General features: G+C 71.7%; 105 protein-coding genes, 1 rRNA gene, 1 pseudogene and 1 riboswitch (1 of these 108 only partly in view). Of the genes and pseudogenes, 52 read left to right on the top strand and 55 right to left on the bottom strand.

Annotated elements, in window-relative coordinates:
- Positions 1–225: the start of an iron ABC transporter permease gene (locus tag EDF24_RS17390; RefSeq protein WP_185017019.1), read on the bottom strand. It extends 810 nt beyond the left edge of the window; the window shows 225 of its 1,035 coding nt (coding positions 1–225); its start codon is at positions 223–225; its stop codon lies beyond the left edge, outside the window.
- A 158-nt stretch (positions 226–383) separates the two neighbouring features.
- On the opposite strand from EDF24_RS17390, the gene EDF24_RS17385 reads away from it, so the two are divergent.
- Positions 384–1,928, top strand: coding sequence for a S1C family serine protease (locus EDF24_RS17385; RefSeq protein WP_260233490.1), 1,545 nt, complete (start codon positions 384–386; stop codon positions 1,926–1,928).
- 123 nt (positions 1,929–2,051) lie between these two features.
- Here EDF24_RS17385 and EDF24_RS17380 read toward each other — a convergent pair whose 3' ends face one another.
- Both EDF24_RS17380 and EDF24_RS17375 read right to left on the bottom strand, forming a co-directional pair.
- Entirely contained in the window at positions 2,052–3,248 is a 1,197-nt protein-coding gene (locus EDF24_RS17380; RefSeq protein WP_123704557.1) for a hypothetical protein, read from the bottom strand.
- A gap of 98 nt (positions 3,249–3,346) precedes the next feature.
- Complete coding sequence (locus EDF24_RS17375) at positions 3,347–3,598, bottom strand: hypothetical protein (protein WP_221180710.1); 252 nt, start codon at positions 3,596–3,598, stop codon at positions 3,347–3,349.
- Between the two features lie 124 nt (positions 3,599–3,722).
- On the opposite strand from EDF24_RS17375, the gene EDF24_RS17370 reads away from it, so the two are divergent.
- The gene (locus tag EDF24_RS17370; protein WP_123653055.1) at positions 3,723–4,085 is read left to right on the top strand and encodes an RNA-binding S4 domain-containing protein; all 363 of its coding nucleotides are present in this window, start codon (positions 3,723–3,725) and stop codon (positions 4,083–4,085) included.
- 18 nt (positions 4,086–4,103) lie between these two features.
- Here EDF24_RS17370 and EDF24_RS17365 read toward each other — a convergent pair whose 3' ends face one another.
- The 3 genes from EDF24_RS17365 to EDF24_RS17355 all read right to left on the bottom strand — a co-directional run bounded on the left by EDF24_RS17365 (position 4,104) and on the right by EDF24_RS17355 (position 7,035).
- A complete protein-coding gene (locus EDF24_RS17365; RefSeq protein ID WP_123704555.1) occupies positions 4,104–5,036 on the bottom strand; it encodes a DnaJ domain-containing protein in 933 nt (310 codons plus the stop codon).
- Positions 5,037–5,195: 159 nt separating this feature from the next.
- A complete protein-coding gene (locus EDF24_RS17360; protein WP_123704553.1) occupies positions 5,196–6,281 on the bottom strand; it encodes a winged helix DNA-binding domain-containing protein in 1,086 nt (361 codons plus the stop codon).
- A 7-nt stretch (positions 6,282–6,288) separates the two neighbouring features.
- Positions 6,289–7,035 (bottom strand): phosphotransferase, encoded by a 747-nt coding sequence (locus tag EDF24_RS17355; protein ID WP_165931493.1) that lies wholly within the window; start codon positions 7,033–7,035, stop codon positions 6,289–6,291.
- Positions 7,036–7,199: 164 nt separating this feature from the next.
- Between EDF24_RS17355 and EDF24_RS17350 the strand changes: the two genes are divergently transcribed.
- Complete coding sequence (locus EDF24_RS17350) at positions 7,200–7,844, top strand: GntR family transcriptional regulator (RefSeq protein ID WP_132049276.1); 645 nt, start codon at positions 7,200–7,202, stop codon at positions 7,842–7,844.
- Positions 7,841–9,085: an MFS transporter gene (locus EDF24_RS17345; RefSeq protein WP_207909630.1), complete on the top strand. Its 1,245-nt coding sequence runs from the start codon at positions 7,841–7,843 to the stop codon at positions 9,083–9,085. Before EDF24_RS17350 ends, EDF24_RS17345 begins: the two co-directional genes overlap by 4 nt.
- Before the next feature lie 47 nt (positions 9,086–9,132).
- Here EDF24_RS17345 and EDF24_RS17340 read toward each other — a convergent pair whose 3' ends face one another.
- Positions 9,133–10,032, bottom strand: a complete 900-nt coding sequence (locus tag EDF24_RS17340; RefSeq protein ID WP_123704629.1) for an NUDIX domain-containing protein — start codon at positions 10,030–10,032, stop codon at positions 9,133–9,135.
- A gap of 67 nt (positions 10,033–10,099) precedes the next feature.
- Positions 10,100–10,195, top strand: a riboswitch (TPP riboswitch).
- On the opposite strand from EDF24_RS17340, the gene thiM reads away from it, so the two are divergent.
- From thiM to thiD, 3 genes and pseudogenes are all read left to right on the top strand, one after another.
- Entirely contained in the window at positions 10,184–11,032 is an 849-nt protein-coding gene (gene thiM / locus EDF24_RS17335; RefSeq protein ID WP_123704549.1) for a hydroxyethylthiazole kinase, read from the top strand. (Overlaps the previous riboswitch by 12 nt.)
- Positions 11,029–11,760, top strand: a complete 732-nt coding sequence (gene thiE / locus EDF24_RS17330) for a thiamine phosphate synthase (protein WP_123704547.1) — start codon at positions 11,029–11,031, stop codon at positions 11,758–11,760. The genes thiM and thiE overlap by 4 nt, the downstream gene beginning before the upstream one ends.
- Positions 11,757–13,169 (top strand): annotated as a pseudogene (gene thiD / locus EDF24_RS19575) (bifunctional hydroxymethylpyrimidine kinase/phosphomethylpyrimidine kinase); the annotation flags it as partial. The gene thiE and the pseudogene thiD, both read left to right, overlap by 4 nt.
- 53 nt (positions 13,170–13,222) lie before the next feature.
- On the opposite strand, the gene EDF24_RS17320 reads toward thiD, so the two are convergent.
- The 4 genes from EDF24_RS17320 to EDF24_RS17305 all read right to left on the bottom strand — a co-directional run bounded on the left by EDF24_RS17320 (position 13,223) and on the right by EDF24_RS17305 (position 15,225).
- Complete coding sequence (locus tag EDF24_RS17320; protein WP_123704543.1) at positions 13,223–13,822, bottom strand: metallophosphoesterase; 600 nt, start codon at positions 13,820–13,822, stop codon at positions 13,223–13,225.
- Positions 13,819–14,319: a MarR family winged helix-turn-helix transcriptional regulator gene (locus EDF24_RS17315; RefSeq protein ID WP_185021713.1), complete on the bottom strand. Its 501-nt coding sequence runs from the start codon at positions 14,317–14,319 to the stop codon at positions 13,819–13,821. The genes EDF24_RS17320 and EDF24_RS17315 overlap by 4 nt, the downstream gene beginning before the upstream one ends.
- Positions 14,320–14,392: 73 nt before the next feature.
- Positions 14,393–14,854: a VOC family protein gene (locus EDF24_RS17310; RefSeq protein WP_123704541.1), complete on the bottom strand. Its 462-nt coding sequence runs from the start codon at positions 14,852–14,854 to the stop codon at positions 14,393–14,395.
- Positions 14,855–14,874: 20 nt separating this feature from the next.
- Positions 14,875–15,225, bottom strand: coding sequence for a GNAT family N-acetyltransferase (locus EDF24_RS17305; RefSeq protein WP_395868402.1), 351 nt, complete (start codon positions 15,223–15,225; stop codon positions 14,875–14,877).
- Between the two features lie 13 nt (positions 15,226–15,238).
- On the opposite strand from EDF24_RS17305, the gene EDF24_RS17300 reads away from it, so the two are divergent.
- Complete coding sequence (locus EDF24_RS17300; protein ID WP_123704627.1) at positions 15,239–15,886, top strand: NADPH-dependent F420 reductase; 648 nt, start codon at positions 15,239–15,241, stop codon at positions 15,884–15,886.
- Between the two features lie 38 nt (positions 15,887–15,924).
- On the opposite strand, the gene EDF24_RS17295 is transcribed toward EDF24_RS17300, so the two are convergent.
- A complete protein-coding gene (locus EDF24_RS17295) occupies positions 15,925–16,893 on the bottom strand; it encodes an aldo/keto reductase (protein ID WP_123704539.1) in 969 nt (322 codons plus the stop codon).
- Positions 16,894–17,007: 114 nt separating this feature from the next.
- Here EDF24_RS17295 and EDF24_RS17290 point away from each other — a divergent pair, with 114 nt between their 5' ends.
- Complete coding sequence (locus tag EDF24_RS17290; RefSeq protein WP_123704537.1) at positions 17,008–18,177, top strand: hypothetical protein; 1,170 nt, start codon at positions 17,008–17,010, stop codon at positions 18,175–18,177.
- Between the two features lie 277 nt (positions 18,178–18,454).
- Here the strand turns inward: EDF24_RS17290 and EDF24_RS17285 are convergent, their stop codons facing one another.
- Positions 18,455–19,312: a LysR substrate-binding domain-containing protein gene (locus tag EDF24_RS17285; protein WP_123653040.1), complete on the bottom strand. Its 858-nt coding sequence runs from the start codon at positions 19,310–19,312 to the stop codon at positions 18,455–18,457.
- 137 nt (positions 19,313–19,449) lie between these two features.
- Here EDF24_RS17285 and EDF24_RS17280 point away from each other — a divergent pair, with 137 nt between their 5' ends.
- Entirely contained in the window at positions 19,450–20,775 is a 1,326-nt protein-coding gene (locus EDF24_RS17280; RefSeq protein WP_123653039.1) for an MFS transporter, read from the top strand.
- Between the two features lie 181 nt (positions 20,776–20,956).
- Here the strand turns inward: EDF24_RS17280 and EDF24_RS17275 are convergent, their stop codons facing one another.
- Positions 20,957–21,604, bottom strand: a complete 648-nt coding sequence (locus EDF24_RS17275; protein ID WP_123704535.1) for an NAD(P)-dependent oxidoreductase — start codon at positions 21,602–21,604, stop codon at positions 20,957–20,959.
- A 112-nt stretch (positions 21,605–21,716) separates the two neighbouring features.
- Here EDF24_RS17275 and EDF24_RS17270 point away from each other — a divergent pair, with 112 nt between their 5' ends.
- Both EDF24_RS17270 and EDF24_RS17265 read left to right on the top strand, forming a co-directional pair.
- Positions 21,717–22,082 carry a helix-turn-helix domain-containing protein gene (locus tag EDF24_RS17270; protein WP_123704533.1) on the top strand — a complete coding sequence of 122 codons (366 nt, stop codon included), beginning with the start codon at positions 21,717–21,719 and terminating at the stop codon, positions 22,080–22,082.
- 65 nt (positions 22,083–22,147) lie between these two features.
- Positions 22,148–23,176: an NADPH:quinone reductase gene (locus tag EDF24_RS17265; RefSeq protein ID WP_123704531.1), complete on the top strand. Its 1,029-nt coding sequence runs from the start codon at positions 22,148–22,150 to the stop codon at positions 23,174–23,176.
- A 468-nt stretch (positions 23,177–23,644) separates the two neighbouring features.
- On the opposite strand, the gene EDF24_RS17260 is transcribed toward EDF24_RS17265, so the two are convergent.
- Positions 23,645–23,860 (bottom strand): hypothetical protein, encoded by a 216-nt coding sequence (locus EDF24_RS17260; RefSeq protein WP_123704528.1) that lies wholly within the window; start codon positions 23,858–23,860, stop codon positions 23,645–23,647.
- Between the two features lie 55 nt (positions 23,861–23,915).
- Complete coding sequence (locus EDF24_RS17255; RefSeq protein ID WP_123704526.1) at positions 23,916–24,737, bottom strand: GAF domain-containing protein; 822 nt, start codon at positions 24,735–24,737, stop codon at positions 23,916–23,918.
- 70 nt (positions 24,738–24,807) lie between these two features.
- On the opposite strand from EDF24_RS17255, the gene EDF24_RS17250 reads away from it, so the two are divergent.
- Genes EDF24_RS17250 through EDF24_RS17240 form a run of 3 tightly spaced genes read left to right on the top strand, consistent with a single transcriptional unit; the run spans position 24,808 to position 28,204 of the window.
- A complete protein-coding gene (locus tag EDF24_RS17250) occupies positions 24,808–25,224 on the top strand; it encodes a helix-turn-helix domain-containing protein (RefSeq protein WP_123704524.1) in 417 nt (138 codons plus the stop codon).
- A gap of 36 nt (positions 25,225–25,260) precedes the next feature.
- Entirely contained in the window at positions 25,261–26,133 is an 873-nt protein-coding gene (locus EDF24_RS17245; protein WP_123653032.1) for a patatin-like phospholipase family protein, read from the top strand.
- 7 nt (positions 26,134–26,140) lie between these two features.
- A complete protein-coding gene (locus EDF24_RS17240; protein WP_123704522.1) occupies positions 26,141–28,204 on the top strand; it encodes an alpha/beta fold hydrolase in 2,064 nt (687 codons plus the stop codon).
- A 77-nt stretch (positions 28,205–28,281) separates the two neighbouring features.
- Here EDF24_RS17240 and EDF24_RS17235 read toward each other — a convergent pair whose 3' ends face one another.
- The gene (locus tag EDF24_RS17235; protein WP_123653030.1) at positions 28,282–29,475 is read right to left on the bottom strand and encodes an acyl-CoA dehydrogenase family protein; all 1,194 of its coding nucleotides are present in this window, start codon (positions 29,473–29,475) and stop codon (positions 28,282–28,284) included.
- A gap of 69 nt (positions 29,476–29,544) precedes the next feature.
- On the opposite strand from EDF24_RS17235, the gene EDF24_RS17230 reads away from it, so the two are divergent.
- The 5 genes from EDF24_RS17230 (at position 29,545) to EDF24_RS17210 (ending at position 33,699) form a co-directional block, all read left to right on the top strand.
- Entirely contained in the window at positions 29,545–30,090 is a 546-nt protein-coding gene (locus EDF24_RS17230) for a QsdR family transcriptional regulator (RefSeq protein ID WP_260233489.1), read from the top strand.
- Between the two features lie 92 nt (positions 30,091–30,182).
- On the top strand, positions 30,183–30,572 hold the full coding sequence (locus tag EDF24_RS17225) for a lactococcin 972 family bacteriocin (protein WP_185021712.1): 390 nt from the start codon (positions 30,183–30,185) through the stop codon (positions 30,570–30,572).
- 57 nt (positions 30,573–30,629) lie between these two features.
- Entirely contained in the window at positions 30,630–32,597 is a 1,968-nt protein-coding gene (locus EDF24_RS17220; RefSeq protein ID WP_123704516.1) for a hypothetical protein, read from the top strand.
- Positions 32,594–33,247 carry an ABC transporter ATP-binding protein gene (locus tag EDF24_RS17215; protein WP_123704513.1) on the top strand — a complete coding sequence of 218 codons (654 nt, stop codon included), beginning with the start codon at positions 32,594–32,596 and terminating at the stop codon, positions 33,245–33,247. The genes EDF24_RS17220 and EDF24_RS17215 overlap by 4 nt, the downstream gene beginning before the upstream one ends.
- Positions 33,248–33,267: 20 nt before the next feature.
- Positions 33,268–33,699, top strand: coding sequence for a thioesterase family protein (locus tag EDF24_RS17210; protein WP_123704511.1), 432 nt, complete (start codon positions 33,268–33,270; stop codon positions 33,697–33,699).
- A gap of 95 nt (positions 33,700–33,794) precedes the next feature.
- Here EDF24_RS17210 and EDF24_RS17205 read toward each other — a convergent pair whose 3' ends face one another.
- Together EDF24_RS17205 and EDF24_RS17200 are read right to left on the bottom strand one after the other, a co-directional pair.
- A complete protein-coding gene (locus EDF24_RS17205; protein WP_123704509.1) occupies positions 33,795–34,235 on the bottom strand; it encodes a VOC family protein in 441 nt (146 codons plus the stop codon).
- Positions 34,236–34,456: 221 nt separating this feature from the next.
- Complete coding sequence (locus EDF24_RS17200) at positions 34,457–37,966, bottom strand: bifunctional proline dehydrogenase/L-glutamate gamma-semialdehyde dehydrogenase (protein WP_123704507.1); 3,510 nt, start codon at positions 37,964–37,966, stop codon at positions 34,457–34,459.
- A gap of 82 nt (positions 37,967–38,048) precedes the next feature.
- Between EDF24_RS17200 and EDF24_RS17195 the strand changes: the two genes are divergently transcribed.
- The 3 genes from EDF24_RS17195 (at position 38,049) to EDF24_RS17185 (ending at position 41,562) form a co-directional block, all read left to right on the top strand.
- Positions 38,049–38,951: a LysR family transcriptional regulator gene (locus EDF24_RS17195; protein WP_123653022.1), complete on the top strand. Its 903-nt coding sequence runs from the start codon at positions 38,049–38,051 to the stop codon at positions 38,949–38,951.
- 146 nt (positions 38,952–39,097) lie between these two features.
- Positions 39,098–40,792, top strand: a complete 1,695-nt coding sequence (locus EDF24_RS17190) for a hypothetical protein (protein WP_123704505.1) — start codon at positions 39,098–39,100, stop codon at positions 40,790–40,792.
- 140 nt (positions 40,793–40,932) lie between these two features.
- Positions 40,933–41,562: an FMN-dependent NADH-azoreductase gene (locus tag EDF24_RS17185; protein WP_123704504.1), complete on the top strand. Its 630-nt coding sequence runs from the start codon at positions 40,933–40,935 to the stop codon at positions 41,560–41,562.
- Positions 41,563–41,585: 23 nt separating this feature from the next.
- Here the strand turns inward: EDF24_RS17185 and EDF24_RS17180 are convergent, their stop codons facing one another.
- The 3 genes from EDF24_RS17180 to EDF24_RS17170 form a co-directional block, all read right to left on the bottom strand.
- A complete protein-coding gene (locus EDF24_RS17180) occupies positions 41,586–41,978 on the bottom strand; it encodes a sigma-70 region 4 domain-containing protein (RefSeq protein ID WP_148070923.1) in 393 nt (130 codons plus the stop codon).
- Complete coding sequence (locus EDF24_RS17175; protein WP_221180708.1) at positions 41,975–42,181, bottom strand: type II toxin-antitoxin system HicA family toxin; 207 nt, start codon at positions 42,179–42,181, stop codon at positions 41,975–41,977. Before EDF24_RS17175 ends, EDF24_RS17180 begins: the two co-directional genes overlap by 4 nt.
- Positions 42,182–42,323: 142 nt before the next feature.
- Positions 42,324–43,361 (bottom strand): MBL fold metallo-hydrolase, encoded by a 1,038-nt coding sequence (locus tag EDF24_RS17170; protein ID WP_185021711.1) that lies wholly within the window; start codon positions 43,359–43,361, stop codon positions 42,324–42,326.
- Positions 43,362–43,510: 149 nt separating this feature from the next.
- Between EDF24_RS17170 and EDF24_RS17165 the strand changes: the two genes are divergently transcribed.
- Complete coding sequence (locus EDF24_RS17165; protein ID WP_123704499.1) at positions 43,511–44,554, top strand: ATP-dependent DNA ligase; 1,044 nt, start codon at positions 43,511–43,513, stop codon at positions 44,552–44,554.
- 113 nt (positions 44,555–44,667) lie between these two features.
- Here EDF24_RS17165 and EDF24_RS17160 read toward each other — a convergent pair whose 3' ends face one another.
- Both EDF24_RS17160 and EDF24_RS17155 read right to left on the bottom strand, forming a co-directional pair.
- Positions 44,668–45,537 (bottom strand): formylglycine-generating enzyme family protein, encoded by an 870-nt coding sequence (locus EDF24_RS17160; RefSeq protein WP_221181396.1) that lies wholly within the window; start codon positions 45,535–45,537, stop codon positions 44,668–44,670.
- A gap of 38 nt (positions 45,538–45,575) precedes the next feature.
- On the bottom strand, positions 45,576–47,114 hold the full coding sequence (locus tag EDF24_RS17155) for an arylsulfatase (protein WP_123704495.1): 1,539 nt from the start codon (positions 47,112–47,114) through the stop codon (positions 45,576–45,578).
- 203 nt (positions 47,115–47,317) lie between these two features.
- On the opposite strand from EDF24_RS17155, the gene EDF24_RS17150 reads away from it, so the two are divergent.
- The 3 genes from EDF24_RS17150 to EDF24_RS19305 all read left to right on the top strand — a co-directional run bounded on the left by EDF24_RS17150 (position 47,318) and on the right by EDF24_RS19305 (position 53,724).
- Entirely contained in the window at positions 47,318–53,293 is a 5,976-nt protein-coding gene (locus EDF24_RS17150; RefSeq protein WP_123704493.1) for a DUF5979 domain-containing protein, read from the top strand.
- Between the two features lie 132 nt (positions 53,294–53,425).
- Complete coding sequence (locus EDF24_RS19310; protein ID WP_165931497.1) at positions 53,426–53,587, top strand: hypothetical protein; 162 nt, start codon at positions 53,426–53,428, stop codon at positions 53,585–53,587.
- Positions 53,584–53,724 (top strand): hypothetical protein, encoded by a 141-nt coding sequence (locus EDF24_RS19305; RefSeq protein ID WP_165931498.1) that lies wholly within the window; start codon positions 53,584–53,586, stop codon positions 53,722–53,724. Before EDF24_RS19310 ends, EDF24_RS19305 begins: the two co-directional genes overlap by 4 nt.
- Here the strand turns inward: EDF24_RS19305 and ligD are convergent.
- Positions 53,721–54,743, bottom strand: coding sequence for a non-homologous end-joining DNA ligase (gene ligD / locus EDF24_RS17140; RefSeq protein WP_123704489.1), 1,023 nt, complete (start codon positions 54,741–54,743; stop codon positions 53,721–53,723). The two genes, EDF24_RS19305 and ligD, sit on opposite strands and share 4 nt — an antisense overlap.
- 56 nt (positions 54,744–54,799) lie before the next feature.
- On the opposite strand from ligD, the gene EDF24_RS17135 reads away from it, so the two are divergent.
- The 3 genes from EDF24_RS17135 to EDF24_RS17125 all read left to right on the top strand — a co-directional run bounded on the left by EDF24_RS17135 (position 54,800) and on the right by EDF24_RS17125 (position 57,570).
- Positions 54,800–55,636, top strand: a complete 837-nt coding sequence (locus tag EDF24_RS17135) for a DUF429 domain-containing protein (protein WP_123704487.1) — start codon at positions 54,800–54,802, stop codon at positions 55,634–55,636.
- Between the two features lie 10 nt (positions 55,637–55,646).
- Positions 55,647–56,849 carry a glycosyltransferase gene (locus EDF24_RS17130; RefSeq protein WP_123704485.1) on the top strand — a complete coding sequence of 401 codons (1,203 nt, stop codon included), beginning with the start codon at positions 55,647–55,649 and terminating at the stop codon, positions 56,847–56,849.
- A 130-nt stretch (positions 56,850–56,979) separates the two neighbouring features.
- Complete coding sequence (locus EDF24_RS17125; RefSeq protein ID WP_260233488.1) at positions 56,980–57,570, top strand: uracil-DNA glycosylase; 591 nt, start codon at positions 56,980–56,982, stop codon at positions 57,568–57,570.
- A 172-nt stretch (positions 57,571–57,742) separates the two neighbouring features.
- Here the strand turns inward: EDF24_RS17125 and EDF24_RS17120 are convergent, their stop codons facing one another.
- On the bottom strand, positions 57,743–58,171 hold the full coding sequence (locus EDF24_RS17120; protein WP_123704482.1) for a DUF6892 domain-containing protein: 429 nt from the start codon (positions 58,169–58,171) through the stop codon (positions 57,743–57,745).
- 124 nt (positions 58,172–58,295) lie between these two features.
- On the opposite strand from EDF24_RS17120, the gene EDF24_RS17115 reads away from it, so the two are divergent.
- Positions 58,296–59,747: an APC family permease gene (locus EDF24_RS17115; protein WP_123704480.1), complete on the top strand. Its 1,452-nt coding sequence runs from the start codon at positions 58,296–58,298 to the stop codon at positions 59,745–59,747.
- 99 nt (positions 59,748–59,846) lie between these two features.
- Positions 59,847–60,467, top strand: a complete 621-nt coding sequence (locus EDF24_RS17110; RefSeq protein WP_123704478.1) for a hypothetical protein — start codon at positions 59,847–59,849, stop codon at positions 60,465–60,467.
- Positions 60,468–60,531: 64 nt separating this feature from the next.
- On the opposite strand, the gene EDF24_RS17105 is transcribed toward EDF24_RS17110, so the two are convergent.
- From EDF24_RS17105 to EDF24_RS19570, 3 genes are all read right to left on the bottom strand, one after another.
- Complete coding sequence (locus EDF24_RS17105) at positions 60,532–60,969, bottom strand: hypothetical protein (RefSeq protein ID WP_148070922.1); 438 nt, start codon at positions 60,967–60,969, stop codon at positions 60,532–60,534.
- A 92-nt stretch (positions 60,970–61,061) separates the two neighbouring features.
- The gene (locus EDF24_RS17100; RefSeq protein WP_132049337.1) at positions 61,062–61,457 is read right to left on the bottom strand and encodes a hypothetical protein; all 396 of its coding nucleotides are present in this window, start codon (positions 61,455–61,457) and stop codon (positions 61,062–61,064) included.
- Positions 61,458–61,468: 11 nt separating this feature from the next.
- Complete coding sequence (locus EDF24_RS19570) at positions 61,469–61,852, bottom strand: hypothetical protein (RefSeq protein WP_123704472.1); 384 nt, start codon at positions 61,850–61,852, stop codon at positions 61,469–61,471.
- 94 nt (positions 61,853–61,946) lie between these two features.
- Between EDF24_RS19570 and EDF24_RS17090 the strand changes: the two genes are divergently transcribed.
- Together EDF24_RS17090 and EDF24_RS17085 are read left to right on the top strand one after the other, a co-directional pair.
- On the top strand, positions 61,947–62,279 hold the full coding sequence (locus EDF24_RS17090; protein WP_123704470.1) for a hypothetical protein: 333 nt from the start codon (positions 61,947–61,949) through the stop codon (positions 62,277–62,279).
- 295 nt (positions 62,280–62,574) lie between these two features.
- The gene (locus tag EDF24_RS17085; protein ID WP_123704624.1) at positions 62,575–63,990 is read left to right on the top strand and encodes an amino acid permease; all 1,416 of its coding nucleotides are present in this window, start codon (positions 62,575–62,577) and stop codon (positions 63,988–63,990) included.
- On the opposite strand, the gene EDF24_RS17080 is transcribed toward EDF24_RS17085, so the two are convergent.
- On the bottom strand, positions 63,987–64,427 hold the full coding sequence (locus EDF24_RS17080; protein ID WP_260233487.1) for a BLUF domain-containing protein: 441 nt from the start codon (positions 64,425–64,427) through the stop codon (positions 63,987–63,989). The two genes, EDF24_RS17085 and EDF24_RS17080, sit on opposite strands and share 4 nt — an antisense overlap.
- A gap of 98 nt (positions 64,428–64,525) precedes the next feature.
- Here EDF24_RS17080 and EDF24_RS17075 point away from each other — a divergent pair, with 98 nt between their 5' ends.
- Positions 64,526–67,864, top strand: coding sequence for a DEAD/DEAH box helicase (locus tag EDF24_RS17075; RefSeq protein ID WP_148070920.1), 3,339 nt, complete (start codon positions 64,526–64,528; stop codon positions 67,862–67,864).
- On the opposite strand, the gene EDF24_RS17070 is transcribed toward EDF24_RS17075, so the two are convergent.
- Both EDF24_RS17070 and EDF24_RS17065 read right to left on the bottom strand, forming a co-directional pair.
- A complete protein-coding gene (locus tag EDF24_RS17070) occupies positions 67,857–68,405 on the bottom strand; it encodes a cysteine hydrolase family protein (RefSeq protein ID WP_123704466.1) in 549 nt (182 codons plus the stop codon). The genes EDF24_RS17075 and EDF24_RS17070 overlap by 8 nt on opposite strands.
- A 45-nt stretch (positions 68,406–68,450) precedes the next feature.
- Positions 68,451–69,230, bottom strand: a complete 780-nt coding sequence (locus EDF24_RS17065; protein WP_221181391.1) for an aldo/keto reductase — start codon at positions 69,228–69,230, stop codon at positions 68,451–68,453.
- 79 nt (positions 69,231–69,309) lie between these two features.
- Here EDF24_RS17065 and EDF24_RS17060 point away from each other — a divergent pair, with 79 nt between their 5' ends.
- The 4 genes from EDF24_RS17060 to EDF24_RS17045 all read left to right on the top strand — a co-directional run bounded on the left by EDF24_RS17060 (position 69,310) and on the right by EDF24_RS17045 (position 72,730).
- A complete protein-coding gene (locus EDF24_RS17060) occupies positions 69,310–70,029 on the top strand; it encodes an HNH endonuclease family protein (RefSeq protein ID WP_123704464.1) in 720 nt (239 codons plus the stop codon).
- Positions 70,030–70,069: 40 nt separating this feature from the next.
- Positions 70,070–70,858: an SDR family oxidoreductase gene (locus tag EDF24_RS17055; RefSeq protein ID WP_123704462.1), complete on the top strand. Its 789-nt coding sequence runs from the start codon at positions 70,070–70,072 to the stop codon at positions 70,856–70,858.
- Positions 70,859–70,923: 65 nt separating this feature from the next.
- Positions 70,924–71,580, top strand: coding sequence for a GPP34 family phosphoprotein (locus EDF24_RS17050; protein ID WP_123704460.1), 657 nt, complete (start codon positions 70,924–70,926; stop codon positions 71,578–71,580).
- A gap of 400 nt (positions 71,581–71,980) precedes the next feature.
- Complete coding sequence (locus EDF24_RS17045) at positions 71,981–72,730, top strand: hypothetical protein (RefSeq protein ID WP_148070919.1); 750 nt, start codon at positions 71,981–71,983, stop codon at positions 72,728–72,730.
- A 40-nt stretch (positions 72,731–72,770) separates the two neighbouring features.
- On the opposite strand, the gene EDF24_RS17040 is transcribed toward EDF24_RS17045, so the two are convergent.
- The 3 genes from EDF24_RS17040 to EDF24_RS19300 form a co-directional block, all read right to left on the bottom strand.
- Positions 72,771–76,226, bottom strand: coding sequence for a TM0106 family RecB-like putative nuclease (locus EDF24_RS17040; protein WP_123704457.1), 3,456 nt, complete (start codon positions 76,224–76,226; stop codon positions 72,771–72,773).
- Positions 76,227–76,304: 78 nt separating this feature from the next.
- Positions 76,305–77,336, bottom strand: a complete 1,032-nt coding sequence (locus tag EDF24_RS17035; protein ID WP_123704456.1) for a hypothetical protein — start codon at positions 77,334–77,336, stop codon at positions 76,305–76,307.
- 271 nt (positions 77,337–77,607) lie between these two features.
- Positions 77,608–78,114, bottom strand: a complete 507-nt coding sequence (locus tag EDF24_RS19300) for a GNAT family N-acetyltransferase (protein WP_185021710.1) — start codon at positions 78,112–78,114, stop codon at positions 77,608–77,610.
- 142 nt (positions 78,115–78,256) lie between these two features.
- Between EDF24_RS19300 and EDF24_RS19295 the strand changes: the two genes are divergently transcribed.
- The gene (locus EDF24_RS19295; protein ID WP_185021709.1) at positions 78,257–78,652 is read left to right on the top strand and encodes a hypothetical protein; all 396 of its coding nucleotides are present in this window, start codon (positions 78,257–78,259) and stop codon (positions 78,650–78,652) included.
- On the opposite strand, the gene EDF24_RS17025 is transcribed toward EDF24_RS19295, so the two are convergent.
- The 4 genes from EDF24_RS17025 to EDF24_RS17010 all read right to left on the bottom strand — a co-directional run bounded on the left by EDF24_RS17025 (position 78,612) and on the right by EDF24_RS17010 (position 80,450).
- Positions 78,612–78,872, bottom strand: coding sequence for a DUF1653 domain-containing protein (locus tag EDF24_RS17025; protein ID WP_185021708.1), 261 nt, complete (start codon positions 78,870–78,872; stop codon positions 78,612–78,614). The two genes, EDF24_RS19295 and EDF24_RS17025, sit on opposite strands and share 41 nt — an antisense overlap.
- A complete protein-coding gene (locus tag EDF24_RS17020) occupies positions 78,869–79,381 on the bottom strand; it encodes a hypothetical protein (RefSeq protein WP_148070918.1) in 513 nt (170 codons plus the stop codon). Before EDF24_RS17020 ends, EDF24_RS17025 begins: the two co-directional genes overlap by 4 nt.
- Positions 79,382–79,385: 4 nt before the next feature.
- Entirely contained in the window at positions 79,386–79,718 is a 333-nt protein-coding gene (locus tag EDF24_RS17015) for a hypothetical protein (protein ID WP_123704452.1), read from the bottom strand.
- Between the two features lie 207 nt (positions 79,719–79,925).
- Positions 79,926–80,450, bottom strand: coding sequence for a GrpB family protein (locus EDF24_RS17010; RefSeq protein WP_123704450.1), 525 nt, complete (start codon positions 80,448–80,450; stop codon positions 79,926–79,928).
- 62 nt (positions 80,451–80,512) lie between these two features.
- On the opposite strand from EDF24_RS17010, the gene EDF24_RS17005 reads away from it, so the two are divergent.
- On the top strand, positions 80,513–81,097 hold the full coding sequence (locus EDF24_RS17005; RefSeq protein ID WP_311316813.1) for a very short patch repair endonuclease: 585 nt from the start codon (positions 80,513–80,515) through the stop codon (positions 81,095–81,097).
- Positions 81,067–81,471 carry a (deoxy)nucleoside triphosphate pyrophosphohydrolase gene (locus EDF24_RS17000; protein WP_123704446.1) on the top strand — a complete coding sequence of 135 codons (405 nt, stop codon included), beginning with the start codon at positions 81,067–81,069 and terminating at the stop codon, positions 81,469–81,471. The genes EDF24_RS17005 and EDF24_RS17000 overlap by 31 nt, the downstream gene beginning before the upstream one ends.
- Here the strand turns inward: EDF24_RS17000 and EDF24_RS16995 are convergent.
- The 3 genes from EDF24_RS16995 to EDF24_RS16985 form a co-directional block, all read right to left on the bottom strand.
- Positions 81,456–82,274 carry a hypothetical protein gene (locus tag EDF24_RS16995; RefSeq protein WP_123704444.1) on the bottom strand — a complete coding sequence of 273 codons (819 nt, stop codon included), beginning with the start codon at positions 82,272–82,274 and terminating at the stop codon, positions 81,456–81,458. The two genes, EDF24_RS17000 and EDF24_RS16995, sit on opposite strands and share 16 nt — an antisense overlap.
- Before the next feature lie 267 nt (positions 82,275–82,541).
- A complete protein-coding gene (locus tag EDF24_RS16990) occupies positions 82,542–84,254 on the bottom strand; it encodes a DNA/RNA helicase domain-containing protein (protein ID WP_123704442.1) in 1,713 nt (570 codons plus the stop codon).
- A complete protein-coding gene (locus EDF24_RS16985) occupies positions 84,241–84,561 on the bottom strand; it encodes a nucleotide pyrophosphohydrolase (protein WP_123704440.1) in 321 nt (106 codons plus the stop codon). Before EDF24_RS16985 ends, EDF24_RS16990 begins: the two co-directional genes overlap by 14 nt.
- 157 nt (positions 84,562–84,718) lie before the next feature.
- On the opposite strand from EDF24_RS16985, the gene EDF24_RS19565 reads away from it, so the two are divergent.
- A complete protein-coding gene (locus EDF24_RS19565) occupies positions 84,719–85,249 on the top strand; it encodes an excalibur calcium-binding domain-containing protein (protein WP_123704438.1) in 531 nt (176 codons plus the stop codon).
- A gap of 73 nt (positions 85,250–85,322) precedes the next feature.
- Complete coding sequence (locus EDF24_RS16975; protein WP_123704436.1) at positions 85,323–87,446, top strand: nuclease-related domain-containing DEAD/DEAH box helicase; 2,124 nt, start codon at positions 85,323–85,325, stop codon at positions 87,444–87,446.
- 173 nt (positions 87,447–87,619) lie between these two features.
- Here the strand turns inward: EDF24_RS16975 and EDF24_RS16970 are convergent, their stop codons facing one another.
- From EDF24_RS16970 to EDF24_RS16965, 3 genes are all read right to left on the bottom strand, one after another.
- Positions 87,620–87,925: a hypothetical protein gene (locus EDF24_RS16970; protein ID WP_123704434.1), complete on the bottom strand. Its 306-nt coding sequence runs from the start codon at positions 87,923–87,925 to the stop codon at positions 87,620–87,622.
- A gap of 41 nt (positions 87,926–87,966) precedes the next feature.
- Positions 87,967–88,113: a hypothetical protein gene (locus EDF24_RS19290; protein ID WP_185021707.1), complete on the bottom strand. Its 147-nt coding sequence runs from the start codon at positions 88,111–88,113 to the stop codon at positions 87,967–87,969.
- A 246-nt stretch (positions 88,114–88,359) separates the two neighbouring features.
- Positions 88,360–88,680, bottom strand: a complete 321-nt coding sequence (locus EDF24_RS16965; RefSeq protein WP_148070917.1) for a hypothetical protein — start codon at positions 88,678–88,680, stop codon at positions 88,360–88,362.
- Between the two features lie 60 nt (positions 88,681–88,740).
- On the opposite strand from EDF24_RS16965, the gene EDF24_RS16960 reads away from it, so the two are divergent.
- From EDF24_RS16960 to EDF24_RS16930, 7 genes are all read left to right on the top strand, one after another.
- Positions 88,741–89,460 carry a hypothetical protein gene (locus EDF24_RS16960; RefSeq protein ID WP_123704430.1) on the top strand — a complete coding sequence of 240 codons (720 nt, stop codon included), beginning with the start codon at positions 88,741–88,743 and terminating at the stop codon, positions 89,458–89,460.
- Positions 89,461–89,542: 82 nt separating this feature from the next.
- The gene (locus EDF24_RS16955) at positions 89,543–90,439 is read left to right on the top strand and encodes an ABC transporter ATP-binding protein (RefSeq protein WP_123704428.1); all 897 of its coding nucleotides are present in this window, start codon (positions 89,543–89,545) and stop codon (positions 90,437–90,439) included.
- Positions 90,436–91,239, top strand: a complete 804-nt coding sequence (locus EDF24_RS16950) for an ABC transporter permease (RefSeq protein ID WP_123704426.1) — start codon at positions 90,436–90,438, stop codon at positions 91,237–91,239. Before EDF24_RS16955 ends, EDF24_RS16950 begins: the two co-directional genes overlap by 4 nt.
- A gap of 47 nt (positions 91,240–91,286) precedes the next feature.
- Positions 91,287–92,495: a sensor histidine kinase gene (locus EDF24_RS16945; RefSeq protein ID WP_185021706.1), complete on the top strand. Its 1,209-nt coding sequence runs from the start codon at positions 91,287–91,289 to the stop codon at positions 92,493–92,495.
- A complete protein-coding gene (locus EDF24_RS16940; protein ID WP_123704422.1) occupies positions 92,492–93,115 on the top strand; it encodes a response regulator transcription factor in 624 nt (207 codons plus the stop codon). The genes EDF24_RS16945 and EDF24_RS16940 overlap by 4 nt, the downstream gene beginning before the upstream one ends.
- A gap of 53 nt (positions 93,116–93,168) precedes the next feature.
- Complete coding sequence (locus tag EDF24_RS16935) at positions 93,169–95,589, top strand: excinuclease ABC subunit UvrA (RefSeq protein WP_123704419.1); 2,421 nt, start codon at positions 93,169–93,171, stop codon at positions 95,587–95,589.
- Between the two features lie 232 nt (positions 95,590–95,821).
- Positions 95,822–97,459 (top strand): DHA2 family efflux MFS transporter permease subunit, encoded by a 1,638-nt coding sequence (locus EDF24_RS16930; protein ID WP_123704417.1) that lies wholly within the window; start codon positions 95,822–95,824, stop codon positions 97,457–97,459.
- Positions 97,460–97,562: 103 nt separating this feature from the next.
- On the opposite strand, the gene EDF24_RS16925 is transcribed toward EDF24_RS16930, so the two are convergent.
- Genes EDF24_RS16925 through EDF24_RS16900 form a run of 6 tightly spaced genes read right to left on the bottom strand, consistent with a single transcriptional unit; the run spans position 97,563 to position 105,200 of the window.
- Positions 97,563–99,758: a glycoside hydrolase family 36 protein gene (locus tag EDF24_RS16925; RefSeq protein WP_123704415.1), complete on the bottom strand. Its 2,196-nt coding sequence runs from the start codon at positions 99,756–99,758 to the stop codon at positions 97,563–97,565.
- Positions 99,719–100,612 carry an ABC transporter ATP-binding protein gene (locus EDF24_RS16920; RefSeq protein ID WP_123652923.1) on the bottom strand — a complete coding sequence of 298 codons (894 nt, stop codon included), beginning with the start codon at positions 100,610–100,612 and terminating at the stop codon, positions 99,719–99,721. The genes EDF24_RS16925 and EDF24_RS16920 overlap by 40 nt, the downstream gene beginning before the upstream one ends.
- Complete coding sequence (locus EDF24_RS16915; protein ID WP_123704413.1) at positions 100,609–101,487, bottom strand: ABC transporter ATP-binding protein; 879 nt, start codon at positions 101,485–101,487, stop codon at positions 100,609–100,611. Before EDF24_RS16915 ends, EDF24_RS16920 begins: the two co-directional genes overlap by 4 nt.
- Positions 101,484–102,476: an ABC transporter permease gene (locus EDF24_RS16910; RefSeq protein WP_123652921.1), complete on the bottom strand. Its 993-nt coding sequence runs from the start codon at positions 102,474–102,476 to the stop codon at positions 101,484–101,486. Before EDF24_RS16910 ends, EDF24_RS16915 begins: the two co-directional genes overlap by 4 nt.
- Positions 102,477–102,490: 14 nt before the next feature.
- Positions 102,491–103,480 carry an ABC transporter permease gene (locus tag EDF24_RS16905; RefSeq protein ID WP_123652920.1) on the bottom strand — a complete coding sequence of 330 codons (990 nt, stop codon included), beginning with the start codon at positions 103,478–103,480 and terminating at the stop codon, positions 102,491–102,493.
- A 34-nt stretch (positions 103,481–103,514) separates the two neighbouring features.
- Entirely contained in the window at positions 103,515–105,200 is a 1,686-nt protein-coding gene (locus EDF24_RS16900) for an ABC transporter substrate-binding protein (protein ID WP_123704411.1), read from the bottom strand.
- A gap of 117 nt (positions 105,201–105,317) precedes the next feature.
- On the opposite strand from EDF24_RS16900, the gene EDF24_RS16895 reads away from it, so the two are divergent.
- A complete protein-coding gene (locus EDF24_RS16895) occupies positions 105,318–107,861 on the top strand; it encodes a glycosyl hydrolase 2 galactose-binding domain-containing protein (protein WP_123704409.1) in 2,544 nt (847 codons plus the stop codon).
- 69 nt (positions 107,862–107,930) lie between these two features.
- Here EDF24_RS16895 and EDF24_RS16890 read toward each other — a convergent pair whose 3' ends face one another.
- From EDF24_RS16890 to rrf, 4 genes are all read right to left on the bottom strand, one after another.
- Positions 107,931–110,099, bottom strand: a complete 2,169-nt coding sequence (locus EDF24_RS16890) for an alpha-galactosidase (protein ID WP_260233486.1) — start codon at positions 110,097–110,099, stop codon at positions 107,931–107,933.
- Complete coding sequence (locus EDF24_RS16885; protein WP_260233485.1) at positions 110,096–112,114, bottom strand: beta-galactosidase; 2,019 nt, start codon at positions 112,112–112,114, stop codon at positions 110,096–110,098. The genes EDF24_RS16890 and EDF24_RS16885 overlap by 4 nt, the downstream gene beginning before the upstream one ends.
- Before the next feature lie 53 nt (positions 112,115–112,167).
- Complete coding sequence (locus EDF24_RS16880; protein WP_123652917.1) at positions 112,168–113,298, bottom strand: ROK family transcriptional regulator; 1,131 nt, start codon at positions 113,296–113,298, stop codon at positions 112,168–112,170.
- Between the two features lie 83 nt (positions 113,299–113,381).
- A 5S ribosomal RNA gene (rrf, locus tag EDF24_RS16875) occupies positions 113,382–113,469 on the bottom strand; the annotation flags it as partial.

Raw genomic sequence — 113,469 nt, 5'->3', positions numbered from 1 at the left:
GACGACGGTCCGCGGGACCCGGTTGCCGAGCACGATGAGCCCGATCTCGTCGTTCCGGCCGGGGTGCGTGACCGCGTCGAACACCGTGGCCAGCGGGATCGGCCGCGACCCGAAGGCGATGCTGAGCGCCACGGCGACGGCGAGCACCACGACCGCGAGGACGGTCGCCCCGACGAGTCGGGGCACGGAGCTGGGCGCGGGAGGCGCGGGCGACGGGGAACGCATGAGAGGTGAGGCAACCCTAACGTGTGACCGTCCACGGCGATCGCCGAGCGAGTCATGAGCATGCGCAGGGGTCGCTCATAGGTTCGTCATTGGGAACGGGCTTGTACTCGTATCCATCGACGCCCGACCGGGACGTCGAGAGCGACCGGAGAGCACCGATGAACGAGACCCCGAACCCCGACGCCGAACCGGGCACGACGCCGATCGACGCACAGGACACCGCCCCCCGCTCGACGTGGGAGGCCCCGCACGCGGACGCTTCGACGCTCCGCCCGGCCTACGCGTTCGACGGCTCCGGTCCGTACCTCTACGCTCCCGACGGCTCCGGCCCCTACGCCTACGCCGCCGACGGCCGCGGCCCGTACCTCGTCGGCAGCCCGGCCCTCACCGGTGCCGCCAACGCCTGGACGCACGCCGCACAGCACGGCGAGCAGACCGGTACCCGGCACGGCGCCCCCTACGGCCAGCCGTACGGCGCAGCCGCCCCCGGGCACCCGGGCTGGACCGGCGCCTTCGGCACCCGCCCCGGCACCAAGAAGCGCAAGCTCGGGCTGATGATCGGCTCCGGCATCGCGGCGCTCGCCATCGTCGGCGCGGCCGGCGGCACGGCGCTCGGGCTCTCCTCGCAGAGCACCGAGACCACCTCGAGCCAGTCGCAGGGCACCACGACGACGCCGGACACCGGCAGCGGCACCGACGGCAGCGGCACGAACGGCTTCACCGTCCCGGGTGACGGCAGCGACAGCAGCGGCAGCAGCTCGGGGACGAGCACCGAGTCCGCCGCCACGGCCGCCACGACCGCCCAGAAGAAGGGCGTCGTCACGATCAACACCGTCCTGAACTACGACGAGTCCTCGCAGGCCGCCGGCACCGGCATGATCCTGACCTCCGACGGCACGATCCTGACGAACAACCACGTCATCCAGGGCGCGACGAGCATCACCGTCACCGACGAGACCACCGGCAAGGAGTACAAGGCCGACGTGGTCGGGGCCGACGCCACGAACGACGTCGCGGTCCTGAAGCTCGAGGACGCCTCCGGCCTCTCCACCGTGAAGCTCGACGACGACGGCGAGCCGAGCACCGGCGACACCGTCACCGACGTCGGCAACGCGGAGGGAACGGGCAACCTCGTCGCCGCGGAGGGCACCGTCACCGCGACCGACCAGGACATCCAGGTCCAGAGCGAGTCCGGCACCGGGACCGAGTCCCTCACCGGCCTCATCGAGGTCGCGGCGAACATCGTCTCGGGCGACTCCGGCGGCCCGGTGCTCGACTCCGAGGGCGAGGTCGTCGGCATGGCGACCGCGGCGTCCTCCGGCACGACGGACGTCACCGGCTACGCCATCCCGATCACCACGGCGAAGGCCATCGCGACGAAGATCCTGGCGGGCGAGTCCTCCTCGACCATCACGATCGGCCTGCCGGCGTTCCTCGGCGTGGAGATCAGCAGCACCGCGACCGGCACCACGAGCGGCGTCGCCGTCGCCGGCACGGTCGAGGGCTCGGGAGCCGCGACCGCCGGACTCGCCGCCGGAGACACGATCACCTCGATCGACGGCACCGCGATCACGACGTCCGACCAGCTGACGCAGGTCATCCAGTCGAAGTCGGTCGGCGACAAGGTCTCCGTCGGCTACACGAACAGCGCGGGCACGGCTGCGACCGTCACGGTCACGCTCACCGCAGGCCCCGCGCTCTAGTCGGCAGGGGCGAGGAACGCTCGCACCAAGGACCGGTGCACCCGTTCGACCAGACCGGCGACTACGCAGTCTGCAAGAAGGCTCGCACCAAGGACCGGTGCACCCGTTCGAGCAGACCGGCGACTACGCAGTCTGCAAGAAGGCTCGCACCAAGGACCGGTACACGTTGGCCGGCGACTCCGCAGAGAACGCGGAGGCGCCGGCCTCTGTGCGTCCGACGCGCGCGAAGCCGATGCCGTCCGCGTGCACGATCGTGATCGGTCGCGGCTTGCCGGGGCGGCGCAGGTACGACACGGTCCACGGTGCCGCCCAGAACCGGGCGAGCCGGGGATCGGCCTCGGCGATCGCCGCGGGCAGGTCGGGAGCGTCGTCGCCGCCGGCCAACCGCCTGCCGAGCAGGTCGGCCCTGAGCGTCTCCGTGCGGAACGGGAAGGTCCATTCCGGACCGACACCGAGCCTCCCGGCCGCCACGGCGACCACGCGCTCGGCCGCCAGCCGCGTGACGACGGAGACGGTGTCGTCCGGTGCGTCGACCACCGTTCCGGACCAGGCCTGGAGGCGCGACACGCGCCCGTCGGGCAGGTGCTGTTCCAGCGTGGTCGGCTGGGCGTCGCCGCTCCACGGGTCGAGCAGTTCCTGCGTGGTCGCGGGGACCGTGCCGAAGCGGCTGACGAGTCCGGCCTCGACGAGTGCGCGGCCGCCGGGAGTGCGGAGGAGCGTCGGGCTCCACCGCTTGCCGGCCATGCTCGTCAGGGTCGTGAGGGCCTCGTGGCCGAGGCGCGCGCCGGTGATCTCGGCGGGGGCTGCTGCGTCCGGGAGCGGTTCGAGCTCCCGCGGGGAGGTCGCGGAGACCTGGCCGACGGCGCGGACGGAGTCGAGGACGGCGAACACGACGTCGTCGGTGTCGTCGAGGCGGGCGAGGGGGCGTTCGACCGTGACGTCGACGCGATGCCGCCCGGTCACGAAGAGCAGGTGCGCGCCGACGATGTCGCCGGGGCCGTCAGTGTCCTCGTGACCGTCGTCGCGGCCGGCGTCGGGTCGGACGTACTCGACGAGCCGTGCCGGTGCGCCGACCGAGCCCCAGACGTCGCAGCCGACGAGGAGCAGGCCGTCGACCGAGCCCGGGAGGCGGTCGAGCAGCGAGCCGTTCTCGTCGCCGATGGCCCGGTCGCTCGGGCGGGAGCGGACGGTGATGACGACGTCGTCGCCGGTGACGCGCAGGTCCGCCTGGGCGACGTCTTCGCGCTGCCACGAGTCGGGGCGGCGGAGGGTGACGCGGGCGGTGCGGTCCTCGGTGCCGAGTGGGACGGGGACGGGCATGGCCCGAGGCTACGACGGGGCGGGCGCTCGGGCGCGGACGGCTCGCCGCGCGCGTCCGGCTTCGCCGCCTCGCACGGTGCGAGGTGGCGCGGGCGAGGTCAGCGCGGGCGGGGTGCCGGGGGCGGCGGGACGCGCTTCGCGGCGACGACGTCGGCGAGGGCGACCCGGACCGGGCCGCGGCGGGTGTCGATCGTGACGGAGTCGGGCGTGCGTGCGGCGAGCTCGCCGAGGGCGTCCCGGGCGCCGTCGCCGTCGTGGGCCCGGACGACGACCCGCTCGCCGAGTGCGGCGTCGTGCAGGACCCCGAGCGCCAGGGCCCGGGCGACCCGCGCCTGCTCGCTGCCGTCCATGCCCCTGAGCGTACGTGTCCGGCCCGCGACGGTCGAGCGGGCGAAATACCAGGCCTGGGCGGGCATGTGACCCGGGCATTTCGCCCGCTCGGCGTGCGCGGGCGGGCGCGCCTAGGGTGGGGGCATGGACAAGGCCCGGGTGGACAGCTGGATCTGGGCGGTCCGGATCACGAAGACCCGGTCCGCCGCGACGACCGCGTGCAAGGCCGGGCACGTCAAGGTGAACGGCGAGCGCGCGAAGCCCTCGCAGCCGGTCGGCCCCGGGGACGAGGTCCGCGTGCGCCAGGCCGGCTTCGACCGGATCGTCGTCGTGAAGAGCCTCATCCTCAAGCGCGTCGGAGCGACCGAGGCGGCGAAGCACCTCGAGGACAAGACCCCGCCGCGCCTGCCGAAGGAAGAGGCCGGGTTCGTCCCGATGCGCGACCGGGGCGCGGGACGTCCGAGCAAGCGGGAGCGCCGGGACCTCGAGAAGCTCCGCGGCTACTGACCCCGGGCCGGGCCGGCGTCAGATGAAGCGGACCGTCTGCTGCAGTCGGTCGCGGATCTCGAACACGTCGACCGCACCCTCGGGCGACCAGACACCGTTGAGCACCTGCCCGAGCGCACTCCGTCGGACGACGAGCGCGGTGGGCTTCCGCTGCGGCCCGACGACCTGCACGTCGTGGTCGACCGCGGAGTCCGGCACGACGAGCAGCCGGCCGGTGAACCGCACGCGCGTCTGCTTCTGCACGGCCCGCGCTGCCCGGACGAGCTCCTTCACGGGGCGCTCCCCCGGCTCGAGGGTCTCCCCCACGATCTCGCCGTGGTCGATGCTGACGGGGCCGCCCCAGTCGATCGACTCCAGGGCCCAGAGGCCGCTCGGCATGAGCACGACGTGGTCGAGCTTGCCCTCGGCTCCGGCGTCGAGGTCGTGCCAGACGGTCACGCCGATGCCCATGTCCGCGACGATCGACGCGGTCGCCTCTTCTGCGAGGGCCTCGCCCAGCAGCCGGCGGATGTACCGCGGGGCGGACCGGATGAGCCCCGGGTCGTACGGGTCCTCGATGGGGTCGCCGAGTCCGACCCACTCGCGCTCCGCCGCGAGGAACACCTCACGCGACCGACCGCCGGGGTGTCCGTGGGACCGGGCGCGGGGTCGGGAGTCGCGGCGCGCCGTGGGTGGTGCGTACTCGTCGCGACCCGACCCGGGCCTCCAGGCAGAAGAGCCGGACGGGGCGGACGTCGGGCGCGATCCGGAGTCGTAGGCGCGACGCGCGGCCGGCGTGCCGACGCGCTCCCACGCAATCTGCACACGCCGGAACCGGACGGCGTCGCCGCCGAGGTCGGGGTGCGTCTCGCGGGCGGCACGTCGGTACGCGCGACGGAGTTCCTCGTCGTCGGCGGTCGCGGCGACGCCGAGGACTTCGTACGGGGTGGCGTCGGCCGGGCTGTCGGTCATGGCCCTGGCACAGTACCCGACGGCGCGTATGCATCCGCCGCACGCGCGCTGGGCACCTCCTGGGCCCACGCCGCCGGTACCGGCGCGACGCGCCAGCGGCGTGGCGGCCGTGCCGGTGGGGAGAGGTCCGGGTCCCGTGGGCCGGGCCGGGCCGGGTGGTCAGGCGGGTGCGTCCAGGACCTCGATCACCAGGGGCAGGCCGAGGAAGCGCGCGTGGTGGGCGGCTGCTGCCTCGAGCGCGCGGACCGCCGGCGCGGCCAGCGGCACGAACGGGGTCACCGTGGTGCGGACGTCCCGGGTGCGCTCGGCGCTCTTCCACGTGCCGACGACCTGTCCGCGGTGCACGGCCATCGGCAGGAACATGCCGTTGCCGCCGGGGACGACGCGGTCCGCGTGCACGGCGTCGAGGTGCCCGCTGCGGTCCGCGTACCCGAGGAGGTACTCGTCGAAGCCCGGCAGCAGCTGCCCGGTCGCGACGCCGCCGGGCTCCGGCCGGTCGGCGAGGGCGAGGAGTCCGTCGCCGAGGTCCTCCACCGCGTCGCCGGCCGCGGCCCGGGCGCGACGGAGGTCCCCGAGCGGGAGCTTGGTCCAGTTCGCGGCGTCGACCTCGGTCGCCGGCCCGCGGCCGCGGAGGTACCCGATGAGCGTCCGCCGGAGTGCCTCGTCCCGGTCGGGCACGGGCTCCGTGGCGGGCGCCCACTCGTCGAGCAGCACGAGCTCCTGCCCGACGCGGCCGGTCGGCCCCCAGGCGACGAGTCCCTCCTGCGCCAGGTGGAGCAGCAGGTGGTACCCGCGGCCGCCGGCAGGGTCGATGCCGGCGTCGCGGTAGCGGCCGAGGATCCCGTCACGGTCGAGCGACCGGCCGCCGCCGAGCGCCTCGACGGTGAGGTCACGGGCGCGGGCGACGAGCGCGTCGTCGATGCCGAGCTGGCCGGCGCGGCGGGTCAGCGTCGTGAAGGTCCGCGATGCCGTCAGGGAGAGGAGCATCCGGAGGTCGTCGGGCCGCAGCACGTGCAGCGTGCCGCGCATCGGCCACGAGCGGACGAACTCCCCGCGGTCGAACGCGGCGCGGACGTCGGCCCGGGTGAGTCCGAGCGCGCGGGACCCGATCGCCCAGAGCGACTGCCCGAGGTCCTGCGCCTGGAGCGCCGTCATGTGCGTGACGACGTCGAGCGCCGACCCGCCGGACACCCCGACCCCCTGCGCGGCGAGGCGCATCGCCCGGAGGCGGGCGGGGGTGATCACGGCGAGCTCAGGCCACCGCGGCGGCGATGTCGTCGACGTGCTGCTCGATGTACGCCACGTCGGCGCGGTACAGCTCGGCGTGCCCGTGCGCGAGGTCGCTGATGAACTTCGGGTTGCCCGCCGAAGCTTCGGACTCGAGCGTCGTGACGAGCGCCACGATCGACGCCACCATCGTGTCCGCGAGCCGTGCCCGGGACGGTTCGTCGAGGCCGTAGGCACGGCAGAACTCCGCGGCCCGGGCGAGGCGCTGCTCGAGGGCGGGGGCCGTCGAGCCCTCGACCTCCCCCGTGGTGAACGGGGCGAACCGGTAGACCGCGCTCGCGACGTCCCAGACGCGCGGCCCGGGGTGCGCGGTGTCGAAGTCGATGATCCCGACGGCGGCGATGCCGTCGTAGACGCAGTTGTAGGGGGCGAAGTCACCGTGCACGACGGTCTCCACCGGTGCCCGGGCCGACTGGGACCAGACGTCGGTGTCCTCGTCGAGGGGGAAGGTCGCCGCGGCGTCGTGGTAGTGCCGGAGCATCCGGGCGCTCGTGACGAGGGCTGCTTCGCTCGCGATGTCCTCGGTCCACGGGTACTCCCCCGCGACGCCCGGCACGAACGACACGGTCTCGAGGGTGTGCCCGAGCTCGATCGGTTCCGGTGCGGCCACGAACCCCTGTTCGTGGAGGTGCCCGAGCAGGCGGTGGACGGTGGGCGTCCACGGCCCGGCAGGCCGGTGGACTCGGTCATCTGCCCTGGTGATGCGCTCCATGGGAGCCCTCCTGTCGCGGTCGTCTCCGTTGACGTGCTTCCGGCGTGTGGGAGAGCGTATCGGGCCGTGGCTGATGATGTCGCGATCCATTCGCACACATACGACGGGCGGAAGGGTGCTCCCATCCGTATGCACCGTTGCATGCAAGGCGTAGGATCGAGCCCGTGAACAGCAGCACGACCAGCGCCCAGGCCGCGTCGGACCGGGCCTACGACCACGTCAAGCGCGCGATCATCCGCGGCGACCTGCCCGGCGGCACCGCCATCAGCGAGAACGCCCTCTGCCAGGACCTCGGGGTCTCCCGGACGCCGGTGCACGAGGCGTTCCTGCGCCTGGCGGCCGAGGAACTCCTGACGCTCGAGTCCCGCAAGGGCGCCGTCGTGCGCCCGATGTCCCCGAACGAGGCGGCGGACGTGCTGGAGATGCGCGAGGCGATCGAGAGCACCGCGGCCAGCCGCGTCGTGACCGACGGCCGCGTGACGGACCTCGCCCCGAGCCTCCAGGCCATGCTGGCGGAACAGGCGACCGCCGTCGCCGACGGGGACGTCGACCGCTTCATCGAGGTGGACGCCGAGTTCCACGGCGCCGTGATCGGTGCGTCGCGGAACGCGATCGCCGTGCTGTTCGCGCGGACCCTGCGCGACCGGCAGCAGCGGCTCCGGCACCAGCTGATGCGGGTGCAGCCGTCCCAGCTGCAGTCCTCGCTCGACGACCACCGCGCGCTCGCCGCTGCACTCGAGGACGGGGACGCCGCCCGGTACGCGGCCGTGCTCCACGACCACGTCGCATCGCACCGGGGCGCCCTGTGAGCGCGACCGGATCGATCCCCACCACGGGCTCCGTCGCGCTGCCGCGCGCCCGGGTGATGCCGTGGGTCGCAGTCTGGGGTGCCGTGTTCGTGTGCTCGTGGGGCGGTAACCAGTTCAGCCCGCTGCTGCTCATGTACGAACAGCGTGCGCACTACTCGTCGGTGCTCGTCAACGTCTTCCTCGGCGTCTACGTGCTCGGGCTCGCGCCGGCACTGCTCATCGCCGGGTCCCTGTCCGACCGGCACGGCCGTCGCCCGCTCATGCTCGCCGGCATCGGGTCGGCGGTGCTCGGCAGCGGGTTGCTCGCGCTCGGGCCGCTCGGACCGGAGTTCCTCGCGATCGGGCGGCTGTTCTCCGGGGTGACGGTCGGCATCGCGATGGCGGTCGGGAACAGCTGGGTGAAGGAGCTCTCGCAGGGCCGCTTCGACCGGGCCGCGGACGCCGGGGCCGGAGCACGACGGGCATCGCTGGCGTTCACGCTCGGCTCGGCGTCCGGCGCGCTCGTCGCGGGGCTCATCGCGCAGTGGGGACCGATCCCCGAGGTGCTGCCCTTCCTCATCCACATCGCTGTCGCCCTGCCGTTCGCCGTCGTCGTGTGGCGGACGCCGGAGACGCAGACCTCTGGCGGCCTCCCCGGACCCTGGTGGCGCCAGCTCCGCGTCCCGAGCGCCGGACACCGCCGGTTCACCCGCGTGGTGCTCGTCGCCGCGCCGTGGATCTTCGGCTCGGCCGCGATCGGGTACGGGTACCTGCCGACCCGGCTCGAGGGGGCAACGGGTGCGTGGGGGCTCGTGTTCGCCACCGCCGCGACCGTCGTCGCACTCGGGGTGTCCAGCGCGGTCCAGCCGATCGCGAAGCGGGTGCACTCGATCACCTCAGCCAGGGGGCTCGCGTGGGCGGTGTTCCTGATGACGCTCGGGATCGCTGTCGTCGGCGTGGCGATCGTGCTGCAGTCGGTGTGGATCGGGCTCGCGGCGAACGTGGTCATCGGCGTCGGGATCGGCTTCGGGCTCGTGTCGTCGCTGCTCGAGGTGCAGCGGATCGCGGGGCCGCGGGACCTCGCCGGGTTGACCGGGGTGTTCTACGCGGCGGCGTACGCGGGGTTCCTGGCGCCGGCGGTCATCGCGGCGGTGGCGGGCGTCGTGGCGCTGCCGGTCGTCCTCGCCGTCATCGTGGCGCTCGGGCTCGTGTCGTGGGGCGGCGTGCTGGTGTCGTCGCGCCGGCACATCCCGGGCGCGTAGGCGCGGCGCCGGGCGCGGGCGCGCAGCGCGGCGCGGCGCGCAGCGCGCTACAGCCGGTCGCGGAGCCAGCTCGGGCCGCGCGTGGATGCGTCGGCGCCGAGCGCCGACACCCGCTCCCGCAGCTCCCGGTCCGCCGTCACGACGACGACCGGCGCGTGCCCGGCGTCGAGTGCCGCTGCGGCAGCGGCGACGATCGCGTCGTCCCCGGACCCCGACGCGCGTTCCACCGAGACGAGGCCCTCGTCCCCGCCGGCAGCAGCGACCGCCGCGCCCTCGAGCACCACGGTCCACCGCGGCCACCACTGCGTGAACCCGAGCCCCAGCGCGTCGGCGGGCAGCCCCACCGCGGCGAGCGCCGTCACCTGCGACAGCAGCCGCCCGGCAGCCCCCGCCCGGTCCTTCCACCACCCGTCGGGCACGCTCCCGACGACGTTCGCCGCGTCGACGACGACGTGCGGCGTGGTGCCGATCGCGTCGCGGAGCGCGGGCCACGATGCTCCGAAGCCCGGGTGCAGCGGCAGCGTGTCGACCTCGGCGAGCGGGATCCAGGACAGCGCGAGGCTCTCCCGGTCGCTGATCACCGGTTCGAACGGCGTGCTCGCCCGTCCGACGACGGTCGTGTAGGTCCAGTACCCGAGGTCGAGCACGGACGTGTGCCGGAGGTCGACCCCGTCGAGCGGGACGCCGGCTTCCTCCGCTGATTCGCGGAGCGCGCCGGTGACCGCGTCCTCGTGCTGGTGGCGTGCGCCGCCCGGGATGCCCCAGGTGCCGCCGTGGTGGCTCCACTCGACGCGGTGCTGCAGGAGCACCCGTCCGTGGCCGTCGTCGACGAGGAGTCCGGCGGCGCCGAACACGCCCCACGCCTTGGTGCCGTCGGGTCCGTACGCCCAGGCGTCGCCGGGGTCGCGGGGGCCGGGCGGCGGACCGGGAGGCAGGGCATCGGGCACGCTCCCACCCTTCCACACGCGCCCGTGGGCGGGCCGTCATGTGACCGCGGGCGTCGTGTACGGTGCTGATCGAGACACGGGGTGCCGCATCCAGCGGCTGAGATCACACCCGTCGAACCTGCTCGAGCTCGTACTCGCGAAGGGATCGTCCATGGAAACCGCTGCGCCCGCACGGGCTGAACGCACCGCCGAACTCCTCGAGGCCGTCAGGGCCAGGAGTCCCCTGGTGCAGTGCATCACGAACACGGTGGTGCAGAACGTCACGGCGAACGTGCTGCTGGCGCTCGGCGCCTCGGCTGCGATGGTCGACGTGCCGACCGAGGCCGGTCCGTTCGCCCGGATCGCCGACGCGCTCCTGGTGAACACCGGCACCCCGCACGCCGAGCCGCGGACGGCGTCGCTCGAGGCGGCCGCGGCTGCCGCCGAGTCGGGGACCCCGTGGGTCCTCGACCCGGTCGCGGTCGGATCGCTGCCGGTGCGCACCGCACTGGCCCGCGACCTGCTGGCGCTCCGTCCGACCGTGCTGCGGGGCAACGCGTCGGAGGTCCTCGCCCTGCTCGGCTCCTCCGACGGTGGGCGCGGGGTGGACAGCACGGCCGGCACCGATGACGCGCGTGCGTCCGCCGTCGATGCGACCGCCGGGAGGCTCGTGGGCGCGGTGGCGGTGTCCGGTCCCGTCGACCTCGTGGTCGGGTCGAGTGCCCAGGGCGGCTCCGTCGCACCGGTCCAGGTCGCGAACGGCACGGAGCTCCTCACCCGGATCACCGGCGGCGGCTGCGCGCTCGGGGCGGTGATCGCCGCGTTCGCGTCGGTGAGTCCCGGCGACCCGGTCGCCGCCGCCGTCGCCGGGACCGCCGTGCACACGATCGCGGCCGAACTGGCTGCGCGGGACGCCGGGGGTCCGGGGACGTTCCAGCCGCTGTTCCTGGACCGGCTCGCGTCGCTGACCCCGGAGGACGTGGTCCGCGAGGCACGCATCAGCGAGGAGACGGCGGCATGAGGGACCTCGGCGTCTACCTCGTCACCGACCCCGTGCTCTGCGACCGGCACGGGCTCGGGGTGCTCGGCGTCGTCCGGGCGGCCGTGCACGCCGGGGTCCGGATCGTGCAGGTGCGGGACAAGCAGGCGAGTGCGCGGGACCTCCTCGCACTGACCGGTGCGGTCGCTGATGCCGTCGGGGACCGGGCGGAGGTCGTCGTGGACGACCGGCTCGACGTCGCCCTGGCCGCTCGGCACGCCGGGCACCGGGTCGCGGGGGTGCACCTCGGGCAGTCCGACGTGCCGGTGTCGGCGGCGCGGGCGCTCCTCGGGCCGGACGCACACGTCGGTCTGACGGCGAACACCCCGGCGCACCTCGCTGCCCTCGAGCGGCTCCCCCGCGGGACGGTCGACCTGCTCGGCGTCGGGGTCGTGCACCCCACGTCGACGAAGCCGGACCACCCGCCGGCGCTCGGGCACGAGGGGATCGCGAGGCTCGCGGCAGCGACGGATCTGCCGTGCGTCGCGATCGGCGGAGTGGACCTGGACGACGTCGCGCCCCTGCACGCGGCCGGTGCGGCGGGCATCGCCGTGGTGTCCGGGATCTGCGCGGCGTCCGACCCGGGGTCGGCGGCCGCAGCCTACGTGGCGGCGTGGGCGGGCTCGGGGGCCGGCCGTGTCGGCGCCGCGACGGTACGTGACGGGCGCGTGGCGGGCCTCCAGACCGGGTCGACCGGAGCCGCGCGATGAGCGGGCCGGTGCGCGTGCTGAGCATCGCCGGGACCGACCCGACCGGCGGCGCCGGGCTGCAGGCCGACCTGAAGTCGATCGCGGCGCACGACGGGTACGGCATGGCGGTCGTGACGGCCGTCGTCGCGCAGAACACGCACGGCGTGCGGTCGGTGCACGTGCCGGACGTGCGCGTCCTGCGCGACCAGCTCGACGCCGTGTCGGACGACGTCGTCGTGGACGCGGTGAAGACCGGGATGCTCGCCACCGCAGCCGCCGTCCGTGAGGTGACCGACTGGCTCCGCACGAACCGGCCGCCGGTCGTGGTCGTGGACCCGGTGATGGTGGCGACGAGTGGTGACCGGCTGCTCGACGCCGACGCCGAGCAGGCGATGACCGAGCTGCTGGTGTTGGCGGACCTCGTGACGCCGAACCGGGCCGAGCTCGCGGTGCTGGCGGGGCTGGCGGGGCCGGGCGGATCGGCGGGGTCGGCCGGGCTGGCCGGCGCTGCGGCCCCGGATCCGCTCGATGCCGCTCGGGCGGTCGCGGCGCGGTGGGACGTCCTGGTGCTCGCGAAGGGCGGGCACGCGGCGGGGCCGACCTCGGACGACGTGCTCGTCGCGCCGGACGGCACCGCGCGGGTGTTCTCCGCACCGCGCGTCGACACCGCGAACACGCACGGCACCGGGTGCTCGCTCTCGAGCGCGATCGCGACCCTGGCGGCGCGGCACGGCGACTGGGAGCTCGCGGTCGGCGTGGCGAAGGACTGGTTGACGGCGGCGCTCCGCGGGGCGGACGCACTCGAGGTCGGGAGCGGCAACGGGCCGGTCGACCACGGCGCACAGCTCCGGGCGGCCCTGCCGGAGCCCCGGTACACGGACGTGTGGTGGGACGACGTGCGGGCGGTGCTCGACGAGACCATCCGGGCGCCCTTCCTCGTGCGGATGGCCGACGGCACGCTCGAGCCCGACGTGTTCGCGGGGTACCTGGCGCAGGACGTGCACTACCTGCGGGCGTACGAGGGGCACCTCGCCGCGGTCGGTCGTGCTGCAGCCGCAGGGTCCGAGGCCGCGGCGTTCTGGGCGGCGGCCGCTGCCGGCTGCGCCGACGAGGCGGCGAGCCTGCACCACCGGCGCCTCGCCGGCACGCACGCCGACGACCCCGTGCACCCCACGTGCGCCGGGTACCTCGCGCACCTGCGGGCGGCCGCGGACTCCGGCGAGGCCGCGGTCCTCGCCGCAGCGGTCCTTCCGTGCTTCCGGGTGTACGCCTGGGTCGGGTCGCAGCTCGGGGTCGCCCCGGTCGGCCACCCGTACGCGGACTGGATCACGGCGTACGGGGACCCCGGGTTCGCGGCGTCGAGTGCCGCGGCCACGGCGCACGTGGAGACGCTGGCGCGGGCGGCGGGTCCGGCGGTGCGGGGTGCGATGGCGCGGGCGTTCCGGGACTCCACGCGGTGGGAGCTGGCGTTCTTCCGGATGCCCTACGAGCTCGGGGGCGCGGTCGTCGGCGGCTCGGTGGTCGGCTCCGCGGCGGTCGGCTCCGCGCTTCCCGGTGACGGCTCGGTGGTCGGCGCCGCCGTTCCCGGGGCCAGCCGGACCAGCGCGACGTCGAGTGCTCCGTCGGACACCGTGCAGCGCATCCAGGTGCAGTCGGGCTGACGCCGTCGGTCCGTCGGCGACCCCGGGTTGAGCAGTCGCAGCCCACCCGGGGCCGTCGTGTCCCACGGGATGTGCGAGTGCCCGAACACGAGCACGTCGACGTCCGGGTACTCCGCCGCCGCCCGCCGCTCGCGACCGGTCGCGGCACCGGTCTCGTGCACGAGCGCGAAGCGCAGCCCCTCGACCTCGAAGCGGGCGACGAGGGGCAGGCGGTCGTCGAACTCCGGGCCGTCGTTGTTCCCCCGGACGCCGACGAACGCCGCGCTCCTGGCCTCGATCGCGTCGAGCGTCGCCAGGTCCACCCAGTCCCCCGCGTGCACCACGAGGTCCGCGGCGTCGATGTCGGCCCAGAGCGCTGCCGGCAGGTCCTTCGCGCGCCTCGGCAGGTGCGTGTCCGAGAGCAGGACGAGCGACGTGGTCACTCGGACCCGGGCTGGCGGTTCGCGCCGTTCGGCATCGGGAGTCCGGCCTCGTCCGAGGCGCCGAGCCGTTCGAGCAGCCCCGCGAGCAGTGCGATGTCGTCGTCCGACCAGCTCGCGATCCGCTCGTCGAGCGCGTCACGGTGCAGCTGCACGGACCGTTCGAGCGCGGCGCACCCGGCTTCCGTCGCCGCGAGCGGCTTGGCGTTGCCGGTGCCGCCGTCGGTCGTGCGGATGAGCCCCGCCGCGAGGAGCCCGGACAGCTGCCGGGAGATCGTCGAACGGTTCAGGCGGAGGTACCGGGCGATGTCGATCGCCATGCAGCCCTCGTGCTGGACGATGAAGTCGACGAGGGACTGGTCGACGACGCTGAGCACGGACTCGGTTCCGCGGGCGCGGATGCTCGCGCGGCGGGTGATGCGTGAGAGCTCGGTGTAGGCGCGTCCGATGTCAGCGTTGCGGACGTCGGACCTCGGGTGGTCCATCGTGCCTCCAGCCATTTCTGCCGCTCCCCCACGGGTCGACGGCGGTGTTGATCTGCCGGTCACCATACCGGCGGGGTCGCCGGACCGGCTACTCCCCGCGGATCGCGGCTTCCAGCGCGGGGATGTCGAGCTTCACCATGCGCATCATCGCGTCGAAGGCCCGCGCCCGGCCCTCCGGGTCGCCGCCGGCGCTCATCAGCTCGCCCCAGTTCGCCGGGGTGACCTGCCACGACACCCCCCACGCGTCGGTGAGCCACCCGCACATCGACGGTGTGCCACCCGCGTCGAGGAACGCGTCCCAGATCCGGTCCAGCTCGTCCTGGTCGTCGACGTCGATCTGGAACGAGATCGCATCCGAGTGCGGGTGGCCGGGGCCGGCGTTCATCGCGCGGTAGGGCTTCCCGCCGAGGACGAACTCGACGACCATCGTGGTGCCGTCGGGCAGCCGCTGCACGTTCTGCACGGACGAGTCGGGGATGACGGAGGTGTAGAAGGTGGCGGCTTCCTCGGCCTGCCCGTCGAACCAGATGAAGGGGACGATCTGTCGCACGGTGGTGCCTCCTCGGTTTCTCAGTCCGCGACGTTGCGGCTGAGCAGTGGTGCCTTCTCGGGGTGTTCGTCGAACCAGGTGCCGACGAACCAGCACATCGGGACGATGCGCTTGTCGTTCTTCGCCTCGACGTCGCCGACGGCGTACGCGACGAGTTCCGCGGCGTAGCCGTGCCCGCGGTGCTTCGGCACGGTGTACGTGTGCGGGAACGCGACGGCATCGACGTTCTCGCGGTAGTCGAGCACGCTCACGAGTTCACCGTCGACGTACATCGCGTACCGGCTCTGGTCGGCCTCGTCGCGGAACTCGTGTGCCATGTCGCCATCATGCCTCGGAATGCACCAAGCGGCACGGCGTTGTGTGGTGACCATGACAACTGAGGACATCACGACGATCGGCATCATCGGCGCAGGCAACATCGGATCGCAGCTCGCACGGCTCGCCGTCCGGAACGGCTACGACGTGGCGATCGCGAACTCCCGCGGTCCGGAGACCCTGCAGGACCTCGTGTCCGAGCTCGGCGAGCACGCACGTGCCGTCACCCGTGACGAGGCCGCCGCAGCGGGTGACCTGGTCGTGGTCACCACGCCGCTCGCCGCGATCGAGACGATCCCCGTCGAGCCGCTCGTCGGCAAGGTCGTCATCGACACGAACAACTACTACCCGCAGCGCGACGGCCACATCGCCGCGCTCGACGACGAGACGACGACCACCGCGGAGCTGCTGCAGGACCACCTGCCCGGTGCGAAGGTGGTCAAGGCGTTCAACCACATCGCGGCGGCGGACCTCACCACGGCGGGCTCCCCGCGCGGCACCGAGGGACGCCGTGCACTCATCGTGGCGGGCGACGCCGCCGACGCGAAGCGGACCGTCGCGGACCTCCTCGACGAGTTCGGCTTCGACGCGGTCGACATCGGCCCGCTCGCCGAGGGATGGCGCATCCAGCGAGACACCCCCGGCTACGTCAAGCCGTACGCGGCGCTCGACCTCGAGCTCGCCGTGGCGGACGCGAAGCGCTACCGCGACATGTGAGCCGAGCGCCGGGCGTGCGAGGGCACGCCCGGTCGCGCTCAGGCCTCGTCGAAGATGACCGTCATCTCGGCGAGGTCGTCCTCGCTCGGCACCCACGTGGTGCCGGCCTCGACGTTCTGCACGATCTGCTCGGGCTTCGTCGCCCCGGCGATCACGCTCGTCAGCCCCGGCTGCGCCAGGAGCCAGGCGAACGTCGCCTGCAGCATCGTGACGTCGCGCTCGTCGCAGAACCGCTGGTACTCCTCGAGCGCGTCCCACGGAGCGCTCTCGAGCAGCTCCGGCTTGAGCTTCGACAGACGCCCGTCAGCCGGGCCGCCCTCGCGCGTGTACTTGCCGCTGAGGAGGCCGTTGTAGAGCGGGAAGAACGGCAGGAACCCGAGCGCGTACGCACGGACCGCCGGCAGCACCTCGGCCTCGACCCCGCGGGACAGCGGGCTGTACTCGTTCTGCGCCGACACGAACGCCGTGGTGCCGGCGATCGACGCGGTCAGCTCGGCCTCGGCGACCTGCCACCCGGCGAAGTTCGAGTGCCCGATGTAGCGGATCTTGCCCTCGCGGACCAGGTCGTCGAGGACCGACAGGGTCTCCTCGATCGGCGTCACCGGGTCCGGGCGGTGCATCTGGTACAGGTCGATCCAGTCCGTCCCGAGGCGCTGCAGCGACGACTCCACGGCGAGCCGCACGTACCGGCGGGAGCCGCGGACGTCCCAGTCCGGCCCGTTGACGCCGTGCATGTCCATGCCGAACTTCGTCGCGAGGACGACCTCGTCACGACGACCGGCGATCGCCTTCCCGAGCATCGACTCGGACTGGCCGGGGGTCCCGCCGTAGATGTCGGCGGTGTCGAGGAGGGTGACGCCGGCGTCGAGTGCGGCGTGCACGACGGCGTCGGTGCCCTCCTGCGTCTCGGTCGCCGTGCCGACCCGGCCGAAGTTGTTGCAGCCGAGGCCGACGGTGGAGACGACGAGCCCGGAGGGGCCGAGTGGACGGTGTTCGATGACTGCCATGCGTCGACCGTACCGATCACCCCGGAACTGGGGCTGCATCCGGTCGACGCGTTGCCGTTACAACTGACGATGGATCAGTACACGGAGGGAGCAGCGCACGTGGCGTCGCATCGCATGCACGATTCCGATCGACCCCGTCGGCCCGTTCCGGCGTGGGTCACGGCCCCCTTCGTCGACGGCGCGGTCGGCCCGGTCGACGGCGCGGCCGGCTCGGTCGACGGCGCGGTCGGCTCGGTCGACACGTCCGGCACCGGCCTGGAGGCTCGCCCCACGCCCGTCCCGTCCGCTCCCGGCCCGGAGACGATCGAGTCCAGGGCACCCCGGGTCACGCCCGGCAGCGTCCCGACTCCGGGCAGCGCTCCCGGTCCGGCCGCGCAGCACGCACTCGACCCGGACGCCGTGGTCCCCGACTACCCGCCGACCGAGGCACTCCTCCCACCGGCCCCGATGTCGCCCGTCGTGCACACGACCCCGTTCGACCGGGTCACCGGCGCCTCGGCTCCCGCACCGGTCTCCCCCGTCGACGCCCCGGCACTCGTCGCAGCGGCCGCGTCGGCACCCGCTCCCGTCCCCGCGCCGTCCGGCCCCGTGGTCCCCCGCGCCGGACAGCCGCGGTTCTCGGTCCCCGGCCTCGAGCACGTCGTCGTCGAGGGCACCGAACCCGAGCCGACCGGACCCGTCGGCTACCGGACGCCCGCCCGGTTCGCGCACCAGCAGGGTCTGGTGCCGCCCACGCCTGCTCCTGCTCCGGCGCCGTCCTTCGACGCGGTGCTCGCCGCACCGCCCACCACCGCGACCCGGGCGCTCCCGACGCAGCCCGAGGCGGACGCGACCGCTCCTGCCGAGGCCGACCCCAGCCTCTCCCCACCGGCACGGCCGGCCCGCCGCTGGCGCGTCGGTCCGGGACCGGCGGCGTGGGCCCAGACCGCTGCTCCCGCACCGTCTGCTCCCGCACGGCGCGCGCTCGGGGCCACCCCGGGAGGCGTGCTCGGCGCGGTCGCGGCACTCGCGACGCTGGGTCTCGCGGCGTGGTGGTTCACCGCTCCCGGAACCGTGCATGCCGTCGGACTCGCACTCGGCGTGATCGCGCTCGTGTGCTCGTTCGCGACGCTGCGGAACCGCGCGGCGACGTGGCAGCGGCTGGTCGCGCTCCTCGGGGCGGTGCTCGGCACGGTCGGCACGCTGGTGCTGCTCTGGGCCGTCGCGAGTGCGGCGCTGCCGATGGCCGGCGTGACGCTCCCCGACCTCACCGGCGCCGGCGTCGTCCCCACGCTCGCGCCCTGACGCGCTGCGGGCCGGGCCCCGCCTCGCCGGCCCCCGGCCGGGCCTCGGCCCGCCGGTTGAGTGCGCAGACGTTGCTGCCGAAGCCGGATTCGTGCGCGACTGCTGCGCACTCGACTGCGGGGCCGACGGCGACGGCCACGGCGCCGGCATCGGCCACGGCCACGGCCTGTCGAGTGCGCAGACGTTGCTCCCGAAGCGGGATTCCGGCGCGACTACTGCGCACTCGATGCTGCGGAGACCGCACGCCCGGCCACGCCCGACCGCGCGGCCGCGCGGCTCAGACCGCGCGGACGACCCCGCGGGACAGGATCGCGTTCGTCAGGGCGTCGATCGGTTCCCGCTGCACCGTCGGGTTCGCGATGAGCACGTAGTCGACGGCCGGCAGGTCCGGCAGCCCCAGCCGCTGCGACACCTTCACCAGGTCGGCCGGGATCAGCGAGTGCGGGAACACCGCGACGCCGATGCCCGCACGGACCGCCGCGAGCACCCCGTTCACGTCACGCGTGTTGCAGGTGATGCGCCAGGTGCGGCCGGCGGCCTCGAGCGCGTCGATCGCCATCTGCCGGCTGATGCTCGGCGCCTGGTACGCGATGAGCGGCACCGGTTCGTCACGCTCCACCGCGATGCCGTCCTGGGCCATCCACACCATCTGGTCCGTCGCCACGCGGGTGCCCTCGGCGGACTCCCCCGCCGTCTGCTTGATGAACACGAGGTCGAGCTGCCCCGCGTGCACCCGGCGCAGGAGCGGTGACGACTGGTTGACCGTCAGCTCGAGGTTGACCTGCGGGTGCAGCCGCCGGAAGTCCCGGAGGATCCGCGGCAGCTGGGTGATCGCGAGGTCGTCGGCCGCGCCGAACCGGAGCCGGCCGCGCGTGGCCGATCCGGAGAAGTAGGCGTCGGCGGTGGCGTGCGCCGCGAGGATCGTCCGCGCGAACCCGGCCATCGCGTCGCCGTTGTCCGTCAGGGAGACGCCGCGGGTGTCCCGCGCGACGAGGGTCCGGGACACCGCGGTCTCGAGGCGCCTGACGTGCTGGGACACCGTCGGCTGGCTGATGCCGAGGCGGGCCCCGGCCTGTGTGAAGCTCTGCGTCTCGGCGACGGCGAGGAAGGTCTGGAGCAGCACGGGATCGAGCACGGGTCTCCTTCGACCGTCGTCCGGGCCCATTCGGGATCGCAATGGACTGATAGCCACCATAGGGGTATCGAATGGCTCCGCGCCAAGTAGTTTCGATGGGGTACCGATTCCGCCCTCGACCGCCGGAGAACCCCACCGTGAGCGCGTCATCGACGACCCTCTACCCGCCCACCGAACCGCTCCCGATCCAGGCCACCAGACCGCCGTGGCGACACACGCTCATCGCACTGTCGGTCCCGAACTTCCGCCTGTTCACGGCGACGAACCTCGTCGCGATGACGGCCGGCTGGATGCAGCGCATCGCGCAGGACTGGCTCGTCCTGCAGCTCACCGGCTCGGTCGCGCAGGTCGGCATCACCGTCGCGTGCCAGTTCGCGCCGATGCTCTTCTTCGGGCTGTTCGGCGGCGTGATCGTCGACCGGTTCTCCAAGCGTGCACTGATGATGATCACGCAGGGCGCCTTCGCGCTGCTCTCCGCGCTCCTCGCGGTGCTGACGCTGTCGGGGGTGGTCCAGGCGTGGCACATCTGGGCGATCGCCTTCGTGGTCGGCATGGTCACCGTCATCGACAACCCGGCACGCCAGGTGTTCGTCACCGAGATCGTCGGCCACGAGCACCTGCGGAACGCGATCAGCGTGAACTCGTCGGTGTTCCAGCTCGGCGGGATGATCGGCCCGGCACTCTCCGGTGCGCTGCTCGTCGCCGTCGGGGCGGGGTGGTCGTTCGGGGTGAATGCGATCGCCTGCGCCGCGGTGGTCGTGACGCTCGGGTTCCTGAAGGTCTCGGAGCTCCACCGGACACCCGCGACCCCACGCGGCAAGGGGCAGCTCGTCGAGGGGCTCCGCTACGCCGTCGGGAAGCCGACCATCATCGTGCCGGTCATCCTCGTGGCGTTCTTCTCGGTCTTCGCGCTGACGATGCCGGTGCTGCTCTCCGCGTTCGCCTCGCAGGTGTACGACGTCGGCGCAGGCGGCTACGGCCTGTTCAACTCCGCGGTCGCGGTCGGTGCCCTCGTCGGCGCCCTGCTGTCGACCCGACGGGCGGTGGTCCGGCTGCGGACGATCGTCGGCGGGGTGTTCTGGACCGGGATCCTGCTCGTGATCTCCGGCTCGATCCCGGTGATCGCCCCGTTCACCGTGATGCTCGTCGCGGTCGGGATGTCGCAGCTGCTGTTCCAGACGGCGTCCAACTCGCTCGTGCAGCTGTCCTCGAACACGGCGATCCGCGGCCGCGTGATGTCGCTCTACATCCTGGTGCTGCTCGGCGGACAGGCCATCGGCGGGCCGCTCATGGGCCAGGTCGTCGACCACTTCGGCGCGCACGTCGGGATGATGGTCGCCGGCGGCGTGCCGGCCGCGGCGGCGGCCGTCATCGGCCTGGTCCTCGCCCGCCGAGGCGGCTTCCACCTGGCGGTCCGGATGCGGCACCACATGCCGCTCCCGGCGATCGTCGGTCACCGCTGACGGACGGGAGGCTCGGTGCGGGCCCGCACCGAGCCTCCCGTCCGGCCGTGGTCGCGACCATCCTGTGGGTCGCTCCCGGTGATCGCTCGCACCCTGCGGCGCGGCGTGGTCCCGCACAACGGAAAGCACCCCGAACCACGGGAGTCCGCGGTTCGGGGTGCTTTCGGTTGTGCGAGGTGCGTCAGTACGCGACGCCGAAACGCGCGCGGTGGTGCGCCGGCGTCTCGATCTCGTCGACGAACGCGATCGCGAAGTCATCGCCGGAGATGTCCGAGTTGCCGTCGGCGTCGGTGAGCAGGACCTCGTCGGTGGTGCGGTACGTGCCGCGACGCTCGCCGGGGTTGTAGCTGCCGAAGGCGGCTGCGGGGCTGACGTAGAACCAGTCGACCTCGGTGTCGGCGGTGCGGAGCGCCTCGAGGATCTGCGCGTGGCTCTTCGCCTCTCCCTTGAACGCGTCCGGGAACTCGGCCGTGTCGAACAGGTGCGGACCGCCCTCGGCGACGAGCAGCGAACCGGCGCCACCGACGATGCCGAGGCGTGCACCGGCCGCCGCGGCGGCGTCGACGAACGGCTGGAACCGGTCCTTGAGCTCGCTGCCGTCGGCCTGGACCGCGTGCAGCGCGACGACGATGACGTCGGCGCCCTTCGTGACCTCGGCGACGAAGTCGGCGTCGAACGCGTCACCCTGTGCGGGCGTCAGACCCTCGGCGGCCTCGAGCTTCGAGGTGTCGCGGGCGACGGCGACGACCTGGTGGCCACGGGACAGGGCTTCGCGGGTGATGGCGGAGCCGGCGTACCCGGTGCCTCCGAAGACGACGATGGTGGACATGTGTGTGTTCCTCTCGTGGTGGTGCGTGCTTGCTTGACTCACCTTAAGGGCGTTACTCTCTCTCGGTAAGTAGGCACCTCGCGGTGCGTGACTCTCGGCTCCCGGAGGACCCATGACTGCGCTCGAGTACAGCCCCTACGCCGCGGACTGCCCGTCCCGACAGCTCCTCGACCGCATCGGCGAGCGGTGGAGCGTCCTGACGATCGGCACCCTGGCATCCGGTCCCCATCGGTACTCCGCGATCGCGGCCGCAGTGCAGGGTGTCTCCCAGAAGATGCTCACGCAGACGCTCCGGGCGCTGGAACGCGACGGCCTCGTCACGCGCACGGTGTTCCCCGAGATCCCGCCGCACGTCGAGTACGAGCTCACCGACGCCGGCCGGTCGCTCCGCCGCGTGCTGGAGCCGCTCGAGGACTGGGCCACCTCGCACATGGACGCGGTCGCCGTGTCACGCCAGGAGTACGACGCGGCACGCTGACCCGGCTCCGGGGTCCGCGCGGCTCGCTGACCCGGCTCCGGGGTGCGCGTGGTTGCGTGGGGCGCATGCGATCGATCGTCTACTCCCAGCCCGGTGACTCGTCCGTCCTCTCCCTCGTCGACCGCGACGTGCAGGAACCCGGCACCGGTGAGGTCCGCGTCCGCGTCGTCGTGTCCGGCGTGAACCCCACCGACTGGAAGGCCCGCGCCGGCGGCACCTACGGCGACGGCCTGCCGTTCCCGGAGATCACCCCGAACCAGGACGGCGCCGGCGTGGTCGACGCCGTCGGGCCCGGCGTCGACGAGTTCGCCGTCGGGGACCGCGTGTGGCTGTTCATGTCCGCGGCGCAGCGTCCCACCGGGACCGCGCAGGAGTGCACCGTCGTCCCGGCGTCCCGCGTCGTCCCGCTGCCCGACGGGATCTCGTTCGACGTCGGCGCCTCGCTCGGCGTCCCCGCGATGACCGCGCACCGGGCGCTGACCACGCACGAGGAGGGCCCGGCGCGCCTCGGACCCGGCGCACTCGACGGGATGACGGTCCTCGTCGCCGGTGGTGCCGGTGCCGTCGGCCACGCTGCGATCCAGCTCGCGCGGTGGGCCGGTGCGACGGTGATCTCCACGATCAGCTCCGACGAGAAGGCCGCGCTGGCCACCGCCGCCGGCGCCCACCACACCGTGAACTACCGCGCCGGGGACACCGCCGCGGCGATCCGGTCCATCGCCCCGGACGGCGTCGACATCGTCGTCGAGGTGTCCATCCCGCAGAACGCCGACCTCGTCGCCGAGGTGCTCGCGAACCACGGCGTCGTGTCGATCTACGCGAACAACGGGGGCGACTCGGCATCGCTGCCGATCCGGCCGAACATGAGCGTGAACGCGCGGTACCAGTTCCTGCTGCTCTACACGATCGGGGACGAGGCCCTCGCCGCCGCGGCCGAGGACATCACCGAGGCACTGCACGACGGGGTGCTGCCCGTGGGGGTGGACGCGGGGCTGCCGCTCACCCGGTTCGACCTGGCGGACACGGCGGCGGCGCACGACGCGGTCGAGGGGGACGCCGTGGGCAAGGTGCTGATCGACGTGCAGGCGGCGTAGGGGGCGGCGCGGCGCGCGCTGGCGGCGGCGTAGGGGGCGGCGCGGGCGGCGCGGCCAGGCGGCTGCGCGGGCGCGGGGCGGCGGTGCCGCTTGGTTCCGCACAACCAAAGTCGCGCCGAACCACGGAAATCGGTGGTTCGGTGTGCTTTCGGTTGTGCGGCGTCGCGGTCGCCGGTTGCGCTCCGCTGCAGATGTCGCGCCCCGTCACACCGAGGCGCGATGTTCGTACCGGGGCGCGATTCGCAGCCCCGGCGGACGCCACCGGCCGGACCAACCGGCCGGCCTGCGGCGCCGCCGCAGCGGCGCAGCGCTACGGCGGCGCTGCGGCGCACCGGCCCGCGGCACAGCGGCGCAGCGGCGCGGCGGCCCGCGGCACAGCGGCATGGCGGCGCACCGGCGCCGCGAGCGCGGCGGCGCCGCCGGCGCGGCGGCGCCGCCGGCGCGGCGGCGCCGCGGGAGCGGCCCGCCTCAGCGCGCGCGGCGCGTGAGCCGCGCGCGGGCTGCACGGAGCGCCCGCTCGAGGTTCGCCGCGATGACGCGCGGGTCCTCGTAGTCGGCGTCCGAGGCGTCGGAAACGTCCACGGCACCCGTCGCGAAGCCCCCACCGCCCGCAGGCGCGCGACGCTCCACCACACGGATGGGAGCCCGGCCGAACAGCGGCGTCGTCGGGTGCACGCTCGTCATGCCGTCAGCGTACGACCGGCGTCCGACAGCCGTCACGAACGCGGCGCACCGACGCTCACACGGCCGCCGGCTCGCTCACGCTCCGGCGCCGTGCCGGGAACGTCAGCGTGCACGCCACGGCGACGTACTGCGCGACGACACCGACGTTCCGGACGTCGAGGTCCGTGAACGCCCCCGGCGTCGGGCAGTCCACCGTGAGCATGCCGAACGAGTAGCCCTCTCCCCGGATGACGACCGCGACGTAGGACCGGTACCGCGGGTCGAAGTCCGGCGCGTCGTCCACAGCGTCGACGTCGGACTCCCGGTCGCCGACCACGCGCGGCGCTCCGCCGTCCAGCACCCACTCGAGGTTCCGGTCGCCGTACGGCGTGCCCGCGCGGAAGGTCCCGGCCGTGTCACCCGCTCCCCCGTGCCCGATCGGCTCGAGCGCGTCGAGCCGCTTCGAGAGCAGGTAGACGTTCGCCCGGACGTCGGGGACGTGCGGCAGCAGGTAGAAGGCCAGCGCCGCGGCGGCCCGGTCGGCGAACGCCCCGAGTTCGGTCCGTCGGACGGCGGGCTCGTGCGCCGCGAACCGGGTGAGCCGCGTGGCGATCTGGCCGAAGCCGTACTGCACCGCGACCTCGTTCGCGGCGAGCGCGGTGGCCCCGGCTTCCTCGGCGGCAGCGCGCACCGTGGCGTTGCGTCGGGCCCGGGCCACCTGCCACACCACGACGACGACGAACACCACGAGCGCGGCGACGATGAGGGCGACCCGGGCGGTGGGTGCTCCGACGATGTTGGGCACCTGGAACGCGGCCGTGGGCACCGCGGCGGCCACGACGGGCAGCGCGATGTCCCGGTAGTGCGTGCGGCGTCCCCGCTCGTTCCCCTCGATCACACCCCGACGCTACGGCCGACCACCGACGACGCCATTGCCACAACGGGTGCGATGGGAGGACCATCGTCCAATGCGCATCAGTGACGATCCGCTCCACCCCGCCGCGACACCCCGCGCGATGCGCGGCGCGACGACCACCTCGACGAACACCGCGACACGGGCTGCGACGCCCGCCGCGACACGGCTCGCCGCCCCCACCGCATCACCATCCGCGCCGACGAAGACACCACGCGACTCGAGCGTGCACACCGTCGCGAAGACGCTGGCCATCCTCGAGGTCGTCGCCGAGCGCGGCAGCGCCACCGCCAAGGAGGTCTCCGAGGCCCTGGGCTTCCCCCTCCCGACCGCGTACCGGCTCCTGCACGCACTCGTCCACGCCGACTACCTGGTCCACGTCCGGGACGAACGCCGGTTCGAGCTCGGCCGGAAGCTCCACGCCCTCGGAGCGATGGCGTCGGCACCGACACCCCGCCCCGCTGCCGGCTGAGCACAGCACGCCCGACCGGGCTGGTAAGCATGGTGCATGACCCAACTCGCCACGCCCGCCGCCGGAACCCGAGCGATCGTCCTCGGAGGCGGCGGGGTCGCCGGCATCGCCTGGGAGCTGGGGGTCCTCGCCACTCTCGAGGAAGCGGGCGTCGACCTCGGCGCCGCGGACCTCGTGATCGGCACGAGCGCCGGCAGCGTCGTCGGGACCTTCGTCCGGCACGGTGGCGTGCGGGAGGCCTACGAGCAGCAGATCTCCCCGCTCGCGACGACCTACGAGGAACCTGCCGTCATCGACGCCGAGGCGATGCAGGAGCGGTTCGGCCAGGCACTCGTCGGCATGACCTCCGAGCAGGACGGCCGCGCCCGCCTCGGCCACGCAGCGCAGGCCGTGACCACCGGGCAGACCGACGACGAGCGCGTGGCGACGTTCACCGAGACCCTGCCGTCCACCGAGTGGCCGGCAGCGCCGCTGGCGATCACGACGGTCGACGCCACCGACGGCTCCTTCCGCGTGCTCACCGCGGCGGACGGCATCCCGCTCCCCCGTGCGGTCGCGGCGAGCTGCTCCGTCCCCCTCGTCTGGTCGCCGGTCACCGTCGAGGGCCGCCCGTACATCGACGGCGGCGTCCGCTCCGGGACGAACTCCGACGTCGCTGCCGGGTACGAGCGGGTGCTCGTCATCGCCTGCGGTCCCGAGGCGCCGTCGCCGCTCGGGCCGTGGCTCGACCAGGCCGTCGAGTCCCTCCGCGCAGGCGGTTCCTCGGTCGAGGTCGTCGTCGCCGACAGCGCGTCGCAGCAGGCCTTCGGCACGAACTCGCTCTCGCTCTCCACACAGCGCCCGTCAGCCGAGGCAGGTTCTGCACAGGCCTCGGCAATCGCCTCCCAGATCGTGGACTTCTGGGCATAGTGGAGGCATGACGACCCCGTTCTCGGACCTCGACCAGTACATCGCCCTCCCCCGTGTGGACGGGATCGCGCTGAGCCCGGACGGTGGTCGTGTCGCCCTGACGGTCAGCACGCTGGATCCGGACGCCACCGGGTACCGGCGCGCCGTCTGGTCCGTCCCGGCGACCGGCGACGGCGAGCCGGTGCGGCTCACCCGCTCGGCGAAGGGCGAGTCCGGCATCGCCTTCACCCGGCAGGGCGACCTGCTGTTCGTCTCGGGTCGCCCCGACGCGGACGCCGCCGACAGCGACGCCCCGCAGCTCTGGATCCTGCCTGCCGCTGGTGGTGAGGCACGTCCCGTCACCCGCCTGTCTGGAGGCACGGGTGGCGTCCTCGCGACGGCCAGCGCTGCTGACGTGGTCGCCGTCACCGCCGACCTCCTGCCCGCGGCGTCCGCCGGCGATCCCGACGGGGCGATCGCGCGCGATGCCGAGCTCCGGAAACAGCGCAAGGACAAGAAGGTGCAGGCGATCCTGCACGAGAGCTCCCCCGTGCGGTTCTGGGACCACGACCTCGGCCCCGACCAGACCCACGTGCTCGGCATCGACCTCACGGCGCTGTCCGACCCGACCGGGGCAGCGCCGAAGACCGACGACGACTCCTACCCCGCGCACCTGCCCGCGCCGACCGACCTCACGCCGGCGCCGGGGCGGACCCTCGACCACGTCGACGGCGCGCTCACCCCGGACGGCGCCACGCTCGTGCTGCAGGTCGGGGTCAAGGAGAGCCGGGGCCAGCGTTCCGCCATCGTGACCGTCGACGTCGCGACCGGTGCGCGGACGGTGCTCTTCGACGACGACGGCGTCGACCACGAGATGCCGGCCCTCAGCCACGACGGCCGCACGCTCGCCTGGGTCCGGACGGTTCGCTCGACCCCAGCGGGCGCGCACCAGCAAGAAGTCTGGACGGCGTCGATCGACGGCTCGGATGCGCACCGCATCGCCACCGACTGGGACCGCTGGCCGAGCGAACTCGTGTTCGCGGCGGACGACACCGCGGTCCTCGCGACCGCCGACCAGGACGGCCGCGCGCCGGTCTTCCGGATCCCCCTCGACGGCGCAGCCGTCGAGCAGCTGACGGACGACGACTGGGCGTACTCGAGCCTCCGTGTGTCGGCGGCGACGGGCGTGGTCGTGGCGCTCCGAGCCTCCTGGGCGGCGCCGCTGCACCCCGTCCGGATCGCGACGGACGGCACGGTGACCCCGCTCGCGACGCCGGCGCCCCTGCCGGAGGTGCCCGCCCACCTGGAAGAAGTCGAGACGGTCGCGGCCGACGGCGCGCGCATCCGCGGGTGGCTCGTGCTGCCGGAGGGCGACGGGCCGCACCCGTTCCTGCTCTGGATCCACGGCGGGCCGCTGAACTCCTGGAACCAGTGGTCGTGGCGGTGGAACCCGATGCTCGCGGCGGCGAAGGGGTACGCGGTCCTGCTGCCCGATCCGGCCCTCTCCACCGGCTACGGGCTCGACTTCGTGAACCGCGGGTGGAACGCGTGGGGGCAGGCGCCGTACACCGATCTCATGGCGATCACCGACGCCGTCGTCGCGCGGGACGACATCGACGAGACCCGGACGGGCGCGATGGGCGGCTCGTTCGGCGGGTACATGGCGAACTGGGTCGCCGGGCACACCGACCGGTTCCGGGCCGTCGTCACCCACGCCTCGCTGTGGGCGCTCGAGCAGTTCAACGGCACCACGGACGCGCCAGAGTACTGGTCCTCGATCTTCGACGCCGACGGCATGCACGAGAACGACCCGCACCGCTTCGTGGCGGACATCGTCTCCCCGATGCTCGTCATCCACGGCGACAAGGACTACCGAGTGCCCATCGGTGAAGGACTCCGGCTCTGGTCGGATCTGGCGGAGCACCATGCGGCGGCGGACGGCTCGATGCCGCACCGGTTCCTGTACTTCCCGGACGAGAACCACTGGGTGCTGAAGCCGCAGCACGCGGTGGTCTGGTACCAGACGGTGTTCGCGTTCCTCGGGCAGCACGTCCTCGGCGACGACTGGGAGCGTCCGACATTGCTCGGCTGAGGGCGGCTGGCCCGACCCCGAACGACAGCACCGCTGTCGGACGACGTCGACACCGTCGTTCCGGGTCGGGCTGCCGACTACACGAAGGCAGCCTGGCCCGTGATGGCGCGGCCGACGATGAGGGTGTTCACCTCGCGGGTGCCCTCGTAGGAGTAGATCGCCTCGGCGTCCGCGAAGAACCGGGCAACGCCCTTGTCGAGCACGATGCCGTTGCCGCCCTGCACCTCACGGCACCAGGCGACGGTCTCACGCATCTTCGCCGTCGCGAACGCCTTCGCCAGCGCGGAGTGCTCGTCCCCTCCGGCGCCGGCGTCCTGCATCGCCGACGCCTGCGTGCAGAGGGCGATCGACGCGGTGATGTTCGCGAGCGACTTCACGAGGAGGTCCTGCACGAGCTGGTGCGCGGCGATCGGCTTGCCGAACTGGATCCGCTCCCTGGCGTAGGACAGTGCGGCCTCGTAGGCGCCGACCGCGATGCCGATGGCCTGCCAGGCCACCTCGGTGCGGGTCAGGCGGAGGACCTCGGCGGTCGCGCGGAACGAGTTCGCCCGCTGGAGCCGGCGGGACTCGGGGACGCGCACGTCCGTCATCACGATGTCGGCGTTCTGCACGCCGCGGAGCGCGATCTTGTCCTCGATCTTCGTGGCGGTGAAGCCCGGGGTGTCGGTCGTGACGAGGAAGCCCTTGACCTGCCCGTCGGCGACGTCCTTCGCCCAGATCACCACGACGTCGGCGAACGTGGCGTTGCCGATCCAGCGCTTCTCGCCGTCGAGGACCCACTCGTCCCCCTCACGGCGCGCCGTGGTCCGGAGGCCCTTCGCGGAGTCGCTGCCGGAGTACGGCTCGGTGAGGCCGAACGCGCCGATGAGCTCGCCCGCTGCCATGCGGGGCAGCCACTCGCGCTGTTGTTCCTCGCTGCCGGCGACCGCGATCGAGTTCATCGCGAGGCCGGACTGCACGCCGATGAAGGTGGCGACGCTGGCGTCGACCCGGCCGAGCTCGAGCGCCGCCCACCCGCGGTACACGGCGGAGTTCTCGAACTGCCGCACGAGCGGGACACCCGGCCCGTACATGCCGAGCTCCGCGAGCGGCGCGATGACCTGCATCGGGAACTCCGCACGAGCCCAGTAGTCGTCGGCGATGGGCGCGACCTCGCGCTCGAGGTACTCCCGGAGTCGCCCGATCGACGCACGCTCCTGGTCGGAGAGCTGCAGCGCGAACCCGTAGAAGTCGGATTCGAGCAGGGTGGTCGTGGGCGTCGACGTTGACATGGGAACCACGATGCATCATTCTCGGAAACGTTGCAAGGGAGGAACGCGATGAGGACGTCGGATTCCGCTGTGCGCGCCTTCCAGGAGGCCCGCCACACCTTCATCGCCGGCGAACGGATCGACATGGGCGCGTTGGCCGCATCGCTCGGCGTGGACCGCACGTCCTTGTTCCGGTGGGTGGGGAACCGTGACCGGCTGCTCTCCGAGATCCTCTGGTCCCTGGCGGTGCCGACGCTCGACGGCGCCGCCCGAGCTGCCGACGCCGCAGGATCCGTCGGAGCCGCACGCATCGTCGACGTGCTCGACCGGTTCACCGCGGACCTCATCGTGGCGCCGTACTTCCGCGCGTTCCTGACGCGGGAGCCCGCCCGGGCACTGCGGCTCCTCACCACCTCGTCGAGTGACGTGCAGAGCCGGCTCGTCAGCGTGGTGAGCACCATGGTCGAGGCCGAGCAGATGTCCGGCGAGTTCGACCCGGCGCCATTGTCCGCCGAGGAGCTCGCCCGGCTGCTCGTCCGGATCTCCGAGTCCTTCACGTACGCCGACCTGATCTCCGGCGAGACCCCCGACCCCGTCCGGGCCCGAGCCGCGTTCGAGTACCTCCTGCGCATCTGAAGTACCAGCGGATACATTCAATCTGCTACGTTTCCCATGACGGACCAGGGGGTCCGTCCGCGTCAGCGATGACGCCAACTGATGGGGGAACCATGCACATTCGCATCATCACAGCTGCAGCCGCTCTCGTCGCAGCGGGTGCGCTCGCGGTGCCGACCGCCGCAAACGCGACTCCGGGCACGACGACGACCACGAACACAGTGCTCGAGGAACACGGGATGGCCATCCCGTCTGTCGGCACCATCACGCCGAACTACTCCGTCTCACCGGAAGGCGGCGGATCGTGGACGTACGGAACGAACGGCCCGAACAACACCGCGTTCTCGAACTTCTACCACGCCTCGCGGAAGCACGGATCATCGGTCCAGAACGGTCGGGGACAGGTCTCGCGGAGCAGGGACACCCTCGGGGGTGCGACGGCGAAGTCATCCATCACGAAGACCTTCGCGGGCAACAACGCCTACTACCGGTTCGTCAAGTAGGCCGATCAGGACGCGCCTCCCGGATCGGCTGACGATCCGGGAGGCCACTGCATCGACATGCTCCGGACACTCATCGCGGGGAGCGTCGCGCTCGTCATCGGGCTCGCGTTCCTCGTCACGGCCGTCATCGACGACCTCGCCCCCGCCGGTTCCACCGACGTCATCACCGTCTGGAACGCCGACGCCTCGAACGACGGCGCCTTCCAGCGACTCGTGCACGACGCCGCCACCGAGCACGACATGACCGTCGTGAAGGAATTGCGAACGGACTCCGGCACCGGTGTCAGGCGCTCGGAGTACGTCACGAACCGCGGAGCCGCGCGCGGATTCGGCTCCCTCGACCACGATGTCGCGGGGTTCGACCCGACGCTCGTCACCAGCTTCCGGCCGCTCGCGGACCTGCCGGACAACCGGATCAACGGGATGTACGCCACCGATGCCGGCAGCGCGTCCGCCCGGGCGTTCGCATCATCGTTGAGCGACGCAGGTGTCGCGGTCACGGTCAACCCGCTGTCTCCCTTCTTCGTCTCACTCTGGGTCGTCAGCGAGGTACCCGCGATCCCGCTCGCGGGGTGTCTCGTGATCTCGGTGGCCATCGGTGTCGCGGGGTGGCAGGCGTCCCGCCGCAACGCCGTTGCGATCGCTGCCGCGCACGGCCGTGGCGTCCTGCGATCGGCGAACCTCGACGCCGCGGCGATCGCCGCACGCGCCGTCGCCTGCGGTTTCGTCGGCATCGGCGTCGCTGCCACGGTGCTCACGATCGTCAACGGTGGGGCTCGACTCGGGACGTTCGTCTTCGCCGCGGGTATCGGCATCGTCGCGTCCTCGGTGTTCATGGCGTTCGTGACGCTCGCCACGGCGGTGATCCCCGCTGGCTCCATCGTGCGGAGCATCGCCGGCGGGCGTCCGTGGCGCACCCTGCTCACCATCGCGATGGTCGGCAACGTCGTCGCCCTCGCGCTGGCGTCCGGGGCTGCGGCCACCGCGTGGAGCAGCGTCGAGCTCGCGCGACACGACTCGTCGGAGCGCGGCACGTGGCGCACATCGCTCGACGACGTCCGGATGACGTTCGAGTCGTCGTTGACCGAGTTGGATGCGGCAGAGGTCGACCTCGCCGGCGTGTACGAGCGGCTCGACGCCGCGGGATCCGCGATCCTCGCCGACCATCCGATCTCGCCGGATCTGAGGAGCCACGATCCGGACGCCGGCAACGTGCTCATCGTGAACGCGCAGTACCTGCGCGAGCAGCCCGTCCGTTCCCCCGGGGGCAGCCGGGTGACGCCCGATCAGCTCGAACCCGAGGCGCTCACCCTGCTCGTCCCGGAGGGCGTCCGGCTGACGGGTGCCGAGCGTCGAGCGTGGCGGGACTTCCTGGTGTTCCAACGCGAGAACTCGACCGATCCCGGAGCCGTCCCCACCAGGATCGACATCGACGAAGTCCACGTCGATGACGGCAGGGTGTTCGACTACGCGACGGACGACATCGCCGCCACCAGCACGCTCGAGTCCCCCGTCATCGCCGTCCTGCCGGCTGCGACGGTCTCCATGTCGGAGAACTACCTGACTGCGAACATGACGACCGGTGAGATCGTGTTCACCGACGAAGCAGCGCTTCGTTCGGACGTGGCGGCGCACGGGCTGACCCGCATGGTCGCCACGATCGAGCCGCTGCGGGACTTCGTGACCTACCGATCCGCCGTGATCGACCGCGGACTCCGGCACGCGGTCGCGGCGCTCGTCGTGGTCCTCCTCGTGCTGCTGTGGTCCGCTGCGCTCACCGGTCGCGCGGTCAGGATGATCCGGAGTCGCCGCACGATGATCGGGCTTCTCCACGGCCGCCGGCTCTCCGTCGCCTCGGCCCCGGCCCTCGCACTCCCGGCGACGGTCATCACCGCATCGACCGTGGCGCTCATCGTCACCGGGCCACAGGCAAGCGCGCCCGCGGTGTTCGCGAGTGCGGCGATCGACATCCTGTTCGTGTCGGTCACGATCGTCCGGCGGCTTCACGAGGAGGAACTCCGATGAGCAACGAACTCATCCGAGCGACGTCGATCAGCAAGTCGCACGGAGGGACACCGCTGTGGTCCGATGTCACGTTCGTCGTGCACGACGGCAGCTCGCTCGCGATCACCGGGCCGAGCGGGAGCGGGAAGTCGACGCTCCTGCGCTGCCTCGGGCTCCTGTCGCCGCTCGACACCGGCACGATCGAGATCGGCGGTCACGATGTGACGAACGACCGCGGGAGACAGCGCTCGGCGTTGTACCGATCGACGATCGGTCATCTGTTCCAGAACGGTGCACTGGAGGACAACTGGTCAGTCCGGCGGAACCTCGATGTCGCGTTCATCGGGTCGTCGACGAAGCGACCGGATCGAGCGCTTCTCCGGCGTGCCGCACTGTCGTCCGTCGGACTCGACCTGCCCGAGGGAGCACGGACGCACACGCTGAGCGGCGGTGAACGTCAGCGACTCGCACTCGCACGGCTCTTCATTCGTCGGCCGCCGGTCGTGTTCGCGGACGAGCCCACCGCTGCACTCGACGTCACCACCGGCGCGGACGTCCTCACACGGCTTTCGGAACTCCGAGATGCCGGCGCTGCGATCGTCGTGGCCACACACGACCCGGCCGTGATGGCGTGGGCTGACGAAGGGCTCGACCTTTCTCCGAGAGGATGAGGGAAACCGATCGGAGACCGATGACCATCGACGAGTACCCGTTCCGCCGCACCTACCCCACCCGATGGAACGACAACGACATGTTCGGGCACGTGAACAACACGATCTACTACAGCGCGATGGACAACGCCGCGACGTACTGGTTCCGGGAGCAGGCCGGCCTCGACCCGTTCTCGTCCGAGTGGATCGCCGTGCTGGTGTCGTCGAGCTGCCGGTTCGTCGAGTCCGCTGTGTGGCCCGACGTCATCGACGTCGGGATGCGGTCGAAGCACCTCGGGAACACGAGCCTCTCGTGGGAGTTCGGCCTGTTCCGGCAGTCCGACGGCGCCCTGCTCGCGACGGGCGAGTTCGCACACGTCATCATCGACCGCGAGGGCGCCCGCCGCCCGATCCCCCTGCCGACGGACCTCCGCACCCTCGTCGAGGGCACGATGGTCGCCGTCGACGCCTGACCCCTGCGACGTCGCGCCCCCACACGGACATCGCACCCCGGTGTGGTGGGGCGCGATGTCCGTGGCGGGGCGCGAAGCGTGCCCCGGGGGCGCGCCTAGCTGCTCAGCGCCGCGAACTCGAGGTTGATGTCGTCGGGGTCCTGCACGGACAGGATCGTCATGCCGGCCTGGCCGAGCTCCGTGACCTCGCCGTGCTCGACCCCGGCGGCATCGAGTCGGGCGGCGGCCTCGTGCAGCTCGTCGACGGAGCCGACGACGAAGCTGACGTGGTCGAGCCCGACGGTGTCCGGGTCGAACCGCTGCCCGGCGGGAGCGACCGGCCGCAGGCCGAACACCTGGTCGCCGAGCTGGAACACGCAGCCGCCGTAGAAGCGCTCGCGGTCGTCACGGATGCCCGGCTCGTCCACCTGGTCGCTGAAGTCGATCACCGGATCGGCGCCGAGCAGCTGCTGGTAGAACGCCTTGCTCCGGGCGATGTCGGTCACGGTGACCCGCACGTGGGCGAGTGCGGTCGGGCGTGCGATCGGTTCGGTCATGGTGGTGTTCCTCCGTGGTCGGACGGACGCCGGACCCCGGCGCCCCAACCGACACAACGCCCACGACCTCGGAGGCACCCGACTCCGCGCGGAGACCGGACACACGGGACGCCGCACAACCGAAAGCAGCTCGCACCACGGGATCCCGTGGTGCGAGCTGACTTTGGTTGTGCGGGCCACCGGCAGCCGCCGCGCGGCGGCCGCGCAGCCGCCGCAGCGCGCTAGAGCAGCGCGTCCGTCAGGTGGTTCGGCGTGCCGAAGCGGTGCGCCGTGATCGACACCGCCTGCTCGCGGAGGAACGGGAGCATCTCGAGGCGCCCGGCCTCGGTCACCGGCTCCGCGTAGACCGCGACGTCGGGGCGCCCGTCCACGGCCGAGTACAGCGCCGATGCGGATCCGCCGATGAGCCGCACGCGGGTCGACGGCCCAGCGGCCACCCGGGCTCCGAACGCCTCGTCGGACTCCGACGACACGACCGACCGGACGTTCGGCAGCGCGGCGATCGCCGGCGGCACGGGACCGGCCGACGAGACGTCGATCGTCGTCCCAGCACGGAGCGCAGCCGCGACGACCCGGACGAGCGACTCGACCGACAAAGACGAAGACGCAGACGCAGACGAAGACACAGACACAGACGAAGCAGACGAGGACGCAACCGACCCCAACCGCACGTGCACCCCCGGGTACGGCAGGTACCGCGCGATGTTCCGCTCCGCCGACAGCGCCGACACGTCGGTCGCCACGCCGAACAACGACGTCCACGCGAGCTCGTCGGACGCGATCGCCCGCGACAGCGACGCCGACGAGATCCCGGAGGCCCGCACGAACGACGACACCGGCGCGGAGACGGGAGCCCCGGCGGTCGCAGCAGCGGGAGCCCAGGACCCGAGTCCGAACAGGTAGTTCACGCCACCGGCCTTGGTGCCGGCCCCCACGGCGGACTTCTTCCACCCGCCGAACGGCTGCCGGCGGACGATCGCCCCGGTGATGCCGCGGTTCACGTAGAGGTTGCCGGCGTCGATGCGGGAGAGCCACGTGCCGATCTCGGACGGGTCGAGCGAGTGCAGCCCCGAGGTGAGGCCGTAGTCGACCTCGTTGACGATGTCGATCGCCTCGTCCAGCGACGACGCGGTCATGACGCCGAGGACCGGGCCGAAGTACTCCGTCTTGTGGAAGTCCGAACCACGCTGCACGCCGCCGCGGACACCGGGGCTCCAGAGCTTGCCGGACTCGTCGAGACGACGGGGCTGCACGGCCCAGCTCTGGCCGGGCTCCAGCGTCGTCAGCCCGTCGAGGAGCTTGCCCGCAGCGGGTTCCACGACCGGCCCCATCTGGGACGTCGGGTCCGACGGGTACCCGACGGTCAGCGAGGACACCGCGTCGATCAGCTGCGAGTGGAACCGACGCGACTTCGCGACGGACCCGACGAGCACGACGAGCGACGCCGCGGAGCACTTCTGCCCGGCGTGGCCGAACGCCGACGCGACGACGTCCTTCACGGCGAGGTCGAGGTCCGACGACGGCGTGACGATGATCGCGTTCTTGCCGGAGGTCTCGGCGAGGAGCGGCAGGTCCTGACGGAAGGAGCGGAACAGCGCGGCGGTCTCGTACGCACCGGTGAGGATCACCCGGTCGACGAGCGGCGACGCGACGAGCGCGGTGCCCAGGGTCGATTCCTCGACGTCGACGAACGCGAGCACGTCAGCGGGAGCGCCGAGGGCGTCGAACGCGGTCGACATGACCGACGCCAGCACCGCACCGCAGCGCGCAGCCGGCGGCGCGGGCTTCAGCACGACGGCGGACCCGGCGGCCAGCGCGGCGAGCGTCGACCCGGCCGGGATCGCGACGGGGAAGTTCCACGGCGGCGCGACGAGCGTCAGGCGGGCGGGCGAGAACGCCGCACCGTCGACGTCGTCGAGGGAGGCGGCGAGGTCACCGTAGAAGTGCGCGAAGTCGATCGCCTCGGACACCTCGGGGTCGGCCTGGTCGATCGTCTTCCCGGTCTCGGCGGCCATCACCTCGATGAGGGCGGCGCGGTTCGCCTCGAGTGCATCGCCGACGGCGTGCAGCACCGCGCCGCGCGCGGCACCGGACCAGGTCCCCCAGACCGCGCCGGCGCTCTGGACGCGTTCCAGGACGGACGTGAGCTGCGACTCGGACGAGAGACGAGCCTCCCGGACGCCCGATTCGCCGAGCGTCGAGGACGCGACCCGGGCGGTGATCGCGGCACCCCACGACCGGACCGCCGCGACCGAGGGGTCGCTGTCCGGCGTGTTCTCGAAGTGGCCGGGCGTGGGCCGGCCGACGGCCGCGTAGCGGTCCGCGACGCGGTGCGACGCCGGAGCGTCGAGACCGCCGGGCTGCGCCAGCGGTGCGAGGGACGCGCGGAACCGGGACTCCTCGCGGGCGAAGAGCGGCGGCGAGGACTGCAGCGAGAACACCGCGGACATGAAGTTGTCCTGCGACGCCCCTTCTTCGAGCCGGCGGATCAGGTACGCGATCGCGACGTCGAACTCGCCCGGGTGCACGACCGGCGTGTAGAGCAGGAGCGACCCCACCGTGCGGCGGACCGCGGCTGCCTGGCCCTGGGCCATGCCGAGCAGCATCTCGAACTCGATGCCGTCGCGGACGCCGCGCGCTCCGGCGAGGAGCCACGCGTGTGCGACGTCGAACAGGTTGTGGCCGGCGACGCCGACGCGGACGTTGGCGACGCGGGAGGGGGTGAGCGCCCAGTCGAGCACCCGCTTGTAGTTCGTGTCCGAGTCCTGCTTGGAGTGCCAGGTGGCGAGCGGCCAGCCGTGCACGGACGCCTCGACCTGCTCCATCGGCAGGTTCGCGCCCTTCACGAGCCGGACCTTGATGCCGGCGCCCCCGCGGGCACGGCGGCCGGCCGACCACTCCTGCAGGTGCTGCATCGCGGAGAGCGCGTCGGGCAGGTACGCCTGCAGGACGATGCCCGCCTCGAGCTCGAGGAACGCCGGCTCGTCGAGGAGCCGGGTGAAGACCGCGATGGTGAGGTCGAGGTCCTTGAACTCCTCCATGTCGAGGTTGATGAACTTCTTCGGCGACGAGTCCGCTGCACGCTGGAACAGTGGGCGGAGCTTGTCGACGATGTCGGTGACGGCGTGGTCGAACGCCCACGGCGAGTGCGGGTGCACCGTCGAGGAGACCTTGATCGACACGTAGTCGACGTCGTCCCGTGCCAGCAGCTTGTGGGTGCCCTCGAGCCGGCGGGCGGCCTCGCCTTCGCCGAGCACGGCCTCGCCGAGCAGGTTCACGTTGAGCCGGACGCCGTCCTGACGGATCTTCGCGATGGCCGGACCGAGCTTCGCGTCGGTCGCGTCGACGATGAGGTGGCCGACCATGTTCCGCAGCACGCGTCGGGCGATGGGGACGACGACCGACGGGAGGCTCGGTGCCAGTCCGCCACCGAGCCGCACCAGGCCGCGGAGCGCGCTGGGCAGGAACCCGGGAGCGTCCGGCGCGATGGCGCGCAGCTTGCGCGCGGCGACGCCGAGGTCCTCCGGACGGACGACGCCGTCGACGAAGCCGACCGCGAACGCCAGGCCCTTCGGGTCGGCCAGCACGCCGGCGAGCTGCTTCGCGGAGCCGTCGACGGGGTACGTCTCGGCCTCGGCCAGCCACTGGCGCACGAGGGCGACGGACGCGTCGGCGAGGTCGTCGTGGTCGGTCGAGGAGGCTGCGTCGGAGCGCGGCTGGACGTCGGTCATGGGATCAGTGTGTCGTCTGCGGTTTCGGTAGCGGAAGCGAATTGTTCTGACGCATACCGTGCAGTTGAACTACGCTTTCCCCATGCTCGACGTCCGCCGCCTGGTGCTCCTCCGCGAGCTCTCGATCCGGGGCACCGTGGCCGCCGTCGCCGAGGCCGCGAACCTCACCCCGTCGGCCGTCTCGCAGCAGCTCGCCGTGCTCGAGCGCGAGGCCGGCGTGCAGCTCCTCCGGAAGGCCGGGCGCCGTCTGCAGCTCACCCCGCAGGCCGAGGTGCTCGTGACCGCGGCCGGCGACGTGCTCGACACGCTCGACCGCGCACAGGCGTCCGTGGAGTCGACGCTCACCAGCGTGCAGGGGCGTATCCGGGTCGCGGTGTTCCAGTCGGCGGCGCTCGCACTGATGCCGACCGCGCTCCGGATCATGGCGACCGAGCACCCCGGCGTCCGCGTCGAGATGGTGCAGCGCGAGCCGGAGACCGCACTCAACGAGACCTGGGCGCGGGACTTCGACATGGTCGTCGCCGAGCAGTACCCCGCACACGCCGCACCGCGCTTCCCCGGGCTCGACCACCGCGACCTGACGACGGACCCGGTGCGGCTCGCGCTGCCGCCGGTCGACACCGCGCTCTGGCCGGTCGACTCGCTCGCGTCGGCCGCGGGGCTGCCGTGGGTGATGGAGCCGCGCGGGGCCGCGTCGCGCCACTTCGCCGAGCAGACCTGCCGCCGCGCGGGCTTCGAGCCCGACGTCCGGTACGAGACCGCCGACCTGCAGGCCCAGATCCGCCTGATCGAGTCCGGGAACGCGGTCGCGCTGATGCCGGACCTGGTGTGGGCCGGCCGCACCACCACGTGCCGGCTGCTGGAGCTGCCCGACCCCGCCCGACGGACGCTCTTCACGGCGCAGCGCCTGGCGAGTGCCGAGTCCCCGGCAGTGACGGCGTTCCGGGCTGCACTGGAGCAGGCGGCCTCGGCCTCCCGGTCCTGAGGTCGCACCCCCAACCCTGGTCACATTCCGGTCACGCGATCCCCGCGGGCGCGCGGGTATCAGTACGATCCGATCACGCCTGAGGATTCTCGGCGAACTCTTATGATCCGGTCCCGTGACCGGACCTGAACACCCTGGGGGAACCCGTGCACCGCAGCACATCCGGCGTCCGACGCGCCTGCGCCGTCGGCACCACCATCGCGCTCATCGGCCTGACGACCGGCCTCGGCGTCTTCTCCGCGACGGCGGCGTACGCCGTCGATCCCGGCGCCGCGTCGTCCGTCTCCGCCGACCCCACCGACGCTGACGGCGGCGCGGCGGGCACCTTCGACGGCGCTCCCTCCGTCGACGACACCACGGACGGCCAGCCCGACGCCGGTGCCGGTGCCGGTGCCGGTGCCGACCAGACGAACACCGGGTCCGACCAGGCCGCTGGTGACTCGTCCGGCCAGGGCACCGACGGTTCCGACGCAGGCAACACCGCGGGCAACACCGAGGGGACCGGCGACACCGACACCGGCACGGGCACCGGCACCGGCACCGGCACCGGCACGGGCACCGGCACCGGCGACACGAGCACCGACGGGACGACCGGCTCGGGTACCGGCACCACCGGCACCACCAACCCGTCCGACACGGACCCGTCCGACACCGACGGCGGCGCCACCACCGCCGTGGCGCCCGCCCCCGTCGCTGCGACGATCAAGGGCGACGCGAAGGTCGGCACCGTCCTCGAGGCCAGCGCCGACGAGCTCGACGGCCCCTACGCCTACGCGTGGTCCCTCGACGGCGGCCCGGCCGTCTCGACGAAGACCTCCTACACGATCACGAAGGCCGACATCGGCAAGACGATCACCGTCGTGATCACCGGCGCCGACGACGCCACCGCCACGGCCACCACGGCCGCGGTCACCCAGGACGTCGCCTACGACGGCGCGACGTCGTACGACGCCCCCCGCACCATCGAGGTCACCGCCGGCGACACCATCGAGGAGTCCTTCGCGGTCGCCGAGGGCAGCGGCGACGTGACGTACTCGATCGGCTACTCCGACCCGGAGAGCGCCGACCCGAGCGACCCGGACGACTCCCCCGAGTCGTACCTGCCGTACGAGAGCGTCTTCGACACCACGACGGGCACCCTGAGCGGCACGCTGACCACGGCGAGCGCCTACGACTTCACCGTCGTCGCGAGCAACGGCACCTCGACCGCGACCGAGTACGTCGAGGTCGTCGTCGACCCCGCCGCCGCCGTCGGCGTGCTGGCCCAGGCGATCAACACCTCGCCCGAGGACCTGTTCGAGAACGGCAAGCCCGCGACCGCCTGGATCATCAACTGGACCGGCGAGGTCGTCCAGATCGACATCCCCGCGGACATCGAGAACGACGACGTGACCATCACCCCGGGTGGCAAGCCCACCGTGAAGCAGGGCGGTTCGCTCTGGGTCGACGGCTCCCCGGTGGACCAGTACGGCAACCAGACCACCGACTGGGACGGCGAGGGCGAGTACCCGATGGCGACGGTCACGAGTGACCACGCCACCGACCAGATCAGCGTGGACGAGGAAACCTTCACGTCCAAGGTCACCTTCCCGCACGCGTCGACCCACGTCCTGACGGTGGCCGAGGACGGCCAGTCCGTCTCCTTCGCCGTCACGGTCGTGCCGACCGCGACCACCACCGTCGCCACGGTCACGCCGACCGCGACGTCCGGCGGCCAGACGCAGCAGCTCGCCTACACGGGTTCGGACGCCACCGGCGCCCTGCCCTGGGCGCTCGCGATGCTCGCCGCCGGTGCCGGCCTCGTCGGCCTCCGCGCGGTGCGTCGACGCACCCAGCGCTGACCGCGGGCTCTGACCGCCGGCAGTGACCGACGGCACTGACCGCAGGGAGGCTCGACTCGGCCCCGCCAGACCACGCACGTGGTCCGGCGGGGCCGTTTCGTTCCGCACCCGCGCCCGGCGGCGTCGGTAGCGTTGGCACCATGCCCACGCTGCTGCACGTCGACTCCTCCGCCGATCTCCGCCACTCCCGCTCGCGCGCCCTGACCGCCGCGTTCGCCGACGCCTGGCGCGCGCGGGGTCCGGAGTACACGGTCGTGGTCCGCGACCTGCACACGTCGCCGCTGCCGCACCTGGAGACCTCGGCGTTGCACTGGGCCGCCGGTGACCGCACCGCCGAGGAGTCGGTCGACCCCGCGGCGGAGGCCCTCCGCCAGGACGTCATCGACGAGCTGCTCGCTGCCGACGTCGTCGTGGTCGGCGCTCCGCTGTACAACTACACGGTGCCCTCGAGCCTCAAGGCCTGGATCGACCGGATCCACGTCCCCGGGGTGCTTGCGGGCGACGTGCAGCCGCTGGCCGGTCGCCCGGTCGTGACCGTCGTCAGCCGCGGTGCCACCTACGACGCCGGGACCCCGACCGAGCACTGGGACCACGGCTCCCCCGTCCTCGAGCTGATCCTCGGGACCGCGCTCGGGATGCGGCAGTACCCGGTCACCGTCAGTGCCACCCTGGCCGACCGGCTGCCGGAGCTGGCTCCGCTCGCCGACCACGCCGCCGCCGAGTTCGCCGACGCGAAGACCACCCTGGAGCGCCTCGCCACCACCCTCTGAACCCGCGGGTGGTAGGCCGTCCGTCAGGACGCGTGCGCGAGCTGATGGACGCGCTGCGGTGAGAGTCCGAGCACCGATGCGGTCTCGGCGTACGTGTACCCGTCGGCCCGCATGGCGCGAACGACCTCGCGCGCCAGGGTGGCGGCTTCCGCGGCCTCGGTCCGAGCCGCCTCGGCCTTCCGACGCGACACCTCCCACTTCGCCCGGGTGTCGTCTGGGATGTCGAAGTACACGTGGATCTCGACATCCGTCTCCGGGACGTCCAGCGTCAACGCGACGCATTCGCGCGCCATCCACGCCACGTCGGCCACGCGCCGCGCCTGCGTCGCTGCACCGGCAGCCGGGATGTCGATTGCCCACCAGCGGCCTTCTCGGTGCGCTCGTGCTTCGTAGACCGCCATGCTCACTCCGTTCATCGCCAGCTCCCCGGGGTGTCCGGGAAACGCTGCACCACCTGCCGGACCACGCCGGGACTGATCTCTCTGTGTCGTGGCAGCACGAGCCGGCCGTCGCCGTGCGGTCCACACCACACCTCGTGGCTGCCCTTGATGCGATCGAGCCACCAGCCCTTCGCCCGGAGGAACGTGGTCACGTCCCGGTGCCGCACTGCTCGAGCCACGGTATCAATTCCCTCTTGTCGTTGCCATCAAGGAGCACTAGATGTGCGCCCGTCACGACAACGCTACGAAGACCGCCGAACGCGCGAGACCGACACCGATGACCGGTGGAGAAGTGCCGCTCCGCCAGCGGCTGTGGAGGAGTCAGGCGGGGCGGATCTCGCCGGCGCGGCCGAGCAGGTCCGCGTGGAACGCCGTCTGCGTCAGCGCGCTCGCGAGCAGGAAGCCCCGCATCGACTCGATCCCGCCGCTGAACGGCACGCGGGACGCCACCGCGAACAGCGTCGGTGCGTCGAGGGCGTCCAGGGCCTCGGCGACGTGCCGGCTCCGCTCCTCCCGGTGCCGCACGAGGATCCGCGCGCGCGACACCACGTCCGCGAACCGGTACTCGTGCCCCGGGCAGACCTCGAGCGCCGCGTACCCGTCGAGCCGCGCGAGCGACGCCAGGTAGTCGCCGAGCGGGTTCGACGCGGTGCGACCCCCGAGGCCGATCCCGGAGTTGATCCGCGGCAGGACGTGGTCACCGGTGAAGAGCAGCCCGTCGGGCTCGTCGAGGAAGCAGAGGTGCCCGGCGGTGTGCCCCGGCGTCCAGATCGCCCGGAGCGACCGGCCGGCCACGGGCAGCAGGTCGCCGTCGTCGAGGAACACGTCCGCGTACGGCGGCTCCGTCGCGCCGAGACCGATCCGACGACCGATCCCCCACGCGTCGCTCAGGCCGGACCGGAACTCGTGCGGCACACCCCACGTGGCGATGTCGGCCTCGTGCCGAGCGGCGTCGGCACGCTCGTCCTCGAGCGCGCGGACCTCGAGCCCGTGCATCGCGATCCGGGCGCCGGAGGCACGACGGACGGCGGCGGCCGCGCCGAGGTGGTCGGCGTGCAGGTGTGTGACGGCGACGAGCCCGACGTCGGACACCGACCTGCCGATCTGCCGGAGCCCCTCGGAGAGCGCGTCGAGCGAGCCGTCCTCGCTCCACCCGGGGTCGACCAGGGTGAGCACCCCGTCGGTGCCCTCGATCACGTAGACGAGCGTCGCGTCCGGGACGCCGAACCGGAACGGGACCGCGAGGGTCCAGATGCCCGGACGGACCTCCTCGACCGGCGGGAGCACCCCCTCGGCGAGCGCGCGTGCCTGGACGGGACTGATCGGCTCCGGGGCGGGGGCTGCGGGGGGCGTCGTCACCCGGCCACTGTAACGACGCGACCGGCGGGCGGCGGCCACCCGGGCGGTGCTGACCGGAGCCCCGACGACGCGACCCGCGGGGCGGAGCCGACCCGAGCCTCCCGGCCGGTGTCGACCGGAGCACCTGCGTGACCGCGTAGACAGGACGCATGGAGATCGCACCGATGCTCGCCAAGGCCGTCCCGGACGTCCCGGAACCCGACAGCGTGAAGGGCGGCCTGCGCTACGAGCCGAAGTGGGACGGGTTCCGCGGCATCGTGACCGTCGACGGTGACGACGTCGAGATCGGCAGCCGCGGCGCCAAGCCCCTCACCCGGTACTTCCCCGAGCTCGTCGCGGCGTTCCGCGCCCAGTTCGGCGGGCGGGACCACCCGGTCGTCCTCGACGGCGAGGTCGTGCTGCGCTCCGGCGAGCCCGGGAACGAGCGCCTGGACTGGGAGGCGCTGTCGCAGCGCATCCACCCCGCGGAGTCGCGGATCACGAAGCTCAGCGTGGAGACGCCGGCGCAGTTCGTGGCGTTCGACCTGCTCGCGGCGGACGGCGCCGAGCTGACGGACCTGCCGTTCGACGAGCGACGGGCACGGCTGGAGGCACTGGCGGCGGACCTCGAAGACCCGCTGTTCGTCACCCGGACCACGCTCGACGTCGACCTGGCCCGCGAGTGGCTGACGACGTTCGAGGGAGCCGGACTCGACGGTGTGGTCGCGAAGCCGCGGACCCGTCCGTACGAGCCGGGCAAGCGCTCGATGCTCAAGGTGAAGCACCACCGCACCGCCGACGTCGTCGCGATCGGGTACCGCATCCACAAGAGCGGCACCGGCGTCGGCTCGCTGCTCGTCGGCCTGTACGGGGACGACGGGGAGCTGCGGCAGGTGGGCGGTGTGTCCGCCTTCTCGGACAAGCGCCGGGTCCAGTTGGTCGACGAGCTCGAGTCCGTCGTGCTCCGAGATGCGGACGGGAGGCCCGTCACCGGTGACGGGGAACGGGCGCGGTTCTCGTCGGGTCGCGACACGTCCTTCGTCCGCCTGCAGCCGTCGGTGGTGCTGGAGGTCCGCTACGACCAGATGGAGGGCGCGCGGTTCCGGCACACGGTGCAGTTCGAGCGGTGGCGGCCGGACCGCGACGCGCGCTCGTGCGGGTTCGAGCAGCTCGAGGTCCCGGCGGCGTACGACCTGCGGGACGTGCTGGACTGAGCCGTGCTTGCCGGCTCGTCGGGCGGCTCGTCGGGCCGCTCGTCAGGCCGCTCGTCAGGCGCTCGTCGGGCCGCTCGTCGGGCCGCTCGTCGGGCCGCTCGTCAGGCCGCTCGTCAGGCCGCGATGCGGAAGCCGATGTGGCTCATCCCGGTGTCGACCTCCTGTCCCCGCCTGGCGGCCGGTCGGTAGCGGCGGCAGTAGCTGTCGGCGCAGAGGAACGAGCCGCCCTTGACCACGCGGCGCTCGACCCCTGCGTGCTCGTCGGTCTCGGGCGCGCAGCAGTCGTGCGCGGTGGCGTGCTCGACGTACGGGTCGCTGGTCCACTCCCACACGTTGCCCGCGGTGTCGTGCAGGCCGTACCCGTTCGGCGGGAACGACCCGACCGGCATCGTGCTGCCGTACCCGCGGTCTGCGCGCCAGGGGAACTCGCCGTGCCAGTAGTTCGCACGCGGGCCGCCCTGGGGCCCCGCCGCACCCGGCCGCTCGGGGTCGTTCCCCCACGTGAACTCGGCTCCGTCGAGGCCGCCGCGCGCTGCGTACTCCCACTCGGCCTCCGTCGGCAGGCGACCGCCCGCCCAGTCGGCGTAGGCAGCGGCGTCCTCGTGCGCCACGTGCACGACCGGGTGGTCGGCACGGTCCGCGATGGTCGAGCCGGGGCCGAACGGCCGACGCCAGTTCGCGCCGGGGGTCCACGCCCACCACTGGCTGAGGTGCCGGAGGTCCACCGGTCCGCTCGTCCCGGTGAAGACCATGGAGCCGGCGTGCAGGTTCTCCGGCGGGGCGCCGGGGAACAGTGCGGGATCGAGCGGCCGCTCGGCCACCGTGCGGTACCCGGTCGCCCGGGTGAACGCCGCGAACTCCCGGTTCGTCACGGGCTCCGGGGCGATCGCGAAGGTGTCGACCGTGACCCGCCGAGCGGGGGCCTCCTCCGGGTAGTGCGCGTCGGAGCCCATCGTGAACGTCCCGCCGGCGATGCCGACCATCGCGATGGTGTGGCGGGTCACGGTCTTCGCCGGCATCCTCAGTCGCCCGCCAGGAACGACTGCAGCTTGTCGACCGCCTGGTCGATGCTGAACGTCGCCGCGCGCTGCCGGGGCGGGAACTCCTCGAACGTGTCGAGGAACTCCGTCACCAGCGCCGTCGCCGCGAGGAGCAGGTAGTCGTTCTCGAACAACCAGTCGAAGTACGTGTTCGAGGTGACGTCCGCGCGTTCGAACGGGTCCGTCCGCAGGTTGTAGAGCTTCGGGACGCGGAGCGTGACGAACGGGTCGAACCAGACCTGCAGGGTGCCGGCGACCCGCTGCTCCATGAAGACGGCCTTCCAGTTGTCGAACCGGAGCGCGAGGACGTCGCCGTCGTCGGAGAAGTACACCAGTCCCGGCCGCGGCCCCTTCTCCGCAGCACCGGTGAGGTACGGCAGGAAGTCGTACCCGTCGATGTGCACCTTGTAGGTGCGGTCGCCGATGGTCTTGCCGGCCTTGAGCTCGTCGACCGTCGTGGTGTCCCCGACCGCGGCGAGGAACGTCGGGAACCAGTCGTGGTGCTGGATGATCGCGTTCGAGATCGACCCGGCCTCGATGTGCCCGGGCCAGCGGATCATCTGCGGGACGCGGAAGGCGCCCTCCCAGTTCGTGTTCTTCTCGCTGCGGAACGGGGTCATGCCGGCGTCCGGCCAGGTGTTCATGTGCGGCCCGTTGTCCGTGGAGTAGATCACGATCGTGTCGTCCGCGATCCCGAGCTCGTCGAGCTGGTCGAGGAGCGACCCGACCACCAGGTCGTGGTCGATCATCGTGTCGTGGTAGGTCGACTGCCAGCGGCCCGCCTGCCCGATGCTCTCCGGCTTCGGGTGGGTCCGGAAGTGCATGTGGGTGGTGTTCATCCAGACGAAGAACGGCGTCTCGGACTCGGCCTGACGTCCGATGAAGTCCATCGCGGCGTCCGCGAACTCCTCGTCGATCCGCTCCATCCGCTTCTTGGTCAGCGGACCGGTGTCCTCGACGCGCTGCTTGCCCCGGCGGCCGTAGCGGCCGTCGACGGTGTCGTCGTCCTCGTCGGTGGCCCACGAGTGGATCACCCCGCGGGGACGGGCGCGGTCGTTGAACGCCGGGAACTCCTCGACCGACGGCCAGTTCGCGGACTCCGGCTCCTCCTCCGCGTTCAGGTGGTAGAGGTTCCCGTAGAACTCGTCGAAGCCGTGCGCCGTCGGCAGGAAGTCGTTCTTGTCGCCGAGGTGGTTCTTGCCGAACTGGCCGGTCGCGTACCCGTGGGGCTTCAGGACCTCGGCGATCGTCGGGTCCTCGAAGCGGAGCCCGAGGTCGGCACCGGGCATGCCGACCTTGCTCAGCCCGGTCCGGAACACACTCTGCCCGGTGATGAACGACGAGCGACCCGCCGTGCAGCTCTGCTCCCCGTACGAGTCGGTGAACCGCATCCCCTCGTCCGCGATCCGGTCGATGTTCGGCGTGCGGTACCCCATCAGCCCGTCGCTGTACGCGCTCAGGTTCGTGATCCCGATGTCATCGCCCCAGATCACCAGGATGTTCGGCTTGTCCTTCGGCATCGCGCCCTCCTCGGTTCGTGGCGAGCACGGCGTCGGCGCCAGCTCGCGGTCCTGTGGGGAGCCTGCTCGTCCGGCGCTCGGCACGGGCCACCCAGTGCGGGTGAGATCCCGTTCCTCACCCGTTCGGGGTGGCGGCTCCCGGCCCGAACCGCAGCACGATGATCGGCACCACGGAGGTCGTACCACGCAAGGAACGAGGACCCATGCGCCGGAACCACGCACTGCGCTCGACGATCGCGGCCGTCACGGTCGCGCTCCTCGCCCTCGGCGCCGTCGCCACGACGGCCGTCCCCGCGATCGCCGCCGATCCGGCAGCCCTCGAGGTGAACAAGCTGGTGGACGGCGGGAAGAGCGCGACCGTCGGTCCCGGTGACGAGTTCACGTTCACCATCCGCCTCGGCTGCGACGACGCGGACTGCGTCAACGCACGGATCGACGACACGATCCCGGTGCAGCTCGCCGGGTTCCCGATCGTGGACCTCAGCGCGAGCCCGCCGAACCCGGCACCGCCGGCCGCTCCGGACTGGGTCGTCTCGCACACCGGCTGTGGCGGCACACCGCCCACCGTCGTCACCGCCGATCCGCCCTGCGTCGGCACGCTCCAGTTCGTGCAGCCGCTCGCGGACGGGTCCCAGGGGCTCGCCGCCGGCCAGGCCTACACGCTCACCGCGACGCTCCGCGTCCCCGACGACCTCCCCCCGACCTGGGCGTACAACGGCACCCCGATCACGAACACCGGCACCGGCACCGCCGACAACGCGGCGACGACGTCGAGCGGCGCGACGATCACCGTGGACGTACCGACCACCGTCGACGTCGACACGACGAAGGGCTGGACACCCACGAGCGAGCGGTACTCACCCGGCGTCACGTCCACCGTCGACCTCTCCGCGACGAACACCTCGAACACGCCGGCGAGCTCCATCGTCGTCCAGGACCCGGCGGACGCCGCGGACGGCGCGACGGCACTCGCCGCCACGAACCCCTTCCGGTACGTCGACGTCGCCGGACCCGGTACCGTCACCCTGCCGGCGGGCGCCACCGCGGTGCAGGTCGACGCGTACGTCCTCGACCCCGCGACCGGCACGTACCACTGGGTGACCGGGACGCCAGGACCGGCGGGCTCGGCGGCGTTCCCCGCCGGGGTCGACCCCGGCGACGTCGCCGGCATCCGGTACACCTTCACCGGCGACGGCGGCGCCGTGCTCACGCCGGGAGCCCCGGCCGCGGCCGTGCACGTCGACGTCGCCCAGCGCGAGACCGAACGCGGCACCGATGCCCCGCTCGGCGCCGGGTGGACGCTCACCAACACCGCCGACGCCACCGTCGCCGTGCCCGGGCAGGACCCGGCGACCGAGAGCGCGTCCGCCGACCACACCGTCACCCCGACGACCCTGGCGGCGGACGTGACGAAGAGCATCACACCGGCACGTCTCCCCGCCGGCGCATCGGCGGCCGGGACCATCACCGCGACGAACACCTCGGACGGCCCCGTCGAGCAGCTGCGGATCAGCGACCTCGACTACTTCACCGAGGACGTCTCGTTCGCCGGGTTCACGAGCCCGCTGACCTACCCCGCGACCGCGTCGGGTGCCGACGTGGTCTGGCACTTCAGCGACGGCACGACGCGGACCGATCCGTTCGCCGACGGCGACACCCCCGCACCCGCAGCGCCGGCGGGGACCTTCGTCACCGGGTTCGAGCTCGTGTACGACGGTCCGGTCGACGCCGGCGCGACGACGACGGCACCGTTCGGGATCGACACCGCCGCCGACGCCGCCGACGCCGGGACACTCCGGACCACGAACGCCGCCCGCGCCGTCGTGACCAACGGCGACGCGACCGCGGACGACGCCGCGTCCGCACCCCTCGACGTGTTCGCTCCGGACATCGAGATCGCACTGACGAAGGCCCTCAGCCCGCAGGAACCGATCGCACCAGGGGGCACGGTCGTGGCGCAGCTCCCGGCGACCACCAGCACGGACTCCGCGTTCGTCACCCCGACGACGATCACCGTCGAGGACGTCGCACCCACGCCGCACGACCAGAGCTCCTTCTGGAACGCGTTCGACCCGGTCGCGATCGCGCCGACGCAGGTCCCCGCCGGCACCACGCTGACCATCGAGTACACGACCGACGACGGCGACACGTGGCAGCCCCTGCCGATCGACGGCCTCCCGGCAACCGGCCCGACGAGCTTCTCCGGCACGATCCCCGCGGACCTGCAGGGCGAGGTCACCGGGCTCCGGTTCGAGTTCACCGACCCGGACGGCTTCCCCCAGGGCACCACCGTGCAACCCAACGTCGTCGCACAGGCACGGGCGGACCAGCGCTGGGGCGGCGACCCGACGAGCACCCCCGACGCCGGACCCACCACCTACACGAACCACGCCACCGCGCAGGGCGAGGGCAGCGTCGACGGCGGCACCACCATCGTCAGCGACCCCGCCGAGGCCGACGCCGACGCCGCGATCGAGTCGGTCACCGGCGACGGCAGCACCATCGCCGGGAAGCGGTGGACCGACACCGACTTCAGCACCGACCGTGCCACCGTCGACAGTCAGTCCGGTGCCCAGGTCGGGACGGTCCTGCAGTGGGGAGCCCGGACGACCGGCACCTCGGCGATCACCGTCACCGATCCGGCCGGCAACGCGGACGACCCCGCCGACACCGTGTTCCAGGCGTTCGACCTCCGCGCGATCGCCCCGGTGCCGACGAGCGTCGACCCGCTCTGGCGCTGGGACACCGTCGCGTCCGTCGAGCTGTTCAGCGACGGGACCTGGTCCACGGTCCCGGCACCGGCCACGGGCTGGGTCGACGGCAGCGGCTTCGTCGGGTACACGCTCTCCGCCGACCAGAGCGCCGTCACGACCGGCGTCCGGATCACCGTCGTCCCGAACGACGACGCCCGAGCGTCGAGCACCGATCCGACACGGCCGGTCCCGGGCTCCGGTATCGCCACCAGCACCACGCCGCGACCGTTCGACCTCACCTGGCAGCTGCGGAACGTCCTCCGGGTGCCGGGGGACGCCGGCGACCGCTGGGTGAACGGCACCACCGAGTACGACCTCAGCACCGCGGGGTCGATCCGGAACACCGTGCAGGTCAGCGCGACGACGGACGACGGCGTGGAGACCGCGTCCGCATCCGACGACCTCGTGATCCTCGACCGTCCGCCGCTCGTCGGCGTGACCAAGGCCTCCGAACACGACACCGTCACCATCCCGGCCCGCGGTGACGTCGACCCGGGCGACTACCCGACGAACGACGTCACGGTCACCGCCAGGAACGGCTCCGCGTCCCGCGCCTCGTACGTCCGCGTGACCGACCCGATGCCCTGCACGCCGGCGTCCCTCTCCGACTGCACGAGCGACCCGGATGCCTGGGCGGCGGACCCGTTCGCCGATGCCGGGTACACCACCAGCAACCCGTTCGAACGGTTCACACTGACCGGTCTCGACTTCGCCTTCGACGCGAGCGAGGTCGATGCCGACGCGTCGACGGTGACGCTGTTGCACCGCGCCGACGACGGGACGACCTCGACCAGCACCACGTCGATCTCGGGTGCCAGGGCTGCCACCGCCGCCCAGCTCGCCGACGTCGTCGGTGTCAGTGTCGTCTACCAGGGCACGGACCCCGCGGAGACCGGGGGGACGATCTCGTCCGGCGACGCGCTGACCATGACGATGCACACGCAGCTCCGCGCCACCCTCCGGAGCTTCCCCGCCGTCCCCGTCACGGTGACGACCGTCACGAACCGGGCCTTCGCGCAGTCCTACGACCCGGTCCTGGCTCCGTCCGGACAGACGAGCACCCCCACCGACTCGGCGGCTGCCGACGTCGCCCTCGTCCGCGGGGTGCTCGACGCCACCGCCACGAAGACGTTCGACCCGGACACCCTCCTCGAAGCCGACCGGGCGGACACGGTCGACGTGACGCTCACCGGTGCGCAGGGCCCCGACGCGACCGTCGCGCCGGACACCGTCACGGTCGAGGACACGGACACCGGCTTCTGGAACGACGTGCGCCTCGTGTCCTTCTCCCCCGACGACGTCACGTTCCCCGCCGGCGCCGACCGCGTCCGGGTCGACGTCCGCTCCGACGGCGGGTCCACATGGCAGCTCGGCACGGCCTCGGCGACGGCGACCCTGCCGACGTCCGACCTCGCGGCGATCACCGGCATCCGGTTCGTGTTCGACCGTGCCGACGGCGACGTCCTCTCCCACGCCCGCCCGCCGACACCCTGGACCGCCACCGCGGTGCTCCACGTCCGCGTGCTCGACACCGCCCGCGACGGCGACCCCGTCCCGTTCCCCGGGACGATCGACGACACGACCACGGTCACCGCGCACCGCACCGACGACACCCTGTTCCCGGACGCGACGGCGACCGGCACGGACGAGCTGACGCTCGACCCGGGAACGCGGACCCTGGACATCGTCAAGGCCCCGGCGAACGACCAGCACACCGTGGCGGTCGGCTCCCCCGTCCCGTGGACCATCACGATGCACAACACGGGGACCGGCATCATCACCCTGCCCTCGGTCCGCGACGAACTGCCGGACGCCCTGAGCTGGGACGGCACCGACCCGACGTTCAGCACCAGTGCCGGCGGGACCCTCGCCACCACCGTCACCACCGCCCGGGCCGACGACGGGGCCATCGTGTTCACCTGGCCGACCGACGGCGACCGGATGGCACCGGACGAGACCTTCACGATCACCATCCCGCTCGTCCTGCAGCCCGGACTCCACGAGGGCGAGCGCACGACGAACACCGTCGTCGCACGGACCGGCGCGGCGCTCGACGGCTGCACGAACGACTCCGGCAACGGCCAGGGCATCGTTCCCGACCTGCCCGCCGACCAGTGCGGCACGACGAACTACGTCCAACCGACGCCCGGGCCCGCCCTCCGCACCAGCAAGGCCGTCCGCGGGGACGTCGTCGATCCGCTGGTGTCGGGCGCATCGGACCCATCGGACCCCACCCGCTCCTGCACACCGGACGCTGACGGCTACTTCCTGCCGCCCTGCGTCGCCGAGACCCGGGTCGGTGGGACCGACCAGTGGCGTCTCGCCGCGACGAACACCGGCACGGTGGACCAGACCACCGTGACCTTCGTGGATCCGCTCCCGCAGCCCGGCGACGTCCTGCTCGCGACCGGCTCGGCGCGCGGCAGCACCTACCGGCCGGTCTTCGACGGCACCTTCGGGGTCGAGATCACGGCGCCGGCCGGATCGACCACGAGCTGGCAGGTCACCACCGACCCGACGGTCTGCTCGAGTGCCGGTGGGACCACGTGGACGTCGGATCCGACCTGTGCCGCGAACACCTGGACCGACAGCGCCGACTACTCCGGCGACTGGCACGCGGTCACCGGCATCCGCATCCTCGTCGACGCCGCCGCAGCCGGCGGGGTCGTCCCCGGTGGCTCGGTGTCCGCCGACTACCGCACCGTCGACGAACCCGCCTCCGCCGCGGACCCCGACGGTGTGCCGGCGACCGTCCCGCTCGCGGACGCGATCGCGTACGACCAGGTCGGCACCACCGTCACGCTCGCCGACGGCGGACTGCCGATCTCGCAGGCGCCCGTGAAGGTGGGAGTCGCGCCGACGGCCGGTGCGATCCTCGTCCGGAAGCACGTGACCGGCGCCGGCGCCGATCGTGCGCCGACCCGGTTCACGGCGGACGTCCGGTGTTCCGTGGCCGGCGTCGAGCTCGACCTGGGCGACGCGGCACAGCTGGAGCTCACGGCGGCGAACGGGTTGGAGGCACGGGTCGACGGCATCCCGGTGGGCGCCGACTGCGTCGTCACCGAACACGGCGCAGCAGGGGCGTCCGGCGAGGACTCCCGCACGGTCACGCCGGGCACGGTGCGGATCCTGGTCCGGTCGACGCCGGACGAGGCCGTTCCGGATCTGCAGGTGGTGACGATCACGAACACCTACGACTTCACGCCGACGCCACCCACGCCGCCGACGCCGCCGGCCCCGGCGCCGACGCCGTCGTCGGGCGGGACGGGCACCGGCGGGGGTGGCTCGTCGGGGACCGTGACCGGCTCGGGGAACCTGGCGTTCACGGGGATGGACGGTGCCGGCGCGATGTCGATGCTCGTCGTCGCAGCGCTCGCACTCGGCGCGGGACTCGTCCTGCGGCGTGCCGCACGCCGTCGCCGGTGATGCCACGAGCGGGCCGGAGCCCGGCCCGCTCTGTCCGATCTCCGTCAGTAGTTAGACGTCCTAGTAACTCCGTGGAATGATCGTTCTCAGCGGCACCCGGGACGGGTGCCGGACGGATCGGAGCGGATCGACATGAGCAACGCAACTCTCGTTCGACACTCGCAGCGCCACCCGTTCAGCGAGGTGCGCGAAGCGCGTCACCAGCGCGCGCTGCAGATCAGCGCGGTCATCAGCGGCATCGCCGGTGTGACCGCCACAGCACTGGCACTCGTCACGATGGGACTCGGCGCATGAACATCGACGGCATCAGCACCGCCCACCGCGGCACCTGGTCCAAGCTCAACCGGCTGCACACCGCCACGATCGTGCTCCCGATGCACACGAAGCACATCGACGACGCGGACCGCCGCCCGGACCGCCCCACGCGCTAGGCGGGCTTCTTCGCCCGGGACGGCTGCACGCGCGGCGGCTCCCCCGGCATCTTCGGGAAGTCCGGCGGGAACGGCAGCTCGCCGAGCCCGTTCTCCAGGTCGCGCTCCCACCACGCCAGGAGCGGTGCGATCGACCCCGGGTCCGCGCCCATCGACTCCCACGGGTCACCCGTGGTCCGCAGGCGCTCGGGCATCGTCAGGATCGTGAACGTCGTCGGGTCCGCGTCGCGGAGCTCCTCCCACCGGATCGGCGCCGAGACCGAGGCGTGCGGGAGCGCCCGCGGGCTGTAGGCGCCGGCCATCGTGCGGTCGCGGTTCGCCTGGTTGAAGTCGACGAAGATCCGCTGCCCGCGCTCCTCCTTCCACCACGCCGTCGTCACCTGCTCCGGCATCCGACGCTCGAGCTCCCGCGCCGCCGCGATCACCGCGTGCCGCACGTCGAGGAACTCGTGCTCGGGCCGGATCGGCGCGAAGACGTGCAGCCCGCGGTTGCCGCTGGTCTTGATCCACGCCGTCAGGCCGACCTCCTCGAGGACCTTCCGCAGCTCCTCGGCCGCCGGCACCGCGTCGTGGAAGTCCGTCCCCGGCTGCGGGTCCAGGTCGATGCGGAGCTGGTCCGGGTGGTCGCTGTCCTCGGCGTGGGAGGCCCACGGGTGGAACACGACGGTGTTCATCTGCGCCGCCCACACCGCGACGGCCGGCTCGTCGAGCACGAGCTGCGGGTGCTTCCGGGCGCTCGGGTACGTCACCGTCACCGAACGGACGTAGTCGGGCGCGCCCTTCGGCGGGTTCTTCGAGAAGAACTGGTCACCGTCGACACCACCGGGGAACCGTTGCAGGGACACCGGACGGTCGCCGTTGGCGCGGACGAAGGCGTCGCCGACCTCGATGAGGTAGTTCGCGAGGTCGAGCTTCGTGATGCCGGCGTCCGGCCAGAGCACCCGCGACGGGCTCGACAGCCGGACCTCCCGGTCGCCGTCCGGGCCGGGTACGGTCAGCGTCGTCGCTTCGCTCGCCATGCAGCGGAACCTACTCCCGCGGCCGGGGTGTCGGGCGTGCGGGGCAGGATGGGCGGGTGAGCGCGTACCTCGGAGTGGACCTGGCCTGGGGGCTCGGGACCGCGACGCGGCGACCGAACGAGACCGGGCTCGCAGCGCTCGACACCGACGGGCGAGTGCTCGACGCGGGGTGGGCCCGCGGTGTCGACGAGGTCACCGACTGGATCGCGCAGCACCTCGGCCCGCGCACGCTCATCGGCGTCGACGCGTCGCTGGTCGTGACGAATCCGACCGGCATCCGCGAAGCCGAACGGCAGGTCGGACAGCGCTACGGCCGGTGGAAGGTCGCGGCGAACCCGACGAACCTCGCCTCCGCGGCGAGCGCCGGCGCCCGGCTGCTCGACCGGCTGACCGCGCTCGGCGTCGGGTACGTCAGCGACACCGCGGCGATGCGGGAGCGCCGGGGGCCGGTGGTCTTCGAGTGCTACCCGTACACGACCCTCGTGGGCGTCGAGGAGCTCGGCTACGACGACGAGCGTCCCCGCTACAAGCGCCTCGACACGAGCATCCCGGCGGCGACGGCCAGGGCCCGACGCGCGGTGGCGTTCGACGACCTCGTCCGGCGCCTCCGGGAGACGCCGCTCGACCCGCCCCTCCACCTCGACGCACACCCGCTGACCGCTGCGCTCCGAGATCCTTCGGTGCTGCACGGCCCCACGCACAAGCACCGGGAGGACCTGCTGGACGGCGTCCTGTGTGCCTGGACCGCCGCGTTCTGGGACCGGCACGGCGACGAGCGCGTGCAGATCCTGGGCGGTGATCCGAGCCTCCCGTCCGATCCGCTCGACGAGGCGGGCCGCACGCCCGTCGTCGTGACACCGGCCCGCGGGTCGCAGCGGCGGCCCCGCGGCTAGGGTTGAGCGTGTGACGAGGACCTCCGAACCCCTGCGCATCGGGCTGGTCTCGCTGCACACCTCCCCCGGCGACGAACCCGGTTCCGGTGAGGTCGGCGGCATGAACGTCGTCGTCCGGCACCAGGCCGAAGCACTCGCCGACCGCGGCCACCACGTCGAGATCATCACGCGACGGTCGTCGCCGACGCAGCCGGACTCGGTGTCCCTCGTCCCGGGCGTCTGCCTGCGGTTCCTGTCCGCCGGTCCCGCCGAGACGGTCCCCAAGGGCGAGCACGACGCGTTCATCGAACCGTTCCGGAACGAACTCGCGGCGCTCGGGCCGTTCGACGTCCTGCACTCGCACCACTGGTTCTCCGGCGCCGCGGCCCTGCCCGTCGCCCGGCAGCGCGGCATCCCGCACGTGCAGTCCTTCCACTCCATCGCCGCCGACTCCGCGTCGCCGCTGTCCGAGGGCGAGCGCCCCGAGTCGGCCGGCAGGATGGCGGGCGAGTCGACGCTCGCGCGCGACTCGGACGCGGTCGTCGTGGTCAGCGAGGCCGAGGCGGAGACCGTCCGCTCGCGCCTCGGCGGCGACCCGGCCCGCGTCTGGATCGTCCCGCCGGGGGTCGACGGGTCCGTCTTCCGCCCGGCGCCGCCGGACGCGCGTCGGGCCGACGTGCCCTACGTCGTCGCAGCGGCGCGCGTGCAGCCGTTGAAGGGGCTCGACCTGGCGATCGAGGCCATCGCCGGCATCTCCCGGGAGGCCCGCCCCACCCTCGTCATCGCCGGCGACTCCTCGAGCGAGGCCGGTGACTACGTCGCCGAACTGCGTCGGCTCGCCGCCGAGCACGGCGTGGCCGACCGCGTGACCTTCATCGGTCCGCAGTCGCGTGCGGACCTGGCGTTCCTGTTCCGTGGCGCCGCTGCGGTGCTCGTCCCCTCGCACTCGGAGACCTACGGGCTCGTCGCGCTGGAGGGCTCCGCGTCCGGGGTGCCCGTCGTGGCCGCCGCTGCCGGTGGCCTCCGGGAAGCGGTGCTCGACGGCGAGACCGGGGTCGTGCTCGAGTCCCGCGCCCCCGCGGTGTGGGCGGCGGAGATCGAGCGGATCCTCACGGAGCCCTCGTACGCCGCGGCGCTGTCGGCAGCCGGGCGGGAGCACGCCGAGCGGTTGAGCTGGGAGCGTTCGGCCGGCGGACTCGAGCAGGTGTACCGCCGGGTGCTCGGGCGCGCGTGATGGGTGCTGCCGCGCCGCTCCTGCCGCGAGACACCGCCGTCCGCTCGAGACGCCGCCCCCTTCCGCGGCGTCTCGCGGGCACGAGGGCGTTTCGCGGAGGCGGAGGCGGACGCGGATGCGGAGGTGTGGCGTGACACCGCTCGACGCGTTCTGGGCGGCGCTCGATGCTGTCCCGGTCGCTGACGATGCGGAGGCCCTGTACGACCCGAGCACGGCGGAGGGGTCACTGCGGCGGACGAACCTGTCGCGGTACCTCGACGCCGTCGGGCCGGGCGCGGACACGCTGCTCGTCGCCGAGGCTCCCGGGTGGCGCGGCATGACGAACACCGGAGTGCCGTTCACCAGCGTCCGCGAGCTCGGGCCGAAGTACCTCGTGCCTCCGTCACCGACCGCCCCGTGGGAGGCCTCGTCGCGCATCGTGCACGCTGCGCTCGCGACCTGGTCGGGGCCGCTCCCCGTGGCGTGGGCGATCTTCCCGCATCACCCGTTCGTCGCCGGTGACCGGCTGACGAACCGGACGCCGCGGCCGTCGGAGGTCCGCGACGGGGCGCCGGTCGCGCTGGCGCTCGTGGCTGCGCTCGGGGTGTCCCAGGTGGTCGCGGTCGGGCGGAAGGCGCAGGGTGCGTTGGCGTCCGCGGGCATCGACGCGATCGCGGTGCGGCACCCGGCGCAGGGCGGGGCGCGGCAGTTCACGGAGCAGCTGGCGGCGCTGTCGCGCTGACGGCGCGCACGGGCGGCGGGCGTCAGGCGGACTGGGGCCAGGCCGGGTCGGGCCGCGCCGCGCCGCGGGCCGCGGTGTCCGAGAGAGGTCCCGCAAAGCGACAGTGATCGGGCGCCTCCCCCGCGAGATCTGTCGCTTTCGCCGACCATTCCGCGCGGACGGGCGGCGGGCGTCAGGCGGACTGGATGTCGACGCCCTTCGCGGCGAGCGCCTCGGCCACGTGCGCGGGCAGGCGTGTGGCGACGTACACGGTGTGGAGCGCCGGCAGGTCGATCACGTCGTCCCAGTTCTGCGGGTCGTAGCGGTCGTCCGAGCCCTCCCAGCCGGGGTGCACGTCCTGCAGGATCTCGAGCGTGGAGTCGACCGTGACCTCGGTGACGAGCGACAGATGCGACGGCAGGAGGTCGAGGTCGTCGTAGTACTCGCGGGCCCGGTCGTCCTGCCCTTCGACGTCGAGGTCCTCGTCGGTCTCGTCGGCGGAGTCCCCGTCGTACGGCTCGATCACGTCGAGGTCGTAGCAGAGCACGTCGAGGACGAGCAGCTTCGCGTTGAAGTCCGCGAACTCGACTGGTTCTTCGGTGGTGTTCGACTCGTCGTACATGCAGCGGATGCTATCCGTGCTGATCGCGGCGCGACCGGTTTCCGGCAGGACACGGACAGGTTGCGATCGACGGGGAGAACCCTGAGAAGCCGGACAGGGAAGCGTGCTTGGTGGAGGGTGGTGCATGACCACCACCAAGACCGATCGGCCGGACACGGAGCAGCCCGAGCTCCGCCGGGTCATCGGACCCAAGCTCCTGTTGCTCTTCATCGTCGGGGACATCCTCGGCACGGGCGTCTACGCCCTCACGGGTCAGGTCGCGGCCGAGGTCGGCGGAGCAGCGTGGCTCCCCTTCCTCATCGCCTTCGCGGTCGCCCTGCTCACGGCGTTCTCCTACCTGGAGCTCGTCACGAAGTACCCGCAGACCGCCGGTGCTGCGCTCTACGTGCACAAGGCGTTCGGGATCCACTTCGTCACGTTCATCGTCACCTTCATCGTGATGTGCTCCGGGATCACGTCGGCGTCGACGGCGTCCAGGGCCTTCGCCGCGAACCTCGGCGCCGGCTTCGGCCTCGAACTGCCGAACGCCGTCGTGATGCTCATCGCGATGGGCTTCATGCTCGCGGTGATGGCGATCAACTTCCGTGGTGTCAGCGAGAGCGTGAAGACGAACGTCGTGCTGACCCTCGTCGAGCTGAGCGGCCTGGTGATGGTGATCCTCATCGGCTTCTGGGCGATGGCCGGCGGCAACGCGGACTTCTCTCGTGTGGTGATGTTCGAGACCCCGGAGGAGAAGAGCCTGCTGCTCTCGGTGTCCACCGCGACGTCGCTGGCGTTCTTCGCGATGGTCGGCTTCGAGGACTCGGTGAACATGGCCGAGGAGACGAAGGACCCGTCCCGGATCTTCCCGAAGGTGATGCTGACGGGCCTCGGCATCACGGCCGTGATCTACGTGCTGGTGTCCATCTGCGCCGTCGCTGTCGTGCCGATCGGTGAGCTCGCCGGCAACGAGACGCCGCTGGTCACCGTGGTGCAGACCGCGGCGCCGGACTTCCCGATCGCCGACCTGCTGCCCTTCATCTCGATGTTCGCCGTCGCCAACACCGCCCTGATCAACATGATGATGGCGTCCCGGTTGCTGTACGGCATGAGCAAGCAGGGCGTCCTGCCCGGGTTCCTCGGCAAGGTGTCCCGCACCCGCCGCACCCCGTCCACCGCCATCGTCTTCACCACGCTCATCTCGCTCGCGCTGATCGGCTGGGTGTCGCTCAGCCCGGACTCCCCCATCGTGGTCGTCCTCGGCGGCACGACGTCGCTGCTGCTGCTGTCGGTGTTCGCGGTCGTGAACCTGGCCGTGCTGGTGCTCCGCCGGGACAAGGTCGACCACCGGCACTTCAAGGCCGGCGTGGTGATCCCGGTCATCGGCGTCGTCACCTGCCTGTGGCTGGTGCTGCCGTTCTCGTCCGGGCGGGACATCGAGCAGTACCAGATCGCCGGCGCGCTGCTGGCGCTCGGGATCCTGCTGTGGATCGTCACGTGGTTCACCCACGGCCGGAAGCAGACCGCCGAGAAGGCGCCGACCGGCCTGGTCACGGAACCGACGAAGGTGGTGCACGACGAGGAGCACAAGCGCTGATCCTGCCCGCCATGCCCCGGACTGGGGCATGGCGGGTGCTGCGCTTCCCAGCGACTCCTCGTACCCTCGTTCTGGCACCCCGGACGAGAGGACCCGTGCATGCACCGCGTCGGCATCACCCTGGCGTCCGTGTTCGGCGCCGGCATCGTGGCCGTCGGGATCGGCGTCGTGGTCCTGGTCGTCATCGCGGTGAACTCGCTCTCCGGGATCACCGGCTCGTCGTCCACGCCGAGGGCCGTGACGTGTCCATCGGCTGCATCGAAGACCGTCGGCGGGATCGTCGTCCCCGAGGGCCCGGTCGCCGGCTACTGCCAGGACCGCCTGGTGAACGCCGCGTCCGTGATCGAGGCCGCCGAGGCGCTCGGCATCGGCCCCCACACCCAGGCCGTCGGCGTGATGACGGCGATCGGTGAGTCCGGTCTGGTGAACCTCGACCACGGGGACGCCGCCGGCCCGGACAGCCGCGGGCTCTTCCAGCAGCGTGACAACGGCGCGTGGGGCACGTACGCGCAGCGGATGGACCCGTACACCGCGGCGTCGATGTTCTACGCGAAGCTCGTGAAGACCCCGGGGTGGAAGACGATGACCCCGACGCAGATGGCCCACGCCGTCCAGGTGAACGCCGACCCCGACCACTACGCGAAGTTCTGGCCCACGGCGAAGCAGGTCGTCGAGGGCCTGACCGGGGAGACGGTCCCCGACACGGCGCCACAGGGCTAGTCCGTACGGGGGTAGTCGGTACGGGGCTCGTCGGTACAGGGACAGCCGGTACGGGGACAGCACCTCACGCCACCGCCTCGGTGACATCGTCCTCGTCGAACTCGATCATCGCGGCACCCGCGTCGTGCACCACCACCTGACCGCGGAGCCGCACGTGGTGCTCGTCGAGGACGCACGCCATCGCGTCGACCCACTCCCAGTCGACCGGGTACAACGCCGTGGCGCCCGGTCGTTCCCAGGCGAGCACCACGTCGGCCGCGTCGACCTGTTCGACGACGTCGGCGACGAGCGCGCCGAAGTCCTCGACGTGGTCGTCGGGTTGGTAGGGCAGGTCCGCGATGGGGATCACGAGGCGGATCGGGATGGCGTCGGCGCCGATGAACAGCACCCAGCACTGTCGTCGGAACGGACGTTCGATGAGTGCGACGACGAGGTCGACGACGTCGTCATCGGTACGGACTGCGGTCTGCTCGAGTCGGTCGAGCACGTCGGTGTCTGGCATGCCCCAACGCTCGCGGAACAGCTCCCCCGACACCGGCGACCATCACGATCCGTGCACAACGCAGCGCCGGGACCGCCCTGTGGAGGAACGGCCTAGATCCCGTGCGTGATCGCGCTGTCCACGAGCAGCAGGGCTGCGAAGAAGGCCGCAACCACGGCGACGAGCCCCACCGCCGCGATCGGCCACGCGACGTGCCGCCGCACGAGCCGGAGTACCGAGAACACGATCGTCAGCACCAGGACCAGCGCGACGACGATCGGCCCCGCGTAGACCACCGTGCCGCCGAGCGTCTCGTCGCACCGGTTCCCGGGAGCGATGCACGAGTGGAACCCGAGCGAGAGGAACACGATCCCCCACCCCGCGAGGACCGCAGCCGCCGTCGCCGTCGTGAGCAGGGCGATGGTGGCGACCATGTCCGCGACGCGACGGCCGCCGACCAGCGGGTGCCGAGCCTCCCGTCCGGGGACGGAGGATGCAGGGTCCGCCACCCGCGCGTCCATCAGGGACGCCGAGCGCCGCCGCGCGTCGACCACAGTGCGGCGGCGATGAGGAGGGGCTGCCCGAACAGCCGGGCGATGCGCTTCTCGTCGGAGTCGAGCCCGAAGGCGCTCCGGCGGTTCAGCCACTGCGACACGTTGCCGGGGAAGACCGCGACGAAGAAGAGTGCGGCGACCGTGCCGACGAACCGCCGACGCCGCGTCGCGAACACCAGCGCCGACCCGAGGCCGATCTCCGCGACGCCCGAAGCCAGCACCGTGGTGTCGGTGTCGAGCGGGACGAACTCCGGGACCTGGGCGCGGAAGTCCTGCCGCGCGAAGGAGAGGTGGCTCGTGCCGGCGAAGACCAGCGCGAGCCCGAGCAGGACACGGACGAACGAACGCATGCCACCAGCATGCCCGGACACGTCGACCTCGGTTCCGCGGTGCCCCTCGAACCGGCGTCTCCCGGACATCGCTGCGCCTCGGTAGGTTCGGATCATGGCAGTCCGGACGCGTGACCAGGAGCCGCCGGCCGCTCCGGCGTTCGTGGCGGTCCTCCTCGGCTGCATCGCGCTGTACCTCGGGCTCGTGATCCCGTCGGAGTCGATGGTCCGGCACGTGGTCCTCGCCGTCGTGTTCGGCGTGGTCGGGCTGCTCAGCGGGTGGCGCGCGATCGCGATCTCCGGCCGACGACGGGCTCCGCGTGCGTGGGCGTGGGTCGGCATCGTGCTCGGCGGGATCGGCCTCGTGGCGCTGCTCTACCAGGCGCTGTTCATGGCGACCGGGGGCGCGCTGCCGGCGCCGTTCTGGTCGCCGTACGCGACGCACTGACGCACTGACGCACTGACGACGCCCGGACGGCGTTCCGGCGGCGGGTTCGGGTTCGGGTGCGTCTGCATCGTTCGACACCGCGGGCGTCGATCGACTCGTGCGGTGTCGGAAGTTGCACACGCATCGTGTGCGTCTGCATGCTTCGACACGGCACGCGTCGATCGACTCGTGCGGTGTCGAAGAAGTGCTGCCGTGCGCACGCAGCGGGCGCCGCCGCGCACGCAGCGCCCGCCGCCGCGCAAGCAGCACGCGGCGCCCCGCGCGCGCGAGCCCCCCGAGGTGCAGAGTGGTCCGCATGGCAACGACGCCCCGAGCCACCCTGTTCCGCCGCAAGCCGATCGAGGAGATCGACGACGACACCGGCGGTGAGGACGGCCTCAAACGCCACCTCGGCCTCTGGCAGCTCACCGCGATCGGCATCGGCGGCATCATCGGCGCCGGCATCTTCACCCTCGCCGGCACGGTCGCCCACGGCGTCGCCGGTCCCGCCGTCCTCATCTCGTTCCTCGTCGCCGGGGTCGCCAGCGCCGCCGCGGCCCTGTCGTACGCCGAGTTCGCCGGGCTCATCCCCAAGGCCGGCAGCGCGTACACGTACGGCTACGCGGTGCTGGGCGAGATCGTCGGGTGGTTCATCGGCTGGGACCTGCTGCTCGAGTACACCGCGATCGTGGCGGTGGTCGCGATCGGCATCTCCGGCTACGTCGGGTTCCTGGTGGGCCAGTTCGGCATCGACCTGCCCGCCTGGATGCTCGGTGCGCCGGGCACCGGGGACGGCCACGTGCTCGACGTCTTCGCGATCATCCTGTGCCTGCTGACCGCGTTCGTCCTCACCCGCGGGATCCGGAGCGCCGCCCGCTTCGAGTTCGTCGCCGTCGGCATCAAGGTCACCCTCGTGGTGCTCATCGTGGTGCTCGGCGTGTTCCACATCAACAGCGCCAACTACGACCCGTACTTCCCGTTCGGCTTCGGCGGCGTGATGACGGGTGCCGCGACGGTGTTCTTCGCGGTGTTCGGCTACGACGCGATGTCCACGGCGGCCGAGGAGTCGATCGACGCCCGGAAGCACATGCCGAAGGCGATCCTGCTGTCCCTGGCGATCTCGATGGTGCTCTACGTCCTCGCGACGATCGTCCTGACGGGCATGCAGAAGTACACCGACATCGACCCGGCGTCGGGCTTCTCGTCCGCGTTCGCGTCGGTCGGGCTCGGCGGCGTCGCGAACATCATCGCGATCGGGGCGATCGTCGGCATCGTGACGGTGCTCGTCACGTTCATGCTCGGCGCCTCGCGCGTCTGGTTCTCGATGAGCCGTGACGGCCTGATGCCGAAGTGGTTCTCGAAGACGGACCCGAAGCGGCACGTGCCGACCCGGGTGACGTGGATCCTCGGCATCGCGTCGGCGGTCCTGGCGGGGGTGCTGCCGATCGGCGTCGTCGCGGAGCTGACGAACATCGGCATCCTGCTCGCGTTCGTGGTCGTCTGCACCGCGGTGATCGTGCTCCGCTACACGCAGCCGGACCTGCCGCGGCAGTTCAAGCTCCCGTTCATGCCGATCATCCCGATCATCGGCGTGATCGCGTCGCTCTGGCTCGTCACGTTCCTGCAGTGGGAGACGTGGGTGCGGTTCGCGGTGTGGTTCGCGATCGGGCTCGGCGTGTACTTCGGGTACTCACGACGGCACAGCAAGCTGGCCGCCGAGCAGCAGCGCTAGCGCCGGTGCTTGCCGCCCGACGCCGTCGGGTCCGCCAGCGGGTGGTTCCGGAACCAGCGGAGCAGCTCGCGGGAGCGGCTCCGGTCGGCGCTCTGGTCGCCAGAGCCGAGGAACGCGCTGAAGCCCTCGGGCACGTCGGCGTCGTCCGACCGGTCGTACGCCATGGTCCAGTCCGGGAAGCGCCGCGTGTGCAGCGACTCCTCGACGAGCAGGGCGACGTCCCCGTGCCGGTCGTCCTCGAGGATCCGCGAGTACGTCGCCATCACCCGGTCGTACGGTCCCTCGAGCAGCTGCATGAACCGCCCGGAACGGTGCACGAGCATCCCGGTCAGGCCGTCCTCGGTGTTCCGCGTCCGGGCGTGGTCGAGCAGGCGCTCGAGGGCGTCGTCGTCGAACGGCTCGGTGGCGGAGCTCATGTAGACCAGTGACTGCAGCATGGTGCTCTCGAGCCTGACGGCTCGGGTCCGCGCGCGACAGCCCCCTGTCCGGGTGGGGCAGGTCCGCGGAGGTCGGTGGGTGCTGGCACGATGGGCGTGTGCCTGCCGCCCCGATGATCGACGCCGTCGACGTCATCCGCTTCGTCGGGCCGCAGACCTTCGGCCGCGCACGGGACATCGTCCGCCGCGGCCTGGTCGAGGAAGCCACCTTCCACGACGACGGCACCATCACCGCCAGCGTCGCCGGCTCCGAGGACGACCCCTACGTCGTCTCGGTCGACACCACCGTCGCCCGCGGCGAGTTCGTCCGCCCGGTCCGGTCCCGCTGCTCCTGCCCCATCGGCGGCGAGTGCAAGCACGTCGCCGCGGCGCTCCTCACCATCAACGCGCGTGCCCTCGCCGCGCAGGCCGGCCCGCGGTCGGCAGAACCGGCTCCGCCGGCACCGGACTGGAGGCACGAGGTCGCCCGCCTCGCCGGCGACACCCCGCCACCGGTCGCGTCCTCGGGCGTCACGCCCCTCGGTCTGCAGTTCGAGCTCCGCGACGCGGTCCCGGCCCGGATGGCCGCGCGGGCGCGGGCCGCCGGGCGAGCGCTGCCCACGGCATCGCGGTCGGTGCGGCTCGGGGTCCGCCCGGTGACCCGGAGCGGCGCGGGCAACTGGGTGCGCGGGCAGCTGACGTGGGGCACGCTCCCCTACTCGATGAACCGACTCGGCCTCGGCGCGGAGCAGCACGCCTGGTTCCTGCAGTTCGCCGCGCTGCACCGTGCGGGTGCGCTCGCGGGGCTGCCCGGGGAGAGCGACTGGATCCACCTCGACGACTTCCAGAGCCCGCTGCTCTGGCCGCTGCTGCGCCAGGCCCCGGCGCTCGGGATCGCGTTCGTCACCGGGAAGCGCGAGGCCGGTGTCGTGCTCGGCGACGAAGCCCGCGTGCTGCTCGACGTCGCCCGCTCCGAGCGTGGTCTCGTGATCGGCACCAGCGCCGTGCTCGACGGACGCCCGGTCGTGGACGGGGCCGCTCGACTCATCGGCGACCACGGCCTCTACGTCCCGCGGGAGTCCCCCGAGTTCCGGGTCGAGCTCGCCCCGACTCCCGAGCCCGTGCCGGACGACCAGCGCCGCATGCTCGTCGAGGGCACCCGCATCCAGGTCCCGGGCAACGAGGTCGACGAGTTCCTGGCGGACTGGTCGCCGCGGCTCCGCGGAGCGCTCGGGCTCGTGAGCTCCGACGGCTCGATCGAGCTGCCGGAGCGGACGCCGCCCGAACTCGTGCTCACGGTGACGTTCGAGCCGGCGCGGGCGCCCCGCACCGACGACGTCGCACACCTGCAGTGGCGGTGGCACGTCGACGGGCGGAAGGACCCCGTTGCCGTGCACGGGCCGCTCCCCGACCTGACGGGCGTGCGCGCGGCGGACGACGCGACCCCGTCGGAGCCGACGGCCGACGACGCGGGCCGAGCCGAGCCTCCCGTCGGTCCCGGGGGTGGGCTGGACTGGTTCGTGGACGGCACCGTCGACGGCGCCGACGTCGCCGTCCTGGCGAACGAGCTGCTGCCGGCACTGTCCGAGCACGGTGTCCGCGTCGTGGTGCAGGGCGAGCGGCTGGACTACGAGCGGCTGAGCGGCCGGCCGCACATCCGCGTCACCACGATGCCGTCGGACAAGCACGACTGGTTCGACCTCGGGATCATCGTCAGCGTCAACGGCAAGGAGATCCCGTTCACGCCGCTGCTCACCGCGCTCGCGAGCCGGCAGCGGCGGCTGAAGCTCGTCGACAACTCCTACCTGTCGCTCGGGGACCCCGCGTTCGACCGGCTCAAGGAGCTCATCGAGGAAGCCCGCGAGCAGAACGAGTGGGAACCGTCGCAGCCGATGACGGTCACGCCGCTGCAGGCCGGGCTGTGGTCCGAGTTCGACCAGCTCGCCGACGAGACCGACCACGACGAGCGGTGGCAGGCGATGGCGGCGCGGCTGCTCGACGCGGCACCGCCGACGGACGTCGTGGTGCCCTCGACCGTGAACGCTGACCTACGGCCGTACCAGCTGTCCGGGTACGCGTGGCTGTCGTTCCTCGTGACGCACGGGGTGGGCGGGGTGCTCGCCGACGACATGGGGCTCGGGAAGACCCTGCAGGCGCTCACGATGATCGCCGAGCAGCGTCAGGCCGCACCGGACGCGCCGCCGTTCCTCGTCGTCGCGCCGACCTCCGTCGTCGGGAACTGGGCGCTCGAAGCGGCCCGTTTCGTGCCCTCGCTCCGGGTGGCCACCGTGACGACGACCTCGTTGAAGGACCCGGCGCTCGTCGCCCGCCAGGCCGCGGCGGCGGACATCGTCGTGACGTCCTACGCGCTGCTCCGGCTCGACGAGCAGGCGTACACCGACCTGTCGTGGTCGGCGGTGCTGCTCGACGAGGCGCAGTTCGTGAAGAACCCGCAGTCGCAGACGCACCGGGTGGCCGCGGAGCTCCGGGCACCCGTGAAGATCGCGATCACCGGCACGCCGCTCGAGAACGGGCTGACCGACCTCTGGGCGCTGTTCTCGATCGTCGCGCCCGGGCTGCTGTCGTCGTGGACACGGTTCGGCGACGACTACGTGAAGCCGCTCGCGTCGCCGGACCTCCGCGGCGAAGCCCGCCGGGAACTCACCGCGCGGCTCCGTCGGCGGATCCGCCCGCTGATGCTCCGGCGGACGAAGGAGAGCGTCGCCGCGGACCTGCCCCCGAAGCAGGAGCAGGTCGTGCGGGTGACGCTCGACCCCGCCCACCGCGAGGTCTACGAGCGCACCCTGAACCGGGAGCGCCTCAAGGTCCTCGACCTCATCGACGACCTCGACCGCAACCGGATGATCGTGTTCCGGTCGCTCACGCTGCTCCGGATGCTGGCGCTCTCGCCGGCGCTCGTCGCGGACCCGGCCGAGGGTGCGTCGGAGATCCCCTCGGCGAAGCTGGAGCTGCTGCTCGACGAGCTCGAACAGCTCGCCGCCGAGGGGCGCCGCGCGCTCGTGTTCAGCCAGTTCACGTCGTTCCTCAAGATGGTCGCCGACGCCCTCGACGCGCGCGGGATCGGGTACGACTACCTCGACGGGTCGACCCGGGGGCGCACGAAGGTCATCGAGCGCTTCCGCAGCGGCTCGACGCCCGCGTTCCTCATCTCGCTCAAGGCCGGCGGGTTCGGGCTCACCCTGACCGAGGCGGACACCGTGTTCGTGCTCGACCCCTGGTGGAACCCGGCGGCCGAGTCCCAGGCGGTCGACCGGACGCACCGCATCGGTCAGACCCGGTCGGTGAACGTGAACCGGCTCATCGCGGAGGACACCATCGAGGAGAAGGTGCTGGCGCTTGCGGCGCGGAAGGCGCAGCTGTTCCAGGCGATGATCGACGACGACGCACTGTTCGCCGACGACCTCTCCCCCGAGGACATCCGCTCGCTCCTCAGCTGAGGGACGCGGTCCACTCGGCGGTCGTGGTGACCTCCGCCTGGCGCGGGAACACCTTCTCGAGCAGCACCCGGTGCACCTCGGGGTCGCCGTCCGAGCACGCGTCGGCGAGCACGGTCAGCCCGAAGTCCAGGTCCGCCGCCTGCCGCAGCGTCGAGAGCACGACACCGCTCGTGGCGATGCCGGCGAGCACGAGGTCCCGGACCTCCAGCCCGCGGAGCAGCACCTCGAGGTCCGACCCGGCGAAGGCGCTGACGCGGAGCTTCGTCACGACGATGTCGTCGTCGCCGACCCCGAACGCGGAGTGGATCTGCGTGGACCCCGGCGTCTGGTGGGCGATGCGCTCCCGCATCCTGCCGAACATCTTGTTCGTCGGCGCGGCCTCAGGAGCACCCGGCCGGAACGCCACGCGGACGAACACGACCGGGATGCCCCGCTCCCGAGCGGCCGAGACGGCAGCGGTCGCCGCCGCGAGGACCTCCTCGGTCCCGAGCCGGTCGACGATGCTGTTCTGGTAGTCCATGACGAGGAGTGCAGTGCTCACCCCACGGACAGTACCGCTCCGGTACCGCCTCGGCCTGTGCGCGGGTCAGTGCCCGAGGGCGTCGATCCGCGTGACCTCGTCGTCGGACAACGTCACGGTCGCGCCGGCGGCGTTCGACCGGATGCGCTCCGGGTTCGAGGACTTCGGGATCACCACGAAGCCGTGCGCCACGTGCCACGCGACGATGACCTGGGCGGCGTCGACGTCGTGCGCCTCGGCGATGGACACCAGCGTCGGTTCGTCGAGGTTGCTCGCCTTGAAGGGGCTGTAGCCCTCGAGGACGACACCACGCTCGCGGAGTCCGTCGGCGAACGCCGCGTCGAACTCGACCGGGCTCCACTTGACCTGGTTCACGGCGGGCGTGACCCCGGTCGCCTCGATGAGCTCGTCGATCTGCGCGAGCGAGTAGTTGCTCACGCCGATCGCCTTCGTCAGGCCGTCCTGCTGCGCCTGCACGAGCTGCTGCCAGACGTCCGGTCGGGCCTCCCCGTTCGGCGGCCAGTGCACGAGCCACAGGTCGAGGTGGTCGAGCCCGAGCTGCTCCAGGCTCTCCTCGATGGTCTCCCGGACACGGTCGGCGTTGTCCGGCGGGAGCTTCGTCGTCACGAAGACGTCGTCGCGGTCGAGCCCGGAGGACGCGATCGCCTTCCCCACGCCGCGCTGGTTCGAGTACCCCGTGGCGGTGTCGATGTGGCGGTAGCCCGCCTCGAGTGCGGCGCCCACGGCTGCGGGAGCGTCGGCGTCGTCGATCTGCCAGGTGCCGAACCCGAGGAGCGGCATCGCTCCCCCGGTCACCGGCACGGACGGTTCTGCGTAGTCGGTCATGCACTCGTGTCTACGCGGCGATGTCGGAGGAGTCCGCCAGGATCGGGTGGACCACCGAGCACCAGGAGCACCATCCCGCATGACGTCCCGCCGACGCCGCACCCGCATCACCCTGTCCTCCACCCTGATCCTCGTCGTGATCGCCGTTGCCGGCTACGCGCTGCACGGCACCACGACTACGACGGATGCCAGCGCGCCGGAGCCGACCCGAGCCTCCAGCCCGGATGCCTCCGCGACGGCGACGACGGACGCAGCGCAGGCCCGCGCGCTGCTCGCCGCCCTGCCTGTCAAGGGGAAGGCGCCGGCGACCGGCTACGACCGCACCGGGGACTTCGGCAGCGCCTGGCTCGACGTCGACCGGAACGGCTGCGACACCCGGAACGACGTCCTGGCGCGGGACCTCACCGACCTCGTGCGGAGCGGCCCCTGCAGGGTGATGTCGGGTGAGCTCGTCTCGCCGTACACCGCGCAGACGATCGACTTCGTCCGCGGGAACACGACGTCGACCCTGGTGCAGATCGACCACGTCGTCGCGCTCGAGAACGCGTGGACCACGGGCGCGCAGCAGCTCAGCCAGGACGAGCGCGAAGCCCTGGCGAACGACCCGGAGAACCTCTTCGCCGTCGACCAGCACTCGAACGCGCAGAAGCGCTCCGGCGACGCCGCGACGTGGCTCCCCGCGAGTACGCCCTTCCGGTGCACCTACGTCGAGCACCAGGTCGCGGTGAAGACGAAGTACCGCCTGTGGGTCGTGCCCGCGGAGCGCGACGCCATCGAGCGCATCCTCGCGGCCTGCTGAACAGGCAACGCACCAAAACGACAGGTGTAGCCTAAAAACCATGTCTTCTTCCCGTTTCACCGACCGTGTCGTCCTCATCACCGGCGGCGGCTCCGGACTCGGCCGCGCCACGGCCGTCCGACTCGCCACCGAGGGCGCGAAGCTCTCCCTCGTCGACGTCTCCGAGCAGGGGCTCGAGGCGTCCGTCGCCGCCGTGCACGACGCTGCTCCCGACGCGGAGGTGCTCACCACCGTCGCCGACGTCTCCGACGAGGCCCAGGTCGACGCCTACGTCACCGCGACCACGGAGCGCTTCGGCCGCATCGACGGCTTCTTCAACAACGCCGGCATCGAGGGCAAGCAGAACCCGACGGAGTCCTTCACCGCCGCCGAGTTCGACAAGGTCGTGTCGATCAACCTCCGTGGCGTGTTCCTCGGCCTCGAGAAGGTCCTCAAGGTGATGCGCGAGCAGGGCTCCGGCATGGTCGTGAACACCGCCAGCGTCGGCGGCATCCGCGGCATCGGCAACCAGTCGGGCTACGCGGCCGCCAAGCACGGCGTCGTGGGCCTCACCCGCAACTCTGCGATCGAGTACGGCCGCCACGGCATCCGCATCAACGCCATCGCCCCCGGCGCGATCTGGACCCCGATGGTCGAGAACTCGATGAAGCAGCTCGACCCGGAGAACCCGCGCAAGGCCGCCGAGGAGTTCATCCAGGTGAACCCCGCGAAGCGCTACGGCGAGGCCCCCGAGATCGCCGCGGTGGTCGCGTTCCTGCTCTCCGACGACGCCAGCTACGTCAACGCGACGGTCGTCCCGATCGACGGCGGGCAGTCCGCCGCCTACTGAGACGGTCGGCTGGGCATCGGCCTGGAGGCTCGACCCGACTCCGCCCCGCGTGGAACGATGCGGACATGGCTGAGCTCACCGTCCCCCAGGCCTTCGCACTCCTCCTCACCGACGCCGACGGGCGCCGGGCAACGGACGCGCAGACGTTCGACCCCGGCCTCGCCGGCGCGGTCCTGGCGGACCTCGCCCTGCGCGGCGCCGTCTCGCTCGAGGGCAAGGACGTCCGCGTCGTCGACGGATCGACCACGGGCGACCCCGTACTCGACGGCGTCCTCGGCACGATCGCGGCGACTGGAGCACCCCGCAAGGCGAAGTGGTGGGTCTCGCGGCTCGGCAAGCGCCAGCTCCGCGACGACGTCTTCGCCTCGCTGGTCGCCGGCGGGCTCCTGAGCGAGGAGCAGCGGAAGACGCTCGGCATCTTCCCCTCGACCGCGTACCCGGAGCGGGACGGCGGCCCCGAGGCGCTGCTCCGGTCCTCGATCGCCGACGTCCTCGCGACTCGTTCCGCGCCGACGCCCTCCACCGCCGCGGTGATCGCGCTGCTCGATGCGACGAACACCCTGCGGAAGCAGTTCGGCAAGGTCGACAAGGCGCTGGTGCGTGAGATCACGTCCGGCAACTGGGCGTCCCCGGCGGTGAAGGCCGTCCTGGAGGAGATCCAGATGGCCGCCGTGATGGCCATCGTCGCCGCCACGACCGCGACGACGGCCTCGACGAGCTGACGCGCGCGCTCCCGATTCCGCTTCCGCTTCCGCTTCCGCTTCCGGGGACCGGTTTTGCTTCCTCGCGTTGACCGATCCGGTTCACGAAACGCGGCTCCAGCGAACCGGATCGGCCAACGCGGCTGATCGGAACGGCTCCCAGCCCCGTTCTGGGGATCGCTCACCTCCACGGGCCTCGGCCAGAGTGGTCGGGTCGCAGGTGAACGAAACGGGGGCGACGATGCCGTTGGGTGGACCGGGACCGCGAGACTGGTCCCCACCGGAGTCGTCCGCGATGCCGTCGCGGCATCGAAACCGGACGCGGTCGGCACTGTACGACCCGACGCCTTGGATCGGCGCGAAGCCCCGCCGAACGACGAGGCCGTGGGCGTACGCCACGCTCTCGATGCTCCTCGGGGCGGTGAGCCTGGGGATCACGGTGTTCGAACCGGAGCGGTCGGGCGTCCAGACGGGCTTCGTGGTCTCGACCGTCGGGGTGACCGCGATCGTGATGGGTGTCCACGTCGTCAAGACCTGCCGGTGGGGCTCGGCGACGGCACGGGCATTCGGACGGGGTGGGGCGATCCTCGGCTCCGTCGGGACCGCGCTCATGGTCTACGCCGTCGTCGGCGTCGGCCTCTCGAACGTCGGCGTCGAGTTGCCAGCGCTCTCACTCCCGAGCGCGGGCAACGGCTCGGTGTTCGCCCTGCCCTCCGCGGCGGCCGCACCTGCCGCGGTCACAACACCGAGGTCGACCCCGGCGCCGGCGACGCCGGCGACTCCCGCCACCCCGGCACCACCGGCAGCCGCAGCCCCGGTCCCGGCACCGCCGGCGGCCGCAGCACCGGCACCGGCAGCGGCAGCGGCAGCGCAACCCGCGACCCGCGCGGCCGAGCAGTCGGCGGTCGTGCAGAGCGCCGGGACGCTCGCGTTCGTGATGCGCCAGCGGTACGGCGCGGGGCCGTTCCCGGCGGACCTCGCGGTCGGCATGAGCGCCCCGCAGCGCATCATGCTCGCCGACGGCACCGGGCTCGCGGCGATCCCCGACGATGCACGGGTGCTCTACTCGGTGTCATCCGACGGCACCGCGTGGTCGGTGACGATCATCGGTGCCCGGTTCGGGGCCGTCGCGACCTACAGCTCGGCAGTCGGCACCGTCCAGGCCGGCTGAACCGCTCGCGGCGTCAGCCGGGTCAGCGGCGTCAGCCGGGTCAGCGAGGCTCGACGAGCTCGATGAAGCGGGAGAGCAGGGCCAGGCCGGGGATCGACGGCGGCAGCGCCGTGGTGAGCGCCGGCGAGTGCACGAGGTACGCCGCCCACTTCGCCCGCGAGAGCGCCACGTTCAGGCGGTTCGGCATCAGGAGGAAGTCGAGCCCGCGCGGGATGTCCGCCGCCGAGGACGCTGCGAGCGAGACGATGGACACGACGGCCTCGCGCCCCTGGAACAGGTCCACCGTCCCGACCTGCGTGCCGGTCAGCCCGGCCCGGTCGAGTTCCTGCCGGATCACCGCACCCTGCGCGTTGTACGGCGCGACGACGATGACGTCCTCGTCCGTGAGCTTCCGCACGGTGTCGCCGTCCGTCCAGGTGCGCCCGACGACGTCCTGTGCGAGGGCCACGACACGCTGCGCTTCCTCGAGCGAGGAGGTCGTGTTGCCCGCGTGCACGACGGGCACCGGGTGCACGCCGGGCTCGACGCCCTCGAGGTGCCGCCCGGACGCCATGGACGTCAACTGCCCGTTGTAGGACAGCCCCGAGACGGACGCCGTCAGCGCGGGCTCCATCCGCCGCGTGCGTGCGAGGAAGTACCCGAACTCCGGCGGCAGCACGTGCTCGCCGTCCGCCAGCCACCCGAGCGTGGACTCGTCCACGGGCTCCGGGTGCGACCCCTGCGACACCTGGGGCAGCTGCTGCGGGTCGCCGAGGAGCAGCAGCCGCGATGCCGCGATGGACGAGGCGATCGTCGGTGCCAGCGAGAACTGCCCGGCCTCGTCGACGACGAGCAGGTCCAGGGAACGCCGCTCGATCGTGGACTCGTTCGCGAAGGTCCACGCCGTGCCGCCGACGACGCCGCCGGTGCCGCTCTGTTCGCACGAGGCGAGGAACGCCGCGATCGCCGCACCGTTCTTCACGGGGGTCCACGCCGCTGCCTCGACGTCCTCGGGATCGGCGCCGGACTTCGGCTGCTTCACGACCCGGTCCGCGGGCACCCCGGCCGCGATGACCGCGTCGAGGAAGTTCTCCGACGTGGCGTGCGACTGTCCGACGACACCGACCCGCCAGCCGTACTCCCGGACGAGCCGCGCGACGACGTTCGAGCCGACGTAGGTCTTGCCCGTGCCGGGAGGGCCCTGGATCGCCAGGTACGACCGGTCGAGCCCGAGCAGCGTCGTCACCACGGCGGAGACGGTGTCGTCGCCGACGACCGGGGCGAGCGCTCCCCGTGGCGGCACCCGCCGGAGCAGGTCGAGCGCGGGGTCCGGCAGCATCGACGGCAGGGCGTCGAGGACGGACGCACCCCACTCGGCGATGGCCTCGGGCTGCGGCTTCGCCCGCGGCGGGGACGACGGCGCGAGCGCGACCGGGAACTCGTGGTGGGGTTCCCCACCGACGGGCAGCCGTTCGAGGAGCAGGACCTCCGTCGCCTCCCCGTCGTCCCGCACGTCGATGACCTGGGCGCGATCCGTCGCGCCCTTCGACCCGGGGCCCGGAGAGCCGACCGATGGCGGCGGCGGGGTGTCGTAGACGAGGTGGGGCGAGCCTCCCGGCCGGAGACGACTGCCGGGCGCGAGCGTCCCCGACAACCGGAGTTCTCGGGACTGCGAACGGGCACGCGGCAGCATGTCCCAGTCCCGCTCCACGGACGCGCGCTCCACGACCAGCACGTCGCGGGTGTCCGCCCACTCGTCGAGGGGGTTGCGGAGGCGGTCGAAGTGGTCCTGCCAGAAGGTCTTGGCCTCGCGCCGGTGGTAGTCGATCGCGGCTGCGGCGAGCGCCAGCGCCGTCTCGTCCGGGGTGCGGTCGAGCGCGACCACGCCCTCGAGGTGCTCCGCGAGCGCGACGTACACCGGGTTCGGTTCGCGCTCGACGGGGATCGGCGGCAGGTCGAGCTCGGCCGGCGCGTCTGTCGACGGCGGGCGCAGCGAGCGGAGCCAGTCGCGGAGGCGCAGCGTCGAGCGGCAGTCGTAGGCGTTGTAGTCCGCGACCTGGTCGAGCATCCGCTGCCCGGTGGCGCGGTCGCCGTTCCGGAGTTCCTCGATCGCCTCGACGTAGGCGGTGATGCTGTCCGCGGCGTTCGTGACGTCGCTGAGGCGGAGGTCCTCGCCCATGTACAGCGGCTCGAGCTTCTTGATCGAGTAGCTGTGGCTGCCGACGACCAGCGCCTTGCGGACGATCGGGTACAGGTCGACCAGGACGCCCGCGCGGAGCAGGTCGTCGACCGCCTCTTCGCCGACGCCGTGGCGGGCGGCGAGCGAGAGCAGGTGCGTCCGCTCGTAGGCCGCGTAGTGGTAGATGTGCATGCCCGGGTACTGCGCACGCCGCTCCGCGATGAACGCGAGGAAGTCCACGAGCGCCTGGCGTTCGTCGCGGATCGTGTGCGCCCAGAACGCCGTGAAGTCGGCCCGGTCGTCGACCAGGCCGAAGAGGTAGTCGAGGCCCCAGTGCACGCCGTCCTCGGTGTGGAGCGGGTCGCCCTCGAAGTCGAAGAAGACGTCACCTGCGTCCGGCGCCGGGATCGCGTCCAGGGCAGACGGGTCCAGGACCTCGAAGCGCGGGCGGTGGTCACGCGCGTGCTCCGAGTCGATCTGGAGGCTCGCCTGACGGACGAGTCGGTCCAGCGTCGACTTCGCCATGGTGGGCACCGGTGCGGTGCGGACCGCCAGGTCGTCGATCGTCAGGACACCCTGCCGGATCAGCTTCGTACGCTGGTCGAGGCGCATCCCGGCGACGAGGACCAGGTCGCGGTGCTGCTCCACCTGCTGCTGGCAGGCGCCGCACCGGCCGCAGCTGGCGTAGCGCGGGTCGCCCCAGGCGAGGGGTTCGTCTGCGCGCAGCCGTTCTTCGATCACCCTTCGCAGTTCCGTTCGCTGCGTGCGGTACACCGGGGCGATGTCGGCCAGGTCGTGCGTGGTCGTCGTGCGGTCACCGAGGACCAGGTGGACCTGCTGGCCCGTCGGGATGCCGTGCGCCTGCATCTGCTCGGCGTAGGCGGCGAGCTGCAGGAGTGCGCTGATCTTGGCGTGCCGGGCGAGCTTGGTGTCGTAGACCTCGTACTCCCCCGCGGCGTTGCGGATGATGAAGTCCGCGAAGCCGATGAAGCCCGCGCTGTCCGGTGTCGGCGGTGCGAAGAACGTCGGCTGGTAGAGGACGTCCGCGCCGCTCCGCATGGCGTCCAGTGCTGCCGCTGCTGCCTCCGCGTACTGCGGGGGCGCCGGGCGGTCGAACTCAACGACGTCGTGGGTTGCCTTGAGGATCTCGAGGTAGTCGAGCTCGTGCTGGTCCCCGAGCTTCGCCGTGCGGTCGAGCATGTCGTCGTGCTCGTCCGCCAGGGCTGCTCCACGGCCGAGCTTGGCGTCGAGGCGGCGCAGGAACGCCCACTCGCACGACGCCCACGTGGTGAGGTCGCTGGGGCTGAGGAGCGCCCGGCCCTCGGAGGTGATCTGCACGGCTTCACCCTAGGGGCGGGCGCCGACACCGCCGTCGGCTCATGGGCGAGCGCCGACCCGGCGAGAGCTGCTGCCCGGTCACGCGCCGACGGCAGTCCGTCCACGTCGGAAGCCGACGATGCCCAACACCGCTCCGACGAGGCCAACGAAAGTGGTCAGACGGCCCGCTGTCGAATCCCAAGCGTCCCACACCGCTGATGAGTCGAGGCCGCTGGAGAACGCCGCGAACACGACGCCAACCAGTCCGAAGCCACAGCAGATCGCGATGAGCGCACCGAGACCGATTACGTCAGGGTCCTTGGAAGGGAGCGTGGGACCGAGAGGCGCGCTCGACGAGACAGGTTCTGGACGAGGTTCGAACGACTCGCTGACCACGTCAAGCCACGACGCGACCCAGCCTGACCATTCGCGCTTCTCGGTGACATCAGTGGTCACGAGCTCCGCCCTCATCTGAACTGATGGTTGGGTCTTGAGAAGCCACACGCGCCCCTCCGCGGTGTGGCCCTGTCGTGCGCTCCCACGCGGAAGGCGCCTTCCGAGCGCGCCCAGGACACGGGCGGTCCGCCGACCGACGTAGTCCTGGTCGAGTTCGTTCGCTGCCTCGGTCGCCAACACTTCTCCGAGCAGGACGACCTCCCACTCGCTCCTGGCGCGCCGGTGCCAGAACACGCGCTCGAGCAACATCGCCGTCAGCCACGGAACGGCCGAGAAGAACGCCAACGCAAACGCCGCCTCATCCCATGAACGAGGAACATCACTCGTCATCGATGCAACGGCGAGCAACGCCGCGATACCGAGGAGGTCGACGAGGATGACGAGGCCGAGCCATGACGCTGGTCGGAAGACCAGCCGTTGAGCGCTCCGTACCCCTTGGGCAGTCGAAAGGTGCTTCGACCGGAACCGTTGCCACGCTCGGTGCGAGGGAGGCTCGCGAAGCACCGCGCCGGCACAGCGCTGCTCGAGCCGGCTCAATGTGAGGACCGCTTTTCGGCTCCCCTGACTCAGAATCACCACGTACAAGTACAGGACCCAGACAGCGACGCAGATCGTGCCGGCGTTGTAGAACGTCAAGAACACGATCTGCCACAGCGTGGAGGAAGTCTCTGTCACGGACAAAGTCTCCCGGAGACCGCTGACACGCGCTCCGGTGCTCTCCCTGCACCGGCCCAGCTTCGCTCTGGTCGAGTCCGGATCCGGGTCGAGGAATCCGTCGAGGTGCGGAATGCGTTCGGCTGGCCGTCTCGGCGGGTCGAGGTCGCGATGCGGTCCGGCGGTTGACCGTGCTTCCTGGTCTGGGACGTTCCGACGGTCATGCGACGATCAACGACGCCCGTCGGCGCCTGGCGCGCTGAAAACGCACCACTGCTGCCTTCGGGGGCGCTCAGCTCGCCGTCTGTCGCTCCCACATGCTGACGGTGCTCTCGAGCTTGTCGTAGCGGTACGGCTTGGTCTCTCCGGTGGGCTCGTAGCCGAGGGCGGTCCAGAACGGTGTGGCCCATTCGGCGTTGCGCTCGACGATCCCGAGGCGGATCCGGGACGCGCTGTTCTCCTCCCGCACCCGGTCGAGTACCGCGTCGTGCAGTCGCCGGCCGAGGCCCTTGCCCTGGTGGGCACCGTGCACGATCAGCAGCCCGATGTACGCGGTCTCCGGGTCGGGGTAGCCGAGCAGCACGTCGGCGAACGCGACCAGCTCCCGGTCGTCCCAGAGTCCGATGCTCCGCTTTCCTGCCGGGTCGAACCCGGGCGGCACGGAGATCAGCGCGGAGAGTGCATCGGAGGGGCCGGGCGGGTAGCCAGTGATCCGTTCGGCGTACGCCGGGAAGGACTCGAGCAGCTCCTGCAGGGCGTCGACGTCGTCCGGCTGCAGGTCACGGACCGAGTGCGTCATCTGCGCACCGCCACCGCCTGCGCGAACGCCAGGAGCGAGATCACGGCCGGCGAAACGGAGGTCATCGCTCGAACTTACGGGAGCGGGTTCGCTGCGGTCCGGCAGCGCGGCCGAGCACCCGTCCACCGGTAGCGTCGACGCAATGACCGACAGGGACTCGAGCACCGTGTTGCTCCGCAAGAACGCGACGTGCTTCATCAACGTCGCTGCGTACCGGCGCGTGGAGCTCGACGTCGAGGCGTTCGAGCCTCCCGGCGGGGTGGCGCGCGGCATGTTCGGCACTCGCGGCATGGAGGGCATCGGCGGTCGTCTGACCCTGACGTCGACAGCGCTGTGGTTCCACGCGCACCGGCTGAACTTCATCCGTGCCGAGTTCGGGATCCCGCTGGATCAGATCGTCGAGGTACGGAACGCTTCCCGGGGCCAGTCGCGGCAGATCGAGGTCGTGATGCAGTCCGGTGCCCGGCCGCGCTTCCTCGTCTGGGGCGTCCCGACGGTCATCGCGGCGATCGACGCCGCTCGGGGTCGGGCGCGCTGACGTCGGGTCCCGTCGGCACGAAGCGCAGGCCCTCGTACCCGTCGCGGGAGACGTGGGCGGTGAAGTCGGCGAGCGAGCGGACCCAATGTCCGCGTTCGCCGTAGAGCGCCTGGTACACGACCACGGGCTGCTCGGTCTCAGTGTCCCGTGCGACGAGCAGCACCTCGTACTCGCCGCCCTTGAAGTGGCGGTACCGGCCGGGCGTCACGTCGCTGCTCACGCCTCGATGCTACGAGTTCCCGGATCGTCGGCCGACCGGAGCCACGGCTCGATCCGGATGATCGAACGCCAGTCGCCGCCGAGGACCGCGCTGATCGTCTGCTCGGGGACCCGGAGGAGCGTTCCGACGAACGCGTCCCACCCGAGCCCGGGCAACGCACCGACGCGCGTCTCGTACAGCAACCAGTCCTCGGGGACGCGCTCCAGCAGCGCGAAGGCCCTGTCGACGTCGCTGCTCGACGGGATTCCATCGCGGACCTCGGTCGGTGTCGCCGGACCGACGACTCGACGGACTCGTCCGATCTCCCCCTCGTCGGGCAGCTCGGACAGAACGTCCACTTCGGCACAGAACGGCAGATCGGACGGAACTGTCCCGAGGCTGACGTCCACCGTGGCCCACCACCGCGAGGGTGGACTCCCCTCGTACAACAGAGGGAGGCCGCCGGTCGGCTCCGCTACGAGGGCACCCCCGCGCCACACGAGAAACGCTTCACAGGACATCACGGGCATCGCGTCACACCCACTGTTCCCGGTACGTGTACAGCCACCACTTGCCGCAGGGCTTGCGGCAGGAGATCGCCTTCACGTCAGAGTAGTGCTTCATGATGGTGCGGCCGCGGGACAGGCAAGTGGCTTGCGAGGAGTAGTTCGTACCGTCCCATCGTTGCCACACCGCCACCCAGCGGTCGGGCGCAATCTGCTGCTCGGCCGGAACCGAGGCAGTGATCGCGGCCGCGGGTGCGACGGGGATCATGCTCAACGAGATCCCGAGGAGACCGACGCAGGCGAGGCTGCGAACGACCCAGCGCGGTCGGATGAGTTGCTTCTTCGTGATGTTCGTCGTCATGGCCTCTACTGTTGGTCAGTGCCTGACATTTCTGATTTCACAGCCGTTGCGATCAGGTGACGAACAGTTCATGACGAGCGCGAGGCCAACAGCGGGACGGGCGCGATCCTCGGATCCCGGCGCCGCATCCGGCGACGTCTCACCCGAGATCGACTCGATACCATCCGACGTTCTCGCAGCTGGAGAGTCACCTCCTGGCGGGCCCCATCACTTGTCCCAGGCCGACGTCGGCCCAAAGCCCCGCCGTGCACGCTCGGCGTTGAGGACCTCCTCGACGAGGTCGAGCTTGCCCGCGGTGTAGTCCCGTCCGTCGTCGAGGCCGGAGAGCGAGCGCTTCAGCTCGGCGTACCGCTGCCGAGCGGCCGGGTCCCGCAGCAGAGCGTCCCGGAAGAGCCGCTGGTTGCAGTGCTCCCACGCCTCCGCGGCGAACACGTGCAGGATGTGGGTCCGCGTGCCTGACGAGCTCCGGACGTACACGCCGTGGTTCTTCGGCCCGTTCGAGTGCCGCACGTACCCGAGCCCCTCCAGGAGCGGCCCGAGGGCGAACGGGTCGACCCCGGCTGCGGCACGCGCGGCGAGGTCGATGACCGGCTTCGCGAGGAGTCCGGGGACGGCGGTGCTCCCGATGTGCTCGATCGCAGTGACGCTGCTGCCCAACGCTCGAAACACGCGAGCGGCCTCCGAGCGGAAGTCGTCCGCCCACTCGGCACGGTGTTCCACGAGGTCGACCATCGTCCCGAACCTATCGGCCCTATCGGCGAACACGGGATCCACTCAGATACGGGTTCGCGCCGATGCGGGAGCCTGGTCGGCATTCCTCCACAATCGCGCTGCGCGGATCGCTCCTCACTGATTCCGCATCCGACGAGCGCCCCACGCACGCTCTCGTCCAGCGTCGTCGGATGGAGGTCTGGGAGGCAGATGACGCTCGACGTCGACACATGGCCCGGTTCGGTCGGCGAGACACCGCGCCAGAGCTCGCGCTTCGCCGAGAGCTCCATGCTCGTGGCCGGCGGTTCTTCGTGGACCGCCGAGTGAGCACCACCTCTCGCGCCCGACCCGACATCGTGTTCCCTCGAGCTCGGATCGCGGTGTTCGTCGATGGATGCTTCTGGCACTGGTGTGAAGCGCACGCCCACCTCCCGAAGACGAACGCTGCGCTCTGGCGTGCGAAGCTCCTGGCGAACCGACAGCGTGACGCTCGCAATGAAGCGACCTTGATCGGTGAGGGTTGGCAGGTCATCCGCGTGTGGGAGCACGCGGGAGCGAACGAGGCCGCGGACCTCGTGGAGCACGCACTCGATCGCTGGGACACCATAGCCGGGGCGCGGCACGGTAGAACTGTCCCATGCAGGTCATCGAGGTCGTCGCGGCGGTGATCACCCGAGACGACGGCGAGATCCTCGCCTGTCGACGAGCGCCCGGAAGAGCGTCTGCCGGTCTCTGGGAGTTCCCGGGCGGGAAGGTCGAACGAGGCGAGCACCCGAGAGATGCACTCGCTCGGGAGATCCGTGAGGAACTCCAGACGGAGGCGCGCATCGGAGGTCTCGTCACTCGGGAGAGCACTCGTGTCGACTCGCTCCTCATCGATCTCGCGTGCTACCGCGCTCGTATCGACAGCGCGGGGTCGCTCCGGAGCACAGACCACGACGAACTGCGCTGGGTTGCTGCGTCGGAACTCGTTCGGCTCGATTGGGCGCTGCCCGATCTTCCGGCAGTCCGGGTCCTCACCGACGATCAATCCAAGCGATAGCTGCGCGCTCTCGCCTTCTGGAACCGACGATGGTGGGCGAAGTAATGCTCCGTAGCCTCGTCCCAAGCGCTGCAGGTGCGCCCGATCACGGCCTCGACGGCGCGGGACAGATCGTCGGTCATCGGGGTCCGGCGAGGGCCGCGTTCGACCGTCCCACCTCGGGCGACGATCACGTAGCCGAGCTCGAAGAGCGAGTCACATCCGATCAGACACGCCGGCATGACCGTGTCAGTCCGGCCTCGTTCAGCACGCGACGTGTCAGCTCGCCGCTTGATGTGCGCGGTGACGAGCATCGCGACAGGGAGATCACGACCGCACAGGGCACATGTCGCGAGCAGTTCGTCACCGAAGAGGTGCTTGCGGAGGAGACTCTGCTCACCGCGAGCGTTGACCACGACCCGACGGTCGCCGCGGTACTCGATCTGTGCATCGGCCATCTGGTCGTCCGGCCACGAGGAGAGCTGCGCAACATCGACGCGAAGGCCGACTTCGGTCAACAGCCAGTCGGCGAGTGGTCCGGCAACCTCGGAGAGGTACACCTGCTTGACTGCACCGCGCCGAGAGAACGGCCATCCCGTGTTGTCGCGCTCGGTCCGGAGCTCGAGCGGGATGCTGTCCAGCTCGATCGGGCCGTCGAGCTCTTGCATCTCGACGCGGATCACCCTGCCGACCGCGGACCATCGAGTGGTGGGGTCCTCGAACGGCGGCGGCCCGTCGAAAGCAGGAGCGAGAACGTTGCTCCACGCTCGAACCGCGCCACGCGAGTAGTGGAAGACGATGTCTCCGGTCGAAGCTTCGAGCATGCGGTCCCAATGACCCCGCGGAGTGCCCACGTCCTGGCCCTCTCGTGGGCGTGAGAGTTTCGGCGCCCAGAGCACACGTGCTCGCCGCTCCTCTTCGAAGGTCTGTCCTTGGTTGACCCAGAACGTCCGCACATCTCCCCCTCGACCGTTTTGCTAACGGTTGAGAGGTTAACGACGTGGTTCGCCACGGAGCGCCGGACACTCGACCCCAGATGAAGGGCCAGCCCACCGTGCACGCGGCTCCGGGTAGTGCTGTCGCGGGGATGGTCAGAAGAACTGCCGAAGATAGCGGCGAAGCTCCGAGTCCACGACGTACACGAACGTTCCTCGCACCCCGCGAGTCAACAAGACGGAGTAGACGTTCGAAACGAGGCGGCGCAGGTCCTCGTCCGAGTACGTGATACCGAGCCGCGGGTTGTTCTCCATGCCCTTCTTGTCGAAGTAGTTCGATCTGTCGAACACGATGCGCTGAGTGGGGACGTCGAATCGGAGATCCCGTCCGATGACCACTCCCACGAAGTTGAGGTCGTAGCCCTGAACCGTGTGGATGGACCCAACCTGCTCGATCGCCCCGGAGGAGGTGATCCAGTCTGTCTGGGTCTGGTTCCACCTGAGCCGCCGTCCGTCGACCTCGATGTCGATCGCTGCCGAGTCACGCTTGCTCTTCCACTCCCACGCGTACCCGGCAACGATCCGCGAGAGACCCACCTCGTCGTCCTTCGCGCGGATCGCGTCATGCATCTCGCCGAGGTCCTCGAACATCTGGAACTCGTAGTCGCCGAACGTGCGGGGTTGCGGCGATCCGCCACGCATGATCGCTCGGACGTAGGACACGTAGTCTGCCCCACCCTGCACTCGCATCTGCGTGAAGAGGCGGTAGTAGCGGTCGTCGGCTCGGGCGTCCCGAACGAGTTCGGCTTGGAGCTCCGGGGGAAGATCCGCGGGCCGCACGCTCTGCTCAGAGTCGAGCAGGAAGACCTGGTGGGTACTCTGCTCCCGGATCCAGTCGACCTGGGTGTACCCGTCGCCGTCAGCACCGAAGAGCGCCACGTTGATGTCACCGAAGCTCTTGTTCTGCGGGCCGGATGCCTGGTTCGCTCGGTGGTTCAGCCGGTGCGATTCGTCGACGACCAGCAGGTCCCACTTCTCAGTGCTCTTCCCGACCTCGAAGGGCGTGAGGACCATCGAGGCGTCGAGGCCCGGCGTCTTGCGGAACACGCGCTTCAGGGATGCACGGAGTGCCTGTTGCGGTACGACCAGGCCTACACGTGTGCCGGCCAGTCGCCCACGGTTCTCCGCCGTGAAGTAGTCCGAGAACATCGAGTCCCCATCGACCTCGTCGACGCCGACGCCGTTCGCGATGTCCCGGAGGAGCTTGAGGAGGTAGACAGCGACGATCGTCTTTCCGGTGCCGGGATCTCCCTGCACCACGATCGTGCTTCCGGCGCTCGATGCGAGGTCGCTGAACAGCCCCTCGAGGATGTCCTCCATCACGACGGCCTGGTCGCGGTTGAGCGCCTTGAACGGAGAGAGCTTGTACAGCTCACTGTTCTCGATCTCGGCAATGCTCCGCGTGAAGAGGTGCTGCTCCCGTAGCGCTTCGAATATCTGCTCGAACGTCTCGCGGTAACGCTCTCGGTCGAAGTAGTCGGCGTTCACGACGCCCTTGTTGCTGTTGAGCACGGTGTACTTGTCGTCGCCCGCGAACAGCCCGATGAGCTGCGACTCGAGGTCGAGACAGGCTGATTTGTTGAACGTACTGTCGAGTACCAGGCGAACTGCCTTGAGCGACCGCCGTTCCTCAGAGTCGAGGTGCTGGCGCATGCGCGCGGCGGTGTTGAGGGTCTCACCGACGTAGACGCGCTTCCCGTCATCGAGGACGTACACCACCGGCCAGTTCAGGAAGCGGGGGTCGCCGTCACGCCACAGTCGGAGGTGCTCTTCGCTGAACGGTAACTTCGCGATGTCAAAGCTGGTCATACTTCGTGCTTCGTCCTCGAACCTGGTCGACCGGGTACTTCTCGCGGGTCACGGCGAGCTTCTCTCGGATGATCGCGCCCGGCTCCAGACCGAGTCGATCGGCGAGGAGGTGGCAGTAGGTCAGCACATCGGCAAGCTCCCCTCGCACTCGATCGACATCGGCTTGCGACGACCACTGGAAGCACTCGAGGAGCTCCGCCGCCTCGATCGAGATGCTCTTCGCGAGGTTCTCGGGCGAGTGGAACTGCGCCCAGTCGCGTTCGGCGACGAACCTCCGGAGGTCGTCGCGCAGCCCCTCATCTGCCATGTCCGCACGTTAGCAGTCAGAGCGGGCGCTGCTGCGAACGCTTCGCCGGCATCGTCGCTCCGCCCCGCACACAGGCCCGGAACCCCACCTTGGGGGCGTCGACGCATCACTGTCGGGTTGAGATCATGGACGTTCCTTCAGAATCGGAGTACCACTCATGATCACGCTGGCAAAGCGTCACCGTCAGTTCGTCGCGGCCGGGGTCGCCGCGGTACTGCTCAGCACACTGTGCGCGTGCAGCACGGGGGACGGACACGATGACGCCGCCGCCGCGGCGCATCAGAAATCCGCGGGCTTGTTGGATTCGAGTGCGTCGGCCTCGGCGGAAGCGAAGGCGACAGCCGAAGCCGAAGCCTCAGCCGATGCAGCTGCTCAGAAGGCCGCTGCCGATGCCGCCGCCGCCGCGAAGGCTGCCGCGGATGCGAAGGCAGCCGCGGATGCGAAGGCAGCCGCCGACGCTGCCGCGGCAAAGGCCGCTGCGGACGCGAAGGCAGCCGCGGACGCGGCAGCGGCAAAAGCCGCTGCCGACGCCGCAGCACAGGCTCAGGCGGCCGCGGCCGCAGCTCCTGTGTACTTCGAGAACTGCGACGCCGCCCGCGCGGCAGGTGCTGCTCCAGTCCGAGTGGGAGACCCCGGCTACTCGAGGCAACTCGATCGGGACGGCGACGGAGTCGGCTGCGAAGACTGAGTCAGATGCACACCGCTGGTCTCGTACCGGGCTCTGAACCGAAGGCCCACACTCGCCGCGAAGGGGCAACACCATGACCATCGCCGGCGACTCAGCCCGAGTGGAAGCCCGCCGCCAGCGCTCCCGCGCCCACGAACTCCGCCTCCAGGCCGACGAAGCCGACGCACGAGCCGGCCGCTTCGAGATCGCCCACCGCACCGAGGGCGAGACGGCCAAGGTCCTCGCGCCGCTCGCTGGCATCGGCTACCACCTCCTCGCCGACCGCCGCTGGCCCGGCAGCCGCACAGCGCAGGTGGACATGGTGGTCGTCGGCCGCGCCGGCGTCTTCATCGTCGACACGAAGGCCTGGCGCGAGGTCGCGATCCACGGCGACCGCATCACCCGCGGCCAGGAGGACGTCACCGACGACGTCGCCCGCCTCGCGGACCTCGCGTACAGCGCCGAGTCCGCCCTCGCCGAGATCGGCCTGGCGCCAGGCGAGGTCCACGCCGTGGTCGCACTCGCCGGTCAGAAGAAGATGCACGCCAGGGTGGCATCGGTCGACATCGTGGGCGTGCACGACCTCATCGGCCACATCACGAAGCGCGGCGCCCGGCTCTCTCCCAAGCGCGTCGACGAGGTCCTCACGCACTTCCCGGTCATCGGCGACACCCCGCTCCCGCTGACGCAGGTCATCGTCCCCGCGGCGATCCTCCCCCGCGAGCCCGAGCCCGAGGCCGAACCCGAGCCAGAGCGGCAGCCGCGACAGGCATCGGAACCGGAACGGAAGCAGGAGCAAGTCGACCTGGACGAACGCGACGCCCAACTCCTCGACGGCGTGCTCGACGCACCGATCGAGGACTGGATGGCCTTCCTCGACCCGACCCAGGCCAAGCTCGTCCGCCGCAACTTCAACGGCCCCGCCCGAATCCGCGGCGCCGCCGGCACCGGCAAGACGGTGGTCGGCCTGCACCGAGCGGCCTACCTCGCACGAGCCACCGGTGGCCGCATCCTCTTCGCCACCTACATCAGCACCCTGCCGAAGGTGCTCAGCTCGCTCCTCGAGCGCCTCGCGCCCGACATGGTCGACCGCGTCGAGTTCACGAGCGTCCACGCGTTCGCGCGCGGTGTGCTGCAGGAACGCGGGATCGCGTTCCGGATCGCCGAACGGGAGGCCGCACTCGCCTTCGCCGATGCGTGGAACGCGATCGGGGCCTCCAGTCCACTGCGGTCCTCGCGTTTCACGTGTCGGTACTGGGAAGACGAGATCAGCCACGTCATCAAGGGCCGTGGGCTGACGCACTTCGACCAGTACGCGGACCTGGCGCGGGTGGGGCGGAAGCACGCGCTGCCCGTGGAGATGCGACAGGCGGTGTGGGACCTGTACGAGACGTACTCACGCGGTCTCCGCGAACGACGTGTCACGGACTGGGCGGACCTCGTGCTGCTCGCCCGCGACGCCGTGGCGGAAGTTCCGCTCGACCGGTACGACGCGGTGATCGTGGACGAGGCGCAGGACCTGTCGTGCGCGATGGTGTCGCTCCTGCACGCGCTGGTCGGCGACCGACCGGACGGCCTGACCCTGATCGGTGACGGGCAGCAGACGATCTACCCGGGCGGGTACACCCTCGGCGAGGTCGGGATCAGCCTCGCTGGCCGCGGTGTCGTGCTCGACGTCAACCACCGGAACACGGCGGAGATCCTCGACTTCGCGAAGGGCATGGTCGCGGAGGACCAGTTCGTCGACATCGAGGGTGTCGACGGCGCGGGCGACGCGGCGTCCGACGTCACGCGCTCCGGCCCGGAGCCGATCATCCACCGCGCCAGGACGACCGCGGACCACGATGCGGCGATGCTCGCCCGTGTCGCCGAGGTCCTACGCCTGGTCGGAGTGGGCCACGGGGACGTCGGGATCCTCACCGCGACGAACTGGCAGGCCGACAAGGTCGCGGCGGCGCTGGAGACAGCAGGGGTCCCGGTCGTCTCGCTCAAGCACTATCGGGGTCAGAGCGTCGACGCGGTGAAGGTCGGGACGGTCAAGCGTGCGAAGGGGCTCGAGTTCAAGCAGGTGTTGCTCGCGCACGTGCCGGCACGGCTGCTCGACGCGACGCCGAGCGAGCAGACCGAGGCCGACCGCGAGAAGCGCGAACTCGATCGGCGGGAGCTCTACGTGGGGATGACGCGGGCGCGCGACGGTCTGTGGGTCGGCGCGCGGTGACGCACGGCCTTCGAGTCGTGGGTCCCTGGCGCAGCCCAGCAAATCGCACTCCTCGGCGGGGCGTCGGTCTGGTGCCTCCGCCGCCGCTGACCCCGCGCTGGTCCCGCGGGCTGCGCCGCAGCTGGCGCTGAGACGAGCGCAGCCTGCAAGGTGGCTCGATTCCGGTCGTCCGGTCACCCCTCACGCGCAACGCGGTACCACCGCGGCTGCAACCAGCGGGGCGCACCGTTCAGGAGGACGAGGATGCCGAGGACCGTCGCCATCACGGCGACCAGTCCGAAGACCAGGGCAAGGACCCCCACGACGTTCGCCAATGCACCCGAGACCCCGATCGCCAAGGCGGCGAGGCCGAACCAGAACAGTCCCAGGATCACGCTGTTCGACGTGTTGCGCGCCCAAGAACGCCACAACCCGCCGTAGGCGGCGCCACCGAGCGCCACGAAGACGCCCCCGAACACGATCATGAACAGCGGGATCACCCGAACACCTTCTTCCACGTCCTCTCGCTGATCTGCAAGGCTCAGCCGGCCGACAGGTCTGCGAACACGGCGAGCACCGAACGCAACACGGTGCCCGACGGGATCGGCTCCAAGCGGACCCGCCCGTCCTCCAGGCTGTCGCGCCGGAACCATCCTGCGCCGCCCGCCGACACGACGTCGAGGCCCAACGGCGTCCGGTCTCCCCACACCCGGAGCCGGACCCACACGGGCTCCCGCCAGAGGCGCTCCGCGACGAAACCGGCGATCGGTGACGGCTCGGTCGGTGTCCCCGGTCGTTCGATCCGAGCGTCGACGGTCTCGGCGGGGAATCTCGTCGGCGCACACCCGATCGTTGATGAGGTCGGCGACGTTGCCCTTCGCACGGACGAGTGCCGCCCCACCCTTCAGCCACATGCTCCACCCGGTCGGAGCAGTCATCGCTCGCGCGCCACTCGGTACCACCGCGGCTGCAGCCAGCGCGGGACACCCATCACGACGCTCCAGACCCCGAGCGCTCCGGTGACCGCCGCCGTGAACGCGAACACGAGGGACACCCCGAAGACCGGCGTCCGGACGAAGCTCGCCGCGAGTCCCATCGACAGCAGGGCCAGCCCCAACCAGAACCATCCGAAGACGAAGTTCTCGTGCACCCGACCGAGCCACGACCGCCACCGCCCGGCGTAGGCCAGCGCTCCGAGTCCACCGAAGACCACACCCATGGCGAAGAGGGTGGCGATGATGCCCAACGCAGTCACCCGACCACCGTACTTCCCCGGGTCGCGCGCCCATCGCCGGGGTCACCCTACGATCACACCATGCACATCCGCCTCCTCCAGGTGATGCCGTTCCCCGACGACGGCACCGACGAGGTGCAGTGCATCGTGCGCTTATCCCGTTCGTGGCAGTCACTGACGGAATTGCCAGGCGGCCGCCACCTCACCCGCGTCCCGGGCACCCTCCGCTGGTCGCACGGCGGCGGGCTCTTCGTCGAGGAGCGCTCGGGCAGCCGGTTCACCGTGCAGTCCCTGTGGCCGATCGTCGACGAACCGGACTTCTGGCCGGACGGCCAAGACCCGGACAGCAAGCCAGACGAAGATGACGACCAGGACAGCGGCTTCACGTGGAAGGTCGGACACGTCCGGGTCGACCCGGACGCCGAGATGCTCGGAGCTGCACTCGACCACGCCGAACGCCGGAAGGCAGCGAGAGCTCGCCGCCGCCCCAGGGCGGACCCAGCCGAGCGGATCACCGTTCGTCTGATGCTCGAGTACGGCGTGGACTGGCCGCTCTGGGGTCCGGAGGGCCCGCTCGAGCCGTGGGAACTCGCGCTCTCCCCCGAGCTCACCGAGAGCCTCCGGCAGTGGCAGGCGTTGTGGGACCGGAGCCACGACTGGGGGGACGGCTGGACGAACGCCGACGACCGGGCCGAGCACGAGCGCGAACGCCCGGGGATCGCGGCACAGCTCCGGCAGGAGATCGGGGCGTTCGCCGATGTCGAGGTGTTCGGAGCGGAAGAACAAGAGGAACAGGACTGAGCGGGCCATCCTCCGATCGGAGGATGGGAACCACACCCCCTCCGCCGATCCGCCAGCAGCGCTGACCGGCAACGCTGGTCTCATGCCCGCCACCCCAGCCATCGAGGTCCAGCACCTCACGAAGCAGTACCCCACCGGCAAGCGCGCCGTCGACGACATCTCCTTCACGATCGAGGCCGGCGAGACCTTCGCCCTCCTCGGCCCCAACGGCGCCGGCAAGTCGACGACGGTCGAGATCCTCGAGGGCTACCGCTCCCGGACGAGCGGGGACGTCACGGTCCTCGGTCACGACCCCGCCCGCACGAGCCGCAGCCACAATGCCCGGATCGGCATCGTGCTGCAGAGCACTGCCGAGTCCCCCAACGTCACGGTCGCCGAGCAGCTCGACCACTTCGCGAAGCTCTACCCGAAGCACCGGGACGTCGACGAAACGCTGCAAGCAACAGGCCTCGCGGAGCAACGCAACACCCGTATCGCAAGACTGTCCGGCGGGCAGCGCAGGCGCGTCGACGTCGCCCTGGGGATCATCGGCCGCCCCGAGGTCCTCTTCCTCGACGAGCCAACCACAGGCTTCGACCCGGAGGCTCGCCGCCAGTTCTGGGACCTCCTCAAGCAGGTCCAGCGCGAGGGCACGACGATCCTCCTGACCACGCACTACCTCGACGAGGCCGCGCACCTGGCCGACCGGGCCGCGGTCATCGCCGACGGCAAGCTGCTCGACATCGCGCCGATCGACGAGCTCGGCGGCACCGAGGCACGCACACCGCGCGTGACCTGGACGAGCAAGAACGACACGAACGACACGAACGACACGAACGACAGCGACACGAACACCAACAACACGAGCACGACCAAGCACGACGAACGCACCACCGACCCCGCAGCACTGATCAGGTCCATCACGGACCCGATGCGAGACCTCGAAGTCATCCGCCCGTCCCTCGAGGACGTCTACCTGGAAATGGTCGGCAACGCATGAGCGCCCCAGCAGTGAACACCGCCCGCATCACCTACGAGATCCGCTCCTACTTCCGCGCCCCCGACGCGGTGTTCTTCACGTTCCTCTTCCCGATCATCATGCTGGCGCTCTTCTCGGTCGCATTCAGCAGCGCACCCGACATCAGGGCCGGAAACGCCAGCGTCGACTACGCGACGTACTACCTGCCCGGGTTGGTCGCGACGGGATTCCTCCTCTCCGGCACACAGTCGCTCGGCGTGGACATCGCCACGGAACGCAGCGATGGCACGCTGAAACGCCTCGGCGGAACACCGCTGCCGGTGCTGAGCTACTTCATCGGGAAGATCGGCATGGTCCTCGTCACGACGATCATCCAGACCGCATTGCTGATCGGCATCGCGAGCATCGTCTTCGGCGTGGATCTCCCGACGGACCCGGCGAAGTGGGCGCGTTTCGCGGGCATCATGCTGCTCGGCATCGCGACGGCCTGTGTCCTCGGCATCGCGATCTCGGCACTCCCCCGCGAGGGTCGCCGCGCCACGGCGACGATCGTCCCCGTGGTCCTGGTGCTGCAGTTCATCTCCGGCGTCTACCTCCCCTTCACCCAGCTCCCGACCTGGCTGCAGAACGTCGCGTCGGTCTTCCCCCTCCGCTGGATGGCGTCGGGGATGCGGTCGGTGTTCCTCCCCGACGCATTCGCGTCCGCCGAGCCGGGAGGCACGTGGCAACTCGGTCTCGGAACCCTCGTCCTGGTCGCATGGCTGGTCCTGGGCACGGTGGCCTGCATGCTGACGTTCCGGTGGAACCGCAAGGACTCCTGATGCCGGGAAACGCGGGGACGGAACCGCAAAGGTGGAATGCTGACCGCATGACCGGCGAGACCTGGGTGCGCAACCGGTGGCTGCACGCCTTCTTCGCCGCGACGATGGCACTGACCGCCGTCATCACGGCCGCCGGCTGGTCCCCGTGGGACACCCGCTGGCCCGCGTACGCCGCGATCGCCGTCCTGGTCGTCGCGTACATCGGGTTCGGGCACCGCGGCTACGACGAGCCCCGCGCAGCCGCCGCGTTCCTGCCGCTGCTCGTCGCCGCCGCGCTGGTCCTGCCGGCGGTGGCTCCGAGCACCGCGTTCGTCCAGTGCATCCTGTTCCCGCTGGTGTGGGTCCAGGCCGAGCGCATCCGGAGCGCGGTCCTGCTCTCCATCGCGATCGGCATCGCGAGCGGCATCGGCCTGCAGATCTCCAGCGGCTCCGAGGCGCTCGTCGGCACCCTGCTCATCGAGGGCATCAGCGTCATCGGCGCCTGCGCGATGGGCATCTGGATCTCGAGCATCGCCGACCTGTCCGAGTCCCGGCGCGAGCTCCTCGACGAACTCCGAGCCACGCAGACGTCGCTCGCCGAGGCGAACCGCACGGCCGGCGTCGCCAGCGAACGGGAACGCCTGGCCCGCGAGATCCACGACACGGTGGCGCAGAACCTCGCCGGCATCGTGATGCTCACGGAGCGCGCGCAGAGCGACCTCGCGAGCGACCGCACCGACGCGCTCGAGGAACGCCTCACCGTCCTCGAGGAATCAGCTCGCGCCGCGCTCGAGGAGTCGCGCACCCTCATCGCGGCCGGCGCCGCTGGGGTCACCCGCGACAGCCTCGGCGGCGCGCTGCACCGCCTCGGCGAACGCCACACGCGCGAGACCGGCACGCCCGTCACCGTGGACGCACCCGACTGCGCACTGGATCGCGACGCGCAGGTGGTGCTGCTCCGCGTCGCCCAGGAGGCTCTGGGCAACGTCCGCACGCACGCTCGCGCCGCCTCGGTGCGCGTTGCACTGCTCCCCTCGCCCGAGCAGACCGTCCTGCGGATCGAGGACGACGGGGTCGGCTTCGACGCGTCGGACCCGTCCGCGGGTCACGGGCTCCGCGGCCTCCGGGAGCGCCTCGCGCTGGCGGGCGGGTCCTGCCGGATCACGAGCGGCCCCGGACGCGGCACCGTCGTCGAGGCGACGCTGCCCACCGGAGCCGCGCCGAGCCTCCCGGCCGCCCTGCCCGTGACCGGCACCGCGGCGGAGGTGACCCGGTGATCCGCGTCGTCGTGGCGGACGACCACCCCATCGTCAGAGCGGGCATCGTCGCGCTCTTGCAGGACGCCGACGACGTCGAGGTCGTGGGCCAGGCGGCGGACGGCGAGTCCGCGGTGGCAACGGTCCTCGCCGAGCTACCCGACGTGGTGCTCATGGACCTCCGGATGCCGGGCATCGACGGGGACGCCGCGACCGCGCGGATCCTCGGTGCCGAGCCGGGCATCCGCGTGCTGATCCTCACGACGTACGAGTCCGACGACCAGATCCTCGCCGCGATCGAGGCCGGCGCCACGGGCTACCTGCTGAAGGCCGCGCCGGAGTCCGAGATCCTCGCGGGGGTGCGGGCCACGGCGCGGGGTGAGACCGCGCTGGCTCCCTCGGCGGCCGCGGCCCTGGTGCGCCGGGCCACGGGCACGCTGCCGATCGGCCCGTCGCTGACGCCCCGGGAGCTCGACGTGCTGCGCCTCGTCGCCCAGGGCAACAGCAACCCGGCGATCGGCCGCGCCCTGTTCCTCAGTGAGACCACGGTGAAGACGCACCTCGGCCACGTGTTCGAGAAGCTCGGCGTCAACGACCGCACCCGGGCGGTCACGCGGGCGATGGAGCTCCACATCCTCTGACCCCGGGGTGATGGGCGAGCGGCGGTCAGCGGCGCGCGTCTACAGTCGTACGAATGCCCGCTCCGCACCCCCGGTCCACCCTGTCCACCGCTGCCGACGGCATGATCCGCGTCCGCGGTGCCCGCGAGAACAACCTCCGCGACGTCGACGTGGACGTGCCCCGCGACAAGATCGTGGCGTTCACCGGCATCTCGGGCTCGGGGAAGTCATCCCTGGCGTTCGGGACGATCTTCGCCGAGGCGCAGCGTCGCTTCCTCGAGTCGGTGGCCCCGTACGCGCGGCGGCTCATCGCGCAGGGGTCGACGCCGCACGTGGAGTCCATCACCGGGCTGCCGCCGGCCGTCGCACTGCAGCAGCGGCGCGGTGCCCCGAGCTCCCGGTCGACGGTGGGGACCCTGACGACCCTGTCGAACTCGACCCGCATGCTGTACTCCCGCGCCGGCACCTACCCGCCCGGCGCCGAGCGGCTCGAGTCCGACTCCTTCTCCCCGAACACCGTCGCCGGCGCGTGCCCCCGGTGCCACGGGCTCGGCACCGCGCACGAGGTGACCGAGGCCTCCGCCGTGCACGACCCGTCGTTGAGCATCCGGGACGGCGCGATCACCGCGTGGCCCGGTGCGTGGCAGGGCAAGAACCTCCGCGACGTGACCGCGGTCCTCGGGTACGACATCGACCGCCCGTGGCGCGAGCTGTCCCGGGAGGACCGGGACTGGCTCCTGTTCACCGAGGAGCAGCCCGTCGTCGAGGTGCACCCGAAGCGGGACCGGGTCGCGAAGCCGTACAAGGGGCGGTTCTGGAGCGCGCGGCAGTTCGTGCTGCACACCCTGGCCGACTCGCAGAGCGAGACGCAGCGCACCAAGGTGTTGCAGTTCGTCGAGTCCGGGCCGTGCGGGCTCTGCGGCGGGACGGGGCTGACGCGGGCGGCGCTCGCCGTGACCTTCAGCGGCAAGACGATCGCGGAGCTCAACGCGCTCCCCCTCACCGCGCTCGCGGAGGTCCTGCGCCCCGTCGCCGCGCTCACGGACGCCGGGGCGGCGACGTCCCGCGCGTCGTCGGGCGAGCACACCGAGGTGGCCGTCGCGATCTCGCGGGACCTGCTGACCCGCGTCGAGGTGCTCACCGGGCTGGGGCTCGGGTACCTCAGCCTCGACCGGGCGACGCCGACGCTCTCCCCCGGCGAGATGCAGCGACTCCGCATCGCCACGCAGCTGCGGTCGGGGCTGTTCGGCGTCGTCTACGTCCTCGACGAGCCGAGCGCCGGCCTGCACCCGGCGGACGTCGAACCGCTCGTCGAGGTCCTCGACGGGCTCCGCGCCGGCGGCAACAGCGTCTTCGTCGTGGAGCACGACATGAGCATCGTGCGGCAGGCCGACTGGATCGTCGACGTCGGTCCCGGTGCCGGGGCGTCGGGCGGGACGGTGCTCTACAGCGGGCCGGTCCCCGGGCTCGCCGAGGTCGAGGCATCGGTCACCCGCCGGTACCTGCAGCCCCGGCAGCCCGGCGTCGAGCGCACCCCGCGGACGCCGACCGGCACGCTGGAGCTCCGGGACGTCACGCGGCACAACCTCCGCGGGCTCGACGTCGACCTGCCGCTCGGCGTCCTCACCGCGATCACGGGCGTGTCCGGGTCGGGCAAGTCGTCGCTCGTCGGCGGTGTCCTGCCCACGCTCGCCCTGACGCACCCGGGCATCGACCGGGTCGTCGAGGTCGACCAGAAGGCGATCGGCCGGACTCCGCGCTCGAACCTCGCCACGTACACGGGGCTCTTCGACGCGGTGCGTGCCGCGTTCGCCGCCACCGAGGACGCCAAGGCCCGCGGGTGGACCGCCGGCCGGTTCTCGTTCAACGTCGTCGGCGGCCGGTGCGAGGTGTGCCAGGGCGAGGGGTCGGTTTCCGTGGAGCTGCTGTTCCTGCCGGGCAGCTGGGCGCCGTGCCCGGAGTGCCACGGGTCGCGGTACACCGCGGAGACGCTCGAGGTCCGGTGGCACGACGCGACGATCGCGGACGTGCTCGGGATGACCGTCGAGGAGGCAGCGCCGTTCCTCGCCGAGCTCCCCGCTGCGGCGCGCGCGCTGGAGACCCTGCGGCAGGTCGGGCTCGGGTACCTGCGCCTCGGCCAGCCCGCGCCGGAGCTCTCGGGCGGTGAGGCGCAGCGCATCAAGCTCGCGACCGAGCTGCAGCGGGCGCGGTCCGGCCACACGCTCTACCTGCTCGACGAGCCGACCACCGGGCTGCACCCCGCGGACGTCGAACTCCTCACGTCGCAGCTCTCGCGCCTCGTGGACGCCGGCAACACGGTCGTCGTGGTCGAGCACGCGATGGCCGTCGTCGCCGCAGCGGACCACGTCATCGACATGGGGCCCTCCGGCGGCGACGACGGCGGGCAGGTCGTCGCTGCGGGAACCCCGGCCGAGGTCGCGGTGTCCCCGGCGAGCCGCACGGCACGCTGGCTCCGCGCCGAGCTCGGGCTCTGACCCCGGCGGCGTCCATCTCGGGGACGTCCGGCGGCGACGCGTGCGAGCCGTCCCGCACCGACGACCACGTTCGGATTCGGAGATGACCGATCCGGTTCACGAACGCCGGGAATCGTGAACCGGATCGGCCAGGAGCCAGAACGAAAACGTCCCCCGGCCGCCCGGGCGACGCTCATGGAGTGCGGGTGTAGCGTCAGGTCGTCAGCATGCTGAAGACCTTGGAGACCACCCCGTGAGCACATCCGCCGCCGCACCCGGCACCACCGCTGCCGATCCCCGCCGTTGGCTCGGCCTCGTGGTCATCAGCCTCGCCGTGGCGCTCATCATCGTCGACTCGACGATCGTGAACGTCGCGATCCCGAGCATCGTCGCCGACCTCGACATCGGCTCGACGCTCGTGCAGTGGGTCCAGGAGAGCTACACCCTGGTGTTCGCGGCGCTGCTCCTGGTGTTCGGCGCCCTCGCGGACCGCTACGGCCGTCGGCGCCTGCTGACGACGGGTGTGATCGTGTTCGCGCTGGCCTCGGTGCTCGCGGCGCTCTCCCCCACGGGCGACCTGCTCGTGGCCTCCCGGGTGGTCCAGGGCATCGGCGGCGCGATGGTCCTGCCGACGACGCTCTCGATCCTCAACGCCACGTTCACCGGCCGCGAGCGCGGGATCGCCTTCGCCGTCTGGGGCTCCACGATCGGCGGCATGGTGGCGGTCGGGCCGCTCCTCGGCGGCTGGCTGACGACGGACTTCTCGTGGCGCTGGGCCTTCGGGATCAACGTGCCGATCGTGGTGCTCATCGTGATCGGCCTCGGGCTCGCCGTCCGCGAGTCCCGCGACACCGCACACGCCGGCCGCATCGACGTCGTCGGCGCGGTGCTGTCGGTGGTGGCGAGCGCTTCGCTGGTGTTCGGCCTCATCGAGGGACGCACCTACGGCTGGTGGACCCCGTCGTCGACGCCACTGACGATCGGCGACTGGTCGTGGTCCTCCGGGATCAGCCCGATCCCGATCGCGTTCCTCATCGCGGTGCTCGCGGGGTCCGGCTTCGTGCGGTGGTCCCTCCGACGGCAGCGGACGGGACGCTCGGCGCTCATCGCGCTCGACCTCTTCCGCATCGGCTCGTTCCGGAACGGCTCGATCGCGGCGCTCATCGTGTCGCTCGGCGAGTTCGGCATCATCCTGTCGCTGCCCCTCTGGCTGCAGAACGTCCTCGGCTACTCCGCGCTGCAGACCGGCTTCGTGCTGCTCGCCCTGGCGATCGGCTCGTTCGTCGCGAGCGGGTTCGCCGCGACCGTCGGGCAGCGGATCGGGGCGCTGCCGATCGTGCGGATGGGCATCGGCGCGGAGATCGTCGGCGTCGCCGCGATCGGCTTCGTGGTCTCCGCGACGACCGAGTGGTGGGCGATCGTCCCGTGCCTGTTCGTCTACGGCTTCGGCGTCGGACTCGCGACGGCGCAGCTCACCGGTGTGGTGCTGCAGGACGTCCCGGTCGAGCGGAGCGGCGAGGCCTCCGGCGCGCAGAGCACCGCGCGACAGATCGGCTCGGCGCTCGGGATCGCGGTCCTCGGCACGGTGCTCTTCACCTCGACGGGCAGCATCCTCGAGCACCGCCTGGAGGACGCCGGCTCCTCGGTCTCCGCAGCGACGAGCATCGCGGACTCGGTCGTGCAGTCCTCCGGCGGGGCGATCGCCGCCCTCACCGGCCCGACCGCGACCGCCGCCGCCGAGGCGTTCTCCGACGGCACCCGCGCAGCAGCCTGGTCCGCCGCCGGCTTCCTGGTCATCGGCCTCGCCGCGACCCTGCGCCTGCGCGCCCCACGCGCCGAGCGCGCCGACGCCGACGACGAGCACGCACCGGCCACGACGAGCGGCGACTGACGGTCGCACCGCGACCCCACACCGGACGGGAGGCTCGGTGCCTGCCCGCACCGTGCCTCCCGTCCGTCCTCGACGCGCGCCGCTGCCATCGGCGCCCGTCCGCTCAGTCCCCGGCCGCTCCGTCGGTTCCGGGGCGGATGCGGAGCACCCGCGCCGTCGGCGCCGTGTCCCCGCTGGTGAGGTGCAGGGTCCCGTCCGCCTGATCCCAGGACGGCACCCACGGTGCCGGTTCGAGCGGGAACAGCGGCTCGACCGACACGGCCTCCCCGGTGAACTCCGGCAGCGGCAGCGTCACCGAGTCGCCCGCCCCGGGGAGCGACCACACCGACAGGTACAGGTCGCCGGCCGGGGCGCGGAGGCCGAGGGCGACCCAGGTGTCCTCCCACGCGGGCAGCCCGAGCGGCCACACCGGGACCGCGTCCGAGACCACGGTCAGGACCTCCCGGTGTGCCGCGATCGCGGACGCCACGAGGGCGCGCTGCGCGTCGGACATCTCGTTGAGGTACCCGGACAGGTACATCCGGCCGAGCACCCCGTTCACGAGCGAGAGCACGAACAGCTCGTCGGACATCGCGACTGCCGGGTACGCCCAGTTCCCGGCCTGCTCGGGGAGCATCGCCGCGGGTGCAGCGGCCGCGATCGAGGCGTACAGCACGGGGTCCTGCTGGTCCGAGGTGGACTGCATGTGCAGCCGCGAGAGCATCGCCCCGTCGGCACGCATCGCTCCCGACGCGCAGTTCTCGATGAGGAGCTCCGGGTACCGGGCCTGCACGTCGTCGAGCCAGTCCAGGAGCGCCCGCTGGTGCTCGAGCATCCCCGGGAACGGACCCGTCATCGTGTTGTCGTCCATCTTGAAGAACGTCACGCCGAGCTGCCCGACCAGCCGGTCGACGACCTCGTCGAGGTGCGCCCGCGCGGCCGGCGAGCGCAGGTCGAGCAGGTGCCGCCCGTGCTCCGCGACCCGCACCCCGTGGTGCTGCACGAAGGCGTCGGCCGGCAGCGTGGACGCCAGCGGGGAGTTGATGCCGACGACCTCGGGCTCGAGCCAGAGCCCGGCCTGCATCCCTCGTGACCGGATGTGGTCGATGACCTCGGCCAGCCCGCCCGGGAACCGGGAGGCCGCCGGCAGCCACTCGCCCACCGTGTCCCACCAGTGCCCCTCGGCGTACCAGCCGGCATCGATGCAGAACAGGTCCGCTCCCGCATCGGCCGCGGCGTCGACGAGCGGCAGCAGCTTCGCCGTGGTGGGGTCACCCATGAGCGTGTTCATGTAGTCGTTGAAGACCAGCGGGAGCGCCAGGTCCGCCGGTCGCACGTGCCGGATCGCCCGGCGCTGCGCGGTCAGCACCCCGAAGGCCCCGTCGAGCGACGTCGCGATCCCCACGGACACGGGCACGCTCGTGAACGGACGCCCCGGCGCGACGGTCGCCGTCCACTGGTGCTCCTGGTCGGTCGGCCCGCTCAGCACGACGTACGCGTGCCGGCGGGTCTCGCCGAGCTCGTACAGCCACGGCCCGTTGTGCTCGATCTGCCAGACGAGCGAGTACTGCTCGGCCTGCAGGAGTCCGATCGGCAGCGCTTCCCCGGTCGACCACGAGCCGCGGTTCTGCACCACGGCGCGGCTGCGGGGTGGGTGGTGCTGGGCCTCGCGGTCGATGCGGGCGAGGCCGATGTCCCGCAGGGGATCCGTGCGCCACCGGTTCTCCGCAGCCCAGTCGTTGTCGGCGTGCGTCAGCGTCAGGTCGTCCACGCGCGCGCCGGAGTCCGTCAGGAACGCCCCGGTCGCGAAGGACGAGACGAAGTCGACGACGTGCTCGACGTGCTCGACGTGCTCGACGTCGCCGTCGGTCTCGCCGTCGGTCTCGCCCGTCGACACCTCGGTCCACGTCCGGAACGCCGGGACGCCGTCGCGGGCCCGGAACACCGACTCAACCCGGAGGCCCGTGGCCGCGTCCGCCTGTCGGATCCGGAACTCGACGTCGGACCCGTCGCCGTCTCCGTCCCCGGGCTCGTGGCGCGTCCCCCCGTCCGGCACCGGCCGGAGCCGCGCGCCGATCGTGGAGTCCACGTGCCGGAAGCCGCCAGGGAACCGGCCGTGCCCGATCGTGGTGAGCTCGACGAGCGGCTGCGGGTCGTCGGGCCCGTCGGCGAGCGCCGCTCCGGCGGGCACGAACGACACCAGCGCGACCGGCTGGTCCGCAGCGACCCGGAAGCGCGCCGAGAACCCGGACGTGACCCAGTCGACGAAGGGCGTGGCGCTCACCGGGCTCCGACCGGTGCCGGCGTGCTCGACACCCACGCGCCGACGGTGTGGTCGTAGCACGTGGTGTTGTCGATCTTCGAGCGGTCGAGCGCCGGCCCCGCGGTGACCCGGCGTTCCCCGCGCTCGGGGTCGGGCGCCGCCTCGGCCAGCAGCCGCGTGTAGTCGTGGTGCGGGTCGAGGATGACCGCGTCCGAGGGGCCTCGTTCGACGACCCGGCCGCGGTAGAGCACCAGGATCTCGTCGGAGAAGTGCCGCGCGGTCGCCAGGTCGTGCGTGATGTAGAGCACGGCGAGGTGGTCCTCGCGCTGCAGCCGCCCGAGCAGGTTGAGCACGCTGAGCCGGATCGACACGTCGAGCATCGACACGGGTTCGTCGGCGATGAGCACCTGCGCGCCCGGAGCCAGCGCGCGGGCGATCGCGACGCGCTGCCGCTGCCCGCCGGAGAGCTCGTGCGGCCGACGGGACGCGAAGTCCTCGTCGAGGTTCACGCGGCCGAGGAGCTCCCGGACCTTCGCCGACGTCTCCTCGGAGCCACGGGCCCGGTTGTGCAGCTGCAGCGGCCGGGCGATGTGGTGCTCGATCGAGTGGAACGGGTTGAGCGAGGCGAAGGGGTCCTGGAACACCATCTGCACGTGCCGGCGGTACATGCTGCCGAGCACCGGGGTGCCGTCCTCGAGCCGGACGTCGATCGAGCCGTGCGTGAGCGTCTCGAGCTTCGCGAGCATCCGGGCGATCGTGGACTTGCCTGAACCGGACTCCCCGACGAGCGCGACGGTGCGTCCGGGCAGCAGCTCGAACGACACGTCGTCGACGGCGTGCAGGGTGGTGCGCTTCAGGCCCTTGCGGGTGTGGAAGTCCTTGCCGAGGTGGCTGACGGTCACGCTGGTCATGCGAGTTCCTCCTGGGCGGTGACGGCGTGCTCGAGTGCTTCGTCCTCGACGCCCGAGCGGATGAAGGACCCGCGTGCGCCGGACAGGCTCGGGAACGACTGCAGCAGCCGCCGGGTGTAGGGGTGCTTGGCGTCGTGCTGGATCACGGCTGCCGGTTCGCACTCGACGACCTCGCCGCGGAGCATCACGGCGATCCGGTCGCTGATCTCCAGGAGCAGCGGCAGGTCGTGCGTGATGAACACCACCGCGAAGCCGAGCTCGTCGCGGAGCCGGACGATCTCGCGGAGGATCTCCCGCTGCACGACGACGTCGAGCGCCGTGGTGGGCTCGTCCATGATCATGATCTGCGGCTCGAGCAGCATCGCCATCGCGATCATCACGCGCTGCCGCATGCCGCCGGAGAGCTCGTGCGGGTACGCCGTGATGCGGGACGGGTCGACGCCGACGCGGCTGAGGGCGTCCTCGGCGATCGCGCGCCGCTCCTTGCGGGACAGCCCCTTCCGGTGCTCGACGAGTGCGTCGTCGAGCTGCGCGCGGATGGTGGTCACGGGGTTGAGCGCGTTCATCGCGCCCTGGAACACCATCGACAGCTTCGACCAGCGCACCGCGCGGAGCTGTTCGTGCTCCAGCCCGAGCAGGTCGATGTCGGTGCCGTCGCGGTCGTGGAACGTGATGCTCCCCGACGTCACCTTCGCCGGCGGCCGGTGCAGCCGGGTGATCGCGTACGCCAGCGTGGTCTTCCCGCAGCCGGACTCCCCCGCGAGCCCGAGGATCTCCCCGGGGGCGAGCGTCAGCGACACGTCCCTGACGGCGTGCACGGGGTGTTCGGTCTCGTAGACGACGTCGAGGTGCTCGATCGTCAGGACGGCGTTCATCGTTGCGTTCCCTTCAGGCGGCGGAGGCGACGCTCGCGCCGACGCTGCGCACGGACGTTGGCGAGCCGGGGGTTGATGACCTCGTCGATGGAGAAGTTCACCAGGGACAGGCCCATGCCGAGCAGGGCGATGAGGAGCCCCGGCGGCACGAACCACCACCAGGCGCCGTTCGCCAGCGCGAAGCCGTTCTGGGCGTAGAAGAGCATCGTGCCGAGCGTCGAGGAGTTCGACGCTCCGAGCCCGAGGAAGGACAGACCGGCCTCCCCGAGGATCGCCGCGATCACCGCGAACACGAACTGCGACGCGAGGACGGGCAGCAGGTTCGGCAGGATCTCGACCGCGATCACCCGCCAGGGCTTCTCGCCGGCAACCCGGGCGGCCGAGACGTAGTCCCGGTTGCGGATCGACATCGTCTGCGCGCGGAGGACCCGGGCGGACCCGGCCCACGACGTGATCGCGAGGACCACGGCGATCGTCCAGAGCCCGCGCGCCTCACGCGGCACGAGGCCGGAGATGACGATGACGAGCGGCAGGCCGGGGATCACGAGGAAGACGTTCGAGAAGAGCGAGAACGCCTCGTCCATGAAGCCGCCGAGGTAGGCGCCGAGGATGCCGAAGAACGCGGACAGCACCGTTGCCAGGAGCCCGACGATGAGCCCGATCTGCAGGCTCCCGCGGGTCGCGTAGGCCAGCTGCGCCAGCACGTCCTGCCCGGTCTGCGTGGTGCCGAGCAGGTTCGCTGCGCTCGGTCCCTGCAGACCGGAGTCGCGGATGGTGGTCGGGTCGCCGACGAGCAGCGGCCCGATGACCCCGAACAGCGTGACGCCGAGGACCAGCACGATGCCGGTGATCAGCCACGGGGTGGGGGTCGGGAGGAAGCGGCGGAGACCGCCCTTCGTCGCCTTGCGGGTGGCGATCGACGTGGTGCTGTCGGCCTCCTCCGCGAGTGCGCCGATGGTGGGTTCGGTCTCCTGCTGGATGTTCGTCATGGTCTGCGCGCTCCCTAGGCCCGTGCCCGCGTGCGGGGGTCGATGATCCCGTAGAGCAGGTCGACGACGAGGTTCGCGCCGAGGACCGCCAGGGTGATGAACAGGAAGATGCCCTGCATGAGCGCGTAGTCGTTGTTCGTCACCGCGGAGAGGAGCTTCGACCCGATGCCCGGGTAGGAGAACACCTGCTCGGTGACGACGGAGCCGGACACGATGAACCCGAGGGAGATCGCGAAGCCGGCGACGGAGGGCAGCACGGCGTTCCTCGCGGCGTAGTTCCGCAGGATCTTGCCGTCGGAGAGGCCCTTCGCCTGCGCGGTGGTGATGTAGTCCTCGGACAGCGTCGAGACCATCATGTTGCGCATCCCGAGCAGCCAGCCGCCGAGGGACGCGAGCACGATCGTCACCGCCGGCAGCACCCCGTACTTGATCGCCGAGGCGATGAAGTCCCAGTTGAACCCGGGGTTCAGCACGACGTCGTAGCCGCCCTGCGCCGGGAACAGGTGGAGTCCGGTGGCGAAGAAGTACACCAGGATCAGCGCGAGCCAGAAGTACGGCACCGCGGCGAGCAGGGTGGTGGCCGGCACGAACGAGTCGAGCCAGGTGCCGGGACGCCACCCGACGAAGGCGCCGAGGCCGACGCCGATGATCGCGGCGAGGATCGTCGCGATCCCGACGAGGGCGATGGTCCACGGCAGCGAGCTCGCGATGACCTCGGTGACGGGGGCCGGGAAGTAGCTGACGGACACGCCGAGGTCACCGCGGAACACGTTGGCGAGGTAGCGGCCGTACTGGACGATGAGCGGTTCCGAGGAATCGCCACCGAGGAGCAGCTCGTACGCCTGCCGGGTCGCCGGGGTCACCTGTCCGCCGCGCTGCTGGAGCTTGGCGAGCAGGATGTCCACCGGGTTCCCGGGCAGGAGCCTGGGGATGATGAAGTTCAGCGTCAGTGCCGCCCAGAGTGCGACGACGTAGAAGCCGATCTTGCGCAGGAAGTAGGTCATCGTCGAGTGCCCCTCGGTCGCGATCCCATCGTGATCAGCCCTTCGCCGGCTTCAGCGCCTTGAAGATCTCGGCGTTGTCCGGGCTCGCCCAGACGGCCGGGAAGGCGAAGAGGTCCTTCTCGGTGGGCCAGCCGGTGAACTTCGCCGAGTGGAACTCACTCGTCGTGCCGCCGGTCATCACCGGGATGTAGGGCATGTCCTCGACGATGTGCTGCTGGATGGTGTCGAACTCCGGCTGCGTCGCCGCGGTGTCGGTCGGGTTGATCGTCGCGAGCTTCGCGAGCGCCGCGTCGACGTCCGGGTTGCTGTAGCGGGCGATGTTCATCGGGGCGGCTTCGCCGACCTTCGCGGTGTTCGCCGTCGAGTAGTAGTTGTTGTAGAGGTAGTACGGGTTCGACGCCGGGCCCTGGCCGAGCGAGTCGATCGCGAGCTGGAAGTTGCCCTTGGTCTTCTTGTCGGTCCACTCGTTCCACGACGACTGCTGCGCCTTGAGCTCGATGCCGGCGGCCTTGAGCTGCTGCGTCATCGTGTCGATGGCGGTGATGTAGTCGGTCCAGCCGGTGACGACCTCGACGGTCAGCGACAGCTTCTTGCCGTCCTTGGCGTAGATGCCGTCGGCGCCCTTGGCGTAGCCGGCACCCTTCAGCGCTGCGTCGGCTGCGGCGGTGTCGGCGGAGGACGGCATCACGGCCGGGTCGACGTCCTTCGAGATGGTGTCCTTCTGCGTGCCGGTGAGGGCGAAGGTCGGCGAGATCTCGCTCGCGGTGTTCTCGAACGCCAGCGAGTTGAGCTGCTTGCGGTTGATCGCGTCGGCGATCGCGTGCCGCACGGCCGGGTCGGTCTGCGGGCCGGTGCAGCCGAGCGCGGTGGACGAGCAGGTGAGCAGCGCCATCTGGTTCTGCGGGATGGTGATGCCGTCGTAGCCGGGGTACTTGGCGGCGATGTCGTCCATGTTCGGCACCGGGCCGGTCTGCCAGTCGATCGAGCCCTGTGCGAGCGCGTCGGCGCCGGCGGTGTTGCCGGAGAGCGAGAGGTAGCGGACCGTCTTCACGGACGGCGCGCCGCCCCAGTACTTCTTGTTGGCCTCGAGCGTGAACGCCTGCGCCTTGAAGGTGCCGAGCGTGTACGGGCCGGTGCCGACGGGCTTCCGGACGACGTCCGTGGTCGGGTCGATGTCCTTCCAGAGGTGCTCGGGGACGATCCAGGTCTTGCCGAGCAGGTTCGGGCCGAGGACGAAGGACGGCTTGTCGAACGAGACCACGACCTTGTCGTCGCCGTCGGCCTTCGCGGTGCCGTCGTAGCCGATCGAGTTCAGCGCCTTCTGCTTCTTGAGCATGTCGAGCGTGAAGACGACGTCCTTCGAGGTGAAGGGCTTGCCGTCGCTCCAGGTCGCGCCGTCGCGGAGCGTGATGGTCAGCTGCGTGCCGTCGCCGTTCCACTCGTAGGACTTGCCGAGGAGCGGCTTCGGGTCGTTGTTGTTCACGTTGGTGATGAAGAACAGCGACTCGTAGATCGTGCCGACGCCACCGATGTTCGACGGCGACCACGGGTTGAAGTTGATCTGGTAGTCGCCGGACTGGCCGGTGTACGCGATGAGGGTCGAGGCGGCGTCGTCGGTGGTGCTGGCGCTGCCGCTCGAGCTGCAGCCGGTGAGCGCGAGGCTCCCGGCGAGGAGCACGGCCGCGCCGATGGCGAGCCGCGAACGGGTTGTCTTGAACATCGTTGTCCTCTCGGTCTGCGTCGTCGCAGGTCCACGTTGTGAGCGTGATTGTTACACGCATAAACTAAGTCGGTCAAGAGGCGGCGACGACGCGGCCCGACGAGCACTGGAGACGCGATGGAGCGGACGACACTGGACGGCACGTGGACCCTCGAGGCGGTGCACGGCCCGGCCGAGGCACCGAGCGCCCCGATCGCGGCGGTGGTCCCCGGCTGCGCGCACACGGACCTGCTCCGCGCCGGCCTGATCCTCGACCCGTTCGACGGCGACAACGAGGCCGCGACGCAGTGGATCGGCGACACCGTCTGGCGGTACCGGCGCACCTTCGACTGGGCGGCACCCGACGCCGAGCGGCACGACCTGGTCGCCGAGGGCCTGGACACCCTCGCCACGATCGAGGTGAACGGCATCGTCGTCGCCACGACCGCGAACCAGCACCGCTCGTACCGCTTCCCGGTCGGGCACCTGCTCCGCCCCGGCACGAACGAGCTCGTGGTCACCTTCGACGCCCCCGTGCCCGCGGCCGAACGGCTGTCCGAGCTGCACGGCGGCGAGCTCCCGCACGTCAACCACCACCCGTACAACGCGCTCCGCAAGAACGCGTCGAACTTCGGGTGGGACTGGGGCATCGACGTCGCCACGAGCGGCATCTGGCGCTCGATCGGCATCGAGTCCTGGAGCGGCGCCCGGATCGCCGCCGTCCGCCCGCTCGTCGACGTCGACGGCACCACCGGTGTGCTGACGGCGCACGTCGACGTCGAGTCCGCCGGCGGCGCCGGCGTGTTCCGCCAGGCCATCGGAGCCGCACCGGTCGCGTCTGCGGACGGTGCGACTGCAGCCGGTACGGTCGCACCCGGTCTGGAGGCTCGGATCACCGTGGCCCCGCACCGCGCGTCCGCAGCGACCCCCGGTTCGGACACCGAGCCTCCCGTCCGGATCACCGGCGTGCGCCGCGTCGAAGGCGGGTCCGCGACGCTCCGTCTGGAGGTGCCGGACGTGGCGGTGTGGTGGCCGCGCGGCGAGGGCGACCAGCCCCTGTACGACGTGACCGTCGAGGTCGGCGACGACGTCTGGACCGGCCGCGTCGGGTTCCGCACCGTGACGCTCGACACCGCCGCGGACGAGGGCGGGGCGCCGTTCCTCCTCCGCGTGAACGACCGGCCGGTGCTCGTCCGCGGGGCGAACTGGATCCCGGACCACGCGTTCCTGACCGAGATGACGCCGGAGCGGTACCACGACCGGATCGAGGACGCGATCGCCGCCAACATGAACCTGCTCCGGGTGTGGGGCGGCGGGATCTACGAGTCCCGCGAGTTCTACGACCGCTGCGACGAGCTCGGGGTCCTGGTGTGGCAGGACTTCCTGTTCGCCTGCGCCGCGTACGCCGAGGAGCCCTGGCTCGCCGACGAGGTCGAGCCCGAGGTCCGCGAGGCCGTCACCCGCCTCAGCCGGCACCCGTCGCTCGTGGTGTGGAACGGCAACAACGAGAACCTCGTCGCGTACGCCGAGTGGGGCTGGCGGCGCGCGCTCGTCGGCCGGACCTGGGGCAACGGGTACTACCGGTCGCTGCTGCCCGCCGTCGTCGCGGAACTCGACCCGACCCGGCCGTACACACCGGGCAGCCCGTTCTCGTTCGACGAGTACCTCACGCCGAACGACGACCGCAACGGCACGGTGCACATCTGGGACGTCTGGAACCGGCTCGACTACCGGCACTACGCCGACTGGGAGCCGCGCTTCGTCGCGGAGTTCGGGTTCCAGGGGCCGCCCGCGTGGTCCACCCTGACCGCCGTCGTGCACGACGAGCCGCTCGACCCGGACGGGCACGAGATGCTCGTGCACCAGAAGGCGGACCAGGGCAACCGGAAGCTCGCGGACGGGATGCGCGGGCACCTGCCCTCGCCCGCGTCGATCGAGGACTGGCACTGGGCGGCGCAACTGAACCAGGCGCACGCGATCCGGTTCGGGATGGAGTGGTTCCGCTCCCGGACGCCGGACAACACCGGGATGATCGTGTGGCAGCTCAACGACGACTGGCCCGTGGTGTCGTGGGCGCTCGTCGACCACGCGGGGATCCGGAAGCCCGTCTGGTACGCGGTGCGTCAGGCGTACCAGCCGGTGCTCGTCACGGTGCAGCCGGGCGCTGCCGGTGCTGGCCTGGACGTGGTCGTGGTGAACGGGTCGGGCGCTGCGGTGTCCGGTGAGGTCCACGTCGCGCGGGTCCGCTTCGACGGGACCCCGCTCGCGGCCGAGTCCTTCCCGGTGTCCGTCGACGTCGCCGATGCCGCACGGGTGTCACTGCCGTCCTCGCTCGCGGAAGCCGGGGACCCGGCGTCCGAGGTGCTCGTCGTCACCGGGCCGCTCGGCCGCACGGTGTTCGACTTCGCCGAGGTCGTCGACCAGGCCCTGCCCGCGTCCCCGTTCACCACGACGGTGTCCCCGACGCCGGACGGCGCCCGGGTCACCGTGACGGCCACGGCCTACGCGCGGGACGTCGCGCTCTTCCCGGACCGGGTGGACGCGGCGGCCCGGGTGGACGACGGCCTGGTGTCACTGTTGCCCGGCGAGTCCGTGACGTTCACGGTGACGGGCGCTCCCGGCATCGACACGGCGGCGCTGCTCACTCGTGAGGTCCTCCGGCACGCCGGCTCGCTGCGCTGACGACGAACGGGCGATGTGCCCGGGTGCGGTCCTCGACCCACCCGGGCACATCGCCCGCTCGACCGCGCGTCAGTCGAGCGCGGTGAACTCGAGCACGATCGCGGTGCCCGGCGCGAGCATCGGCAGCCGGGCCCCGACGTCCTCGAACACGGCACCGGAGAGCTCCAGGTACCCGCGCCCGAGCCACGGCGGCGGCACCATGTCGAGCCCGTGCGGCACGCCGAGCCCCGCGGCCGGGGCCATCCGGTAGCGCCGCGCCCGGTCGAGCCCGCGCACCCGCAGCGGCACCGCGAGGGACTGCGGCCCGGTCACGGTCCGGGCGACGCGCACGAGCGCACTCCCCCGGTCGACCGACACCACCGACGTGGTCGCGAGCCCCGGGTCCCCGAGGTCGAGGTGCCGCAGTCGCCCGGTGTGCAGCAGCCCGCGCACGCGCTTGTACAGGGTGGTCCAGGCCCGCAGCCGGTCGAGCTCCTCGGTGGACAGTCGCGTGACGTCGGTCTCGAGTCCGGCGGAGCCGAACAACGACACCGCCATCCGGAAGTCCAGGTCGAGGTGGCGCCCGGTGGTGTGCGAGACCTCGGGGCCGACGTGCGCGCCGATGAGCTCGAGCGGCAGCAGCGCCTCGGTCCACCGCTGGATCGCGAGGCGTTCCATCGCGTCGTTGGTGTCCGACGGCCAGACCCGGTCGGTGCGCTCGAGCACCCCGAGGTCGACTCGGCCGCCCCCGCTCGCGCACGCCTCGATCTCCAGCCAGGGGTGCCGCGCGCGCAGGCTGTCCATCAGCGCGTAGACCCCGCGGGTGTGCGCGTCGACGCCCGCGCGTCCGGCGTGCACGGCGTGCACGATGTCCCGGTTCATGTCCCACTTCACGAAGTCGACGTGGTGCTCGCCGATCACGGCCGACATGCTCTCCAGGACGAACGCCCGCGCGAGCGGGTTCGCCATGTCGAGCACGTACTGGTTCCGCCACGTGCGGACGTCGTCGTCGGGGCGTTGCAGCAGCCACTCCGGGTGCGCGACGGCGAGCTCGGAGACCGGGCTCACCATCTCCGGTTCGAACCACAGCCCGAACTCCATGCCGAGGTCGCGGACCCGGTCGACGAGCGGGCGGAGGCCGTCCGGCCACACCGACGGGTCCACCCGCCAGTCGCCGAGCGAGGTGTCGTCCGAGCGCCGGCCGAGGAACCAGCCGTCGTCGAGCACGAACCGTTCGACCCCGATGTCCGCGGCCGTCTCGGCGAGTGCGACGAGCGGCGCCAGCTCCTGCCGGTAGTAGACCGCCTCCCAGGTGTTGAGCACGACGGGCCGCGGACGGCTCGGGTGCCCGGGGCGTGCGCGCAGCGAGTCGTGCAGGCGCGCGGACATCCCGTCGAGCCCCTCGTCGCTCCACACGAACACGGCGTCGGGCGCGGTGAAGTCCTCGCCGGCGCCGAGCACGACCTCGCCGGCACGCAGCAGTTCCCCCGCACCGAGGACCGGTCGGGCCTCGGCGAGCACGTCGTGGCGGTGCACGGAGTCCGCGCTCCACGCCAGGTGCACGGCCCAGACCTCACCGGAGGCGTCGTCGAACCCGGGCGTCCCGAGCACGAGCAACGTCGGCGCGTCGTGTCCGGTCCGGCCGCGGCGGCTCTCCCGGGCGTGACTGCCCTGCGTCAGCGCGCGACGCTGTGGCGTGCGCTCCCGGGTCCAGCGGCCCGCGAGGTCGAACACCTCCGAGACCCGCTCCCCGACGGGCAGCACGGCCTCGAGCGCCTGTAGGTGCACGGCCCGGACACCGCGGTTCGTGACGGTGTGGCGCACCCGGAGCACGCCGGCGTCGTCGAGAGCGAACACGCTGCGGAGCGCGAGCTCCTCGGAGTCCGCGGTGACCACGGCCTCGCGCGGCGTCGAGGTCACCTCGACGCCGCGCCACCGCGGCACGAGCGGCAGCCCCTCGACGTGCCCGGCGATCGCGGGGCGCCCCTCCCAGCCGTCCCGCTCGGTGGGCAGCACGGTGAGCGGCCACGGCGCGTCGAACGCGCTCGGGGAGATCGGCCGACCGAGCGCGAGCAGCAGCTCGTCGGTGTCGGCGACGTCCACGGGTCCGACGTCGCGGCCCCAGTGCAGCACCTCGGGCAGGCCGTCGGCGGCGGTCACCAGGACGAGCGAGACCCCTGCCGCGCGGAGCACGTGGACCCGTCGGGCCGGAAGTGTCGGTACCGCGGCCACGGTCGTGTCCCGCTCGACGATGCTCACGAGACCGGCTCCTCGCGGAGCACGCGGACGCGGCCCGCGGGCACGACGGTCTCCGGCCCGTGGCCGGAGCCGTCGAGCAGGTCCGTGCCGGACGCGAGCACCGTGACGGGGTCCGCGCGGTGGTTGACGAGGAACAGGAACGCGGAACCGTCGCGTCCGACGCGACGCACCGCCTCCAGGCCGGGAGGACCGGTGACGGTCCGCGGGACCGCTCGCTCCTCGACGATCCGGTCCACGAGCCGTTGGATGCTGTCATCCGCGAGGCTCGCTGCGACGTACCAGGCGCCGCCGCCGGCGGCGCGGCGCGTGACCGCTGCCCGGCCGGCCAGCGGACCGTCGGTGTACGCGAGGACGACCTCGGCGTCCTCGACGACGACCGCCTCGGCCCAGTCGGTGACGGTCTCGCCGTCGTCGAGCGGCCAGCGCTCCCCGCGCTGCAGCGGGGTGAACTCCTCGGACCACGCGCCCAGGACGTCGCGGAAGGCGCCCGGGTACCCGCCGGTGCGGATGCGGGCGTGCTCGTCGGCGACGCCGGACAGGTACGTGACCACGAGGGTGGCACCGCGGTCGACCACAGCGGCGAGCCGGGCGGCAGCGGTGTCGTCGACGATCAGCAGCGTCGGGAGCACCACCACGTCGTAGCCGTCGAGATCCGCGTCGAGCGGCACCACGTCGGTGAGGACCTGGCGGTCGAAGAACGCGCGGTGCCAGGCACGGAGTTCGCGGGCGTAGCGGAGCGCCCGGTGCGGCTTGAGGCCCGTCTGCATCGCCCAACCGGAGGCTTCGTCGACGACGATCGCCACCCGCGCCGGCTCGACCGTGCTGCCCTGCACCGGAGCGAGTGCCTGCATCGCGCGGCCGAGCGCGGTGACCTCGCGCCAGACCCGGGTGCGGGTGCCGGCCTGCGGCAGCATCGCGGAGTGGAACTGCTCGGCGCCGGCCGTCGAGGCGCGCCACTGGAAGAACAGCGCGCCGTCGGACCCGCGGGCCACGTGCGCGAGCGAGTTCCGGAGGATCTCCCCCGGTTCCTTCGCCCGGTTGCGCTCCTGCCAGCTCGGTCCGCCCGTCGAGTGCTCCATGAGGAGCCACGGCCGGCGCCCGGCCGTGATGCCGCGCATCCGGTCGGCCGCCGCGGCGAGGTCCTGCTCGCGGCGCGGGTCGTCGACGATCGTGTAGTGGTCGTTCGCGGGGATCGCCACGTGCTTCGCCCAGTCCGCGTAGTCGACCACCTGGGAGGCCGCGCCGACCATGAAGTTCGTCGTCACGGGGACGTCGGAGTGCGCTTCGATCGCGGCCTTCTCGAGCTGGTAGTGCGCCAGGAGCGAGTCCGAGGAGAACCGTTCCGCGTCGAGGAAGAGCCCCGGGTTCGGCGCGCCGTTCCGTGGGCCGCGCGGCAGCGACACCTCGTCGAAGTCGGTGAAGGTGTGCCCCCAGAAGGCCGTGCCCCATGCGGCGTTGACGGCGTCGATCGTGCCGTACCGCTGCCGGAGCCAGACCCGGAACGCGGCGACGGAGGCGTCGCAGGCGCAGCGGGCGTTCCCGCCGCCGAGCTCGTTGCTGACGTGCCAGAGCCGCACGGCGGGGTGCTTGCCGTACCGCTCGGCCACGGCGTCGACGATGCGGCGCGCGTGCTCCCGGAACACCGGCGAGTCCGGGCACCAGCCGAGGCGGCCACCGGGGTGCTGGCGGGTGCCGTCCCGGTCGACCGGCAGGACCTCGGGGTGTGCGGCCAGGAGCCAGCTCGGCGGTGCCGCGGTCGGCGTCGCGAGGTCGACGGCGATGCCGTTCGCGTGCAGCAGGTCGAGGACGTCGTCGAGCCAGCCCCACGTGTACTCGCCCGGCGACCGCTCGAGCAGCCCCCAGGAGAACACCCCGACGGTGACCAGGTTCACCCCGGCTTCGCGCATCAGTCGGACGTCCTCGTCCCAGACCTCGCGGGGCCACTGCTCGGGGCTGTAGTCGCCGCCGAACGACAGGCCATCGGTGGGCCACGAGACGGTTGGTGCTGCGTTCACGCGCACCAGCCTCCCGTCTCACGGGAGGTTTGTCAACGGGTGTAACTAAGTCCCTACACGCCCAGCAGCTGGCGGATCGCGAGCACCGCGCCGGCACGCGCCCACTCGGAGAACTCGAACGGCTGCACCTCGACCGTGACCGGGTCCGTGTACGGCGCCATCGCACCCCGGAGCGCCTCGTCCACGCTCGACCGCGCGATGTCGTACACCGGCAGCCCGTCACCCGTGAGGACGATCGCCGCCGGGTCCGCGACGAGCACCACCGTGGACAGGACCACGCCGAGCGCACGGCCGGCGTCCTCGAACGCCCGGAGTGCCGCGGCGTCCCCGGTCCGGGCCAGCTCGACGACCTCGTCGTAGGTGGCACCGACGTGGCCCGAGTTCCGGACGATGACCGGGCTCGGCAGGTAGCTCGAGGCGCACCCGGCATGCCCGACACCGCAGTCCGGACCGCCGCCGAGCACCGGGACGTGCCCGATCCGCCCGAGGCGCCCGTGCTCCCCCGTCGACACCTCGCCGTTCGCGATCAGCCCGAGCCCGACCCCCTCACCCACCGTGACGAGGACCATCGAGCGGCGCCCGGCACCGGCACCGAACCAGTGCTCCTTCGCCGTGAGCGCGTGCACGTCGTTCGCAGTGAAGGCCGCCAGCCCCGTGCGCTCGGTGAGCATCCGCGCGAACGGCACGTCCGTCCACCCGAGGAACGGGGAGGACGACACCACGGCCTCTCCCCCACGGGTCAGCACGTCACCGGGCAGGGAGACCCCGATCGCGCAGACCGCCGGGTGCACCCCGCGGAGTCGCTCGTGCACGGCCGTGATCTGGTCGGCGACGTCCTCAGCCGTGGTGGACGGCATCCCCTCCTCGTGGAGGGCGAGCACGCGGCCGCCGAGGTCCGTCACAGCGGCGTACAGCCGGTCCTTCGTGAGCTTGATGCCGAGGAACTCCCACGTGCCCGAACTCGCCTGCAGGAGCTCCGAGGGCCGACCGGTGGCACCGCGGACGTCCGTGCCGATCTCGGACACCATGCCGTGTCCGACGAGCACCCGCATCGCCCGCGTCAGGCTCGCGCGGGACAACCCGAGCGACCGCGCGATCTCCGCACGCGAGAGCGTCCCGTGGATCAGGATCTCGCGCAGCGCCAGGCGAGAACCTTCCGGCAGCGGTGGCCAGGTGTGGGTCATCGTTCCTCCGTCGTCGGCTGATCCTAAACGCAGAAAACCCCCGACCAGTACTGGTCGGGGGTTCCCTGTTCTTGCAACGTTGAGTCCGGCGGCGTCCTACTCTCCCACAAGGTCCCCCTTGCAGTACCATCGGCGCTGAGAGGCTTAGCTTCCGGGTTCGGAATGTGACCG

The sequence above is a fragment of the Curtobacterium sp. PhB130 genome (genome assembly GCF_003755165.1).
Taxonomy (GTDB): Bacteria; Actinomycetota; Actinomycetes; order Actinomycetales; family Microbacteriaceae; genus Curtobacterium.
The sequence above is the reverse complement of the archived record's forward strand: the minus strand, read 5'-3'. Positions and strand labels throughout refer to the sequence as shown.

Bases quoted from the DNA above. Each gene is read 5' to 3' on its own strand.
- EDF24_RS17385 (WP_260233490.1), top strand. From the start codon at position 384: ATGAACGAGACCCCGAACCCCGACGCCGAACCGGGCACGACGCCGATC.
- EDF24_RS17380 (WP_123704557.1), bottom strand. From the start codon at position 3,248: ATGCCCGTCCCCGTCCCACTCGGCACCGAGGACCGCACCGCCCGCGTC.
- EDF24_RS17375 (WP_221180710.1), bottom strand. From the start codon at position 3,598: ATGGACGGCAGCGAGCAGGCGCGGGTCGCCCGGGCCCTGGCGCTCGGG.
- EDF24_RS17370 (WP_123653055.1), top strand. From the start codon at position 3,723: ATGGACAAGGCCCGGGTGGACAGCTGGATCTGGGCGGTCCGGATCACG.
- EDF24_RS17365 (WP_123704555.1), bottom strand. From the start codon at position 5,036: ATGACCGACAGCCCGGCCGACGCCACCCCGTACGAAGTCCTCGGCGTC.
- EDF24_RS17355 (WP_165931493.1), bottom strand. From the start codon at position 7,035: ATGGAGCGCATCACCAGGGCAGATGACCGAGTCCACCGGCCTGCCGGG.
- thiM (WP_123704549.1), top strand. From the start codon at position 10,184: ATGGAAACCGCTGCGCCCGCACGGGCTGAACGCACCGCCGAACTCCTC.
- thiE (WP_123704547.1), top strand. From the start codon at position 11,029: ATGAGGGACCTCGGCGTCTACCTCGTCACCGACCCCGTGCTCTGCGAC.
- EDF24_RS17315 (WP_185021713.1), bottom strand. From the start codon at position 14,319: ATGGCTGGAGGCACGATGGACCACCCGAGGTCCGACGTCCGCAACGCT.
- EDF24_RS17305 (WP_395868402.1), bottom strand. From the start codon at position 15,225: ATGGTCACCACACAACGCCGTGCCGCTTGGTGCATTCCGAGGCATGAT.
- EDF24_RS17295 (WP_123704539.1), bottom strand. From the start codon at position 16,893: ATGGCAGTCATCGAACACCGTCCACTCGGCCCCTCCGGGCTCGTCGTC.
- EDF24_RS17290 (WP_123704537.1), top strand. From the start codon at position 17,008: ATGCACGATTCCGATCGACCCCGTCGGCCCGTTCCGGCGTGGGTCACG.
- EDF24_RS17275 (WP_123704535.1), bottom strand. From the start codon at position 21,604: ATGTCCACCATCGTCGTCTTCGGAGGCACCGGGTACGCCGGCTCCGCC.
- EDF24_RS17270 (WP_123704533.1), top strand. From the start codon at position 21,717: ATGACTGCGCTCGAGTACAGCCCCTACGCCGCGGACTGCCCGTCCCGA.
- EDF24_RS17265 (WP_123704531.1), top strand. From the start codon at position 22,148: ATGCGATCGATCGTCTACTCCCAGCCCGGTGACTCGTCCGTCCTCTCC.
- EDF24_RS17260 (WP_123704528.1), bottom strand. From the start codon at position 23,860: ATGACGAGCGTGCACCCGACGACGCCGCTGTTCGGCCGGGCTCCCATC.
- EDF24_RS17250 (WP_123704524.1), top strand. From the start codon at position 24,808: ATGCGCATCAGTGACGATCCGCTCCACCCCGCCGCGACACCCCGCGCG.
- EDF24_RS17245 (WP_123653032.1), top strand. From the start codon at position 25,261: ATGACCCAACTCGCCACGCCCGCCGCCGGAACCCGAGCGATCGTCCTC.
- EDF24_RS17240 (WP_123704522.1), top strand. From the start codon at position 26,141: ATGACGACCCCGTTCTCGGACCTCGACCAGTACATCGCCCTCCCCCGT.
- EDF24_RS17235 (WP_123653030.1), bottom strand. From the start codon at position 29,475: ATGTCAACGTCGACGCCCACGACCACCCTGCTCGAATCCGACTTCTAC.
- EDF24_RS17225 (WP_185021712.1), top strand. From the start codon at position 30,183: ATGCACATTCGCATCATCACAGCTGCAGCCGCTCTCGTCGCAGCGGGT.
- EDF24_RS17220 (WP_123704516.1), top strand. From the start codon at position 30,630: ATGCTCCGGACACTCATCGCGGGGAGCGTCGCGCTCGTCATCGGGCTC.
- EDF24_RS17215 (WP_123704513.1), top strand. From the start codon at position 32,594: ATGAGCAACGAACTCATCCGAGCGACGTCGATCAGCAAGTCGCACGGA.
- EDF24_RS17210 (WP_123704511.1), top strand. From the start codon at position 33,268: ATGACCATCGACGAGTACCCGTTCCGCCGCACCTACCCCACCCGATGG.
- EDF24_RS17205 (WP_123704509.1), bottom strand. From the start codon at position 34,235: ATGACCGAACCGATCGCACGCCCGACCGCACTCGCCCACGTGCGGGTC.
- EDF24_RS17200 (WP_123704507.1), bottom strand. From the start codon at position 37,966: ATGACCGACGTCCAGCCGCGCTCCGACGCAGCCTCCTCGACCGACCAC.
- EDF24_RS17195 (WP_123653022.1), top strand. From the start codon at position 38,049: ATGCTCGACGTCCGCCGCCTGGTGCTCCTCCGCGAGCTCTCGATCCGG.
- EDF24_RS17185 (WP_123704504.1), top strand. From the start codon at position 40,933: ATGCCCACGCTGCTGCACGTCGACTCCTCCGCCGATCTCCGCCACTCC.
- EDF24_RS17180 (WP_148070923.1), bottom strand. From the start codon at position 41,978: ATGAACGGAGTGAGCATGGCGGTCTACGAAGCACGAGCGCACCGAGAA.
- EDF24_RS17165 (WP_123704499.1), top strand. From the start codon at position 43,511: ATGGAGATCGCACCGATGCTCGCCAAGGCCGTCCCGGACGTCCCGGAA.
- EDF24_RS17160 (WP_221181396.1), bottom strand. From the start codon at position 45,537: ATGGTCGGCATCGCCGGCGGGACGTTCACGATGGGCTCCGACGCGCAC.
- EDF24_RS17155 (WP_123704495.1), bottom strand. From the start codon at position 47,114: ATGCCGAAGGACAAGCCGAACATCCTGGTGATCTGGGGCGATGACATC.
- EDF24_RS17150 (WP_123704493.1), top strand. From the start codon at position 47,318: ATGCGCCGGAACCACGCACTGCGCTCGACGATCGCGGCCGTCACGGTC.
- EDF24_RS19310 (WP_165931497.1), top strand. From the start codon at position 53,426: ATGAGCAACGCAACTCTCGTTCGACACTCGCAGCGCCACCCGTTCAGC.
- EDF24_RS19305 (WP_165931498.1), top strand. From the start codon at position 53,584: ATGAACATCGACGGCATCAGCACCGCCCACCGCGGCACCTGGTCCAAG.
- ligD (WP_123704489.1), bottom strand. From the start codon at position 54,743: ATGGCGAGCGAAGCGACGACGCTGACCGTACCCGGCCCGGACGGCGAC.
- EDF24_RS17120 (WP_123704482.1), bottom strand. From the start codon at position 58,171: ATGTACGACGAGTCGAACACCACCGAAGAACCAGTCGAGTTCGCGGAC.
- EDF24_RS17115 (WP_123704480.1), top strand. From the start codon at position 58,296: ATGACCACCACCAAGACCGATCGGCCGGACACGGAGCAGCCCGAGCTC.
- EDF24_RS17110 (WP_123704478.1), top strand. From the start codon at position 59,847: ATGCACCGCGTCGGCATCACCCTGGCGTCCGTGTTCGGCGCCGGCATC.
- EDF24_RS17105 (WP_148070922.1), bottom strand. From the start codon at position 60,969: ATGCCAGACACCGACGTGCTCGACCGACTCGAGCAGACCGCAGTCCGT.
- EDF24_RS19570 (WP_123704472.1), bottom strand. From the start codon at position 61,852: ATGCGTTCGTTCGTCCGTGTCCTGCTCGGGCTCGCGCTGGTCTTCGCC.
- EDF24_RS17090 (WP_123704470.1), top strand. From the start codon at position 61,947: ATGGCAGTCCGGACGCGTGACCAGGAGCCGCCGGCCGCTCCGGCGTTC.
- EDF24_RS17085 (WP_123704624.1), top strand. From the start codon at position 62,575: ATGGCAACGACGCCCCGAGCCACCCTGTTCCGCCGCAAGCCGATCGAG.
- EDF24_RS17080 (WP_260233487.1), bottom strand. From the start codon at position 64,427: ATGCTGCAGTCACTGGTCTACATGAGCTCCGCCACCGAGCCGTTCGAC.
- EDF24_RS17065 (WP_221181391.1), bottom strand. From the start codon at position 69,230: ATGACCGACTACGCAGAACCGTCCGTGCCGGTGACCGGGGGAGCGATG.
- EDF24_RS17060 (WP_123704464.1), top strand. From the start codon at position 69,310: ATGACGTCCCGCCGACGCCGCACCCGCATCACCCTGTCCTCCACCCTG.
- EDF24_RS17055 (WP_123704462.1), top strand. From the start codon at position 70,070: ATGTCTTCTTCCCGTTTCACCGACCGTGTCGTCCTCATCACCGGCGGC.
- EDF24_RS17050 (WP_123704460.1), top strand. From the start codon at position 70,924: ATGGCTGAGCTCACCGTCCCCCAGGCCTTCGCACTCCTCCTCACCGAC.
- EDF24_RS19300 (WP_185021710.1), bottom strand. From the start codon at position 78,114: ATGACGCACTCGGTCCGTGACCTGCAGCCGGACGACGTCGACGCCCTG.
- EDF24_RS19295 (WP_185021709.1), top strand. From the start codon at position 78,257: ATGACCGACAGGGACTCGAGCACCGTGTTGCTCCGCAAGAACGCGACG.
- EDF24_RS17020 (WP_148070918.1), bottom strand. From the start codon at position 79,381: ATGCCCGTGATGTCCTGTGAAGCGTTTCTCGTGTGGCGCGGGGGTGCC.
- EDF24_RS17015 (WP_123704452.1), bottom strand. From the start codon at position 79,718: ATGACGACGAACATCACGAAGAAGCAACTCATCCGACCGCGCTGGGTC.
- EDF24_RS17010 (WP_123704450.1), bottom strand. From the start codon at position 80,450: ATGGTCGACCTCGTGGAACACCGTGCCGAGTGGGCGGACGACTTCCGC.
- EDF24_RS17005 (WP_311316813.1), top strand. From the start codon at position 80,513: ATGCGGGAGCCTGGTCGGCATTCCTCCACAATCGCGCTGCGCGGATCG.
- EDF24_RS17000 (WP_123704446.1), top strand. From the start codon at position 81,067: ATGCAGGTCATCGAGGTCGTCGCGGCGGTGATCACCCGAGACGACGGC.
- EDF24_RS16995 (WP_123704444.1), bottom strand. From the start codon at position 82,274: ATGCTCGAAGCTTCGACCGGAGACATCGTCTTCCACTACTCGCGTGGC.
- EDF24_RS16990 (WP_123704442.1), bottom strand. From the start codon at position 84,254: ATGACCAGCTTTGACATCGCGAAGTTACCGTTCAGCGAAGAGCACCTC.
- EDF24_RS16985 (WP_123704440.1), bottom strand. From the start codon at position 84,561: ATGGCAGATGAGGGGCTGCGCGACGACCTCCGGAGGTTCGTCGCCGAA.
- EDF24_RS19565 (WP_123704438.1), top strand. From the start codon at position 84,719: ATGATCACGCTGGCAAAGCGTCACCGTCAGTTCGTCGCGGCCGGGGTC.
- EDF24_RS16975 (WP_123704436.1), top strand. From the start codon at position 85,323: ATGACCATCGCCGGCGACTCAGCCCGAGTGGAAGCCCGCCGCCAGCGC.
- EDF24_RS16960 (WP_123704430.1), top strand. From the start codon at position 88,741: ATGCACATCCGCCTCCTCCAGGTGATGCCGTTCCCCGACGACGGCACC.
- EDF24_RS16955 (WP_123704428.1), top strand. From the start codon at position 89,543: ATGCCCGCCACCCCAGCCATCGAGGTCCAGCACCTCACGAAGCAGTAC.
- EDF24_RS16950 (WP_123704426.1), top strand. From the start codon at position 90,436: ATGAGCGCCCCAGCAGTGAACACCGCCCGCATCACCTACGAGATCCGC.
- EDF24_RS16945 (WP_185021706.1), top strand. From the start codon at position 91,287: ATGACCGGCGAGACCTGGGTGCGCAACCGGTGGCTGCACGCCTTCTTC.
- EDF24_RS16935 (WP_123704419.1), top strand. From the start codon at position 93,169: ATGCCCGCTCCGCACCCCCGGTCCACCCTGTCCACCGCTGCCGACGGC.
- EDF24_RS16920 (WP_123652923.1), bottom strand. From the start codon at position 100,612: ATGACCAGCGTGACCGTCAGCCACCTCGGCAAGGACTTCCACACCCGC.
- EDF24_RS16915 (WP_123704413.1), bottom strand. From the start codon at position 101,487: ATGAACGCCGTCCTGACGATCGAGCACCTCGACGTCGTCTACGAGACC.
- EDF24_RS16910 (WP_123652921.1), bottom strand. From the start codon at position 102,476: ATGACGAACATCCAGCAGGAGACCGAACCCACCATCGGCGCACTCGCG.
- EDF24_RS16905 (WP_123652920.1), bottom strand. From the start codon at position 103,480: ATGACCTACTTCCTGCGCAAGATCGGCTTCTACGTCGTCGCACTCTGG.
- EDF24_RS16900 (WP_123704411.1), bottom strand. From the start codon at position 105,200: ATGTTCAAGACAACCCGTTCGCGGCTCGCCATCGGCGCGGCCGTGCTC.
- EDF24_RS16895 (WP_123704409.1), top strand. From the start codon at position 105,318: ATGGAGCGGACGACACTGGACGGCACGTGGACCCTCGAGGCGGTGCAC.
- EDF24_RS16880 (WP_123652917.1), bottom strand. From the start codon at position 113,298: ATGACCCACACCTGGCCACCGCTGCCGGAAGGTTCTCGCCTGGCGCTG.